General features: G+C 42.2%; 77 protein-coding genes, 1 pseudogene and 1 other annotated feature. Of the genes and pseudogenes, 74 read left to right on the top strand and 4 right to left on the bottom strand.

Translation table 11 applies throughout. The features are described from left to right. The first annotated feature begins 141 nt into the window (after window positions 1–141). The 44 genes and pseudogenes from PGR14_RS10575 to PGR14_RS10360 all read left to right on the top strand — a co-directional run bounded on the left by PGR14_RS10575 (window position 142) and on the right by PGR14_RS10360 (window position 44,098). Complete coding sequence (locus PGR14_RS10575; RefSeq protein WP_022220999.1) at window positions 142–501, top strand: ArsR/SmtB family transcription factor; 360 nt, start codon at window positions 142–144, stop codon at window positions 499–501. 39 nt (window positions 502–540) lie between these two features. Then, complete coding sequence (locus PGR14_RS10570) at window positions 541–1,095, top strand: tetratricopeptide repeat protein (protein WP_049938179.1); 555 nt, start codon at window positions 541–543, stop codon at window positions 1,093–1,095. 60 nt (window positions 1,096–1,155) lie between these two features. Further along, window positions 1,156–2,397, top strand: coding sequence for a GTPase HflX (gene hflX / locus PGR14_RS10565; protein ID WP_055156345.1), 1,242 nt, complete (start codon window positions 1,156–1,158; stop codon window positions 2,395–2,397). A 3-nt stretch (window positions 2,398–2,400) separates the two neighbouring features. Beyond that, entirely contained in the window at window positions 2,401–5,754 is a 3,354-nt protein-coding gene (gene addB, locus PGR14_RS10560) for a helicase-exonuclease AddAB subunit AddB (protein WP_270223359.1), read from the top strand. Further along, window positions 5,745–9,389 (top strand): helicase-exonuclease AddAB subunit AddA, encoded by a 3,645-nt coding sequence (gene addA / locus PGR14_RS10555; protein ID WP_270223358.1) that lies wholly within the window; start codon window positions 5,745–5,747, stop codon window positions 9,387–9,389. Before addB ends, addA begins: the two co-directional genes overlap by 10 nt. Beyond that, window positions 9,382–9,654, top strand: coding sequence for a DUF1294 domain-containing protein (locus PGR14_RS10550; RefSeq protein ID WP_082424231.1), 273 nt, complete (start codon window positions 9,382–9,384; stop codon window positions 9,652–9,654). The genes addA and PGR14_RS10550 overlap by 8 nt, the downstream gene beginning before the upstream one ends. A gap of 445 nt (window positions 9,655–10,099) precedes the next feature. Continuing rightward, a pseudogene (locus PGR14_RS10545) lies at window positions 10,100–10,423 on the top strand (PadR family transcriptional regulator). Next, window positions 10,420–11,259 carry a DUF1700 domain-containing protein gene (locus tag PGR14_RS10540; RefSeq protein ID WP_055156350.1) on the top strand — a complete coding sequence of 280 codons (840 nt, stop codon included), beginning with the start codon at window positions 10,420–10,422 and terminating at the stop codon, window positions 11,257–11,259. The pseudogene PGR14_RS10545 and the gene PGR14_RS10540 overlap by 4 nt, the downstream one beginning before the upstream one ends. Then, window positions 11,256–12,128 (top strand): DUF4097 family beta strand repeat-containing protein, encoded by an 873-nt coding sequence (locus tag PGR14_RS10535; RefSeq protein ID WP_270223356.1) that lies wholly within the window; start codon window positions 11,256–11,258, stop codon window positions 12,126–12,128. The genes PGR14_RS10540 and PGR14_RS10535 overlap by 4 nt, the downstream gene beginning before the upstream one ends. Window positions 12,129–12,217: 89 nt before the next feature. After that, entirely contained in the window at window positions 12,218–12,409 is a 192-nt protein-coding gene (locus PGR14_RS10530; RefSeq protein WP_008372894.1) for a PspC domain-containing protein, read from the top strand. Window positions 12,410–12,551: 142 nt separating this feature from the next. Then, window positions 12,552–12,764, top strand: a complete 213-nt coding sequence (locus PGR14_RS10525; protein ID WP_022220993.1) for a small, acid-soluble spore protein, alpha/beta type — start codon at window positions 12,552–12,554, stop codon at window positions 12,762–12,764. A gap of 112 nt (window positions 12,765–12,876) precedes the next feature. Further along, window positions 12,877–13,557, top strand: a complete 681-nt coding sequence (locus tag PGR14_RS10520; RefSeq protein ID WP_022220992.1) for a WecB/TagA/CpsF family glycosyltransferase — start codon at window positions 12,877–12,879, stop codon at window positions 13,555–13,557. A gap of 228 nt (window positions 13,558–13,785) precedes the next feature. Beyond that, the gene (locus PGR14_RS10515) at window positions 13,786–14,874 is read left to right on the top strand and encodes a PucR family transcriptional regulator (RefSeq protein ID WP_055156356.1); all 1,089 of its coding nucleotides are present in this window, start codon (window positions 13,786–13,788) and stop codon (window positions 14,872–14,874) included. 34 nt (window positions 14,875–14,908) lie between these two features. After that, window positions 14,909–15,595, top strand: coding sequence for a cell division ATP-binding protein FtsE (gene ftsE, locus PGR14_RS10510; protein WP_008372900.1), 687 nt, complete (start codon window positions 14,909–14,911; stop codon window positions 15,593–15,595). Beyond that, complete coding sequence (gene ftsX, locus PGR14_RS10505; RefSeq protein WP_008372902.1) at window positions 15,585–16,493, top strand: permease-like cell division protein FtsX; 909 nt, start codon at window positions 15,585–15,587, stop codon at window positions 16,491–16,493. The genes ftsE and ftsX overlap by 11 nt, the downstream gene beginning before the upstream one ends. 26 nt (window positions 16,494–16,519) lie before the next feature. Continuing rightward, window positions 16,520–17,701, top strand: a complete 1,182-nt coding sequence (locus PGR14_RS10500) for a murein hydrolase activator EnvC family protein (protein ID WP_055156361.1) — start codon at window positions 16,520–16,522, stop codon at window positions 17,699–17,701. Window positions 17,702–17,730: 29 nt separating this feature from the next. After that, on the top strand, window positions 17,731–18,939 hold the full coding sequence (locus tag PGR14_RS10495) for a S41 family peptidase (RefSeq protein ID WP_438265875.1): 1,209 nt from the start codon (window positions 17,731–17,733) through the stop codon (window positions 18,937–18,939). 146 nt (window positions 18,940–19,085) lie between these two features. After that, a complete protein-coding gene (gene pyrF / locus PGR14_RS10490; RefSeq protein WP_008372910.1) occupies window positions 19,086–20,012 on the top strand; it encodes an orotidine-5'-phosphate decarboxylase in 927 nt (308 codons plus the stop codon). A 71-nt stretch (window positions 20,013–20,083) separates the two neighbouring features. After that, entirely contained in the window at window positions 20,084–20,869 is a 786-nt protein-coding gene (locus PGR14_RS10485) for a dihydroorotate dehydrogenase electron transfer subunit (protein ID WP_022220989.1), read from the top strand. Next, complete coding sequence (locus PGR14_RS10480; protein WP_008372915.1) at window positions 20,869–21,771, top strand: dihydroorotate dehydrogenase; 903 nt, start codon at window positions 20,869–20,871, stop codon at window positions 21,769–21,771. The genes PGR14_RS10485 and PGR14_RS10480 overlap by 1 nt, the downstream gene beginning before the upstream one ends. A 30-nt stretch (window positions 21,772–21,801) precedes the next feature. Next, entirely contained in the window at window positions 21,802–22,482 is a 681-nt protein-coding gene (gene pyrE / locus PGR14_RS10475; protein ID WP_008372917.1) for an orotate phosphoribosyltransferase, read from the top strand. Between the two features lie 12 nt (window positions 22,483–22,494). Then, a complete protein-coding gene (locus tag PGR14_RS10470; protein WP_008372918.1) occupies window positions 22,495–22,647 on the top strand; it encodes a hypothetical protein in 153 nt (50 codons plus the stop codon). A gap of 15 nt (window positions 22,648–22,662) precedes the next feature. Beyond that, window positions 22,663–23,127 (top strand): VanZ family protein, encoded by a 465-nt coding sequence (locus PGR14_RS10465; protein ID WP_055156365.1) that lies wholly within the window; start codon window positions 22,663–22,665, stop codon window positions 23,125–23,127. Then, complete coding sequence (locus PGR14_RS10460; RefSeq protein WP_055156367.1) at window positions 23,108–23,470, top strand: DUF6142 family protein; 363 nt, start codon at window positions 23,108–23,110, stop codon at window positions 23,468–23,470. The genes PGR14_RS10465 and PGR14_RS10460 overlap by 20 nt, the downstream gene beginning before the upstream one ends. Beyond that, on the top strand, window positions 23,471–25,507 hold the full coding sequence (locus PGR14_RS10455) for an aminopeptidase (RefSeq protein ID WP_055261105.1): 2,037 nt from the start codon (window positions 23,471–23,473) through the stop codon (window positions 25,505–25,507). Between the two features lie 153 nt (window positions 25,508–25,660). Further along, window positions 25,661–26,173 (top strand): 5-(carboxyamino)imidazole ribonucleotide mutase, encoded by a 513-nt coding sequence (purE, locus tag PGR14_RS10450; RefSeq protein ID WP_008372927.1) that lies wholly within the window; start codon window positions 25,661–25,663, stop codon window positions 26,171–26,173. 43 nt (window positions 26,174–26,216) lie between these two features. Further along, window positions 26,217–27,242: a phosphoribosylformylglycinamidine cyclo-ligase gene (gene purM, locus PGR14_RS10445; protein ID WP_055156423.1), complete on the top strand. Its 1,026-nt coding sequence runs from the start codon at window positions 26,217–26,219 to the stop codon at window positions 27,240–27,242. Continuing rightward, window positions 27,236–27,862, top strand: coding sequence for a phosphoribosylglycinamide formyltransferase (gene purN, locus PGR14_RS10440; protein WP_270223352.1), 627 nt, complete (start codon window positions 27,236–27,238; stop codon window positions 27,860–27,862). Before purM ends, purN begins: the two co-directional genes overlap by 7 nt. 16 nt (window positions 27,863–27,878) lie before the next feature. Next, window positions 27,879–29,150, top strand: a complete 1,272-nt coding sequence (gene purD / locus PGR14_RS10435) for a phosphoribosylamine--glycine ligase (RefSeq protein WP_022220987.1) — start codon at window positions 27,879–27,881, stop codon at window positions 29,148–29,150. A gap of 144 nt (window positions 29,151–29,294) precedes the next feature. Then, window positions 29,295–29,526, top strand: a binding site (T-box leader). 72 nt (window positions 29,527–29,598) lie between these two features. Then, entirely contained in the window at window positions 29,599–32,253 is a 2,655-nt protein-coding gene (locus PGR14_RS10430) for a valine--tRNA ligase (protein WP_055156372.1), read from the top strand. Window positions 32,254–32,435: 182 nt separating this feature from the next. Beyond that, a complete protein-coding gene (locus tag PGR14_RS10425; protein WP_008372942.1) occupies window positions 32,436–34,643 on the top strand; it encodes an LTA synthase family protein in 2,208 nt (735 codons plus the stop codon). Between the two features lie 29 nt (window positions 34,644–34,672). After that, window positions 34,673–35,980 carry a bifunctional folylpolyglutamate synthase/dihydrofolate synthase gene (locus tag PGR14_RS10420; RefSeq protein WP_055261109.1) on the top strand — a complete coding sequence of 436 codons (1,308 nt, stop codon included), beginning with the start codon at window positions 34,673–34,675 and terminating at the stop codon, window positions 35,978–35,980. After that, window positions 35,973–36,107, top strand: a complete 135-nt coding sequence (locus PGR14_RS10415) for a hypothetical protein (RefSeq protein WP_022220983.1) — start codon at window positions 35,973–35,975, stop codon at window positions 36,105–36,107. The genes PGR14_RS10420 and PGR14_RS10415 overlap by 8 nt, the downstream gene beginning before the upstream one ends. Before the next feature lie 11 nt (window positions 36,108–36,118). After that, window positions 36,119–37,489 carry a tetratricopeptide repeat protein gene (locus PGR14_RS10410; protein WP_022220982.1) on the top strand — a complete coding sequence of 457 codons (1,371 nt, stop codon included), beginning with the start codon at window positions 36,119–36,121 and terminating at the stop codon, window positions 37,487–37,489. A gap of 193 nt (window positions 37,490–37,682) precedes the next feature. Further along, window positions 37,683–37,997: an STAS domain-containing protein gene (locus tag PGR14_RS10405; protein ID WP_008372950.1), complete on the top strand. Its 315-nt coding sequence runs from the start codon at window positions 37,683–37,685 to the stop codon at window positions 37,995–37,997. Beyond that, window positions 37,997–38,467: an anti-sigma F factor gene (gene spoIIAB, locus PGR14_RS10400; RefSeq protein ID WP_008372952.1), complete on the top strand. Its 471-nt coding sequence runs from the start codon at window positions 37,997–37,999 to the stop codon at window positions 38,465–38,467. Before PGR14_RS10405 ends, spoIIAB begins: the two co-directional genes overlap by 1 nt. Further along, complete coding sequence (sigF, locus tag PGR14_RS10395) at window positions 38,446–39,165, top strand: RNA polymerase sporulation sigma factor SigF (protein ID WP_008372953.1); 720 nt, start codon at window positions 38,446–38,448, stop codon at window positions 39,163–39,165. The genes spoIIAB and sigF overlap by 22 nt, the downstream gene beginning before the upstream one ends. A gap of 74 nt (window positions 39,166–39,239) precedes the next feature. Continuing rightward, on the top strand, window positions 39,240–39,422 hold the full coding sequence (locus PGR14_RS10390) for a hypothetical protein (protein WP_044999057.1): 183 nt from the start codon (window positions 39,240–39,242) through the stop codon (window positions 39,420–39,422). Continuing rightward, a complete protein-coding gene (locus PGR14_RS10385) occupies window positions 39,406–40,041 on the top strand; it encodes a stage V sporulation protein AA (RefSeq protein ID WP_022220981.1) in 636 nt (211 codons plus the stop codon). Before PGR14_RS10390 ends, PGR14_RS10385 begins: the two co-directional genes overlap by 17 nt. Beyond that, window positions 40,031–40,447, top strand: coding sequence for a stage V sporulation protein AB (locus tag PGR14_RS10380; protein ID WP_022220980.1), 417 nt, complete (start codon window positions 40,031–40,033; stop codon window positions 40,445–40,447). Before PGR14_RS10385 ends, PGR14_RS10380 begins: the two co-directional genes overlap by 11 nt. 12 nt (window positions 40,448–40,459) lie before the next feature. Then, window positions 40,460–40,918: a SpoVA/SpoVAEb family sporulation membrane protein gene (locus tag PGR14_RS10375; protein ID WP_008372960.1), complete on the top strand. Its 459-nt coding sequence runs from the start codon at window positions 40,460–40,462 to the stop codon at window positions 40,916–40,918. 16 nt (window positions 40,919–40,934) lie between these two features. Then, window positions 40,935–41,945 (top strand): stage V sporulation protein AD, encoded by a 1,011-nt coding sequence (gene spoVAD, locus PGR14_RS10370; RefSeq protein ID WP_270223351.1) that lies wholly within the window; start codon window positions 40,935–40,937, stop codon window positions 41,943–41,945. 13 nt (window positions 41,946–41,958) lie between these two features. Continuing rightward, entirely contained in the window at window positions 41,959–42,315 is a 357-nt protein-coding gene (locus tag PGR14_RS10365; RefSeq protein ID WP_022220978.1) for a SpoVA/SpoVAEb family sporulation membrane protein, read from the top strand. 148 nt (window positions 42,316–42,463) lie between these two features. Beyond that, window positions 42,464–44,098, top strand: coding sequence for a Na/Pi cotransporter family protein (locus PGR14_RS10360; protein WP_173685561.1), 1,635 nt, complete (start codon window positions 42,464–42,466; stop codon window positions 44,096–44,098). Window positions 44,099–44,182: 84 nt separating this feature from the next. Here the strand turns inward: PGR14_RS10360 and PGR14_RS10355 are convergent, their stop codons facing one another. Further along, the gene (locus PGR14_RS10355; protein ID WP_173692321.1) at window positions 44,183–45,208 is read right to left on the bottom strand and encodes a LacI family DNA-binding transcriptional regulator; all 1,026 of its coding nucleotides are present in this window, start codon (window positions 45,206–45,208) and stop codon (window positions 44,183–44,185) included. A 213-nt stretch (window positions 45,209–45,421) separates the two neighbouring features. Here PGR14_RS10355 and PGR14_RS10350 point away from each other — a divergent pair, with 213 nt between their 5' ends. From PGR14_RS10350 to PGR14_RS10245, 23 genes are all read left to right on the top strand, one after another. Then, window positions 45,422–46,360, top strand: coding sequence for an ABC transporter permease (locus PGR14_RS10350; RefSeq protein ID WP_008372969.1), 939 nt, complete (start codon window positions 45,422–45,424; stop codon window positions 46,358–46,360). A 12-nt stretch (window positions 46,361–46,372) separates the two neighbouring features. Beyond that, window positions 46,373–47,269: a carbohydrate ABC transporter permease gene (locus PGR14_RS10345; RefSeq protein WP_008372970.1), complete on the top strand. Its 897-nt coding sequence runs from the start codon at window positions 46,373–46,375 to the stop codon at window positions 47,267–47,269. 84 nt (window positions 47,270–47,353) lie between these two features. Next, the gene (locus PGR14_RS10340) at window positions 47,354–48,973 is read left to right on the top strand and encodes an ABC transporter substrate-binding protein (RefSeq protein WP_147574850.1); all 1,620 of its coding nucleotides are present in this window, start codon (window positions 47,354–47,356) and stop codon (window positions 48,971–48,973) included. Between the two features lie 13 nt (window positions 48,974–48,986). Beyond that, window positions 48,987–50,453, top strand: coding sequence for a glycoside hydrolase family 32 protein (locus tag PGR14_RS10335; protein WP_008372974.1), 1,467 nt, complete (start codon window positions 48,987–48,989; stop codon window positions 50,451–50,453). A gap of 18 nt (window positions 50,454–50,471) precedes the next feature. Then, window positions 50,472–51,428 (top strand): carbohydrate kinase family protein, encoded by a 957-nt coding sequence (locus PGR14_RS10330; protein WP_173686497.1) that lies wholly within the window; start codon window positions 50,472–50,474, stop codon window positions 51,426–51,428. A 109-nt stretch (window positions 51,429–51,537) separates the two neighbouring features. Then, the gene (locus tag PGR14_RS16400; RefSeq protein ID WP_082421087.1) at window positions 51,538–51,663 is read left to right on the top strand and encodes a dockerin type I domain-containing protein; all 126 of its coding nucleotides are present in this window, start codon (window positions 51,538–51,540) and stop codon (window positions 51,661–51,663) included. A 120-nt stretch (window positions 51,664–51,783) separates the two neighbouring features. After that, window positions 51,784–52,758: an alpha/beta fold hydrolase gene (locus PGR14_RS10325; protein ID WP_270223350.1), complete on the top strand. Its 975-nt coding sequence runs from the start codon at window positions 51,784–51,786 to the stop codon at window positions 52,756–52,758. Window positions 52,759–52,847: 89 nt separating this feature from the next. Further along, window positions 52,848–53,336: a zinc ribbon domain-containing protein gene (locus tag PGR14_RS10320; protein ID WP_270223349.1), complete on the top strand. Its 489-nt coding sequence runs from the start codon at window positions 52,848–52,850 to the stop codon at window positions 53,334–53,336. 197 nt (window positions 53,337–53,533) lie between these two features. Continuing rightward, window positions 53,534–55,066: a sigma-70 family RNA polymerase sigma factor gene (locus PGR14_RS10315; protein WP_055261129.1), complete on the top strand. Its 1,533-nt coding sequence runs from the start codon at window positions 53,534–53,536 to the stop codon at window positions 55,064–55,066. A 104-nt stretch (window positions 55,067–55,170) separates the two neighbouring features. Then, entirely contained in the window at window positions 55,171–55,719 is a 549-nt protein-coding gene (locus PGR14_RS10310) for a zinc ribbon domain-containing protein (protein WP_270223348.1), read from the top strand. Between the two features lie 42 nt (window positions 55,720–55,761). Continuing rightward, window positions 55,762–56,571 carry a hypothetical protein gene (locus PGR14_RS10305; RefSeq protein ID WP_270223347.1) on the top strand — a complete coding sequence of 270 codons (810 nt, stop codon included), beginning with the start codon at window positions 55,762–55,764 and terminating at the stop codon, window positions 56,569–56,571. 463 nt (window positions 56,572–57,034) lie between these two features. Continuing rightward, window positions 57,035–58,081 carry an ABC transporter permease gene (locus PGR14_RS10300; RefSeq protein ID WP_195487994.1) on the top strand — a complete coding sequence of 349 codons (1,047 nt, stop codon included), beginning with the start codon at window positions 57,035–57,037 and terminating at the stop codon, window positions 58,079–58,081. Continuing rightward, the gene (locus tag PGR14_RS10295; protein ID WP_195368625.1) at window positions 58,082–58,852 is read left to right on the top strand and encodes an ABC transporter ATP-binding protein; all 771 of its coding nucleotides are present in this window, start codon (window positions 58,082–58,084) and stop codon (window positions 58,850–58,852) included. Between the two features lie 131 nt (window positions 58,853–58,983). After that, on the top strand, window positions 58,984–60,180 hold the full coding sequence (locus tag PGR14_RS10290; RefSeq protein ID WP_055297508.1) for an ABC transporter substrate-binding protein: 1,197 nt from the start codon (window positions 58,984–58,986) through the stop codon (window positions 60,178–60,180). 203 nt (window positions 60,181–60,383) lie between these two features. Continuing rightward, on the top strand, window positions 60,384–61,043 hold the full coding sequence (locus PGR14_RS10285; RefSeq protein ID WP_270223346.1) for a hypothetical protein: 660 nt from the start codon (window positions 60,384–60,386) through the stop codon (window positions 61,041–61,043). A gap of 168 nt (window positions 61,044–61,211) precedes the next feature. Then, window positions 61,212–61,943 carry a GntR family transcriptional regulator gene (locus PGR14_RS10280; RefSeq protein ID WP_055297497.1) on the top strand — a complete coding sequence of 244 codons (732 nt, stop codon included), beginning with the start codon at window positions 61,212–61,214 and terminating at the stop codon, window positions 61,941–61,943. A gap of 202 nt (window positions 61,944–62,145) precedes the next feature. Further along, a complete protein-coding gene (locus PGR14_RS10275; protein ID WP_270223344.1) occupies window positions 62,146–63,030 on the top strand; it encodes a PfkB family carbohydrate kinase in 885 nt (294 codons plus the stop codon). A 14-nt stretch (window positions 63,031–63,044) separates the two neighbouring features. Continuing rightward, the gene (locus PGR14_RS10270; protein ID WP_195487996.1) at window positions 63,045–64,340 is read left to right on the top strand and encodes an ABC transporter substrate-binding protein; all 1,296 of its coding nucleotides are present in this window, start codon (window positions 63,045–63,047) and stop codon (window positions 64,338–64,340) included. A 38-nt stretch (window positions 64,341–64,378) separates the two neighbouring features. Then, window positions 64,379–65,254, top strand: coding sequence for a carbohydrate ABC transporter permease (locus tag PGR14_RS10265; protein ID WP_055297500.1), 876 nt, complete (start codon window positions 64,379–64,381; stop codon window positions 65,252–65,254). Window positions 65,255–65,265: 11 nt separating this feature from the next. Beyond that, window positions 65,266–66,087: a carbohydrate ABC transporter permease gene (locus PGR14_RS10260; protein WP_055297501.1), complete on the top strand. Its 822-nt coding sequence runs from the start codon at window positions 65,266–65,268 to the stop codon at window positions 66,085–66,087. Between the two features lie 5 nt (window positions 66,088–66,092). Then, window positions 66,093–66,926, top strand: coding sequence for a sugar phosphate isomerase/epimerase family protein (locus PGR14_RS10255; protein WP_055297502.1), 834 nt, complete (start codon window positions 66,093–66,095; stop codon window positions 66,924–66,926). Between the two features lie 12 nt (window positions 66,927–66,938). Further along, window positions 66,939–67,919 (top strand): sugar isomerase, encoded by a 981-nt coding sequence (locus PGR14_RS10250; RefSeq protein WP_055297503.1) that lies wholly within the window; start codon window positions 66,939–66,941, stop codon window positions 67,917–67,919. A 63-nt stretch (window positions 67,920–67,982) separates the two neighbouring features. Next, window positions 67,983–68,534 carry a YesL family protein gene (locus tag PGR14_RS10245; protein ID WP_270223343.1) on the top strand — a complete coding sequence of 184 codons (552 nt, stop codon included), beginning with the start codon at window positions 67,983–67,985 and terminating at the stop codon, window positions 68,532–68,534. A gap of 81 nt (window positions 68,535–68,615) precedes the next feature. Here the strand turns inward: PGR14_RS10245 and PGR14_RS10240 are convergent, their stop codons facing one another. Both PGR14_RS10240 and PGR14_RS10235 read right to left on the bottom strand, forming a co-directional pair. Next, window positions 68,616–70,796, bottom strand: a complete 2,181-nt coding sequence (locus tag PGR14_RS10240; RefSeq protein WP_270223342.1) for a YhgE/Pip domain-containing protein — start codon at window positions 70,794–70,796, stop codon at window positions 68,616–68,618. After that, window positions 70,793–73,333 carry a YhgE/Pip domain-containing protein gene (locus tag PGR14_RS10235; protein WP_270223341.1) on the bottom strand — a complete coding sequence of 847 codons (2,541 nt, stop codon included), beginning with the start codon at window positions 73,331–73,333 and terminating at the stop codon, window positions 70,793–70,795. The genes PGR14_RS10240 and PGR14_RS10235 overlap by 4 nt, the downstream gene beginning before the upstream one ends. 204 nt (window positions 73,334–73,537) lie before the next feature. Between PGR14_RS10235 and PGR14_RS10230 the strand changes: the two genes are divergently transcribed. Next, the gene (locus PGR14_RS10230) at window positions 73,538–74,761 is read left to right on the top strand and encodes a PucR family transcriptional regulator (protein WP_055248969.1); all 1,224 of its coding nucleotides are present in this window, start codon (window positions 73,538–73,540) and stop codon (window positions 74,759–74,761) included. 47 nt (window positions 74,762–74,808) lie between these two features. Here PGR14_RS10230 and PGR14_RS10225 read toward each other — a convergent pair whose 3' ends face one another. Continuing rightward, entirely contained in the window at window positions 74,809–75,750 is a 942-nt protein-coding gene (locus PGR14_RS10225) for a DUF1177 domain-containing protein (RefSeq protein ID WP_008373020.1), read from the bottom strand. Window positions 75,751–76,016: 266 nt separating this feature from the next. Here PGR14_RS10225 and PGR14_RS10220 point away from each other — a divergent pair, with 266 nt between their 5' ends. From PGR14_RS10220 to PGR14_RS10195, 6 genes are all read left to right on the top strand, one after another. After that, entirely contained in the window at window positions 76,017–76,862 is an 846-nt protein-coding gene (locus PGR14_RS10220; RefSeq protein ID WP_044999066.1) for a DUF3100 domain-containing protein, read from the top strand. A gap of 1 nt (window position 76,863) precedes the next feature. Continuing rightward, entirely contained in the window at window positions 76,864–77,355 is a 492-nt protein-coding gene (locus PGR14_RS10215) for a hypothetical protein (RefSeq protein WP_022220956.1), read from the top strand. Window positions 77,356–77,387: 32 nt separating this feature from the next. Next, the gene (locus PGR14_RS10210) at window positions 77,388–78,527 is read left to right on the top strand and encodes a M20 family metallopeptidase (RefSeq protein ID WP_022220955.1); all 1,140 of its coding nucleotides are present in this window, start codon (window positions 77,388–77,390) and stop codon (window positions 78,525–78,527) included. Between the two features lie 174 nt (window positions 78,528–78,701). Next, window positions 78,702–79,874: a glycosyltransferase family 4 protein gene (locus PGR14_RS10205; RefSeq protein ID WP_270223340.1), complete on the top strand. Its 1,173-nt coding sequence runs from the start codon at window positions 78,702–78,704 to the stop codon at window positions 79,872–79,874. After that, window positions 79,858–80,463, top strand: coding sequence for a TVP38/TMEM64 family protein (locus tag PGR14_RS10200; protein ID WP_008373028.1), 606 nt, complete (start codon window positions 79,858–79,860; stop codon window positions 80,461–80,463). The genes PGR14_RS10205 and PGR14_RS10200 overlap by 17 nt, the downstream gene beginning before the upstream one ends. 19 nt (window positions 80,464–80,482) lie before the next feature. Continuing rightward, window positions 80,483–81,475, top strand: coding sequence for a glycosyltransferase (locus tag PGR14_RS10195; protein ID WP_270223339.1), 993 nt, complete (start codon window positions 80,483–80,485; stop codon window positions 81,473–81,475). The last annotated feature ends 189 nt before the right edge of the window (window positions 81,476–81,664 follow it).

Raw genomic sequence — 81,664 nt, 5'->3', positions numbered from 1 at the left:
TAACTTAACTAAATGACATTGGGGAGTGAACAGTAACTTCTTTTTTACTTTGCATGCCGGAATCAATGGAAACAGTTGACCGTAAAGAGATCATTTGGCATAATAGATATATGAATACTTGTTCATATGAAAGGGGTAACTATGAAAAAGACAGAAGTAGAATGTTGTGATACATTTTGTATACACGAAGAACTTGTACATAAGGCAGAGGGGCATATACCGGATGAAGAGGTTTTGAAGGATCTTGCTGATTTTTTCAAGGTATTTGCAGATACCACGCGGATCCGGATTTTATGTGTTCTTTTTCAGTCTGAGATGTGTGTTTGTGATCTGGCGGAAGTTCTTGGAATGACGCAGTCCGCGATTTCCCATCAGCTCCGGATGCTCAAGCAGATGAAGCTTGTGAAGAACAGACGGGAAGGAAAAACGGTGTTCTATTCCCTTGCTGATGATCATATCCAGACCATCATGAACCAGGGAATGGAGCATATTCTGGAATAACAGATGATATATCAATATAGAAGGAAGGAAACGATAACAGTGACAGCAGGAAGAAAGAAAAAGGTAATCATAGGGATCCTTGTAGCACTTTGTATGACAGTAACGGGATGTGCTGGTTCTGTAAAAAAAGGAACGAAGTATCTGGAAGAAAAAGACTATAAAAATGCAGAGGTGGAATTCCAGGATGCGGTAGACAAAAAGAAGAATCTGGGAGAGGCTTATCGCGGACTCGGACTCTGCTACTGGGAACAGAAAAAGTATGAAAAGGCAGAGAAGGCGTTGGAAAAAGCATTGAAGAATGGAACGGAAGAGACAGCAACTCTTTATAATATTCTGGGAATCTGCGATTTGGAACTGGATAAACCGGAAAAGGCAGTGTATTATTTCGAAAATGGGCAGGAGCTTTCAGGCGCAGGAAAAGAGCTGCTAAAAGAAATGGCATATAATCTGGTAGTTGCCTATGAAAAAGCAGGGGATTACCAGTCTGCAAAAGAGAAGCTGGACAGTTATCTGAAAGCAAATCCAGATGACAAAAAAGCGCTGAAAGAGCAGGAATTTTTAAATACACAGATTTCGGAAGGAGATCAGCAGTAGAGCGGATCGGATGAGCAGATCTGATCCGGGACGGAAAGAAATCTGGCAGGGGAGAATAATATGGCACTTTATGAAATAAAAGAAGAAAAGGAAAGGGTAATTCTGGTCGGTGTCAGTACAAGGGAGAACGATGACACGGAAGATTCTCTGGATGAGTTAAAGGATCTGGTGAAGACCGCAGGTGCGGAAGCGGTCGGACGGGTAATCCAGAAAAGAGAGCTTGTCCATCCGGGAACTTATGTCGGAAAAGGCAAGATTGAGGAAATCCGGGAGCTTTTGTGGGAGCTTGACGCAACCGGGATCGTCTGTGATGATGAGCTGTCTCCGGCACAGATGAACAATCTGACGGATATTCTGGATGTGAAGGTAATGGACCGGACGATGGTCATTCTGGATATTTTTGCAGGACGGGCTTCTACAAGTGAAGGAAAGATCCAGGTAGAACTGGCACAGCTTAAGTACCGGCAGTCACAGCTTACTGGGGCAGGAAGGGCGATGTCACGTCTGGGAGGCGGAATCGGAACCAGAGGACCGGGAGAAAAGAAGCTGGAGATGGACCGGAGACTCATCAAGAACCGGATCGCACAGCTGAACCGTGAACTCAGGGAGGTGAAGAGACACCGGGAACTGACACGCGAACAGCGGACGAAGAACCGGATCCCGGTCGTGGCAATTGTCGGTTATACCAATGCCGGAAAGTCCACGCTTCTCAACACACTGACCGGAGCCGGTGTGCTGCAGGAGGATCAGCTTTTTGCAACTCTTGATCCGACGACAAGAAGCCGGAAGCTGCCAAGTGGGCAGGAGATTCTTCTGACAGATACGGTAGGCTTTATCCGGAAGTTGCCTCATCATCTGATCGATGCATTTAAAAGTACGCTGGAAGAAGCGAAGTATGCGGATCTGATCCTGCATGTAGTCGATGCATCCAATCCACAGATGGATGAGCAGATGTATGTGGTGTATGAGACACTGCAGCGTCTGGAGGCAATGGACAAACCGGTGATCACGGCATTTAACAAGATGGACAGGATCGGGGAAAGCCTGACGGTACGTGACTTTAAGGCAGACCGGATCGTACAGGTGTCTGCAAAGACCGGAGAAGGTCTGGAGGCGCTTCTTCAGGCAATAGAAGAGATCCTGCGGGAGCAGAAAATTTATATCGAACGAGTTTATTCCTATCAGGAATCCGGGAAAATCCAGCTCATCCGGAAGTATGGAGAACTGCTGGAGGAAGAATACAAAGAAGATGGAATCCATGTATCTGCATACGTGCCGAAAGAGCTTGACGGGAGGGTATAACAGATGGCTTTACAGTTTATTTTTGGAAATCCGGGTTCGGGCAAGTCACATTATCTATATGAACATATCATTCGGGAATCAATGAAACATCCTGATATTAATTATATTATTCTGGTGCCGGAACAGTTCACGATGCAGACGCAGAAGGAACTGGTCCTGCGGCATCCGAGACATGGAATTATGAACATAGACGTGCTGAGTTTTGCACGTCTTGCTTTTCGTGTTCTGGAAGAAACAGGGAATGGAAGCAGGGAGATTCTGGATGATGAAGGAAAGAATCTGATTCTCAGGCGACTCGCGGGGAAAAAAGAAGATTCGCTAAAAGTTTTAAAAGGAAATATCAAAAAGCCAGGTTACATCAGTGAGGTGAAATCCGTTATTTCCGAGCTGACGCAGTACAACATTTCCCCGGATGGCATGGATGATATGATCACGGAGGCAGATGAGTCTTCGTATCTTGCCTGGAAATTGAAGGATATCCAGGTGATGTATCAGGCATTTGAAGAATATCTTGCAGATAAATATATTACAAAAGAAGAAATTCTGGACATTCTCTGCAATGTGATGGACAAATCGAGAATGCTGAAGGACAGTGTGATCGTACTGGATGGGTTTACCGGATTTACGCCGCTTCAGAACAAGGTGCTGGGGGAAATGCTGCATCATTGTCAGAAGGTGATGATTACTGTCACGATGGATAAGAGGGAAGATCCTTACGTGATGAAAGACAAGTATCAGCTGTTTGCGCTGAGTAAGCAGATGGTGACGTCTCTTGTGAAGATTGCAGGGGAGGAAAAGGTGCTGGTCGAAGAGCCGGTCTGTCTGTACCAGGAGCCGGTCTGGCGTTTTAAAAATGCGCCGGCACTTGCATTTCTGGAGAAGGAACTGTTCCGTTACAGTGGCAGGACTTACAGGGAAAAGCAGTCAAATGTGCGGGTTTATGCAGCGGCAAATCCCAGGATGGAAGTAGAATGCGCTGCCCAGAGGATACGTTTTTTAATTCGCAAGAAAGAATATCGTTACCGGGAGATCGCGGTGATCGCAAGTGACATGAATCTCTATGCGGATGAGATCGAGAAGACTTTCCGGGAGTATGAGATTCCGGTTTTCATGGATTATAAGCGGAATGTACTTTTAAATTCTTTTGTGGAGTATATCCGGAGTCTTCTTGCGATGGCAGAACAGAATTTTTCTGCAGAAAGTGTGTTCCGTTTCTTAAGAACGGATCTGGTCGGATTTACCGGTGAGGAATTGGATCTTCTGGAAAATTATGTACTTGCGCTGGGCATCCGTGGTTACAAAAAATGGCAGGAAAAATGGATCCGCAGAGCGAAGGATACGACCGAGGAAGAGTTGGAGGTACTGAATCATCTCCGGGTATGCTTTGTGGAAAAAACAGAAGAGCTGGTGTTTGTCTTAAAGCAGCGTCAGAAGACAGTGCGGGATGTGACGCTTGCAATCTGTGAATTTCTGGAAAAAGAAGAAATCCAGAAGCAGGTAAAAGTATTGGAGAATCAATTTACAGAAGCAGGAGAGCTTGCACTTGCAAAAGAATATGCACAGATCTATCGTGTGGTGATGGAGCTGTTTGACAAGTTTGTAAGTCTTCTTGGAGATGAGCGGATTGCGCTCAAAGAGTACAGGGAGCTTCTGGATGCCGGAATGGAAGAGGCAAGGATCGGTGTAATTCCGCCAAGTCTGGATGAAGTGATGGCAGGAGATATTGAGCGAACGAGACTGAAAGATATCCGGGCGCTGATCCTTCTGGGAGTCAATGATTCTCTGATTCCGGGAAATGCATCCGCAGGTGGACTGATTTCAGACAGAGACCGGGAGCGTTTTGAAGAAAGAGGAATTGCGCTTGCACCGGGAACAAGAGAAAAAAGTTACATCCAGAAATTTTATCTGTATCTGCACATGACAAAGCCGACGGAAGAATTGATGCTGACCTACAGTAAAGTATCGGCCGATGGAAAGAGCAGGAGGGCGGCATATCTGATCGGGGATCTGAAGCGGATGTATACAAAGCTTCCTGTATTTAATATGGATCAGTATGGGATGGAGACAAAAGAAATGCTTCCACAGACCGGGATCGGGTCATTGATCGAAGGATTACAGAACCCGAAAAAGATGGAGGAAGGCAGCTGGCAGGAGCTGTACCGTTGGTATTGTGCGCAGGAGGACTGGAACGAAAAGGTGCACGATCTGGCAAGGATCAGCAGATACCGCAGGCCGGAGGACAATCTGACTTTGCAGACCGCACGGAAGCTTTATGGAGACTGGGCACCAAGCATTTCAAGACTGGAGAAATTTGCTGCCTGTGCCTGTGCGCATTTTCTGACCTATGGACTTCGCCTTAAGGAGAGAGAGGTCTATGAATTTGCTGCTCTTGATTTTGGAAATATTTTTCATAAAGCACTGGAAAAATATGCCCGACGGGTAGAACGGGAAGGCCTGGAATGGACTGAGGTTACAAAGGAGCAGCAGGAACAGTTTGCGTCGGAAAGCGTGGATGAGAGTATCGTAGATTACAGCAATACCGTAATCTACAGCAGTGCGCGGAACGCGTATATCGTGCCACGTATGAAACGTATGATGAACCGGACGGTCTGGGCGATGACAAAGCAGCTTCGGAAGGGAAGATTTAAACCGGAGGGCTATGAGGTAAGCTTTGGAAGCGGAAAGATTGACAGGATCGATACATGTGAGACGGAAGATCAGGTCTATGTGAAGATCCTGGATTATAAAACCGGGGCAAAGAGTTTTGATATGGCAGCTTTTTATCATGGTCTGCAGATGCAGCTGGTGGTGTATATGGAAGAAGCAGTCCGGCTGGAGGAAAGAAAACATCCGGGTAAAAAGATTGTGCCGGCAGGCATTTTCTACTATCGGATGAAGGATCCGATCGTCGGGAAAGAGCTGGATGAAGAAAAACTGGAAGAGGCAATTTTAAAGGAGCTTCGGCTGGATGGAATCATCCGTCAGGAGGATGCCGTGATTCAGAGACTGGATGCGGATTTTTCGGGGAATTCGCTTGTGATTCCGGCAGGAAAGACGAAAAGCGGCTATTCCAAAGCATCCAAAATGCTCCTGCCGGAAGAGTTTGATGCAGTGCTGACTTATGCACAGAAAAGACGGACTGATCTTCAGGGAGCAATGTACCGCGGAAAGGCGGAGGCACTGCCGTATGAGATGGGTACACAAAATGGCTGTACGTATTGCCCATACCGGGATATCTGCGGATTTGATGAGCAGATCGAAGGATATGAATACCGGAAGCTTGAGAAGCTTCCGAAGGAAATTGTAATGGAGAAAATTATGGCGAAGCTGGAAGAGGAGAAGCAGACATGGGAGTAAAATGGACCGAAGAACAGCAGCAGGTGATCGACCTGCGCGATCATAATATTCTGGTGTCAGCAGCCGCTGGCTCCGGGAAAACTGCTGTTCTGGTGGAGCGGATTATTGCGAGGCTGACAAGGGATGCAAATCCGGTGGATGTCGACCATATGCTGATCGTGACCTACACTGAGGCGGCTGCTGCTGAGATGAAAGAAAGGATCGGTGCTGCGATTGAGAAGGAGCTGGAGGAGGATCCGTCAAGTGAACATCTGAAGCGGCAGTCTGCCCTGATCCATACAGCAAAGATTACAACGATCCACAGCTTCTGCCTGTCTGTGATCCGGGAGTATTTTCACACGATCGATCTGGATCCGGGATTCCGTATTGCGGAAGAAGGAGAATTAAAGCTTTTGAAGCAGGACGTGATGAAAGAGCTTCTGGAAGCAAAATATGAAGAAGGAAACGAGGATTTCCTGCGTTTTGTGGAGACTTTTGCAACCGGAAGGGAAGATCTGCAGGTGGAAGAAATCATCAGCAGACTGTATGAATTTGCCGGAAGTTATCCGGATCCGGAGGAGTGGCTGGATGACTGTGCAAGGATGTACGAAGAGAGCGGGGAAAAAGCCATTTATATTGAAAAGGTGATGGAGTATATCCGGAGAACAGTTGCGGATATGCAGATGCTGATGGAAAAAGCGGACCAGATCTGCATGGAACCGGACGGACCGTATATGTATGGAGATATGCTGGAAGCGGATCAGAAAGTTCTGAGAAAGCTTTTTGCGGCAAAGAGCTATGAAGAAATGTATGAGGCACTGAAAGAAAAGCCGGCATGGAAAACTCTGTCCAGAAAGAAAGATGACGCAGTAGATCCGACAAAAAGAGAGCAGGTAAGAGCCTATCGGGATATCTGGAAGAAACTTATCGATGATATTCGAAACAATTATTTTTTCCAGTCGCCATCTGAGATGGAAGCAGACCGGAAAATCTGCATTCCGGTGATGCATGAGCTGGTTAGTCTGGTAAAAGAATACCAGAGGGTACTTGCAGCTAAGAAGGCAGAAAAAAATCTGATCGATTTCCGGGATATGGAACAGTTTGCCTTGCAGATCCTGACAAGAAAAGAAAACGGAAAAAGAGTGCCTTCTGAGGTGGCAAAGGAGTATCAGAATACATTTGAGGAAGTAATGATCGATGAATATCAGGACAGTAACCTGATTCAGGAGGCGATCCTGACCAGTGTGTCCCGGATCAGCAGAGGGGAAAATAATCTCTTCATGGTAGGAGATGTGAAGCAGAGTATTTACCGTTTCCGCTTGTCAAGGCCGGAGCTTTTCATGGAAAAATTCAATACCTACAGTCTGACGGACGGAGGAAACAGGCGAATCGATCTGCACAAAAATTTCCGAAGCCGGGCAGAAGTGCTGGATGCGGTAAACTTCATTTTCCGACAGATCATGACCGAAGAGCTTGGAAGGATCACATACGATGAGAATGCTGCACTTTATGTGGGAGCTTCTTACCCGGAATCCGAAAAGAATGAGACAGAAATTCTTCTTCTGGATACAAAAAGTGAGGAAGAGGATACCGGGCTTTCTGTGCGAAGCGGAAGCCAGACGGCAAAAGAGCTGGAAGTCCGTCTGATCGCACAAAGAATCGGAGAGCTGATGGAAAATCAGCAGATTGTAGATAAAGAAACGGGAATGTTGCGACCGATACGCTATCAGGATATTGTAATCCTGACAAGAAGCCCTGCAGGGTGGACCGATACTGTTACACGAATTTTGCAGGATGAGGGAATACCGGTTCTGGCTGAATCGGCAGATGGGTATTTTGAAACTCTGGAAATTGGATGGATGATGGACTATCTGCGTGTACTTGACAATTTTCGTCAGGACATTCCACTCGTTGCAGTGCTGAAATCCCCGTTTGGAAGAATGACAAATGAAGAACTGGCACAGATCAGAGAATTGAATGCAGAAGTACCATTTTATCAGAATGTGCTGGAAACAGCGGATCCGGAAAAAAAGACAGATCTTCCGGCGGGCATTTTGAAAAAAGTGCGCGATGTATTTGGATGGCTCTTTTATTTCCGGGAGAGGATACCGTACACGGCAATCCATGATCTCCTGTGGGAGATCATGAAAAAGACAGGATACCGGGATTATATCGCGGCAATGCCAGGAGGAAAAGGAAGGCGCGCGAATCTTGATATGCTGATCACCAGGGCAAAGGCATTTGAGGCAACCAGCTATAAGGGACTGTATCATTTTGTCCGTTATATTGATCAGCTCAAGAAATATAATGTAGACTTTGGGGAAGCCGGGCTTTACGATGAGCAGACGGATGCAGTTCGTCTGATGAGTATCCATAAGAGTAAAGGACTGGAATTCCCGGTTGTGATCGTGACCGGAATGGGAAAGAGGTTCAACATTCAGGATACCACGGCAAGTGTTGTGATCCATCCGGATCTGGGGCTTGGAATCGATGCGATCGATCTGGAGCGGCGAACCAAATCTCCGACACTATTAAAGAAAGTTATTCAAAATGAAATCGGTCTGGAAAATCTTGGTGAGGAGCTTCGTGTGCTTTATGTAGCACTTACACGTGCAAAGGAAAAGCTGATTCTTACCGGAACGGTTCCACATGCGGCAGACAAATTGGAAGCCTGTCAGCTGGAACAGGAAAATAGTCAGAAAGAAACACTGGACTTTACAAAACTTGCACGTGCAACGTCTTATTATGACTGGATTCTTCCGGCGGCAGTGCGTAAAACAGAAGAAGTTCCAATCGAATTAAAAGTGATTGGTGTTGATACGCTTGTAGAAGGTGAAGTGGATAAGGAAGCAGCAGATTATCTGGAAAAAGAGGTGTTCCTTGAAAAAATAGAAGCAGAAGAACATCCGATGTCTGTGACAGATGAACGTTTTCGGGCAAAAATCGAGGAAGCATTTTCCTACAGATATCCGTATCAGGGTGAAGATCAGCTGAAAATGAAGTACACCGTGTCAGAGCTGAAAAAATATGCGGCAGCTTCGGAAGAAGAAGATGGAGAAATACTGATTCCGGAAGAGGAGATTGTTCCAATCCTTCCGAATTTTATGAAAGAGGAAGAAGAGGTAAAAGGAGCAACAAAAGGAACAGCTTATCATAAAGTAATGGAGCTTCTCGATTTTTCGAAAATATATACGATGGATTTACTGCGGGAAAACATAGAGAATCTGAAAAACGAAGGATACCTGGATGCGGGAACAGCCGGGTGTATTCAAAAAAAAGAAATTATGGAGTTTCTTAATACGAATGTGGGAAAAAGAATGCAAAATGCAGCCAGGGCAAAAACACTTTACCGCGAGCAGCCGTTTGTTCTCGGTGTAGATGCAAAAGAATTTTATCCGGATCAGAAAAAGGGTGAAATGGTACTGATCCAGGGAATTATTGATGCTTACTTTGAAGAAGACGGAGAAATCATCGTACTCGATTATAAAACCGACCGTGTACAAACCGAAGCCGAACTAAAAGACCGCTACCGGGAACAGCTCCGCCTTTACACCAAAGCCCTTGAACAGATCATCCGGAAAAAAGTAAAAGAACAGATCATCTACTCCTTCACCCTTCGCAAAGAAATCCACCTGGAGGACTACAAAAATGATTAAAATAATACTCCTTGCATACCTGCTATTGATCAACATCATCACCTACTTCACCTACGCCGCCGATAAAACCAAAGCCCGCCAAAACAAATGGCGAATCCCCGAACGCACCCTCATCCTCCTGGCCCTTCTGGGCGGCTCCCCAGCCGCCCTCCTCGCCATGAAACACTACCACCACAAAACCCGCCACCTGAAATTCAAATTGGGAATCCCTATTATTCTAATCATTCAAATAGTAATTACATATTTTCTTTACCCCCATATTTAAAATATTTGATTCCCCAGCACAGTCGCTTTATAGGCGCTGTGCGTCCCCTTTCACAATCCTTCAAATTTCGCCCCAGCATCAGCCCTGGCAGCCCGCCCAAGCGGATGGCTGGTCATTCGATAACCTTGAGTGGCTTGCAGATAGAAATAAAGTCCACCACTTCCCTTGAGGGGCAATGGAGATGAGACTCAAACATTGTGGAAGCCATTGCTGACACAATGTTCGCATTCAGAGGCTCATCGGAATGCTTTCGCCCCGTGGGAAGCGGTGGACTTTATTTCTATCCGCAAGCTGTCACAACCTCCCTCCCACCATCCGTCTCCCACCCATTTCTTTAGGAAATCTTCAGAAAGTCTTATACAATATTATATTGACTCACTATATTATATAACGTATAATATGCTTAACAAAACAATATAACAAACAATAAAAGGATGTGAATCATATGGTATTTAACACCGGAGCTGCCCTCCTTGATGCAATCGTGCTTGCCGTTGTATCACGGGAACAGGAAGGAACCTATTGATATAAGATCACACAGGATGTCCGGAGAGTTCTGGATGTATCGGAATCAACGATGTACCCGGTACTCAGAAGACTTCAGAAAGATGAATGCCTGGAAGTCTACGATATGCAGTTTGACGGAAGAAACCGCAGATACTATAAAGTTACAGAAAAAGGAATGGCACAGCTTAATTTGTATAAAGTCGAATGGAAGAACTACACAAGGAAGATTACAGAGATGTTCGAGGGAGGTGCAGCCGAATGAGCCGTACAGAGTATATGAGGGAATTAGATGCACTGCTTCAAGGAATTTCGAAAGAAGAAAGAGAAGAAGCAATGCAGTATTACAACGATTATTTTGATGACGCCGGAAGCGAGAATGAAGAAAAGGTAATCGAAGAGCTGGGAAGTCCTGCAAAGCTTGCAGAAACGATCCGTGCCGGGATAAATGGCAATACCGATGAGGCGGAAAGTTATGGAGAGTACGGAGAGAGAGGATATCAGGACAGACGTTTTGATACCAGTGAGTATCCGGCGGGAAAAGATGGCTATTATAAAGACAGCTATTCGGAGACATGTGGAGAAAGCCAGTCACAGAATGACAGGAATCCATTTTCAGAAAGACAGTATTCTTATACAGCCAATTCTAATCAGGGATATACATATGCGGGAAATCAGGGATATGGTGCGGGTCAGACGACAGAAATGCCACGGAAGAAATCCAGTGCCGGCAAGATCATTTTGATCATCTGTATCCTTTTGATTGGGCTTCCAATTGTAGTTCCGACAGCACTTGGTCTTCTTTTGGCGGCATTTGGAGTTCTGGTCGTACTTGCAATATCAGCAATAGCGATCTGGGTGGCAGCAGTTGCAACCGCAGCCGTAGGGATTCTGTTGGGGATTCACGGATTTGGTCAGCTGTTTTATTCCCCGGCTCTTGGAATCGGAATGCTTGGTGTCGGCTGCCTGCTGCTGGCACTTGGGGCAGTATTTACAGTATTGATCGGATGGGGATGCATCAAACTGATTCCAATGATGTTCCGTGGATTTGTAAATCTTTGTCGCATACCATTTCAGAAAAAGAGAGGTGAATGCAGATGAAAAAAGGATGGAAGATTTTCTGGACAGTTATTATAAGCCTGACAGGGGCAGGAGTTGTATTTTGTATCATTGCGTTATGTCTTGGAGTCACATTTTCACAGTTTGAAAAAGCATATCCGAATGGAATTGGTATTATAAGAAAGGATTACGTTTCTTTCGAGGAAGATTGGGATGATGATGACGACGATGATGAGCCGGAAGAGACAGAAAATGTTGTATCAGAGGAGACATTTTCGAACGTAGAGAATCTGAAGCTTGATATCGGTGCAAGTGAGGTACAGATCAAGACGGGGACGGATGATAAGATCCATGTGGATGATTCCAGGATGAAAACGGAAAATGCAGTGCAGAAAAGACTGTCCGATGACAGGAAAACTCTGGAAATAACAATGAAAATGCGCAGCAGTTTCGATTTCAAAAATGTGAGAAACGTAAAGGGAATACTTGTGATCTATCTTCCAAGAGATTACAAGTTCGATCAGGTGGACATGGAATATGGTGCAGTAACAGCAGAGATCGATGGACTAAATGCGAAAAGCCTTAAGATTGAAAGCGGGGCATCAGGCTGTACAATAAAAAATGCAGATATAGAGGAGTTAGATGTAGAAACAGGTGCCGGAAGTCTGGATTTTTATGGAACAGTGGAAAAAGAAGTGGACATTGACTGTGGTGCTGGAAGCGTCACACTGAATCTGGAAGGAAAAGTGGAGGATTATAATTATGAACTGGATAGTAGTGCCGGTTCGATAGAAATTGGAGAAGATATAGATCTTGGCGGCTTAAGCACAGAGAAGTCAATCGATAATGGCAGTAAACGCATGATTGAGATATCGAACGGAGCAGGCAGCGTGGAGATCCGTTTCCATTAGAATTAACATAGACAGAAAAATCTATCAGATGAAACACATATATAATAGAAGAAACACAAAAATAGGAGAAACTTTTAGGAGGAATTTTTATGGAACAGAAAAGATTATACAGATCCGTAACAAACCGTAAGATCTGCGGTGTATGTGGAGGTCTTGGAGAATATTTTAATATCGATCCTACATTGATCCGGCTTGGAGGTGTTTTGCTGGCTTGCGTAAGCTGTGGGACTGCCGTGGTTGCCTATTTTGTTGCAGCAGTTATCATTCCGGATCCAGAATAAAAAATAAGAGAGCTTTGCCGATAAAGAAAAGGCAGAAGGAGAAGAAGTCGGAAGTAATGTTTCCGGCTTCTTTTATAATAACCAGGTATAAATGTATAAAATCCGTAATTGGGGAAACACTCTGAAAAAGGAGTTGAAAGGTATGAAAAGCACAAAGACAAAGAAAATCAGACGCGAAGATATCCCCAATCTGGAAACAAGTGAGCGGGTAAAATACGAGATTGCGGAGGAGCTTGGACTTCTCGATAAGGTTCTGGAAGATGGCTGGAAGAGTCTGTCATCAAAAGAAACCGGGCGGATCGGAGGAATCATTTCAAAAAAATCCAGGAAGAATGAGACTGGGAATTTACAATAATATTACAAATTTTAAAAAATGTGAATATTTTGCAACGTTTGTTGAAAAAGCACTGTATGTTTGATATAATCGCTTGACCGCAAAAACCGAGAAAATGGAACGGGTGAGGCAAATGAATGAAAAAATGAACGTACTGGACGTACAGCTTGATAACTGTACGGCAAAAGATGCGATGAAGATCATTGCAGAATATATGCAGACAGAAGAACTTAACACAGTAGATATTGTTACGGTGGATACCCTGATGAGAGCGACACAGCTTGACGGTATGAAGGAAGAGCTGGAGAAACTGGATCTTCTGCTTCCGGGAGATATGGCGATTCTTGAAGCTGCAAAGATCACAGATAGAAAGCGGATCCAGGAGATGGAGGATCAGACGATGCTGAAGATGGTATTCCATTATTTTCATAAGAACCGCTGTAAGATATTTATACTGGCAGGATCTGAGGAAGAAGGAGACAGACTGCAGGGCTATCTGCATGAGGCATACAGTGGGATTCAGGTTGTCGGTATGAAAGCAGTACCGGCAGACGAAAGTGAGGATGACAGGATCACCAATCTGGTCAACGGCGGAGAAGTAGACTGTGTGATTGCCAGCATGGATTTCCCTTGGCAGGAACAGTTTGTTTACCGGTGCAAAGAGCAGCTGAATACCAGAATGTGGTTTGGAACAGGACATAGTATTGCTTCCTTTGCAAATGGTGAGAACTGGGCAGATCACCTGAAAAATTTTATCGGTAAAAGGATTTTAAAACGGGAGATCAAAAAAGAGCAAAAAAGAAAAGAAGTATAATTGAAGCGACAAAAGACTGAAAATAATAAAAAAAATCAAAAAATCTTTTTTGATAGAATAAATTTTATAATAAACTCAATTGAGGAAATGCATAAAAAAATGTGATTTCCTCTTTATTTTTTTGGTAATATGTATTAAAGTATTATATGTATATGGCTAAGTCCACAGTTGCGGGGGATGAAGATTGTACAAAGTGTATAGAACCACGGAGGATGGAGGAGAGAGAATATGATATCAAATCAGATACTGCAGAATACGATTGAAGGGTTGAAATCAATTACAAGGATTGATCTTGGAGTGATGGATACAGATGGAAAGACTTTGGCGACAACATTTCCGGAGCCTGGAGATTATGAGAATGCCGTTCTTTCGTTTGTAGAATCTCCGGCAGAAAGTCAGGTGATTCAGGGGTATCAGTTTTTCAAAATTTATGATGAACACCAGCTGGAGTACATTCTGATCGCCAATGGCGGCAGTGAAGATGTTTATATGGTTGGCAAGATTGCAGCCTTCCAGATCCAGAATCTTCTGGTAGCATATAAGGAGCGTTTTGACAAGGATAATTTCATCAAAAACCTTCTTCTTGACAACCTTCTTCTGGTGGATATTTATAATCGCGCCAAAAAATTACATATTGACACAGAGGTAAAACGTGATATCTTTATAGTTGAGACTTCTCGGGAAAGAGATGTCAGTGCGCTTGACAGTCTCCGTTCTGTTCTGGGTGGAAAGGGCAAGGACTTTATTACAGCTGTTGATGAGAAGAACATCATCGTAGTAAAAGAATTAGGTCCTGGCGATGGATATCCGGAGATGGACAAGACTGCACATGAGATTCTTGATCTTCTGAAAGCAGAAGGAGAAGAGAATGTCCGTATCGCATATGGTACGATCGTCAATGACATCAAAGAAGTATCCAAGTCTTACAAAGAAGCGAAGCTTGCGCTCGATGTAGGAAAGATCTTCTTCGACGAGAAGGAAGTTATTGCATATAGTGCGCTTGGAATCGGACGACTGATCTATCAGCTTCCAATTCCGCTCTGCAAGATGTTTATCCGCGAAATTTTTGAGGGGAAATCTCCGGACGAATTTGATGAAGAGACGCTCACGACCATCAATAAGTTCTTTGAGAACAGCCTGAATGTTTCCGAGACATCAAGACAGCTGTATATTCACAGAAATACACTGGTGTACCGTCTTGACAAACTGCAGAAGAGCACAGGACTGGATCTGCGCGTATTTGAGGACGCAATCACATTTAAGATCGCGCTGATGGTAGTCAAATATATGAAATACATGGAAACACTGGAGTATTAAGTTATATCGGAGTATGGATAATTAGGAGGAGCATATGATAGAACTTAAAGAAGTTACCAAGGAATACTCGAAGGGTATTGCTGCACTCAATGGTATCAACCTTCGGATCGAACAGGGAGAGTTCGTATTCGTAGTTGGAGACAGCGGTTCCGGAAAGTCTACGTTGATACGTCTTCTGATGAAGGAGATCGAACCAACGTCAGGTACGATTATTGTCAACGGTCAGAATCTGAATCGTATGAAACATCGCCAGATTCCGCAGTACAGAAGAGGAATCGGCGTTGTATTCCAGGATTTCAGACTTCTGAAAGACCGCAATATTTATGAGAATATTGCATTTGCACAGCGGGTTACAGAAAAATCAACCCGTGTCATCAAAAAGAAAGTGCCGGCGGCTCTGTCACTTGTCGGACTGGCACAGAAGTACAAAGCGTTCCCGAAGGAATTGTCCGGTGGGGAACAGCAGAGAGTTGCAATTGCCAGAGCTGTTGTAAATGAGCCTGCCATTTTGCTGGCTGACGAACCGACAGGAAATCTGGATCCAACCAACTCATGGGAGATCATGAAACTTCTTGAAGAAGCAAACGAGAGAGGAACTACAGTTCTGGTAGTTACTCACAACCAGGAAATTGTAAACGAGATGAAAAAGCGCGTTATTACGATGAAGAAGGGTGTCATTGTCAGCGACGAACAAGAAGGTGGGTATAAGCATGAGGATTAGTACAGTTGGATACTCCGCGAAACAGGGAGTTAAGAATATTGGAAGAAATAAGATGTTTTCACTGGCATCTGTTGCAACTATGGCTGCATGTATCTTTGTGTTCGGACTGTTTTTCTCAATTATTATGAACTTCCAGTATATTGTACACAAAGCAGAAGAAGGCGTGGCAATCACTGTATTTTTTAATGATGATGCAACGCAGGAGCAGATTGATAATATTGGCGCACAGCTTAAAAAGCAGGATGGTGTAAAAGAGATCAAGTATGTGTCTGCGGACGAAGCATGGGAGACATTTAAAGATCAGTATTTTGGCGAATCAAGTGACCTTGCAGAAGGATTTAAAAATGATAATCCTCTGGCAGGATCTGACAACTATGAAGTATATATGACAGATGTGGCTTCACAGAAGAAGCTGGTTTCCTTTGCGGAAAGCCTTGACGGGGTTCGCAAGGTTAACAAATCAGATACCGTAGCCAATACACTGAACAGCGTGAACAAGCTGGTATGGTATGTATCGGTTGTTATCATCGCGATTCTTCTGGCAGTATCCATTTTCCTGATCAGCAATACGGTCACAATGGGTATTACTGTCCGAAGGGAAGAGATTGCAATCATGAAATATATCGGTGCGAAGGATGGTTTTGTACGGGCACCGTTTATCATTGAAGGTATCCTGATCGGTCTTGTCGGTGCGGCGATTCCGCTTGGTATCCTTTATGTACTTTATAATAGAGCAATTACTTATATTCTTACAAAATTCAGTCTGCTGAATAATATTCTGGATTTCCTTCCGGTGGGGCAGGTATACAAGACACTGCTTCCGGTCGGACTTTTACTGGGAATCGGAATTGGTTTTGTGGGAAGTTTCTTTACGATTAGAAAGCACTTAAGAGTCTAGTCGCATAATATTTAAGGGAGACGAATATGATAAGAGGGAAAAAGATACTTGGGGCGTTACTGGCGTTTACGCTTTGCTTCAGTATGGTAATTCCGGCACAGGCTGATGATATTTCGGATGCGAAAAAGAAGCAGCAGGAGCTGGAACAGCAGAAGAATACGGCTGAGGCGGAGAAGTCGGAACTTTCTTCGGAACTGGATTCCATTGTATCAAAGATGGAGAAGACACAGTCAGATCTGACTGCAAAAGAGACTGAGATCAATGATGCAGAGACAGAGCTGGTAACTGCGAAAGCCAACGAAGATGACCAGTACCAGACGATGAAGCTGCGTATCAAGTATATGTATGAGAACGGGAGCAATGAATTCCTGGAGATCCTGATGGAAGCTAACAGTATTGCAGATCTGCTGAACAAAGCAGAATACATCAATAAGATTTCCAAATGCGACCGTGAACTTCTTGTAGAATACGAAGATACAAGAAAAGATGTCGAGAACAGAGAAAATGCACTTAAAAAAGAGTATGCAGAGCTGGAAAGCCTGCAGGATGAACTTGCGGGAGAACAGGCAAATGTAGAAAAGCTTCTTGCTGATAAAAATATTCAGATCGATAACCTGACATCTGAGATCAGCAGTAATGCTGACAAGCTGAAGCAGCTGATTGCAGCAGCTGAGGCGGCAGAAGCCCGCAGAAAAGAAGCAGAAGCAACGGCAGCTGCTCAGGCTGCACAGGCAGCGGCGGCAGCTCAGGCATCAGCTTCGTCAGGCACAAGCAGTTCAGGCGGCTCAGGCAATACAAGCAGCAATGCAAGTGCATCGGGAACCGGATCACTTACACATCCGGTACCGGGAGCAGCGATTACCAGTGGCTTTGGCGGACGTGTGGCACCGACTGCAGGTGCAACAACCGGTCATGACGGAATCGATTATGGTGCAGGATACGGAGCAGCAGTTTATGCGGCTGATTCCGGTACCGTTATTACCGCACAGTACAACAGTGCACGTGGAAATTACATCGTAATCAATCACGGTAATGGAATGCAGACATGGTATCAGCATCTGAGTTCGATGAATGTTACCGTGGGACAGACGGTGGCAAGAGGTCAGGTGATCGGAAATGTCGGTACGACCGGAATTTCCACAGGACCACATCTTCACTTTGAAGTTCATGTAGGTGGTGTACCGGTCAATCCACTGAACTATCTGTAAGATAATACATAACAGGTATGAAAGAGTAAATGATGGAAAATAATAAAAAGAATTTTTGGAAGGGGGCGCTTGCAGGCGCCCTCGCCATGTTTATGGTAGGTGCTGCGGCACTTGGAATTATGAATGTTGCAGGTGTAGACCTTGGAACCAGTCAGGAAAAGGTTGTAAATGCGCAGGAAGAGAAAAAACTGAATAAACTGAAAAAGCTGATTGATGAAAATTATCTTTATACAGATGATTTGAAAGAAGAAGATCTGGAGAACGGACTTTACAGTGGATACATTAATGCACTGGGAGATCCATATTCCGTATACTATGATGAAGAACAGACTAAATCCCTGCAGGAATCAACTTCGGGAGAGTATTCGGGAATCGGAGTTGTTTTTTCACAGAATCAGGAAACTAAGGTGATCACTGCAGTTCAGGTTTATGAGAACAGCCCGGCGAATGAAGCAGGTATCAAGGTAAATGATATTCTGTATAAGGTTGGAGATAAGGATGTAAGTGGAACGGATCTTTCCGATGTTGTACAGCTGATCCGCGGTGTAGAGAATACGACTGTTGATATCACAGTCCTGCGTGGGGATGATGCGAAGGAAGTGACAATGACGGTTACCCGGAGAAAAATCCAGGTGGAGACAGTTAAGTCTGAAATGAAGGATGACCAGATCGGTTATATCCGGGTTACGGAATTTGACAGTGTGACCTATGACCAGTTCAAGAGTGCACTCGGCAGTCTGGAGGACCAGGGGATGAAAGGACTTGTGGTTGATCTTCGGGCGAATCCGGGAGGCAATCTTGCGACAGTCACACAGATGCTGGATCTGTTACTGCCAAAAGGTACGATCGTGTCAACAAAAGACAAGAGTGGTCACGAAGAGGTGATCTCATCGGATGATGAACACCAGTTTACGAAGCCGATGTCGGTTGTTGTTGACGGCAACAGTGCAAGTGCTTCCGAGATTTTTGCCGGAGCGATCCAGGACTACGGACTTGGATCGATCGTCGGAACCACAACTTACGGAAAAGGAATCGTTCAGCAGATTTTTGATCTTGGAGACGGAACCTGTGTGAAGCTGACAATGGCTGAGTACTATACTCCGAATGGAAGAAATATTCACAAAAAAGGAATTACGCCGGACGTAGAAGTTGAATATCAGCAGGATGAGAATAATCCGAATGCAGATAATCAGCTTGATGCAGCATTGGAACAGGTGAGAAATAAAATCAATCAATAACAGAAATCCGGAGGGAATGCCGAAAACGGCATTCCCTTTTAGTTTTTAATATGATATCATAAGTAAAGAATATTTTTTTTCAGGTAACAAAAGGACAATACTTTCTGTTACAGCAAAAATATAAATAGAAAACTGGAGGGAATAAGATGATTAACAAATTAGTCGCTAACATTAAAAAAACAGGAGCACCTATCGTTGTCGGACTGGATCCGATGCTTTCCTATGTACCAGAGCAGGTACAGAAAAAGGCATTTGCAGAGTATGGAGAGACTTTGGAAGGAGCAGCAGAAGCTATCTGGCAGTTCAACAAAGAGATCGTGGATAAGACTTATGATCTGATCCCGGCAGTTAAACCGCAGATCGCTATGTACGAACAGTTCGGAATTCCGGGACTTCAGGCATTCAAGAAGACGGTAGACTACTGTAAAGAAAAGGGACTTGTTGTTATCGGAGATATCAAGAGAGGTGATATCGGTTCTACTTCAGCAGCATATGCTGTTGGACATCTTGGAAGAGTTCAGGTAGGAAGCAAATCCTATGTACCGTTCGATGAAGATTTCGCTACTGTGAATCCGTATCTTGGATCTGACGGAGTAAAGCCATTTATCGAAGTATGTAAAGAAGAGAAGAAAGGTCTTTTTATCCTTGTTAAGACATCCAATCCATCCAGTGGAGAATTCCAGGATCGGCTGATCGATGGCCGTCCGCTTTACGAACTGGTAGGAGAAAAGGTTGCCGAGTGGGGAGCAGACTGCATGGGTGATGATTATAGCTACATCGGAGCAGTTGTGGGAGCTACTTATCCGGAGATGGGAAAAGTCCTTCGTAAAGTAATGCCGAAATCCTACATTCTGGTTCCGGGATACGGTGCACAAGGTGGAAAAGGAAAAGATCTGGTTCATTTCTTCAATGAAGATGGACTTGGAGCAATCGTAAACTCATCCAGAGGAATCATTGCAGCATATAAGCAGGAAGCTTATGCAAAATACGGTGCAGAGAACTTTGGAGATGCATCCCGTGCAGCAGTAGAAGCCATGGTAGCAGATATCAAAGGCGCGCTTGAGAACAGATAAGAGAAAAGAATGAGCCGGTGTGACAGAAGCTTCTGACATACCGGCAAATCCGGATTATAGGAGAATAGAAGATGACTACAAAGAAAAAAGAACAGGCAAAGGTTGTATCGCAGGAGCAGCTTGCAGATGGAATCTTCAGTATGTGGATCCAGACAGAAGCAGCAGGGAGTGCAAGACCGGGGCAGTTTATTTCCATGTATACCAATGATGGAAGCAAGCTTCTTCCACGCCCGATCAGTATCTGTGAGATCGATAAAGAAGGTGGAAAACTTCGTGTGGTTTACCGTGTAACAGGGGAAAAAACCGGAACAGAAGAATTTTCACAGATGAAGGCAGGAGATACCATTCCGGTGATCGGACCACTTGGTAATGGATTCCCATTTGAGAAGGCCGAAGGAAAGAAGGTATTTCTGATGGGAGGAGGAATCGGTGTGCCGCCGATCCTGGAGCTTGCAAAACAGATGGAATGTGAGAAAAAGCAGATTGTGGTTGGATACCGTGATGCACATACCTTCCTGAAAGAAGAATTTGAACAGGCAGGAGAGCTTTATATTTCAACCGAAGATGGCAGTGTCGGAACAAAAGGAAATGTCATGGATGCAATCCGTGAGAATGCGCTGGAAGCAGATATGATCTATGCCTGTGGACCAACTCCGATGCTCCGTGCGATCAAACAGTATGCAGAAACAAACGGAATCGAATGCTATATTTCTCTGGAAGAGAGAATGGCATGTGGAATCGGTGCCTGTCTTGCGTGCGTGTGCAAGTCAAAGGAAAAGGATGCGCACAGCAATGTGCACAACAAACGTATCTGTAAAGACGGACCGGTATTTCTTTCTACGGAGGTGGAAATCTAATGGATATGCGTGTAAATATTGCCGGAGTAGAATGGAAGAATCCGGTAACAGTGGCATCAGGAACCTTCGGATCAGGAGAAGAGTTTTCTGAATTTGTAGATCTGAACAAGCTTGGAGCTGTGACAACAAAAGGTGTGGCAAATGTACCGTGGCCGGGCAATCCGACTCCGCGTGTAGCCGAGGTTTACGGCGGAATGATGAACGCCATAGGACTTCAGAATCCGGGAATCGATCTGTTCTGTAAAAGAGATATTCCGTATCTGAAAAATTATGATACCAAGATCATTGTGAATGTCTGCGGACATGCACCGGAAGAGTATCTTGAAGTGGTAGAACGCCTTGCGGATGAACCGATCGATATGATGGAAATCAACATTTCCTGCCCGAATGTCAATGCAGGATTCCTTGCTTTCGGACAGGATGCAAAGCATGTAGAAGAGCTGACCGGACAGATCAAGAAGATCGCAAAGCAGCCGATTATCATGAAGTTGACACCGAATGTAACCGATATTACTGAGATAGCAAAAGCGGCAGAAGCAGGCGGTGCGGACGCAGTTTCCCTGATCAATACACTGACCGGTATGAAGATTGATATCAATCGCAAGACATTTGCAGTGGCAAATAAGACCGGAGGTGTATCAGGACCGATCGTCAAACCGATCGCTGTCCGCATGGTATATCAGGTAGCACAGGCAGTGAATATCCCGATCATCGGGATGGGCGGTATTTCCTGCGCAGAAGATGCGATCGAGTTCCTTCTTGCAGGAGCAAGTGCCGTATCCGTAGGAACAGCCAACTTTCACAATCCGGCAGTGACGATGGAAGTGATCGATGGAATTGAAGCCTACATGAAGAAGAATGGCTTTGAGTCTGTGAAAGATATGGTTGGAATTGTAAAATAAAGAACAGATAAGAGATGGAGGATAAATAAAATGGAAAGCTACAAACAGGAATTTATTGATTTTATGGTAGAAAGCCACGTGCTTAAATTTGGAGAATTTACACTGAAAAGCGGAAGAAAGTCCCCGTTCTTCATGAATGCAGGAGCTTATGTGACAGGATCACAGCTCAAAAGACTCGGTGAATATTACGCAAAAGCAATCCATGACAAATACGGGGATGATTTTGATGTATTATTCGGACCTGCTTACAAAGGAATCCCGCTTGGAGTTGTAACCGCGATCGCTTACAGTGAATTATACGGAAAAGAGATCCGTTACTGCTCAGACCGTAAAGAAGAAAAAGATCACGGAGCAGATAAGGGAAGCTTCCTCGGAAGCAAGCTTCAGGACGGAGACCGCGTGGTTATGATCGAAGATGTTACCACATCCGGCAAATCCATGGAAGAGACTGTACCGAAGGTAAGAGGAGCCGCTGATGTAACAATTGTTGGACTGATGGTATCACTTGACCGTATGGAAGTAGGAAAAGGCGGTGTGAAATGCGCACTCGATGAAGTAAAGGATCTTTACGGATTTGAAACTAATGCAATCGTAACCATGAAGGATGTAGTAGAGCATCTGTACAATAAACCATGCAATGGTGAAATTGTTATCGATGACAAGATCAAGGCTGCAATCGACGCATACTATGAGCAGTATGGTGCAAAATAAGGAGGAGTTACAGTGACAGAAAAGACATATAAGGTGATGGGACTTGCCGGCGGTGCCAATATTGCGATCGGAATTATTTCTATTGTTGTTGGTGTGACAACCGGGATCATTTTGCTTGTCAGCGGTGGAAAGCTGCTTGGTGCGAAAAAGGGACTGACATTTTAGGAAGGGCGCTTTAAGTTGAAAGCAAAGAACAGAAAAAGACTTCGGGTTCTTGGGAAGATTTTATTTGTCCTGTATATTGGATTTTTATTTTACTTTCTGATTTTTTCTGACTGGTATGGACGGGAAGGAACCGGGGAATATCATTATAACCTGGTTCTTTTCTGTGAAATAAAAAGATTTTGGCTGTATCGAGATGTTTTAGGATGGGTATCTTATGCAAATCTGTTCGGAAATGTCCTGATTTTCATACCATTTGGATTTTTTATGCCGATGGCAAGCCGGTATCGCAGCTTTTTTCTTACCCTTTTCTACAGTTTTGGAGTGAGCTTCTTTGTGGAGTGCTTTCAGCTGGTAACAAGAGTGGGGAGTTTTGATGTGGATGATATGCTGCTCAACACCTTTGGCGGTGTGATCGGGTATATCGTCTTCGCGATTTGTAATATGATAAGGAGATGGCACGATGCGAAGCAGGAGAGATAAAAAAAGAGCACGCGAAAGAGATCGAAATAAAAGAAGCCGGAAGTATGGTCAGATAAAAAGAAAGCATTCCCGCAAGGGAATCTGGTCCTGTGTGATGGCAGTACTTGTTACGGCAGTGATAGCGGGATTGATTGTAATGGCATTTATGAATAAAGGGAAATCAGCAGCAATGGTAGGAAGCTTTGGGGTTTTCGATATGATTCTTGCCTGCATCGGTATTGTAACGGGTGTAAAAGGATTTAAAGAAAGAGATAAAAATTATCTGACCTGCAAGATCGGAATTGTTGTAAACGGATTTATTTTACTTGCCCTGATCTTAGTATTTATAAGAGGATGTGTATAAATGGAAGAAAGATATAATCTGGCAATTGACAGAATGAAAGCAATAATAGAAGAAAAAACAGTAGCAGAGCCATATCGGGAGTATTTCCAGCATGTGGCTCGGTTTATTTTAAAGCTTGATGAGCTGAAACAGAATGTGGAAAGCGGAAAGCAGAAAGAGATGTCAGAAGAAGAGCTGCAGGAAGAGATGAAGGATCTTTATGCAGACGAACTGGAAGCAAACTATGAGAAATCTTATGCAAATCCGGCTTATGCGGTTTTGGTGCTGGGAGGAGAACTGGGAAGCTTTTTGTCTGCGGTTTACACCGAGATCCGCGGAGGCATTTCTTATGTTCAGGAACAGCGTATGGAGTATGTTGTGATCGGAGCAGAGCTTTTGATTGAAATCTACAACAAATTTGAAGAAGAAAAGCAGCCGCAGCCGGAAAGCCTGAAGGAAATCTTTTACTGGTATGCAAGTGATTACTGTGATGTATTTGCGGCAGACCGCATCAAAGACCAGATCGATCCGGAAAGAGGATGCTTCATTGTGAATATGATCATGAATGAAGATCTTTCCGATCTGCGTTATCTCTACCGTATGGGAGAATATGTGGGGGTAAATGAAAGAGAGACAGCCGCATACTTAAATTCACTTTCACAGGAGAAGATTGATAAGATGGCAGATACCTTCAGTGAAGGATACAGGATTGGTTTTGTAAATACCGGAAAAGACCTGTCAAAAAAATCTGTAGTCAACATTTACTATGCAATGGGATTTGAACGGATCGTAAAAAAAGCCATTGAGAATTTTGCCAAAATGGGTTTAAAGCCGAGTATTTTCCGAACAAGTCACAGCGTGATCACAAGAGGACGTAACAGCCAGATCGGATTTTTCAATATTTCCGGCAACAAGCAGTATGTCTATGACCACAGAGATGATATCGGGCTTGTGATGGATAAACAGTATGTAGAGCGAAAGCTGGAAGTGATGCGTACCACTTACGAGCAGAATAAAGAGATTGCAGCAGGCTATGCAGGACCGGCAGTGATCGACATTTTCGGAGAAAAGACTTTTGTTCCGCAGGCTAAACCAGAGGCAGTTAAATTAAGCGAAAAGCAGGAAGAACTTCTGGTTGCGATGAATGGAAGAGCCGGACGTCTGACCAATGAATATCTTCCGGGAGATGAGAGAAGCTTTACGATCATTTCCTGGCCGGTTCCGGAAATCGGAGAGCAGTATCATGAGATCTTTGATGAAACGATCAAGATCAATACTCTGGATTACAAGCTTTACCAGAAGGTGCAGCAGACAATGATCGATGCACTGGATAAAGGAGAGTATGTAAAAGTAACAGGCTCAGGCGAAAACCAGACGGATCTGAAAGTGATGCTTCATCCGCTTGCCGATCCGGCAAAAGAGACGATCTTTGAAAACTGTGTTGCCGATGTCAATATCCCGGTAGGTGAGGTGTTCACTTCCCCGGTACTGGAAGGAACAGAAGGTACCCTTTTTGTGAGCAAGGTATTTCTTCACGGACTTCCGTATTACAATCTGAAGATCAGTTTTAAAGAAGGAAAGATCACAGAGTATACCTGCACCAATTTTGATTCAGAAGAAGAAAATAAAAAATATATTTTCGATAACATTCTGCACAATCATCAGACACTTCCGATCGGCGAGTTTGCGATCGGAACCAATACCACAGCTTATGCGGTTGCGAAGAAATATGATATTGCAGATAAATATACGATTCTGATCGCTGAAAAGACGGGACCGCATTTTGCAGTAGGGGATACCTGCTACAGCTGGGCAGAGGATGTAAAGGTTTACAATCCGGATGGAAAAGAGATTATTGCAAGAGACAACAGCATATCGATCTTGAGAAAAGAGGATCCGTCGAAAGCATATTTCCAGTGCCATACCGATATCACCATCCCTTATGATGAGCTGGGAAGCATTGTTGTAGTGGCGAAAGACGGAACAGAGACAGAAATTATCCGTGATGGACGGTTTGTTCTTCCGGGAACAGAGATCCTCAATGAACCTCTGAATTAGTATTAGTTATGGATTTTCAATAATACCAATAAGTAAAATTAAATAATGGTCAGATAAGTAACGGTTGACATACCGCAACAGACTTAGTAAAATAACTTATAAGTGGTTAGCTATTTATTAAAATACTTATAGATAAAAGAAAAGGAGATCATTATGCCAAAAGTTGGAATCGTAATGGGCAGCGACTCAGATATGAAAGTAATGGGAAAAGCTGCCGACATGCTGGAAAAGTTTGGAATCGATTATGAGATGACGATCATCTCGGCACACCGTGAGCCTGATGTATTCTATGAATATGCGAAGTCTGCAGAAGCAAAAGACTTCAAAGTAATTATTGCAGGTGCAGGTATGGCAGCACATCTTCCAGGAATGTGTGCAGCAATTTTCCCGATGCCGGTTATCGGAATCCCAATGTCAGGGAAGAATCTGGAGGGTGTCGACGCACTCTATTCAATCGTTCAGATGCCGCCTGGAATCCCGGTTGCCACAGTTGCGATCGATGGCGGAGCAAACGCAGCTATTCTGGCTGCAAAGATTCTTGCAACCTCAGATCCTGAGCTTCTTCAGAAATTGAAGGATTACACTGCAGAAATGAAAGAAACCGTCCAGAAAAAAGCAGAAAAGCTTGAAAAAATCGGACACAAAGAATATATCAAGCAGATGTAGGCATACAGATGTCAGTGAAAATACCAGGAGGATATAGAAAATGTTGGATTATAAGACAGCCGGCGTAGATATCGAGGCAGGATATAAATCAGTAGAACTTATGAAAAAGCATGTAAAAGAAACCATGAGACCGGAAGTGTTAGGAGGGCTTGGCGGTTTTGCAGGTGCATTTGATTTAAGTGGAATCAAGAATATGGAAGAACCAGTACTTCTTTCCGGAACAGATGGATGTGGAACAAAGGTGAAGCTTGCATTTGTAATGGACAAGCATGATACGATCGGTATTGATGCTGTTGCCATGTGTGTGAATGATATCGCATGCTCTGGTGGAGAACCGTTATTCTTCCTGGATTATATTGCCTGTGGCAAGAATTACCCGGAAAAGATCGCTACGATCGTAAGCGGTGTGGCAGAGGGCTGTAAGCAGTCAGGATGTGCACTTGTAGGTGGAGAGACAGCAGAACATCCGGGACTGATGCCAGAGAATGATTACGACCTTGCAGGTTTTGCAGTCGGAGTTGTAGATAAGAAAGACATTATCGACGGTTCTGATATTAAGCCAGGTGATGTACTTGTTGCAATGCCGTCTACAGGGGTTCACAGCAATGGATTTTCACTGGTTCGTAAGGTATTCGACATTACAGAAGAATCCTTAAATACATACTATGATGAATTAGGAAAGACACTTGGCGAAGCACTTCTTGCTCCGACCAGAATTTATGTAAAAGCACTGAAGAACGTAAAAGAAGCCGGTGTAAGAGTCAAAGGATGCAGCCATATCACAGGCGGTGGATTCTATGAAAATATTCCGAGAATGCTTCCGGAAGGAATCCGTGCAGTGGTAAAGAAGGACAGCTATGAAATCCCTGCAATCTTCAACCTGATCGCAAAGACTGGCAACATTGCAGAAGAGATGATGTACAATACCTTCAATATGGGTATCGGTATGGTTGTCGCTGTCGATGAAAAGGATGTAGATGCTACAATTAAGGCAATGAAAGAAGCTGGAGATGAAGCATTTGTGGTTGGTTATGTAGAAGCAGGAGAAAAAGGAGTTACTTTATGTTAAGAGTTGCTGTACTTATATCCGGAGGCGGAACCAATCTGCAGGCAATCATTGATGCAGTGGAAAATGGCACGATCACCAATACAGAGCTGGTCGGTGTCATCAGCAATAATAAGAACGCATATGCACTCACAAGAGCCGGGAATCATCAGATCCCGGCACAGTGCGTTTCGCCGAAGGATTTTGAGACAAGAGAAGAGTTTAACAAAGTTTTTCTTGAAAAGGTAGACGAACTGAAACCGGATCTGATCGTTCTGGCGGGATTTTTGGTTGTGATTCCGGAAGAAATGATCAGCAGATACCGAAATAAGATCATCAATATCCATCCATCTCTGATTCCGTCGTTCTGCGGAACGGGATATTATGGACTGAAGGTTCATGAGGCAGCACTTGCCAGAGGGGTAAAGGTGGTTGGAGCAACCGTACATTTTGTAGACGAAGGAACGGATACCGGTCCGATCATTCTCCAGAAGGCTGTTGAAGTAGAAGAAGGCGATACACCGGAGGTTCTGCAGAGACGAGTGATGGAGCAGGCGGAGTGGAAGATCCTTCCACATGCGATCGACCTGATCGCAAATGGAAAAGTAACAGTAAAAGATGGCAGAGTGTCAATTGCCCGTTAGAGAAGGAGGAGCACCAATGAAAGTATTGATCGTAGGCGGTGGCGGAAGAGAACACGCAATTGCATATTGTGTAGCAAAGAGCAGCAAGGTAGAGAAGATGTACTGTGCACCGGGAAATGCCGGGATTGCAGAGCTTGCAGAATGTGTACCGATTGGTGCGATGGAATTTGACAAGCTGGTTACATTTGCAAAGGAAAAAGAGATTGATCTGGCAATCGTAGGAATGGATGATCCGCTGGTTGGCGGCCTTATAGATGAATTTGAAAAAGCCGGGATCCGCGCATTCGGACCAAGAAAAAATGCAGCAATCCTGGAGGGAAGCAAGGCATTTTCAAAAGATCTGATGAAAAAATATGACATCCCGACCGCAGCATATGAGAACTTTGACAATGCAGACGAAGCGCTGGCTTATCTGGAGACAGCCAAATTTCCGATCGTTCTGAAGGCAGATGGTCTGGCACTTGGAAAAGGTGTACTGATCTGTAATACGTTGGAAGAAGCAAAAGCCGGCGTGAAAGAGATCATGCTGGACAAGAAATTCGGTGCATCCGGTAATACCATGGTTGTAGAAGAATTCATGACAGGACGTGAGGTTTCTGTTCTTTCCTTTGTAGATGGAAAGACCATCAAGACTATGACAAGCGCGCAGGATCACAAGAGAGCCAAAGACGGAGACCAGGGATTGAATACCGGTGGTATGGGAACTTTCTCACCGAGTCCTTTCTATACAAAAGAAGTTGACGAATTCTGCCGGAAATATGTGTACCAGAAGACGGTAGATGCAATGGCAGCAGAGGGAAGAGAGTTCAAGGGGATCATCTTCTTCGGACTGATGCTTACCGAAGACGGACCGAAGGTTCTGGAATACAATGCCAGATTCGGAGATCCTGAGGCACAGGTTGTTCTTCCGCGTATGAAAAATGATCTGATCGATGTGATCGAAGCCTGTATCGACGGAACACTGGATCAGGTAGATCTTCAGTTTGAAGACAATGCAGCAGTCTGTGTGGTACTTGCATCTGACGGTTATCCGGTCGCTTATGAAAAAGGACTTCCGATCACAGGTCTTGACGAGTTCAAGAAGCATGAAGGATACTATTGCTTCCATGCCGGAACCAAATTCGATGGAGATCAGATCGTGACAAACGGAGGACGTGTCCTCGGTGTGACAGCCAAAGGAGCAACGCTCAAAGAGGCCCGTGCCAATGCTTACAAAGCAACCGAATGGGTTAAATTTGATAACAAATATATGCGCCACGATATCGGAAAAGCGATTGACGAGGCTTAGGAATTTAGGGCGGGATCTTTCTTATTCAGAGGGATTTCGCCTTTTTTGAGTTAAGTGAAAAATTTAATCTTTAAGAAGTTCTAAAGATTTCATGAACTTCTTGACAAATCGGACTTTGAATACTATGATTATCAATAGTTATGGGAAAAGGCAATGAGAAAGAGGAGTATGCAGACTGGTCCGAAGAAGAGAGAACCGTTCACAGGCTGAGAGACGGTTTACGGGAAGTGGTTGCAGAAGGTAGCTTTGGAGCCGGGTATCTGAAAAAGGGCGAGTAGGATATCACGGGGTGGTTTCCGTTATAGAACTGTGAGAGATACGAGATGGATTTATTTCGTGGAACAAAGGTGGTACCGCGTTTATACACGCCCTTTACATATTGTAAAGGGCTTTTTTTATTCTTTATAGAGAGCAAAAGTGCGCGGTGGACTTATAAGAGGAGGAAACAATGAGTAAGAATCTTGAAAAGACCTACAATCCGAAAGAGATTGAAGCGAAACTTTATGAAAAATGGTGTGAAGAAAAGTATTTTCACGCTGAAGTTGACAGAAGTAAAAAACCATTTACAACGGTAATGCCGCCACCGAATATCACCGGTAAGCTGCATATGGGACATGCTCTCGATAATACGCTTCAGGATATCCTGATCCGTTACAAGAGAATGCAGGGATATAATGCACTGTGGATCCCGGGAACAGACCACGCTGCAATTTCAACAGAAGTAAAGGTTACAAACCAGTTAAAGGCAGAGGGAATTGATAAGAAAGAACTCGGAAGAGAAGGATTCCTTAAGAGAACCTGGCAGTGGAAAGAAGAGTACGCAGGAACCATCGAAGGTCAGCTGAAAAAGCTTGGTGTATCCTGTGACTGGGACAGAGAACGTTTCACCATGGATGAAGGATGCTCGAATGCGGTCAAAGAAGTATTCCTTCGTCTTCACGAAAAAGGATTTATCTACAAAGGTTCCAGAATCATCAACTGGTGTCCGGTATGTAAGACTTCCCTTTCTGACGCAGAAGTTGAGCATGAGGAACAGGCAGGACATTTCTGGCACATCAAGTACCCGATCGTAGGAACAGAACGTTTCCTTGAGATCGCAACTACACGTCCGGAAACTCTGCTTGGAGATACAGCAATCGCCGTACACCCGGACGATGACAGGTACAAAGATATCGTAGGAAAGAATGTCATCCTTCCGTTAGTTGGAAGAGAAATCCCGATCGTGGCAGACGCTTACGTTGATAAAGAATTCGGAACAGGTGCGGTTAAGATCACACCGGCACATGACCCGAATGACTTTGAAGTAGGAAAGAGACATAATCTTCCGGAAATCAACATCCTGAATGATGATGCTACCATCGTAGAAGGATACGGAAGATATTCCGGAATGGATCGCTACGAAGCAAGAAAAGCAATCGTAGAAGATCTGGAAAAAGAAGGATACCTTGTAAGCATCGAAGAACATGTACACAACGTTGGAACACATGACAGATGTAAGACAACCGTTGAACCGATGATTAAACCACAGTGGTTTGTTAAGATGGATGAGCTTGCCAAACCGGCGATCAATGCGATCAAGACCGGCGAATTAAAATTCGTACCGGAACGTTTTGGTAAAATCTACCTGAACTGGCTGGAAAATATCCGTGACTGGTGTATTTCACGTCAGATCTGGTGGGGACACAGAATTCCGGCCTACTATTGTGATGAATGTGGAGAAGTGGTTGTTGCACGTGAGATGCCGGAAAAATGCCCGCATTGCGGATGCACACATCTGACACAGGATGAAGATACACTGGATACCTGGTTCAGTTCAGCACTGTGGCCGTTCTCAACACTTGGATGGCCGGAAGAGACAGAGGACTTCAAGTATTTCTATCCGACAGATGTACTGGTAACCGGTTATGATATTATTTTCTTCTGGGTAATCCGTATGGTATTCTCAGGATATGCACATACTGGAAAAGCACCGTTCCATACTGTTCTGATCCATGGACTGGTAAGGGATTCCCAGGGACGTAAGATGAGTAAATCTCTTGGAAATGGTATCGATCCGCTGGAGGTCATTGATGAGTACGGTGCAGATGCACTCCGTCTGACTCTGATCACAGGAAATGCACCCGGAAATGATATGCGTTTCTACAACGAACGTGTAGAATCCAGCCGTAACTTTGCCAATAAGGTATGGAATGCATCCAGATTTATCATGATGAACATGGAAGATAAGGTAATTTCCAAACCGGATGAGGCAGACTTTGAAGTAACCGATAAATGGATTTTATCCAAGGTAAATACACTTGCAAAAGATGTAACTGAGAACATGGATAAATTTGAACTGGGTATTGCAGTACAGAAAGTATATGACTTTATCTGGGATGAATTCTGTGACTGGTACATCGAGCTTGTAAAATACAGGATCTACCATTCTGATGAAAATTATAAGAGCGCCAATGCAGCACTTTGGACACTGAAGACGGTTCTTGGTAATGCACTGAAGATGTTACATCCATTTATGCCATTTGTAACAGAAGAAATCTACAGCGCACTGGTACCGGAGGAAAAATCTCTGATGATGTCAGACTGGCCGCAGTTTAGCGAAGACTGGTGCTATGCAGACGCTGAAAATATAACAGATCATATGAAAGAAGTTATCCGTGGTGTCAGAAATGCGCGGGCAGAAATGAATGTACCGCCGAGCCGTAAAGCAAAGGTTTATGTAGTATGCGAAGATGAGAAGCTCTGTGAAGGATTCGAAGAGCTGACAACATGCGCATGCCCGCTTATGAGTGCTTCTGAACTTGCTGTCCAGGCTGATAAGGCAGGTATTGCGGATGATGCCGTATCGATCGTAGTACCGGATGCTTCTGTATATGTACCACTGGAAGAGCTGATTGACTTCGAACAGGAAATCGAGCGTCTGACAAAAGAAGAAGAAAAGCTTACAAAAGAAATCAACCGTGCAAAGGGAATGCTTTCAAATGAAAAATTCGTCAGCAAAGCACCACAGGCAAAGGTTGATGAAGAAAAAGCAAAGCTTGAAAAGTATACACAGATGATGGAACAGGTGAAAGAACGTCTGGAGGCTTTAAAGGCAGGAAGATAATCACTGCAGGAAAGTACTAAGGCATATTCTTTTTTAGCCGGATATATCGGCAGATGCAGCATAAACTGCGCCTGCCGGTACAGAAACACGTAAGGGGTTAAAAGACGATGAAGGAAATTCATTTTAAAAAGATTCAGTGGAAAAAACCGGATCTGAAAGGAAAATGGCAGAAGCTGAAGAATATGAAGCCAGGAGATATAAAGGCGCATTTAAAAAAGCAGCATGAGCGAAGACAGCAGATTCTTGAAAAGCGGCGAAACAGCAAATTCGCAAAAAAGATGGCACCGTACTATAAGATAATGAACCGGTTCTCTTTGCCGCTTCAGGCACTGTGGGCTTGTATCATTAACTTTATCATTGAAGCACTGTCCAGACATTCTGCAATTGCAGCTTGGCAGTATATGACAGGAACACCGCTGGTATTTTTGTACAATGCCGGAATGATTTTCGTTACACTTTTAATCGCTTATCTGGTGCGGCGCCGGGTGTTTACACGACTGATCATCAGTGCATTGTGGCTCTTTCTGGGTGTTGTCAACGGAGTGATGCTGGCAAAGCGTGTTACGCCGTTTAATGCACAGGATCTAAAGACATTTACAGAAGGACTGTCACTGTTTACAAACTATTTCTCGGTGGCAGAGCTTGTGATGATGGGAATTGGTGTTCCGGCACTGCTCATCTGGCTGGTTGCCATGTGGAGACGTGCCGGACAGTATGAAGGAAAGATGCACAGGATCCCGATGCTGATTATTGTTGTTGCAGCGTTTTTTGGATATTCTGTACTGACAAATGTTGCTGTAGATAAGAGGATTATTTCTACTTACTTTGGAAATATCGCATTTGCTTATCAGGATTACGGACTTCCGTATTGTTTCTCGGCCAGCCTTTTTAATACAGGTATTTCAGAACCGAATGATTATAACAAAGACACGATCGAGAAGATCACGGATAATAGAGAGATGACAGAGAGCACATCCGACAATGGTGTGAGACCGAATGTCTTGTTTGTACAGCTGGAATCTTTCTTTGATCCTATTGAATATGAGGATCTGCAGATGTCAGAGGATCCGATTCCGAATCTGCGCAAGATGTTTGAAAATTATTCTTCCGGATATTTTAAGGTTCCTTCGGTAGGAGCCGGAACAGCCAATACAGAATTTGAAGTGCTGACAGGTATGAACCTGCGTTATTTCGGACCGGGCGAGTATCCTTATAAGACAAAGCTTAAGAATCAGGTATGTGAAAGTGCAGCAACTGCATTTTCTGCATTCGGTTACGGAACCCATGCGATTCACAACAACGGTGGTAATTTCTACAGCCGTGCGAAGGTATTTAACAATATTGGTTTTGACAGCTTTACAAGTAAAGAGTTTATGAATATTCTCCAGACAACAGAGAATGGATGGTCGAAGGATGATATTCTTCTGACGCACATCAAAGACGCTCTGGACTCTACCGAGCAGGAGGATTTTGTATTTACAGTCAGTGTACAGGGACATGGAAATTATCCGACAGAAAAGGTGATTGAGAACCCGAAGATCACCGTAACAGGAGCACCGACAGAAGAGAAGAACAATGCCTGGGAATACTATGTGAACCAGGTATATGAGATGGATCAGTTTGCCGGTAATCTGGTAAAAATGATGGAAGAACGCGGTGAGCCGACTGTGGTCGTATTCTATGGTGACCATCTGCCGACAATGGGACTGGAAGCAAAGGATATGAAGAACCGTTATCTGTACAATACAAATTATGTGATCTGGGACAATCTTGGACTTCAGAAAGAGGACCGGAACATTCCGTCCTACCAGATCATGGCGGATGTGATGGACCGCCTGGGATTACATTCCGGTACGGTATTCAACTATCACCAGCAGAGACGCCAGACAAAGGATTATCTGAAGGATCTGGAGCTGTTACAGTATGATATTCTGTATGGAGACCAGTATGTATACAATGGTAAGCCGCCGATCACAGAAGGCCATATGCAGATGGGGATCAAGGAGGTTACGCTCACGGATCTTGTAGAAAATCTGGATGAGACCTATAGCCTCTACGGAACAAACTTTACTAAATGGAGCAAGGTTTACATCAATGATGAAAAGCAGGAATCTACTTTCCTCAATAATACAAGGATCGAACTTCCGGACAGTAAGCTGAAGGATGGAGACATCATTACGGTCAGCCAGGTCGGATCAAGCAATACCATCTTCAGGACTTCAAGAGAATATATTTACATGGATGGAAAAATCCTGGAATATACAGATGAAGTAAAAGAACAGAAGAATTCTGCAAAGACGGACGGCGATCAGCAGAAGACAGAAAATGCCGGACAGTCCGGAGAACAGCAGGATCAGAATAATAAAGAAGAAAAGAGCGGGCAGCAGTAGAGTTCCGCTTAAGAAAGACGGGAAAGATTGTGAAGTATGAAGAAGTAGTCCGATATATAGAGGACATACCAAAATTTACAAAGAAGCATACGCTTTTGCATACCCGTGAATTTATGAGAAGATTGGGGAATCCCTGCCAGGGAAGAAAGGTTCTTCATGTGGCAGGGACGAACGGAAAGGGAAGCGTCTGCGCATATATGCAGGCGATTCTTCTTTTTGAGGGAAAGCGTGTCGGATTTTTTACATCACCACATCTGGTGAAGCTCAACGAGCGGATCCGGATCAATGGAAAAGATATTGACGATGATACCTTCTGCCGGATTTTTGCAAAGGTGCGGCAGGTGGCAGAAGAACTGGAAAAGGAAGGGCTGGAACATCCTTCTTATTTTGAATTCCTGTATGGAATGGGTATGCTTGCATTTGAAGAGAATGATGCAGAGTATATTGTACTGGAGACAGGACTTGGAGGAAAGCTGGATGCGACTAATTCCTTCGAGCATCCGTTCCTGAGCGTGATCACATCGATCGGACTGGATCACACAGAGATCCTTGGAGATACGATTGAAAAGATTGCGGGAGAAAAAGCCGGAATCATCAAAAAAGGCGTACCGGTATTTTTTGACGGCTCTGATGAAAGAAGTAGTCGGGTTATAGAAGAAACTGCCGAAAATGTAGAAGCACCGTGGTATAAAATGGAAAAAGATGCGTTGAAAATTCAAGAAATTACAGACAAACATATTGCTTTTTCTATTTTGGATGAGTATGATAATAATACCGTATGGCAGGTGGCCAGCACCGGAATCTATCAGGTGATGAACGCAGCACTTGCAATCCGGGCGATGAGATATACATTTGGCGACAAGGCAGAAATCTGCAAATGGCAGAAGGTGGTTGCATCTGTTAAATGGCAGGGAAGAATGGAAGAGGTTCTTCCCGGAGTTATCTTTGACGGGGCGCATAATCTTGCGGCAATCCGTGAATTTACAAAGAGTATCCGGCTGCAAAGAGAGGCGGAAGGGGAAATCCATCCACTGATAATCCTTTTTTCAGCCGTTGCAGATAAGGATTACAGTCATATGATCGAGCTTTTATGCAAAGAATCGAAAGCAGATGCTTATGTCATTGCCAAAGTAGACAATAAAAGGGGAGCGCAGGCAGATACACTTGCCGCGTTGTTCCGGAAGTATACAGACAGACCGGTCTATCGGGAGGACACGCTTGCTGATGCATTTACACGTGCATTGAATGAAAAGGGCAGCGAAGGGAAACTTTACTGTCTGGGGTCGCTCTATCTGGTAGGGGAGTTAAAAGAACTGATAGGAGGAGAAGATGCTTAATTTTGAAGAAGAACTTAAGAAGTTCAAACCAAGTCTGGAAGTAGAAGATATCGAGAATGCAGTATATCAGGAGGATCTGTCTGATATGACAGATATCTTAAGAGAGATGATGGATCAGAAAAAATAGGGGAGATTTTGATGGACTATAAGCAGAAACTCGAGTACCAGTCGAACTACTGGTACAATGATGGACTGAAGAAAGCGCAGATCCGGGATCTGTCCGGGGCAATTGTGTCGTTAAAAAGAAGTTTGCAGTTTAACAGAGAAAATATCACAGCGAGGAATCTTCTCGGACTTGTCTATTATGGACGTGGAGAAGTAGCGGAGGCTCTTGTAGAGTGGATCATCAGTAAAAACTTCAGGGCTTCAGAGAATATTGCCAGCTACTATATCAGTAAGGTTCAGGATAATCCAAGTGAGCTGGAGAAAGTGAATCAGGCAGTTCACAAATACAACCAGTGTCTTGGATACTGCAGACAGAATGGAGAAGATCTTGCGATCATCCAGCTGAAAAAGGTGGTTGTGGCACATCCGTCTTTCCTGAAGGCATATCAGCTTCTGGCACTTCTTTATATGCATTCCGGACAGTATTCCAAAGCAAGACAGAGCCTGAAGACGGCACTCAAGCTGGATGTGACGAATGATATTACGCTCCGGTATATGCATGAGCTGAACCGTCAGCGGAATCGGCAGGTTGCACATATTAAAGAGGAAAAGCATGGCAGACAGTCGGTTGTCACATACAATCTGGGAAATGAGACGATCATCCAGCCTGCAGCAACACTGCGAGACAATGCGGCAGTGATGACAGTTGTCAATATTCTGATCGGTATGGTGGTTGGAGCGGCAGTGGTGTGGTTCCTGATCGCTCCGGCGGTAAACCAGACAAAGTCGTCTACAAAAAACCGGAATGTCATTGCACTAAGCGAGCAGATAGCTTCACAGAAGACACAGATCCAGACGCTTAAGGATGAACTGGAGGGATACCGTAACAGCAGTGATGAGGTAGAATCGGCAAAGCAGACTGCCGCATCCACACAGGACAGCTATGATGCCCTGGTCAAGGTATATCAGCAGTATTATGGCGGAACAACGAGCAATGCGGATATGGCAGATACGTTGCTTGGACTGAACAGGGATTCGTTGGGAGAAGAGGGACAGAAAATCTACGATTCGATCTCCGGTTCCGTGTTCCCGCGAGTATGTGTGAGCCTGTATTCGACCGCGCAGTATGAAGTGCAGAGTGGAAATTATGATGATGCCATTTCGGATCTTGAAAAGATCCAGAAGATGGATGACTCTTATAGTGATGGTGGTGTGTACAAGCTTCTTGGAGACGCGTATGCCGGTAAAGGTGATAAGGACAATGCAAAGAGCAATTACGAAAAAGCAGCGACCGATTATCCGGGAACACAGGCAGCATATTCGGCACAGAGCGCACTGGATGCAATGGGATCAGATGGAACTTCGGAGAATACTTCCGGTGGAACAGGCACCCAGGGACAATAAAATATAAAAGGCACAAAAGAGAAAGTAGCGAAAAAAGGCGTTACTTTCTCTTTTGTTTTATAGGAAATTCCGAAGGAACTTCCTATAAAACAAAAGGCACTATGTGCCGTAAATGCGCACTCTTTTTATAAATCCATCAAGGCTATTGGCGTATTTGTATAAATAAAAAAGACAGAAAGGGGTTTAAGCAAAAATGCAGTATCAGATCAAAGAAAATTGTCTTACGATTTTTCTTCCGGCGGAGGTGGATCATCACAATGCGGAGGAGATTAAACGGGAGGCGGATAAGGTGATCGAGGAGCAACATATCAAATATGTGATCTTTGATTTTGGAAGAACGAATTTTATGGACAGTTCCGGGATTGGAGTGATCATGGGACGGTACCGGCATATCTTTCTTCTTGGCGGGGAAGTATGGGCGATACATACAAGTGAACGGATGCGGCAGATTCTGAATATGTCCGGCGTGACGAAGATCATACAGATTTATGAGGAGGGAATGATGTAATGGAATATTTTAACGAGATGGAAGTAGTTTTTGACAGCAGATCGGAGAATGAGGGATTTGCAAGGGTGGCAGTGGCTGCGTTTATGACGCAGATGGATCCGGTTCTGGAGGAAGTGGCAGACGTGAAGACAGCGGTCTCTGAAGCAGTGACAAACAGCATTATTCATGGATATGAGGGACGGACGTCCGGAAAGATCACGGTCTGGTGCGGGATTGAAAAAGATAAGAAGACCATTCTAGTCACAGTGAAGGATCAGGGCATCGGTATCGAAAACGTGGAGCAGGCGATGGAGCCACTCTATACGACCAGGCCGGATATGGATCGGTCCGGGATGGGATTTGCATTTATGGAAGCATTTATGGATGAAGTACAGGTGGAATCTGTGCCTGGAAAAGGGACTACGGTTTGGATGAAGAAAACGACAGGAGGGGAAAAGAAGGAAGCTGTATGGACCACACAATCGCATTGATCAGACGGGCTCACGAAGGGGATGAAAATGCGAGGGCACAGCTTGTGGAGGAAAACACCGGTCTGATCTGGTGTGTGGTGAAAAGATTTTACGGACGGGGCACAGAGGCAGAGGATTTATTTCAGATCGGAAGCATCGGGCTTTTAAAAGCGATCGATAAGTTTGATCTGGGCTATGATGTGAAATTTTCTACCTATGCAGTTCCGATGATCACGGGAGAAATAAAGCGTTTCCTACGTGATGATGGGATGTTGAAGGTCAGCCGTTCCTTAAAAGAGATTGCGTATAAAGCATATCAGGCAAAGGAGGCGCTCACGGAAAAGCTTGGAAGAGAACCGCTGCTGGAAGAAATTGCGGAAGAAACGGGTGTGGAAAAAGAGGAGCTGGTGATGGCGATGGAGGCAGCAGGAGAAGTGGAATCGCTTCACAGACCGGTCGGTATGAAAGATGGAAATGAAGTAATGCTGCTGGAAAAGATTGCAGATACAGGCGGTGCAGAAGAAAAGATCCTGGATCATCTTCTGCTTACAGAGCTGATAAAAGAATTAAAAAAAGACGAGAGAAAGCTTCTGTATCTGCGCTATTTTGCAGATAAGACGCAGACAGAAATCGGCGAAGAGCTTGGAATTTCACAGGTGCAGGTATCCCGGATGGAGAAAAAGATCCTGAAAACCATGCGGGAACACGCAAAAGAATAAAAGGATGTATGTTTTCTGGAAAAACAGGGATACTATTTCCTATCTGAAACAGATCACAAAGGAGGCGGATGCGATTGGAAAGAAGAAAAAAATATATCTGGGGCTGTGTTCTTTGTGCCCTGCTGACAGCTGTTCTGATCGGAATGATCTACTATTATAATGATGTCCGGGGGACAGACCAGGTAAGTGAAGGAACGCTGATCTGGCAGGCGCTACCGGTAAAAGAAAGGACGGATACAGATGTCTTCGGGAAATGAAATACTTTATATCAAAGGGGAAAAGAATACCGAGGTGAAAGAACCAAATGTGACATTGGGAGATATCCTGACAATGGAATGCAGCAATTCTTCCATCATGAACAGGATTAAACCACTGCGGATCCTGAAAATCCCGAAAAAAGAACAGCACAGATATGTGGTGTCTGTTCTGAAAATCATAGAATGTATCCATCGGGAAATTCCCGGACTACAGATTCAGAACGAAGGAGAAAGTGACCTGATCATTACCTATGAAGGGGAGAAAAAACGAAATGCTATCTGGCAGGGAATTAAAGTGGTTGTAGTTGCGGGAATCACATTTATCGGAGCAGCATTTTCCATCATGGCATTTAATAATGATGTGTCGGTGACAAAGATGTTTTCCCGGATTTATCTGCTTCTTACCGGAGAAGAATCGAATGGATTTACCCTGATAGAGCTGACTTACTGCATCGGGCTGATCGTAGGGATCCTGATTTTCTTCAATCATTTAGGAAGAAAGAAATTTACAGCAGATCCGACGCCGATGGAAGTGGAAATGCGTTTGTATGAAAATGATATTCAGGAAACTTTGATCGAAGCTTATGCGAGAAAGGAAAAAGAAGTCGATGTGGATTAGGCAGATTCTGGTGGCGGTGGTTGGTCTTGCATCCGGATTTGCAGTCGCGGCAGGACTGTTTTCATTTATTATCGGACTTGGCGTAGTGTCAGATTTTGCAGACCGGACACATACCGGGAAGCATGTCATGCTGTATGAAAACTGCATTATGGCAGGTGGGATCCTTGGAAATATTTTCTGGGTATACGGGCTCGCAATGCCTGGCGGCAAATGGATCGTTCCGGTGTTTGGACTTTTTTCCGGAATTTTTGTTGGTTGCTGGTCAATGGCACTTGCGGAAATCCTGAATATTTTTCCGATTTTTATCCGGAGGATCAAAATTCTGAAATGTGTGCCATGGCTGATTTTTGGGATGGCGCTTGGAAAAAGCCTTGGAGCACTTCTGTTTTTCTATAAAAGATGGTAACTGGAGGAGAAAATGAAGCAACAAGAGAAAGAAAAAGAGTATGAAACATATGTAAAAGAGAAAACACCGGTCAGGAAGCCTGGACCTGCGATGGCAAAAGCATTCGTGACCGGCGGGATCATCTGTACGATTGGACAGACGATCTTAAATGCGTGCGAAAAGGCGGGAATGTCAAAGGATATTTCTGCAAGCTGGTGTTCACTGATCCTGATCCTGGCAAGTGTGGTGCTGACCGGATTTGGAATCTATCCGAAGATCGCGAACTGGGGAGGAGCGGGAGCACTGGTGCCGATCACCGGATTTGCCAATTCCGTTGCGGCGCCGGCAATTGAATACAAAAAAGAAGGGCAGGTTTTCGGAATTGGCTGCAAGATATTTACGATCGCAGGACCTGTGATCCTGTACGGAGTTTTCACCAGCTGGGTTCTGGGACTGCTCTACTGGATTGGGACGCTGATCGGAATTGTGTGAGCAAGGAGGGATGGACATGAATGTGATGAAAGGGACGCAGAGTATTGCATTTTCGGAAAGTCCGTATCTGGTAAGCGCCGGATCGGTTGCCGGAAAAAAAGAAGGAGAAGGACCACTTGGAAAATATTTTGATATTGCATCGGAGGATGACCTTTTTGGAGAGAAAACCTGGGAGCTTGCAGAAGGAACAATGCAGAAGCTTGCGTGTAAGCTGGCATTGAAAAATGCGGGAGTACAGCCGGAGGAGGTACGCTATCTCTTTGGCGGTGATCTTTTAAGACAGGGAATTGCTACATCGATGGGGGCAGAAGAACTTCAGATCCCGGTGTTTGGTCTTTTCGGCGCATGTTCCACATCCGGAGAGGCACTTGCCCTTGCTGCAATGACTGTGGCGGCAGGCTATGGAGATCTGGTGCTTGCTGCAACATCGAGTCATTTTGGAAGTGCAGAAAAAGAATTTCGTTTTCCACTTGGCTATGCGAATCAGAGACCACTTTCTTCTACCTGGACAGTGACAGGAAGCGGAGCCTTTCTGGTAGGAAAAAAGAAAAGCCGGGTGCGGATCAGTGGAGTGACGATTGGGAAAATTGTGGATTATGGGCTGAAGGATTCACAGAATATGGGAGCGTGTATGGCACCGGCAGCGTGTGATACGATTTTGCAGAATCTTATGGATTTTGGAAGGGGTGAAAAGGATTACGACCGGATCATTACCGGAGACCTGGGCTATGTGGGACAATCGATTTTATTTGATCTGCTTCGTAAGAAAGGGCTGGATATCAAAGAAAATCATATGGACTGCGGAATGACGATCTTCGATCAGCAGACACAGCATACCAATTCCGGTGGAAGCGGCTGCGGCTGCGCGGCGATCACTCTTGCAGCATATATTATGCCACAGCTGATATCGGGGGAGTGGAAAAGGATCCTTTTTGTACCAACGGGGGCGCTGATGTCGACGGTCAGCTTCAATGAAGGAGAAAGCGTTCCGGGAATTGCACATGGAATTGTGCTGGAACATTGTTAAAGGAGGAAAGAAAATGGACTATATCAATGCATTCTGGGTAGGAGGACTCATCTGTGCACTGGCGCAGATTCTGCTTGACCGGACGAAAATGATGCCGGGAAGAGTCATGGTAAGCCTGGTGGTACTTGGCTGCATTCTTGGTTTTGTACAGATATTTAAACCACTGCAGGAGTATGCGGGGGCGGGCGTGAGCGTGCCACTGCTCGGTTTTGGAAATACTTTATGGAACGGGGTAAAAGAGGCAGTCGACAAGGAAGGATTTATCGGAATTTTTCTTGGAGGATTCAAGGCAAGTGCGGCAGGAATCAGCGGCGCATTGATTTTTGGGTACATTGCATCATGGATATTTGAACCAAAGATGAAGGGGTAATGGGAATAATTTTCGTCAGAACTACGAAAGAAAATTTATTGTACAGGGAGAAAAATGATGTTAAGATGAAATCGTGGCTGTGTAAATGGCCTGTAAAATAAGAATCAAAGTGAAAAAGAAAAAGTACATAAGAGGAGATAACACGACTATGAAGTACACAAGTATCATTATTCCGTTTGTCGGAGGCCTTGGTATGTTCATTTATGGAATGCAGATCATGGCACAGGGGCTGGAGAATGCTGCCGGCAACCGGATGAAGTCATTGCTTGAAGCACTTACAAAGAATAAGTTCTTCGGCGTATTGCTTGGAGCGTTCATTACCGCAGTGATCCAGAGTTCATCTGCGACGACCGTCATGGTAGTCGGTTTTGTAAATGCCGGTATCATGAACCTTCAGCAGGCGATGGGAGTTATCATGGGTGCGAACATCGGTACAACAGTTACCGGATGGCTGGTATCCAGTGTGGAATGGGCCAAATTTTTAAGTCCGTCCAATCTGGCACCGGTTGCGATCATGATCGGTGTGATCATTATGCTGACCGGAAAGAGGCGTTCGACAAAAGATATCGCAAGTATTGTGGTTGGTTTCGGACTTTTATTTGTCGGGATTTCATCCATGTCCTCAGCGGTGGAACCACTGAAAGATAATGCAGCATTCTGCAATATTTTCGTATCACTGGGACACAATCCGTTTCTTGGAATTGTGGCGGGTGCAGCAGTTACGGCGATCATCCAGAGTTCATCTGCATCGGTCGGAATCCTGCAGAGCCTTGCAGCAGCAGGTCTTGTACCGTTTGGCGCAGCAATCTATATTATCATGGGACAGAATATCGGTACCTGCGTAACTGCAATCCTGTCCAGTGTGGGTGCAAAGAAAAATGCGAAAACCGCAGCGCTGATGCATCTGATCTTTAATATCATCGGAACGATCATTTTCAGTATTATTGCGATCGCATATCTGAGTATTGTGAATCCGGCATGGGCGCAGGGAAATATCACCCAGACACAGATCAGTATGGTGCATACGGTATTCAATATTGTGACAACCGTTCTGCTGTTCCCGGTTTCTGACTGGATCATCAAGCTTGCCAAGAAGATCGGACATGTGGAAGAAGAGGTACAGGATGAAAGTGTAGTCCTTCTGGATGACCGTATGCTGGAAACCCCTGGTATCGCGATTCAGTCAACCGTTTCCGAGCTTGTCCGAATGGGACATGTGGTTGCGGATTCTCTGGAGGTTGCAAGAAAAGTTATGTTCGAACGAAAAGAAGAACAGATTGCGTTCCTGAAGGAAGAAGAAAGCAAGGTAGACCGGTTAAGTGCCGGTATCACATCCTATGCGATCAAGCTGTCGACTCTGCAGATCAATGAACGTGAGCATGAAGAGGTGGCGCATATGCTCCAGATCGTGTCGGATATGGAACGTATCAGTGATTACTGCGAAAACATTTCTGAGTTCGCGGAATCACTGCTGGAAAAGCAGGTGGATTTCTCTGAGGTTGGAGTGGAACATCTGAACAAGATGCTGGATGTCTGCATTGCAAGTTATCTGTATGCGTTGGAAGCCTTTGAGTCCAATGATCGCGAAAGTGCGTTAAAGACCATCGAGAAAGAAACAGAGGCAGACGGGCTGGAGATTTCCCTCCGCGCAAAGCATATCAAGCGTCTTACCAACCAGCAGTGTAACACAGAAGCCGGAGTGGTATTCCTTGATTCTCTGGTATGCCTGGAAAGAATTTCCGACCATGCCAGAAATATTGCGGAAGAAGTGCTGGCGGAATAGAAGATAGGAAAATGCAAAAGTGCATGTGGCCTGACGGCTGCATGCACTTTTTTCGAATCGTTAAGAAATGGGAGTAATGCCGTATTAACTTGTTGTTTTTCTACGAATAAGTACAGGGGTAATTTGTTTATGAATGGGTATGGCAAGTGGTACAGGTTTTCGCTTTTTACGTTCTTCCATTTGCTGTACAAGCAGTTCCATGGAGGTTTTGGCAATCAGATCGATTTGCTGTCCAACGGTTGTGATTGGAAGGATAGCTTCACTTGCAATCGGAGAATTGTCAAACCCTACCAATTCGTATGTGTCAGGGAAATAACCATATTTTTGAAAAATAAGATTAAGAAACATATTGGCATAGGTATCATTTGCAAGAAAGATACCTTTCTTTTTATCAGCATATTTTTCGTCGATGTCCGTAAAAATACGATGCATTTGTGCAAAGATATCCTGATAAGAATCTCCGGCTACATTCAGATTCAGTTCATAAGGAACGTTATGTTCCTGACAGGTTTCTTTAAATGCTAGAATTCGTTTATATGCCGGTACAAAATCGGGAACATTGACATTGATATGAACCAGGATATCACATTTATCGCGGATCAGGAGATTTGTTGCCTGTAGTGCACCCATATAGTTGTCGGTTGTTACACTACAGATATACTTAGCTTCTCTTTCGATGGCAATGACTGGTATCTGATAAGATGCCAGCTTCTCAGAAGAAAGTGTATGACTCAATACAATAAGTCCTTCAATCTGATATGCCATAAGTTCATCAATATACTGTTCTTCTTCTTCCGGACCACGATCGCTGACAAAAACAAGAAACTTATAATGATAGTCTGAATAACTGGAAAGTAACTGCGTAAGCATCTCAGAATAATAGTGCAGATAGAGATTTGGTACAATAATACCGACAAATTCACTTTTTCCATTTGCTAAAACTTTTGCCAGTTTATTCTTTTTATATCCCAAAGCATCAAGTGCCTGTGATATTTTTTCCTGATTCTCAAGTGTCAGAGAATCAGGGTGATTAAAATATCTGGAAATTGTTGTTTTTGAAAAATTGGTATATTCAGCAATGTCAGCAAATGTAACTTGTTTCTTGGCCATAAGATCAATAGACTCCTTTAAAAATTCTTATTCATAGTATAGCAACTAAAAGTCGAAAAGGCAACTATAAAATAACCAGTTATGTAACCGGTAACTTTTGCGAACAAAAGCATTGACAGAGAGATTATTATATGGTACTATTCAGTTATAAAGTAACCGGTTACTTTACCGGTTATACAGCGAGAAGGACAAAGGGAATGGAGGAATAGTTGCATGAAAAGGATGCAGAAACAAACCAGGGCAATGGGAAAACGAACGATGGCAAGTAAGCTGGCTTATGTAAAGAAAAATTGGCAGTTATATGTGTTTTTCCTGATGCCGGCACTTATATTAACCATTATATTCAAGTATCTTCCAATGGGGGGACTGCTGATTGCGTTTGAAGATTATAACGTTATCAAGGGTGTATTTGGAAGTACATGGGTAGGACTTGAGTATTTTAAGCGGTTTTTATCTTCACCGGATTTTATGAATTACCTGCTTAATACATTGAAACTGAGCATTTATGGATTACTTTGGGGATTTCCGGTTCCGATCATCTTAGCTCTTTTACTTAACCAGATCCGCAAACAGGGGATCAAAAAGAAGATCCAGCTTTTGATCTATGCTCCAAACTTTGTGTCTGTTATTGTACTTTGCGGAATGGTCCGTATGTTTTTGTCACCGGTTGGACCTATGAATAAACTTTTGGGAATCAGCACGAACTGGATGACGATGCCTGCTGCATTTCGAACAATCTATATTGCAAGTGGAATCTGGCAGGGGGCCGGGTGGGCTTCGATCATGTATACTGCAGCACTATCGAATGCGAGCAAAGAACTGGAAGAAGCAGCACGTATGGATGGAGCAAATCTGCTGCAGCAGATCTGGTATGTAGAACTTCCGGCGATCAAAGACATTATTGTGATCCAGTTTATCTTACAGGCAGGAAATATTATGAGTATTGGTTTTGAAAAAGCATATGCGCTGCAGACAGATATGAACTTACCGGCATCTGAAATATTATCGACTTATGTATACCGGATCGGACTATTAAACGGAGATTATGGATATTCGACAGCAGTTGGACTGTTCAACTCTGTAATCAATGTGATTTTACTTATTTTTGTAAACTGGGTAGTAAAGAAGCTGAATGATGGTGAAGGATTATAGGAGGAACGTGAAATGAATGGAACAAAGAAAATCAAATATTCACGAACAGATCAAATCATTTTGGGAATTGCATATGTGTTCCTTGGGGTATTTGTTCTTTCAATTTTAATTCCGCTGATCTATGTAGTTCTGGCATCCTTTATGGATCCGACCGTATTAAATAACCAGGGATTAAGTTTTCATATAAAAGACTGGACGTTAGATGCATACCGGCGTGTGCTGGAAAATGATATGATCTGGCGGGGCTTTTTGAATTCTTTTTTGTATTCAATTGCATTTACCGCGATCTCCGTCTTTGTAACTTTACTTGCAGCGTATCCGATGTCAAAAAAGGAATTTGTAGGAAGAAAATTCTTTAATATAATCTTTCTGATCACAATGTTTTTTGGTGGCGGAATGATTCCGACTTTTATTTTGATCAATCAGCTGCACATGGTAAATACGATTTGGGCAATTTTAATCCCTGGTGCATTTAATGTCTGGAATATGATTCTTGCAAGAACCTATTACCAGTCTATTCCGAAAGAACTGCGTGAAGCATCCGCAATTGACGGAGCAACGGAAATCCAACATTTTTTCAAGGTTATGCTTCCGGTATGCAAACCGATTATCGCAGTACTGGCACTGTGGTCATTTGTTGGAATGTGGAACAGCTACTTTGATGCGATGATATATTTAAATGATGCAAACCTGCAGCCACTGCAGCTGGTTCTCAGATCGATCCTCGTTCAGAATACACCTCAGCCGGGAATGATCGCAGATATCCAGAGTACAGCAGAGATGGCAAAAGTAGCAGAACAGCTGAAATATGCAACTATCGTTGTGTCAAGTTTACCATTGCTGGTAATGTATCCATTCTTCCAGAAATACTTCGATAAAGGAATTATGGTTGGTTCTGTGAAGGGATAGTCAGAAAGGAAATATGCAGATATGTGGAAAAAAAATAGAAAAAGAGTGTTGGCATTAGGTTTGACATTTTCGATTATAATTGGGATGGCAGGATGTGGAAAAGAAGAGCAGATGAAGGCGGAAACCAATCCGGATACTCCGGTATCAGAGGTTCAGTTTCCACTGAAAGAAAAAGCTGAATTATCATTCATTACAAATGCTCCTGCAACATCAACGCAGAATCCGAATGAGCGTATCATTTTTAAGAGACTTGAAAAAGAGACAAACGTACATATCGATTGGACTTGTTTTGTGGCGGATCAGTTCTCGGATAAGAAGAACCTTGCGCTGGCTCAGTTCGGAAATCTTCCGGATGGGCTGTTTAATGCAGGAATGAGTGATTATGATCTGCTTCGTTATGCAAAGCAGGGAATCATTATCCCGCTTGAAAATCTGATCGATAAATATATGCCGAATCTGCAGGCTGTATTTGAAAAATATCCGGAGTACCGTACGATGTGTACCGCACCGGATGGTCACATTTATTCATTCCCGTGGATCGAGCAGCTTGGAGCTGGAAAGGAAGCAATTCAGGCGATTGGAGATATTCCATATATCAATAAGAAATGGCTTGATTATCTGGGATTGGAAGTACCAACTACAACAGATGAACTGGAACAGGTACTGATCGCATTCCGTGACCATGCAGATGATCTGAAGAAAGAATTCCAGATTGATGGTGATGTGATTCCGATGTCATTTATTATCAATAATGGAGATCAGGATCCGGCAATCCTGATCAATGGATTTGGGGAAGGATATGGAGACACAGGAGATCATTTTTCTGTAACGGATGATGGAGAGGTTATCTATACAACCGTTCAGGAGGGCTATAAAGAAGGCATTGAGTGGCTGCATAAACTGGTAACAGAGGATCTGGTGGATCCGGAAGCATTTACACAGGAATGGTCTACCTACGTGGCAAAAGGAAAAAATCACAGATATGGTCTCTGTTTTACCTGGGACATTGCCAATATTGATAATAATACGGATTATGTAATGCTTCCGGCACTGACAGGGCCGACCGGAGTGACAAACATTACGAGACAGAATAACAGTGAGACCAGTGGATTTGACCGGGGACGATGTGTATTGACGACCAGCTGCAAAGACACAGCACTTGCAGCTGCCTGGATCGATCAGATGTATGCACCGCTGCAGTCACCGCAGAACAACTGGGGAAGCTATGGAGAGAAAGATTCTTTCAATATTTTTGAGATGTCTACGAATGAAAACGGAGAAAAGATGTTGAAACATCTTGATCTTGGAGAGCAGTCACCGGTAGAAGTTCGTGAAGCACAGTCGGTTAATGGACCGCTTGCGGTACTCAATGAGTATTATGGTGTATATGTGACACAGCCGGAGGATGCAAAATGGCGTCTGGACAATATGCATGAAACATATCTGAAAGATATGAACAGCAAATATGTATATCCAAATGTATTCATGAGTATCGAAGATACCAATAAAGTGTCACAGTATGATACCGACATCAAAAAATATGCAGAGCAGAAGAAAGCCGACTGGATCTTAAATGGTGGAATCGAAAAAGAGTGGGATTCTTACCTTGATAAAATGGAAAAGTACGGACTTTCCGATTATCTGGCTATTAAACAGAAATATTTCGACCAGTACCAGAAATCGCTTTCAGAAGAGAATAAGTAGTAGGAGAAAATGCATGAGTGAGATGTTAGAAAAAGCAAGAAATTATGAGACAGAAAAACAAGTGTATGTAAAGAAAACGACCAAACCACTGTTCCATGTTACGGCACCGACCGGATGGATCAATGATCCGAATGGTTTTTCCGTATATGATGGGAAAATACATTTGTTCTATCAGTACAATCCATATCAGAGAGAGTGGGGACCAATGCATTGGGGACATAGTGTGACTGATGATATGGTCCGCTGGGAGCAGCTTCCGGCAGCGATTGCACCGGATCAGGAATATGATAAGGCAGGATGTTTTTCCGGAAGTGCGATCGAAGCAGATGGAAAGCATGTACTTGTATATACCGGAGTTACCAGAGTAAAGCAGGCAGATGGAAGTGAGCAGGAACGGCAGAATCAGTGTATTGCATTTGGTGATGGAAAAGATTATGTAAAGTATGAAAAGAATCCGGTTGTGACAGGTGAGATGCTTCCGGAAGGATGCAGCCGGATTGATTTCCGTGACCCGAAGATCTGGAAAGAAAACGATACCTATTATCTGATCGTTGGAAATAAGAATGATAATCAGGTTGGGCAAGTTGTGCTTTGTTCGAGCAAAAATCTGACAGACTGGAAATTTGAGACAATTCTGGCATCAAATGAAAATGGTGATATAGGAACGATGTGGGAATGCCCGGATTTCTTTGCTTTAAAAGACAAACATGTGCTGATCTGTTCGCCACAGGATATGAAGGCGCGGAAATATGAGTTTCACAATGGACATAATTCGGTGTATTTTTTGGGAGACTACGATGCAAACAGATGCAGATTCAGCAAAGAACAGCCGCATACACTTGATTATGGTATGGATTTCTATGCTCCACAGACAACAGAACTTCCGGATGGCAGACGGATCATGATCGCATGGATGAAATCATGGGATGCCTGTGTGATACCGAATTCGCAGGACTGGCAGGGAATGATGACATTTCCGAGAGAATTGGAGATAAAAGAAAACCGTATCTGGCAGAATCCGGTGAAAGAACTGGAAAATTATTATCAGAATCCATGTTGCTATGAACACACAGAAATCGAAGGCGAGACAGTGCTTGCAGGAGTAGAGGGACGCACAATTGATCTTACGGTGACACTGGAAGATGGAGAAAATACAATCTTTTCTATCAAACTGGCAGCAGATAGTGAGTATGAAACGAGTTATACCTATAATAAGGAAACCAGACTTCTGGAAATCGACCGTACATACTGCGGTGTTACAAAAGATGTGGTATGTGTACGAAAATTCAGAATTGAGGATCCGGCAGGGCTTAAAAAGATGCGTTTTATCCTGGATTATCATTCGATCGAACTTTTTATCAATGATGGACAGCAGACGGCGACCACTGCAATCTGTACGCCTCTGAATGCGAAAGATATTTATTTTTTCAGCGATAAGAAAATGACAATGAGTGTTGAAAAGCATGATATTATAATGTAAAAAGCAGGAGAATAAGAAATGGACGTAGTAGCTTTAGGGGAATTGCTGATTGACTTTACAGAAAATGGTATTAGTAGCCAGGGAAACCCATTGTTTGAGGCAAATCCGGGAGGGGCACCATGCAATGTTCTGGCAATGTTAACGAAGTTGGGACACAAAACGGCTTTTATTGGAAAAGTAGGAAATGATTTTTTTGGAAAGCAATTGGAAGATGCAATTAAAGAAATTGGAATCAATGTGACCGGTCTGAGAAAAGATGATAAAGTACATACGACATTGGCATTGGTTCATACTTATCCGGATGGTGACAGAGATTTCTCTTTTTATCGAAATCCGGGAGCGGATATGATGCTGACAGAAGAGGAAATTCCAGAGGAATTAATTCTTGAGACACGGATTTTTCATTTTGGAACCCTGTCTATGACACATGAGAAAGTACGCAGAGCGACAAAAAAAGCAGTTGCAATTGCAAAACAGGCTGGTGCGATCATTTCATTTGATCCTAATATACGTGAGCCACTGTGGAATTCAATGTATGAGGCAAGAGAGCAGGTATTGTATGGTCTGGGACAGTGTCATATCCTGAAAATTTCAGATAATGAAATTCAGTGGCTGACAGGAAAAAATGACTATACAGAGGCTGTAAAATGGATTAGGGAGAAATATGATATCCCGCTTATCCTGGTATCTATGGGAAAAGAAGGCAGTAGAGCTTATTATCAGGACAGGATGGTTGAAAAAGCGCCTTTTATAAACGAAAATACAATAGAAACAACTGGTGCCGGAGATACATTTTGTGCATGTGTTTTGCATTACATATGTAAACATGGACTAGAAAATCTGACTGAGAAAAATTTAAAGGAAATGCTGACTTATGCAAATGCTGCCGCATCAATTATCACAACACGTAAGGGAGCATTGCGGGTGATGCCACGACCGGAAGAAATTGAGGCATTGATTGCAGGACATCACTAAATGTGGAGAGAAAGGGGCTGTGAAAAAAGAATAGTCCCCCAAAAAAGAAGGGCCAAGAGTTTAGAATAAACTCAAGGTCTTTCTTTCTGTTATAATTAACTTGTGATGTATACGATATTTAAGCCAAAGGATATTCGAAAGTCATGCAGCGGATATCAATGGAGATGGAAACGTAACGATTACAGATTTAATGCGATTGCTGAATTATGTAAGTGGAAAAAGCGCAACTTTATAATTTTAAACAACTTTAAAGAACTGTATACAGAAATCCTATAGCAGAGAGTTCCCCTCTCTGCTATAATCATATCAGAAAATAAAAAGTACGAACCAAAATCTATCGGGGAGGTTATCACACATGCAGACACCTATTTTACAGGAAAGTAACTACAAAGAAGAAATGCAGACCATCGTAGAACCGTATCTTGTATCTATCGGAACGGAATTCTATCTGGAAAGACATGCAGGGCAGAAGATCCACTGTATGCATTATGTTCCGGAGAACCCACATGCGGTTGTGATGTTGTCACATGGATTTATTGAAAACGCGGAAAAATATAAGGAGATCGCCTATTATTTTGCAAAAGAAGGTTTTAGCGTATATCTTCCGGAGCACTGCGGACATGGCTTCAGCTATCGTCTGACAGAAGATGAATCCCTGGTGCATCTGGACAGCTTTGAACGTTATGTAGAGGACTTTATCTTTGTAACCAAGAAGGCAAAAGAGGACAATCCGGGGATGAAGATTTATCTGTACGGACATTCTATGGGAGGCGGAATTGCGGCAGCAGTTGCGGCAAGAGTACCGGAAATGTTTGAGAAGGTAATTCTGTCGTCACCGATGATCCGCCCACTGACCGGAGGGGTGCCGTGGCATGTGGCAAAGGCGATCGCAAAGACATCCTGCAAGGTGGGAAGGAACAAAAAATATGTAGTCGGTCAGAAGCCATACAAGGAGCCAGGAAAATTTGAAGAGAGCTGCTCCCTTTCCCGCCCGAGATTTGAGTATTATGAAGAAAAAAGGACGAAGGAAACCCATTATCATCTGAACGCACCGTCTTATGGATGGCTCGGAAATGCAATGCGTCTGAACCGGTATCTGGAAAAGACCGGATGGAAGAAGATCGAAGCACCTGTCATGCTCTTTTCGGCAGGCAAGGATAATCTGGTGTCGAATGCAGCGCAGGAACGTTTTGTGCGAAAACTAAACAAGAACAGACCGGAAAGTGCCGAGCTTGTGAAGTTCTCAGAGTCCAAACATGAGATATTCAATGCGGAAAATACGATTGCGGAAGAATATTGGAAGAAAGTGTTTGATTTTTTTGAATCATGATTTTTAAAGATTGTAAAGAAGCTGTAAATTGCTTATTGATAAATGCAAGAAAAGTGGTAAGATAAAATTTACAGAAAGGAATGAGACAAATGGGATTTTTTGATAATCTGAAAAGCAGCCTGGCAGAAACCGGTCAGGATTTATCACAGAAGGCAAAAGATACGACAGAGATTTTCCGCCTGACAAATTTAAATAAGACGAAAGAAAAAGAAATTGAAAAAGTCATTTATCAGATAGGCAGTACATATTATGCCAATTACAGAGATGAATGCATGGAAAAGATGCCGGAGCTTGCCACACAGATCAAGTCTCTGCAGGATGAGATCGCAGCCAATAAAGAGATGATTGAAAAATTATCGACAGAAGAGATCTGTCCGCAGTGTGGAAAAAAAGTGAATCCGGGAAGTAAATTCTGTATTTACTGTGGAGCGGCACTGGAAGCACCGGCAGAACAACCGGAGGAAAAGGCAGAAGTGAAAGTGTGCAAGGCCTGTGGAAAGCCACTGGAAGAGGGTGTTGTATTCTGTACAAACTGTGGAACAAAAATAGAAGACGATAAGACAACGGAGGAAAACTAGAAGGCAAAGCATCGAATGATGAAACGCAGGTCAGAATGTAAAAAAATGAAAGAGTATATGCAAAAAGCCGGATAGGAGTTGTTCTGTCCGGTTTTTTGTGTATACGATAAGCCGGATGCAGATTTGGGACTGCACATCAGCGAACTGTTAAGTTACAGGTAAAAGAACGACCGGATAATATACTGGAGGGCAGGAACATGTATTGCACCAGATGTGGGAAAGAAATCAGGAGTGACCAGAAGTTCTGCGGGAACTGTGGAGCGAAGAATGTCAATTATCAAGAAAAAAATAATCTGAAAGAGATAATAGAAAAAGCTGCCGCCGGAGAAGAGAACGCTCTGGAGACAATTTACAATCTGACTTATGTGCAAGGGTTTGCAATCGCACTTCAGATGGTGAAAAATGAGCAGGATGCAATGGATATCATGCAGGATGCCTATATTTCTGCATTCCGTAATTTGAAGCAGATTGAGGATCCAAAGCGGTTGAAAAGCTGGTTCAACTGCATTGTGGCAAACAAATGTAAAGACTGGCTGAAAAAGAAGAAGCCGCAGCTATTTTCTGATATACTGACAGGGGATGATGACCGGGAATTTGAAGATACAATTGCAGATGAGAATCTGACATTTTCACCGGAAGAGTCCGTGGATTATGCAGAGACAAAGCGATTGATGAAAGAAATTCTGGACGGTCTGCCAGAAGATCAGAAGCTGTGTGTGCTGATGTATTATTATGAGGAATTGTCGGTTTCAGACATTGCAGATGCACTTGGATGTTCGACCGGAACAGTAAAGAGCAGACTGAATTATGCCCGGAAAAAGATCAGAAATGATGTAGAAGAACTGGAAAGAAAAGGAACAAAATTATACAGCGTAGCGCCGCTTCCGTTTATACTCTGGATGCTCAGAGAGGGCGAGCAGACGATATCGGTGCCTGGTTCATTTGGGAAAGAACTGGTGAGACAGGGTGCCGGCATCGTAAAAAGCGGAAGTGCACCCACAAGCGGAAATACCGGTTCGGGTAAAAGTGGAATCAGGAAGACAGATCCGGTAAAGAACGGGCAGGCAGCAGGCAGAAAGATAGTAAAGAGTGCGGCAGGAAAAGCGGCAGGGAAAATCATCGGTACAAAGGCTGTTGCCGGAGCTGTAGGAGCGGCAGTGATCGGCGGAGGTGCTGTTGCGGGATATCATATCCACCAGGCAAAAGAGCAGAAAGTTACCAAAGAAGAATGGCAGGCGGCTTACAAAGACTGGGTTGGAAAGTGGAGTGATGACACAAGGTTTGAACTCTTTGACATGAATGGAGATGATGTACCCGAGATCGTGCGGGTTGGATCCTGCATGGCGGATGGTGCGACCGTAGCGACCTGTACACCGGATGGAATCCGGGAAGAAGAGATCTACCGGATCGGGATGTGGTATATTCCGGGCGGCAATGTACTGGACAACAATGACGGAAATATGGGTGTTTTTTATGACCGCGTTTTTGAAATCAAAGATGGGGAATGGTTACAGATCGGCGATGGCGAATGTAGAATGGAAGATAATACGAATCCGGAGTATGATGAAAACGGAGACTATGTTTTCCGGTATAAATGGGATGGAAAAGAAGTCACAAATAAGAAATATGAAAAGAAATTAAAGAAATTGTTTGGAAACAGAAAGCCGGAAGCACTGGGCAATGAAGCTGTTTCATACCATGAGATCATCAACCAGATCAGTCATTATTAAAAAAATAAAAATTTTTTCTTGTTTTTAAAACCAAACTAGATTTTGACTCGTCTTAATAATATAAACGAGAAAAATATAGCATACAGAAAGGATGTAAAAGAGATATGAGGTGCAAAAATTGTGGAACTGAGAATCCAGATGGTTCAAGATTCTGTGCAACATGCGGAAAACCACTGGAACAGGAAGAACCTGCTAAAAATGTAGCAGAACAGAAAGAAGAGGCTGTCCAGAATGCAGAAGAGCAGAAAGAAGAGGTCGCCCAGAATACAGAAGAGACGCTAACAAGTACAGCAGAAACAAAATCACTCACACATAAAAAATCAAGAGGACTGAACAAGTTCCTGATCGGTCTGGCATGTGCGGTTATCGTTGTAGTGATCGCAGCAGGGCTTTTGATATCGCGTGCAAGAAGAACAATCGATCTGAACAAGTATGTCACCTTTGAAACAACAGGATATAACGGATATGGAAATGTATATCCGCAGATCGACTGGGAGAAGATTCAGAAAAAATATGATTCCAGACTGAAGTTTACAAAAGAATTTGAGGAACAGTATGGAAAAAATACAGATTCCATATCACCGGTAGCGGTACTGCAGTCCTATGTTAGTGTGGAAATGAAATCGGACAGCAATCTTTCCAACAAAGATTAAGTCAAATACAACTGGAATGTCAATAAAGATTATGCAAAATATGTGAAATGCAACCTGAAATATAAAAATAAAACCTATAAAGTCAAAGGGCTGGAAGAGGTTAAGACATTTGATGCATTCAAAGACCTGCAGGTATCATTTAACGGAATAAGCCCGGGAGGAGCCGTTTCATTTGATTATACAGGATCTGATCTTACATCTGCCGATTTTCAGACAGATGCATCAAATGGAACATTGGCAAACGGAGACAAGATTAAAGTATATCTGGATAAATCTATGGCAGACAGCTATGCCGCCAACATAGGAAAGCTGCCGGAAAAATGGGAAAAAGAATATACCGTAAAAGGACTGTGGTATTATATCACATCAGCCAGTGACATCGATGATGATACAATGCAGCAAATGAAGGACCGGGCGGAACAGGAATACAATGATCATGTGGAGAGCAGCTGGGTAGATTCCGAATCTCTGGAGAGCCTTACTTATATGGGAGATTATCTGCTGGAGCCTGTTGTGGGCAATGGAAATGAACTGTATCTTATTTATCATGTAAAAGTACGGGATCAGTACAGTAATGATGATGGATCTTATGACAAGGTGAATGATGTTTACTGGTATATGCATTATGGAACAATTCTTGCAGACGGGGAAGGAAATACAGATATTGATCTGTCTGACTATGGAACACCTGGAAATTTCTTTAAGATCAAGACTGATGCAAAGACAGATGGTATTTCCAGCATGGTATGGAAATATTATGGATACCCGACACTGGATGATCTGTACGCAGATGTTGTGGGCGATAATGCCGATTACTCTTTGGTGGAGGATGCGGTAGACAATACAAAATAGAAGCCTTTGGCGAAAAAGAAGGTGGACTATGAAATGGGACGAATGGTTGAAAAAGATCATTAAAGAGATAACGTCAGATTATACGATTTCAGAAGAAACCTCAAAAAGCTTTTTTGAAGAGCTGATGCAATTGCGAAGAAAAAATAAAGTATTAAGGTAGTTGAACTTTAGAAGATGTTTCTATAAGAAAGATCAAGTGTATAATATAGAGTTGAAAGAAACAGTTCGATTGGAGATAAAATGTTTTCCAATCGAACTGTTTTTCTATGAATAATAAAATATTAATAGTTGTGAAAAACATATTTAATTGATAGGAATTATAACGTTTATAGAAAATGCCGATAGTCGATTGTATACATAGAAAATAACAATTTCCATTAGTATGTCATAATATGTTAAAATGAAAAAAGTTAAAAGTAATGTTTAAATTAAAGAAAAAGTGTCACTGGGGGACAAAGAAGAAATGAAAAAAGAAGAAACAGAAGGCCTCGGGAATCTGAGCAGACAACAGCTAAGGGAACTAGAGGCAAAAGACAAGACCACATTTCAGGTTATTCTGGATTGGATCATCATGATCTTACCGATGATCTGTGGAGTGGCAGCAATTCTGGAATACAAGCTGATTCCTGATGAGATTTCAAACAAGAAACCGGAAACATACGTTGGTGCGCTTCTTGTATTTATCGGGATCTATGCAGTGTATTTTCTGGTTGCACTGATAAAGAAATTGAGAGGGAATTTGCAGACGATCGAGAAGCTCCGATTCCGGGCACCGCTTCTGGCTGCACTCTTTCTCTTACTCGCAGGATATGATTATCTGACATTGAAGACAGGTATTCTGACACAGCCGTTTATTCCGTGTATGAATGCGATTCTGAATATTGCGTGGGAAGACAGAGCCTATCTGGTTGAGTGTACCTTACATACACTCCGCTTGTTACTGCTTGGATATTTTATCGGAGTTGCAGCCGGACTAGTGACTGGAATTATCTGTGGATATTCAGAAAAAGTACGTTACTGGATCAATCCGATCATCAAATTCTTAGGACCGATTCCGACTCCAACCTGGATTCCGATTATCATGGTGGTAGTATCTTCCCTGTTCAAAGGTGCGGTATTTATCATTGCACTCGGTTCCTGGTTTGCAGTTACGGTTGCATCGATGACAGGTATTTCGAATGTGGATAAGAGTTATTTTGAGGCAGCAAGAACTTTGGGAGCAAGCGAACGGCAGCTGGTATTCCGGGTTGCAATCCCATATGCGATGCCATCGATTCTGCAGGGATGTACACAGGCGATGAGTTCAGCATGTGTGGCAATCACAGTAGCAGAAATGATGGGTGTAAAAGCAGGCCTTGGCTGGTATATGAACTGGGCAAAATCATGGGCAGCATACGATAAAATGTTTGCCGCATTGTTTGTAATCTGTATTATTTTTACCGTGGTTACAAAAGGACTGGATCTGATCAAACGCCGCCTGTTAAGATGGCAGAATGGAGTTGTGAAATAAATGGGGGATAAAAAGGTTACATTAAAGCTGGAGAAAGTCTCCAAAAGCTTTGCAAAAATAGAAACAGATGAAGTCACACATGCATTGAATGAGATTGACCTGACACTGAACAGTGGAGAATTTATCAGTCTGGTCGGACCTTCCGGATGTGGGAAATCAACGATTTTAAGATTAGTTGCAGGGCTGATCGTTCCGACAAAGGGAACCGTTTCTGTAGATGGAAAAGAAGTAAAAGAACCATCACCGGAGCGTGGAATGGTATTTCAGAAGCCGACGCTTTTTCCGTGGCTTACTGTAGAAAAGAATATTGCGTTCAGTCTCAGAATGCAGGGAAAGTTAAAAGGAAATGAAGATAAAGTAAAACGAATGATTGATGTGATCGGTTTGGAAGCGTTTAAAGATGATTATCCGGATCAGTTATCCGGTGGAATGGCGCAGAGGGTTGCGCTTGTGAGATCGCTGATCAATGAGCCGGACATCCTTCTTCTGGATGAGCCTCTTGGAGCTTTGGATGCATTTACGCGTATGAATATGCAGGATGAGATCTTGAAGATCTGGTATGAAAAACAACAGCTTGCCATTATGGTAACACATGATGTGGATGAAGCGATTTATATGGGGACAAGAGTGCTTGTCATGGATGCGAATCCGGGAAGGATTGTGGATGATATCAAGATTGATCAGACTTATCCGAGAGATCGTTCATCTCAGGCGTTCGTTGAATATCGTAACCGGATTCTGAATCAGTTACATTTCGGAGGAAATTCGTAAGAGATGTGGTTACAGACCGGTTGCATGACGGCGGGAAGTTCAGACCGCAGAATGAATCAGTTCCAGCATTATCAGTCGGGAGTAGTATGTCGCTGATGATTGGAAAATATACAAAAAGAGGAGAAAAGAAAATGAAATTAAGAAAAGCAAAACGCGTAATGGCGGCTGCAATGATTTCTGTAATGGCACTGTCATTAGCAGCTTGTGGCGGAAAAAGTGATGATTCTTCCTCAAAGGAAGAATCAACAAAGAAAGAAGAAACTGCAAAGGTAGAAAAACCGGATGCTGTTTCAGAAGAAGACTGGGAAGCAATGCAGAAAGAGCCTGTTTTCGGACAGGAACTGAACTATCTGTTTAATGGTGGAGCATGTGTATCTGCAAAATATATGGCAGAAGTACAGGGATACTATGAAGAATATGGTATCAATGCTACTTATATGGAAGGTGACTCAGTAGTACAGACAGTTGGTACAGGTCAGTGCCTGTGGGGAACAGACCATATCGCAACAATGCTTGTTCCGGTAACAAACGGAGTAAACATGAGCTTCGTTACAGGAGCACACATAGGCTGCAAATCTATCTATGTTCCAAAGGACAGCGATATCAAATCTGTAGAAGATCTGAAAGGAAAAACAATTGCAATCCATGATGGAATCGGTAACTCTGATCAGAATATCTGTTATCGTCTGTTAGATGAGTACGGTGTAGATCCTACAAAAGATGTAGAATTCTCTGATATCGCTGACAGTGCAGCAACAGTTGCAGCATTAGAAAGTGGAGAAGTAGACGCTTCTATTTTCTCAGATTACTTTGTACTTGCAAACTACAAAGATGATATGAGAATGATCTGCTCTATCACATATAGCCCGGAATTCCAGGATGAAGCTTGCTGCGTAACAGCTATGAACAATGATTTTATCAAAGAAAACCCGGTTCACGCAAAATATGTTGTAATGGCTATCAAACGCGCAGGACAGTTCAATCGTCTGCATTCAGAAGAAGCTGTTCAGGCAATGTATGACACAGATAAGATGACTGGTGAAAAAGAAAACCAGCAGGTATTCTGGGATTCTCTGAACTTTGGATTATCAGATAAGTTTACAGAGAATGCACTTCGTGAAATTGCTGAAGATTATATCCGTCTTGGAATTATCACAAATAAAGACCTGTCTGTAGATGATGTTATGGATATGGCATGGTCAGAAGTTTGCCCGGATGAAGAAATGCCAGAAGGTTATACAGTAGCTGACCCGGTTGAACCAGAAGGAGCAACAGTTCCGATCGAACGTAACGAAAACCCGGCTAAGATGGACGGATTTGGATTATAAGAATTGAATAAGAGCATTAAAAAGAAATAAGTCAGGGAATGATGGGATTGAAAGATTGCATCATTCCCTGATTTTTTATATCTTGAAAGTTACGTTAAGTTCAGTCCTGGTAGTGATTTTGTGAATCACACTTTATTGTGAAAATTACAGAATATATGCTATAATTAAGAAAAAAGTCGCATTTTTCGAAGGAGGCGAAGAGGATGAAGAAAAGCAGTCTGGTAATTATGTGTATTTTCTTATTGGTAATCGGAAACAGTGCATGCAGTAACAAAAAAATAGAAAGATCGGGAAAATCAAAGAGTGAAAAAAATACAGTCATGGAAACAGCGCCATATGATGATGAAAATGAACCGGTTACTGTTCTGGAACAGGATATTGTAAATACAGAGTTTCATGAGATATCAGGGGAGGAATTTCGATCCTATATAAAGACTGAATCATTCACGAAAGACAATTGGAAGGATTTTTTTATCCTCAAAAAAGAGCCGATAATTGAAAATGGAACGGAAGTAAACATGTTTGTTCTGCGGATGAATAAGATTCATCAGAAAAAAGGTTTCTGCCTGGTATTTGATATTAAAAATGAGAATATGAGAGCCAGTAATTGTGTGTTTGAAAAAAATATTGTTTCGATGGAATGGGGAAACAAGAGAGCGGATGGAAAAGAAGTAAGCTTTTCGTTGGATGATATGATCTGTAAACGGGCAGAAGGAAAAATCATTTATGCAGATGTTCCGGATGAAATTTGGAGTCCATGTAATGATGGAACGGACCGAAAGGGATTCAGGGTAAAGGATGAGGAAGTGCTGTATGAATTCTATGATGATGGAACTCCGGTAAAGCTGGATATGTTTATTTGAATTCTCTTATAATTAAGTTTTTATTGATGAAATTATAATAATATGTTATAAGACGTGTCTTTGTATAAAAAGTGTATATATTCCATTATTCCTTGCAAATACATAACTTTAGCTGTATTATGATAATATCAAAATAGATACATGCGTAATACAAGTTAGGGGGATATAATGACTAAAATTCAATCACAATCAAATTCTATACCATTATATTTACAGGTGAAAAATAAAATCAAACAGGAAATAAGATCTGGAATATTAAAAGCGGGGGACAAACTTGATTCAGAGGCAGAAATGCAAAAAGAATATGGTATGAGCCGGGTAACTGTTCGTAACGCGATGGCAGAATTAGAGAGAGAAGGATATATTATCAAGGTGCAAGGGAAAGGAAGCTTTGTTGCACAGTCAGATATGTTAAGACTACCTGTTGGAGTAACCAGTTTTACTGGAGATGCAAAGATGCAAGGGGCAGATTTGAAATCAAAGATTTTAAAAGTTGGCTTGGAACCGGTAAAAACGGAAATGGATAAAGAATTTTTTGGAATTAATGATGGAGAAAATATTTTAATTGTTAAAAGATTACGGTGTGTGAATAATGTTCCGCTTTTAATCGAGGAGAATCACTTATCTGCAGAATTAGAGGGGGTAATGAATGAGGATTTAACCGGATCACTTTATGCGATTCTGCAGGAAAAATATCATATGACTCCGTCAATTAAGGGAAGGAGAAGTGTAAAAATTATATTTGCAACGGAAGAAATAGCACAATTGTTGAAGCTTTCGGTTGGAACTCCAGTTATAGAATCTGAGGTTTGTGTGTTTGATATTAATGGAGGACCAGTTCATACGGTTAAAGATATTGTCAGAGGAGATAATGATAATATTTTGAAATGGTATGTATAAAAGAATGAAAGAAAATTAGGAGATATCTAAAAAGATATCTCCTTTTTTTACAAAAATATTTAAAGCTATTTGTATAAAATACCTAAAAAAAATAAAAATCAGAAAATATATTGACAATAATTAACAAAAATAGTATGCTTGCAGCAAGACGAGTTAATACAAGTTAAAAAAACAGGAACAAGATAATACGAGGAGGTACATGATGGAGAGCGTAAGTATCATAGGAATTGGCATAGCTACTATGGATATTTATTGTTATAAAAATAAGATGTATCCGGGTGGAAATGAATATAACATTGCATACAATGCAAAAAAACAAGGAGCAAAGGCTGCATTTATGGGAGTTTTTGCAAATGATAAGGTTGGAGAAATATTAGAGGAAACTTTGCAAAAAGAGCAGATAGATACCAGCCATTCACATCATGAAGAAGGCTCCAGTGGGTATGCATTAGTTGATTTGAAAGATGGAGACAGAGTATTTATTGATTGGAATAAGAAAGGTGTAACGGATTTATATCCATTTGAATTTACAAAGGAAGAAATTGAATATATTAAAGAATTTGATATCGCGTGTATCAGCTGGGGAGCCAGAGTTAATCATGAAAAGATAAAGAAACTGGCTAAGTATGGAGTTAAGATTTGTTATGATTTTTATGATAATTTTACTTTAGATGATATCCGTGAAATTGGATCTAATATAAAATATGCGTTTTTATCATGTGGACATCTGTCGGAAGAAGAAACAAAAGAAACATTAAAAGAAGTAATAAGCACCGGATGTGAGATAGCGGTGGGAACAAGAGGTGCAGATAAGACAGTAGCTTATGATGGTAAAGAATTTTATATGCAACCTGTGAAAAAAGTAAAAGCAATAGATACGATGGGAGCAGGCGATTCTTATATTAGCGCATTTCTAATGAATTATTTACAGATGAAGGCTGACGAGTCGATGAAATCTGGGAATAATATAAAACAGGCACTTGAAAAAGCAGCAGAATATGCAGCAACGATAGTGGTAAAAGAGGGAGCTTTGGGAATCGGATACGACGTCGATCCGAAAAAGCTGTCAGAGATTATTAACATTTAAGGAGGTAGTTGGTTATGAAAAGAAAAACGATAGCAATGTTAATGGTTGCATCAATGACGGTAGCGTTATTTGCCGGTTGTGGTAGCAAATCAGATGAATCGGATAGTGGAAAAGTTAAATTAACTTTTCTTGATAAACATCCGGAAGACGAATATAAAGGATATTTTGAAGAAGCAATCGCAGATTTTGAAAAAGAAAATCCAGATATTGAAATTGAATATGAAAATATCAGTGATCAGGCAATGAAAGAAAAGTTGAGTGTTCTGGCAGCGGGGGGAGATCTTCCGGATATCTTCTTTTGTTGGGGCGGTGAATGTTTAAATCGATTTTCAAGATCAGGTAAAACTTTAGATATTACCTCTTACATGGATGAAGACGCGGAATGGAAAGACAGTTTTCTTCCGGCATTTCTTAGCAGTAGTGTATATGAAGGAAAAAACTATGCTGTACCTTACAGGAGCTCTGTATTATATATGCTTTATAATAAGCAGGTATTTGCAGATAATAATTTAGATGTTCCTACTACATGGGATGAATTTATTGATGTATGCGATACTTTGAAAAATAAAGAGATTACACCAATTGCATTTGGTAATTCAGACAAGTGGTATACCATGTGGTATGTTGGTCAGTTTAATGCAAATTTTGTAAATAAGGATGTTCGAACCGCGGATTATAACCCAAGTAGTGGTACGTTTACCGATGAAGGATATGTAAAAGCTGTCCAGACATTTTTGGATTTGAATGATGCCGGATATCTTGGCAAAAATGTAAATTCAAAAGATTATTACCAGGTAAGAGAAGAATTTGCCGCAGGTAAACAGGCGATGATCCTGGATGCGACAAGCCAGTTTTCATTTTATACGGGTGCAATGGGGGAAGACGGATATGGTTATTTTAAGATTCCGATTCCGGATGGCGCAACAGGAGATGAGGCGTCAACAATTGTAACAGGTGGATCAGAAAATTATGCAATTTCTGCTGAAACAAAACATCCGGATGAAGCAGTTAAATTCCTTAAATTTTTAACAAAGAAAGCACAGGCTGAAAAACAGACCAAAGAGACAGGACTTCCGAATGCAATTATTGGAGGTATTACAGAAGATAATTCAGATGCTGTAATTGCAGCGGCTTATAAAACATCAGAAGACTATAATGCGATTGCCGAATGGCTTGATCAGTGTGTTGATGGAAATGTTTCTAATACCTATATGGCAAGCTTACAGGAAGCTTTAGATGGAAAGTCGGCAGAAGATGTCATGGCAGATGTGCAAAAAGCAGCAAAAGAAGTTGCTGATGCAAATAAATAGAGGGGCATAATATTGCTCCTCTGAAAGGAAGATTAAATATGCGGAAAGATAACAAAAGAACAATTGCATTATATATGTTTCCTGCGATTTTAATGATTGTTGTACTTTTATATTTACCAATTTTTATCAATTTGTATGAAAGCTTCTTTAGTTGGGGAGCAATGAGTTCCAGTCATAAATTTGTAGGAATTGGCAATTATATGAAAATGTTCAAAGACGAAGTGTTTTATACAGCACTGAAAAATAATATGATTTTCATGATTATGTCAGTTATTTTTCAGATAGGTCTTTCTTTAATTATTGCCAATACGCTTGAATCCAAGTTTATGCGAAAAACACAGAACATTTTTCAGTCAATTTATTTCATTCCTTCATTGCTTATGGTGACGGTAGTGGGTATTGCATTTAAGATGATTTGCAGTCCATCTATCGGAATTATAAATCCTCTGTTAGAGCTGATCGGAATAAATACAGAAAATATTGATTTGCTTGGAAATGCAGGAAGTGCGACTTTTTCTATTGCCGCAATGTCACAATGGCAATATATAGGTTATACAGTAGTTCTTTTTGTGGTTGCAATTCAGAATATACCGGCTGATTTATATGAAGCAGCAGATATAGATGGCGCGAGTGCGTTAAAGAAGTTTTTCTATATTACACTTCCGGAGATTAAAGATACAATATTGATCAATATGATTATTACGATTACAGGATCTATCCGGGAATATGATGAAGTTTTTGTAACAACAAATGGTGGACCGGGATATGCCTCAGAAACTTTAGCGACTTATTTGTATAAAGTTGGATTTAGAAACGACCAGATGGGATACGCCTCTGCAATAGCATTCTTTATCTTTATTGTGACATTCGCAATCGGGTTATTGCAGATGAAAGGATATAAATTAGACGAATAGGAGGTGGGAAGATGAAAAAGAAAATCGTTCATATTATTACATATATTTTATTTATTTTGTTTGCGTTGATTATCATCTTTCCACTTATATGGATGGTAATTACAGGATTTAAAACAAATCAGGAATTATTTTTATCACCATTTTCACTGCCGGAGACATGGCATTGGGAAAACTATGTAAATGCGTGGAATAAAGGGATTGGAGTATATTTATCCAATAGCGTGATTATTACAGTAGCAGCAACTGCTTTATCAACATTTTTAAGTTGTCTTGCAGCATATCCTTTATCAAGATTAAAATTTAAAACAAAAAAGTTATGGATTTATCTAATATTAGGAGGATTAATGCTGGCACCACAATCTTCACTAATCTCTTTGTTTAAGATGGTCAAAATTGCGGGATTGTATGATACGAGAATTAGTTTGATTTTGATTGATGCAGCATTTAGAATTCCATTTGCTACATTTTTGATTATGACATTTTATAAAAGTATTAGTTATAGCCTGGATGAATCTGCATATATAGATGGAGCAACTACATGGCAGATATTTGTAAAAATTATGTTGCCACTTAGTAAACCGATTATTGCTTCGTGTTCCATTGTAAGCTTCAGAGCAGTATGGAATGAATTGATGTTTGCTAATGTATTGTTACAGAGTACAGATAAAAAAACAGTACCGGTTGGTCTGATGAATTTTCAGGGAATGACAACAACAAACTGGACACTTGTGATTTCAAGCATGGTTATAGCATCACTTCCTCTGATTATCGCATTTCTGTTGCTTCAGAAGCAATTTGTAAGAGGATTAACGGCAGGTAGTGTGAAAGGATAAGAGTCATGAAAAATTTAAAGAGATCTCAGATTTTAACGTCGAACTATCCGTATTACAAATATTCCCTGAACTATGCATTGGATTCTTTACATAGGATGGGAGCGGAACAAATTGAATTTTATGCATGTTTTCCGCATTTTCATATGGATGATATTACATACAGAGATATTAAAAGTTTGAAGAAAAAACTGAAAGACTTCGGATTAAAAGCAATGTGTGTAACACCGGAACAATGTTTGTATCCTGTAAATATTGCAGCGTTTGATATTGCGGCAAGAAATCGAAGCATTAACGTCTTCAAAAAAACAATTGAAACAGCAGCTGAACTGGAAGCAGATACAATCGTTACTTTATGCGGATATGGGACAATTGATGAGAAGGATGAAGATGTATGGAAACGTTCTGTTGATTCAATGAGAATACTTGGTGATATGGCAGAAGCATATAACATTGAAATGGTATTGGAAACTTCACCGCGCGAATATACAACAACTCATACTGCAAAAGAAGCAGTACGAATGATTGAGGAAATAGGGTCACCTGCGGTGAAAGGCATGATAGATACGGCAACTCTGGGGTTTTCAAAAGAAACAATGAAACAGGCAGTTCAAGATTTGGGAAAGTATCTAAGACATGTGCATGTTGCGGATGGAATCCCTAATGGGCATTTGATTCTTGGAGAAGGAGAATTGGATATCAGGGGAATGTTGCATGAGTTGGATGAGGTAAATTACCAGGGAATGTTAAGTCTGGAAATCTTAAATGATAAGTATATGAGAACACCACATGAAGCAATGCAAATATCTTTTGAAATGTTAAAAAAATATATAGACCAATAGGAGGAAAAGAAAATGGAAATCAGAGAGCTTATTGAAAAAATTGTCAAAGAAATGGAAGAAAAAGGTGGTCTTAAAAATGTTGTATGGGTTGCGGCTGGCGGCTCAAATGATGGACATTATGCAGCGCAGTATTTTATGGACAGGGAATCTACAGCAGTACGCTCGCAGATGATCACAAGCAGTGAATTTGAATTTGCAGCACCGAAATGTATAGGAGAAAATACGATTGCAGTTATCACATCTATGAGGGGAACGAAGGAAACAATAGAGGCTGCAAAAGTCGCAAAAGAACTTGGAGCTGTTACAATCAGCCAATATGTTGATGAATCAGGGCTTACAGAAGTTTGCGATTATAATGTTCAGTATGGAAGTATCTGGGAAGACGATGAGGATCAGGGAAGAACGAATGCGGGAAATGCACTGCGAATTGCAATGGCAATTGTAGATGTTACAGAAGGATATAAAAATTATGCAGATGCAATGGATGCTTTTGAAAAAATTCAGCCGGCTTATGTGAGAGCAAGAGAATATTGCAGACCGTTAGCGAAGAAATGGGCAGATCAGGTTAAAGATGAAAAAACAATTACAGTAATCGCAAGTGGACCAGCTTATGGTTCTGGTCATATTTTTTCAACTTGTAATATTCTCGAAATGCTACAGATTCAATCTCCAACATTTAACAGTTGTGATTTTTTCCATGGACCATTTGAAATTACAGATAAAAATGGAGCATTTTTCCTCCTTGTTGCAGATGGAAGAACCAGAAAAGCTGATGAGCGTGCAATTACATTTTTAAAGAAATATGCAGGTGAAAAAGTATATATTCTGGATGCAAAAGAGCTTGGTCTTGATAATCTAAAAGATTCAGTTTCAGAATATTTTAATCATCTTTTGTTTACACCTATTCTGAATAATGTTTATATGAAAGCATTGTCAGAAGCAACAGGAATAGATTACACAACTCGTCGATATATGTGGAAGGTAGAATATTAAACAAATAATATGACAGATAATAGAATCATTCGTATACTCACGACATTATGTGATTTCCTTATTTTGAATATTTTGTGGTTGGTATGTTCAGTACCTGTTATTACAGCAGGGGCATCCACAACTGCATTATATTCTGTAATGTTTAAAATTATAAAGAAGGAAGAAGGGTATATTATAAAAAGCTTTTTAAAAGCATTTCGTCAAAATTTTAAGCAAAGTACAATTATCTGGCTTCTGTTAATTGGGACAGGATGTATTGTTGGATATGACTGGTATATAGCAGTAACATATATCAAGTTGAATCGACAGATAATAAATATTCTGGTAGCAGGAATCATCATATTTTTATTATGGGGATGGATATTTGTATTTCCGTTGATAGCTTGTTTTGAAAATGCAATAAAGAATATGATAAAAAATGCTTTTTTAATACCAATATCACAACTGCCGTATGCAGTAATTATTATATTATTTGATATTGTGTGTATTGGAGGAACACTTTATAATTACAGAACACTTTTTTATGGAAGTATATTCTGGAGTAGTATAGGCGGAAGCCTTCTGGTATATGTGAATTCTATTTTTATGAGTAAAATATTTGAACCATATAGGTAATAAAACTCTCTTATGAAAGATCGTTAAATCATTCATAAGAGAGTTTTTTAATGTAAATGTAAAAGACAAGTACTTCTATATTTACATAATCTTCGTCTCTTCCAGCTTCTCAGAGAACGCTTCATTCACCTTAATGATCGGCTTCCTAAGCACCAGTCCCACGATCAGGGACACCATAAGGAAGATACAAAGCTTTCCAAGATCGATCCAGTAATCCATACCGTAAAGACCACCGACAGCTTCACGCAGGGCTGCCATACTGTGGGTAAACGGCAGTAGCGGATATACCGCTTTGAAGAATCCCGGGGCAACCTCGATCGGGAAAGTTCCGCCGGTTCCGGCTACCTGCATAACCAGAAGTACGACACTGACCGCTTTTCCGATATCTCCGAAGGAGACAGTCAGCGTGTAAATGATGTTAACATATACGATGCTGGATACCCATCCGGCAAGGAGGAAGAGGAACGGGTGCTTGCACTGGATGTCAAGATAGAACAGATCACCGAGGCAGATCAGGGTGCTTTGCAAAAGCCCCAGGATCAGGAAGATAAGGTATCTTCCAAGATAAATCTGATGGAGCTTCAGATGTTTAAGTCCGGTGGTGCCGTTTTCGGATACAGTGACCTTGAGCATGGCAACCAGGACAATTCCGCCGATCCAGATGGAAAGTGTAGAGTAGAATGGGGCCATGGAAGAACCGTAATTTTCAATCGGGTACACTTTGTTGGTCTTAAGCTCTACCGGTGCGGCGAGGAAAGAACTGATACTGTCCTTATCGCCGGAAATCAGATCTTCCAGTTCGGAGAAATCGCCGGTTGCTTCCATTTGACCAAGTCTGGAGATGGTATCTGTGATCTTTGAGGCAGCCGTTTTCAAAAGCTCAGAAGAGGTTTCCAGAGCCTTCTGAATCTGCGACAGATCAGAGCCAGCTGAAGAAGCAAGGGTATAGATTCCATCTGCACTTACACCGAGCTGGGAGAGCAGTCCGGACAGATCATTTTTGGTGGAACCAAGAGAGACGGACAGCTGTTTTAAAGAAGCAGATACATTGGTTTCATAGTCGGATTTGACAGCTGCAATTCCGGAAATACTGGAGCTGATCAGATCATCCAGCTCTTTTTTAGAGGTTGTTACATTGCCTGCTGTATCCCGCAGAGAGGAAGCAGCGTTCGTGAGTTTATCACGAAGTTCTTCCTGAACAGCAATGGAATCGTCTAATTTAGCAAGAATCGATGCGGTAAGATCAGACAGCTCCGGGTGTGCATCTGCAATCTGTGCAATGCTGTCACAGATTCCCTGGTAAGACTGTACGATCGCATTAACGCGGCCGCCAAGAAGGTCAAGGGTATCTGCTACAGCACCCGCATCCTGTGATTGTGATTGGAATGCCTGATCGACTGTCTGTGACATCTGTTCGTAAAAGCTTTTGGTAGAGGTCAGTGCAGCATTGATTCCGTCTGTAGCTCCGTCCAGAGTTTCCTGAATCCCGGAGAAGGACTGCTGTGTACCGGAAAGCGTATCTGCATTTGCAGAAGCCTGTTCTTTCGTTGCTTTTAAGAATTCGGCAGTTGTGTCCAGAAGCTGCTGCGCAGAATCGGTCATCTGTGAGAAGGAATGCAGGGTAGTCGAAGAGGCAGACAGATCAGAACCGATTTTATTCAGATTTGTGATCAGTGTGCCTGCAAGCTCATCCGAATCCCTGGAGTCTGCGGTATTTGCAACAGTCTGGAGCGCGGTCAGCACCGTATCGGAAATGGTTTCGATAAATACTTCGTTGACCTGTGTTTGGACTGCGGTTGCTCCTTTGTCTGTTACCTTCGGCGCAATGGCATTTTCTTTTGCATTGGAGTAATAGGTAATCTCCGGTTTTTTAATATCACTGGAAAATACACTCATCAGGTTCGTACTGAAATCTTCCGGGATTACGATTGCTGCGTAATATTCTCCGGATTTTACACCCTTCATTGCTTTGCTTTTGGTCGTAAATACCCAGTTGAGCTGTGTATTCTCCCGAAGAGCAGACAATACCTGATCGCCAAGATTCAGCTGGAGCGGGATCAGGTTTCCGGTATAGCCTTCATCTACGCTTGCTACGGCAACCTTCAGATTCCCAGTATTCCCATAGGGATCCCAGCTTGCCGCAATGTTGAACCATGCATAAAGGCAGGGAACCACTGTGACGCCGAGAACGACGATCAGCGCAATGACATTTGTTCTTATTTTCCGGATATCTCTTGTGAAGATGGTCCACATATTTCTCATTCGTCTTTTCCCTCCTTTACTTTTTTAAGAAATTCTTCTTCAGACAGATGGATATAGGAAAGCTGTCTGGAGGTCTTGTCGTGAATATATTCTACACAGATCAGATAGACGGCGAGTACGATCAGGGAAATGATCCACAGTGTCAGGTATACGATCTTGGATTCCAGGCCGAACATCAGAAGAAGAAAGATCAGCGGAATTACAAGAATCAGGATAAAACCGGTACGGATCAGCTTTGGATACCGTTTTTCGAACCGGTTGGCACGTTGGATAAAATCAGCCCGTCCGTCTTCGTCCTGCATCATGGTTTTCATCATCAGTGTAAGCTGTGGGCGGGAGAGCTCACCGGTTGCAGTCTCTCCCAGCATCAGGTCTGTCTCGGCAAGACGTTTGTCGAACAGATGGTTCAGATTCATCAGAAGTGGTCTCAGTACCAGTCCGATGAAGAATGCAAGGAGAAGGAAAAGCAGCAGGGTCAGCAGATCCTTTGCGTAGTTATTTTTGTAAAATCCGGCAATACACTCACGCATAGCGCCAATTCCGTAAGAGAACGGCAGAAGCGGATGCAGTCTCTGGAAAAAGACCGGTGTCATCTCGATCGGATAGGTTCCGGAAGAACCAGGGATCTGCAGGATGACCAGGACAACGGCAAGCGCTTTTCCAATGTGCTTGAAGGTCAGCGCCATTGCATAGATCAGATTGACATACACAAAGGAGCAGAGCATACCAGCGCACACAAATGCAACCGGGTGGACACACTGTACTTTCAGAAGCAGCAGATCTCCTATGCACACAATAAATCCCTGGATCAGTCCGACCACGACAAAGAGCATCCAACGTCCGAAATAAGCAGTTGTCGGAGTAAAACGGGAAATGGTTTCGTCTTTGTCTACTTCCTGTTTCAGGATGGATACCAGGATCAGTCCGCCAACCCAGAGTGCCAGATTAGTGTAGAACGGAGTCATTCCGGAACCGTAATTTTCCACATCATAAAGTACCTTTGAATTGATCGAAACCGGTGAGGACATAAAATCAGAAATGGAATCTGAGTCGATGCCTTCCAGTGAGATCAGATGCTGGTAGGTTTCGGAGCTCTGCAGAGCTTTTAGGTCAGCGGTAATATTTTCCAGAGCAGTATCTACGCTTTCAAGAGTTCCTCCGGTCTGACCAAGTGCGTCTGCACTTTCGTTTAAACTGCTCTTTAACTGGGTAAGGATCACCTTTAACTGTGTGATCGTCGGATTTACCCCGGTTAAAGTAGAAGAAAGGCTTCCGCTTAATGTGGCAAGCCCGTCAAGTGACTGGTTCAGCTGTGGCAGAAGCGACTGGTTCAGACTGCTTCTGTAATTCTGCAGAGACTGTCGGTTCTGGGCAGTGAGTGTCTCAAGAGAACTTCTGGTATTACTTGCTGTAGTCAGTGCATTTCCTATGCTGGAATTGCTGTTCCCAAGAGAATCAATGAGTTCCTGAAGAGAAGCATTCTGTGCCTGGAGTTCTGCAATTTTTTCGCTGACGATACCGGACAGAGAAGAATCACTTCCGATCTGCTGCTGAAGGGCGGCAAGCTTTTCCAGAATTTCTGCATTTTTCTTATTTAAAGAGCTGGCAGAAGAAATACTGTCTCCGATCGCAGTGTTGACCTGTGTGGCTTTTGTCTCAAAAGTTCCGAGCTTTAAGGCTGCGGAAGTATAGACATTATTTAAAAGTGTTTCGCCATCTGACAGGCTGGTAGAAAATTCTGTGGAAAAGGTTCCGATTGCTGTCCGGCTGGTGGCAAGCAGATCTGATGAATCTGCAAGGGCAGCAGAACCGGAAGAGGCAACAGCATTTACAGAGTCCAGTGTTTTCAGAGTGTCATCGATCAAAGAACCGGAATCTTTTACCGTAGCCTGGAAATCCTTCAGGGCGTTCTGATAGTCAGCAAGATTCTTACGGGTATCGGTAAGCGCCTGCATCAGCGTAGAATTTGTTCCGTCAAGCTTGCCGGTCAGTGTACCGGCCGATTTCTGCACGATCTTCGCAATGGAGTCAGCGGCAACGGACGAAAAGGTGTCATTGATCTGCTGCTGGATCGTGCTTGCGCCGGTGGCGGTGATCTTCGGAGCAATCGCGTTTTTCTTTTCATTAATATAATAGTCGAGCTGCGGCTGTTTTAAATCCCCGGAAAGGATGCTGAGGAGAGACTCGCTGAAATCCTCTGGGATTACAATGGCAGCGTAGTATTTGCCGGAACGGACACCGCTTTTGGCTTTCTTTTCATCAACAAAGGTCCAGCCAAGCTGGTGATTTTTTTTCAGATTCTGTACGATGGTGTCTCCGGCATTCAGATCTATCGAACCGGTGTGTCCACCGGTGTCACAATTTGCAATTGCTACTTTTACATTTTTTGTATTGCCGTAGGGATCCATGTTGGCGGCAATGTTGAACCATGCATAGAGAGAAGGGAGAATGCAGACTCCCACCATGACGAGAGCAGCAGCAGGGCTACGTAAGAGTCTCTTTAAATCTCTCTGAAATATTTGAAGCACTTTCTTCATGTGAACCTCCTGTGTAATGTCGTTAATAGTGCCAGTATTGAGAATAGTATAGCAAAAAGTGTGGAAAAAATCCATGAGAAAAAATGACGTTTGGTCAGAAATGCAATCTGGATAAAGTTAAGCGTAAGATGATATTTGAAAAAACAGTGTTTTATGATATTCTATATTTATCTATAATACAAATAAAAAAGGGTGGAATAGAAAGTGTCAATAAAAGTAAAAGAGGTATTAGAGCTGGCACAGTCGAAAGGATGTACATTAGCAGCCGGAGAAGGTGGAATGGATAGGATTGTTCGCTTTGTGGATTGTATGGAAATACCAGATATGAAAGCTTGGATGCGCCCAAATGTTTTGTATATTACAACTGGATATGCATATAGTGACACAAAAGAAGAAATAATGAATCTGATAAGAAATTTGTATGAAGCAAAGGCAGCTGCGCTCGCGACAAAATATAGATATATTGGTTGTTTTTTGGATGATGCGATCAAACTGGCTAATGAATTACAGTTCCCAATCATTTTGTGGCCGGAAGATCTGCCTTTCATAGAAATGAATTATCTTGTGATGGAGGCATTGATAAAATCACAGAACAATTTGATGGATACCATTTATTCTCGAATTGAAAAATATAACCGTCGGGAAATGGATAAAAGATTGTTTATTGATCTTTTGACAGGAAATATCACATGTAATGAAGAAGGAAACTATCGGATCGAAGAACAAAAATGGCCATCACCTCCGTACCAGATCGTTTATATTGAAATTGATGGAATTAAACAAAAATTACATGAACTACAGGAAGAGATTGTTCATGAAAAAATTGAGAAAATCGAAAATATGATAAAAGAATCTTTTGGCGAGGAAAAAGTAATTGTTTTGTCGAATAATGATAATTTTCAATGCATATTAAAACGGACAAAAGAGAAAACTATAACGAAAGAGTATTTCGAGAAGATTCAGAAAAATATTTCGGAAAAGACAGGATATACTGCAGCGATAGGTGTTTCGAGAGTAGAAAATTCCTACCAACGTTTCGGAAAGGCTTATCAGGATGCAAGGGATGCAGTAGAAATTGCAGTGTGCCAGGAATTCAATTCAAAAGTACTTTGTATAGAAGATGCAGGCTTTTGGAGAATCATGAAAGAAATCAGTAAGCATGAGATGTGTCAGGAGTTTATGGAGGACAAGTTGAATGCATTTATTGAATATGATCAAAAAAATGAAAGTGAACTTTTAGAAACGCTGGAAGTTCTCGTGAATAATTTAGGGGCAAGAAATGTAACAGCAAATGCACTTCATTTGCATCGAAATACTTTGATATACAGAATTAAAAAAATTGAAAATCAGACAGGATATGATTTGTCAGATCCGAATAGTATTCTTGAGATAGCGCTTGCGCTTCGAATAAAGAAATTTTTGAAATAAAAGATGCCTTTTCAGGGCATCTTTTATTTCAAAATAGTATGTATCTATTACGAGAAAGGATTCAGTTTTTGAAAATGATTCATTGAACCGTATAAACTTTGTAATTTTTCGAATTCTTCTTCGTCGTATAATTTAAGAGAACGACGGCCAAAGGATTTGGCAACTTCTAACATAAAGCGTGCAGCTTCATCAAGATCAGTCATATGACTGGCTCCGGTTGCACAACCGGGAACAGTTGTTTCTGTTGTGATGGCAATCCCGACTACAGGTGCATTAGTAGCAGTTGCCGGTTGCAGAATACTGTTTAGATGATGAAGATCATTGCCATAAGGAGTGATATCCTGCTGTGTTAATGGAAATACTTTTGGAAGTTTTCCCGTAGTAATCTGCATTAAATCAAGAAGATCTTCGGAAGTACGAAGGATGTAGCCTTCTTTTACTGTAGGTGAGATTGCAAATCCATTGTGATTGATCACGCGATTTCCTTTAGTAGTATCTACAGAGAGAACTGCGTCAAGTTCCGGTGTGAGCTCTTCGGCATTTACCTGTGCCATTTCTACAGGTGATCCCATAAATGGAACCGGAACATGTGGCGCGGTCGGTGCATCCGGACAAATATGTGTAGAAATGAATACGTCACCTTCCAAAAAATCCCCTTTATTCTGCATATCTAATAATTTGGCAGCAAGAGCAATTGCAACGAGGGCACCATCACCGTCAGATACATACCCGATTCGCTCAGGACGAGCACCAAGTCCGCCTAATCTCCCAAGAAGTCCAATTGTCGGAGCATCGCCTCCGGAAGTCTTTCCGTGAAGACCCGGGATGCGAATTTTTAACATATCTGTAGAACCTTTTGGTCCAACTAAAGGATAAACCTGAATATCCGCATCTTGTTTTATGGATTTTAAATAAGATGCGACAGAGTTGCCGTTTACGTTCTTACTGTCTATAATGTCGAAAGCTTCTATTAATTGTTTGAATAACATCTTAAATCCTCTCTTTCTAACTAAAATAGTTTTTTAATTGACAAGCAAAGTTTAGCATTACTAAATAGGAAAGTCGATATTGTGCGTGCCTAAAAAGAAAGAAAATAGTTGGGCGAAATGCACATGCTATATTTTTGGAAGAATAATAAATGTGCAAAGTGCATAAAAAACAGGGACATTATGGTGCATGGAGAGCGTCGACACTTTAAGAAGTCAATGTTATACTGTAGTCAAATAAGAATTCGGAAGAAACGGAGGAATAAAATGTGAAAGAAAGAACAGGGACTGTAAATTGCATGATCGCAACTATTATTATTTGCATTATTGCGGAGCTGATTGGTCCACTTCAATTTAAGGTGATGGGGATTGACGTGAAGATATTGACGATGATTTGGGTTATCATCATGGGAATTCTTTTATCTCCAACATTATTAGGAAAAGTGATTCCCCCACTGAAGAAATTTATTAGTAACGCAGAAATTAAACGGGCACCGTTTTTGTTGTCTCTTACATTATATCCGCTTGGAATTATGTTTGGTATCAATGCAGGTCCAAAGGTTGGAATTGTTTTACAGGCAGGTCCTGCTTTACTGTTTCAGGAAGCGGGAAATATGATGACGATGCTGATTGCATTACCACTTGGCTTACTCCTTGGATTAGGAAGAAGTGCTGTGGGTGGAACGTTTTCTCTTTGCAGAGATACGGCACTTGGTATTATCGGAGATAAATATGGTCTGGAATCCAGAGAAGGAATGGGAACACTTGGAACTTATATTAGCGGAAGTGTATTTGGTACTCTCTTCTATTCTTTCCTGGCACCGATCGGGTTAGCAATCGGATTTCATCCTTATGCACTTGCGATGGCATCAGGTATGGGAAGTGCATCTATGATGAATGCGGCTACTGCAGCGTTGACAAATGCAGCGGCACCTATGTATGCAGAACAAATTCTTGCATATTCTGCAACCAGTGGACTTTTAACTGCAGTAACAGGTGTGTATGTGGAAATGTTTTTGGCATTGCCATTAGCGAACTGGTATTATAATCGTGTTAATCCAGGTATTGAAAAATTAAGGGCTAAATTATTTAAAAAAGCATCTGAGGAGGCATAAGATGGAAAATACAAAACAAACTCCACAAGAAAAATCGACATTAAGTAATATTTTAGAACAAATTAAAATAGTATTGGTGATTTATGGAATTGTCATAATTATACATATGGTTTCTATTGGAAGCAAACTCCCGGATTTAGCAAAGTCGACAGTGGTAAGCTTTGTAATGGTAGTGATTGCGATTACCTTGAAAAATGTTGTGAAAAAACCTAATCTTCCAGGATTTGCGTGGGCTACACTGGTATCCTTTGTTTTGACATTGCCGATATCTCCGATTTCAGATTTTATCGTAAATGCAATGAGTGCATATAGTTTTGGACTTGTAGGACTTCCGCTACTTGCTTTTGCTGGAATTGCTGTAGGAGACCAGCTTGAGGTTTTCAAAAAACTCAGCTGGAAAATCGTAATTGTATCCTTTGTGGTTATGGCATCTACTTATTTTGGATCAGCAGCAATTTCAAATATTATCTTATCTTTAAAAGGAATGATCTAAAACCATACAGATAAAATTAAGAGGTGAAGAATATGGATAATTTAGAATTAATGAAACAGGAAATCAGTAATCTTGCAAAAGAGAAAAAGGAAGAATTTGAAAAAGTAAGTGATTATATTTTTGCAAACCCTGAACTGGCATTTAAAGAATATAAATCACAGGAAGCACTTTGCAAACTGTTGGAAAGCCATGGCTTTGTTGTTAAACGCGGAATTGCAGAAATGCCGACGTCTTTTGAAGCAGTTTTTGATTCTGGAAAACCAGGGAAAACAGTAGCACTTATGGGAGAATATGATTGTCTTCCAGAAATCGGACATGGTTGTGGACATAATCTGATCGGAACATCAGCAGCCGGTGCAGGAATTGTATTAAAGGAAGTTATGGAAAAGCATGAGATAGGTGGCGTGTTAAAAGTATTAGGTACTCCGGCCGAAGAAAAGGGCAGTGGCAAAGCGATTATGGTTCGCCATGGAGTATTTGAAGGAATTGATGCTGCACTTCTGATGCATCCGTGTGATGAATCTATGCCAGATGATATTTCTTTTGCAGCAATTACATTGGAATTCACCTTTAAAGGAAAACCGGCCCATGCGGCAGCTTGCCCATGGAAGGGAGCAAATGCACTGAGTGGAGTTCAGTTAATGTTCCATGCGGTTGATATGATGCGTTTACATTTTAAAGATTACAGCAGAGTACACGGAATTATTACAGAAGGCGGAGTAGCTCATAATACTATAACAGATGAAGCGAAAGCAGTATTTAATATTCGTTCACTGGAATATGATTATATGATGGAAATGGTTGATGCTATTCGTGATTGTGCGAAAGGAGCGGCAATTGCAACCAGGACAGAAGTTGAAGAAAGACAAGTGGATGAAGTTGTCAAAGATGTGCGTAATGATAAGAAACTGGTTCAGTATGTTCGTAAGAACATGGACTTTATTGGTGAAGAGTATATAGAGCGTGACCTGACTCAGGGAATCGGTTCGACTGATGTTGGAAATGTAACCCATGAAATACCGGCAATTCAGTTTTATGTGAAATTGAAAGAGCATGTAGGGACACATACAAAAGAGTTTGCAGTAGCAGCAGGCGGAGAAGAAGGAAAAAGAAATCTGCATGCTTCTGTTCAGCTCTTGGCAATGAGTGCATTGGATGTATTAAGTGAGTAAATAGAAAGTGTATCATTTTTTAGAGAGTTCTAAAAAGTGATACACTTTTTTTGAAATATTGTCTTGACTGAATATTTCGCATTTGTTTAAAAATTCTTTAGAAATGTCTTTTCCATATCTTAACAATCTCCTGTTAAACTATGCTCATAAAAAGATAACGGGAGGAATTAATAAATGAGAGTATTGATTACAACAGATTGGTACGAACCGGTTATAAACGGTGTTGTTACTTCAGTTATGAATCTTTCCAGACAGCTAAGAGAAAGAGGACATGAAGTAAAAATTCTTACATTATCAAGAACATTTCATTCTTATATAGAAGGCGATGTGGTTTATGCAGGATCAATTGGACTTGGATGCATTTATCCGCAGGCAAGATTAAAAATTCCAAAGGCAGCAGGTGACTATATGGAAATGTTGCTTGAGTGGAAACCGGATATTGTGCATTCACAGTGTGAATTTTCCACATTTTTCTTAGCGAAAAGGATCGCATCTGAACTTCACGTTCCGATTGTACATACGTACCATACAGTTTACGAGGACTATACCCATTATTTTTCACCGCAGAAAGTATGGGGAAGAAATATTGTGCAGTTGATGACAAAGAAACTTGCAAATGCGGTAGAAACCCTAATTGCACCCAGTGATAAGATCCGTAAGATATTGGAAGGATACCAGGTGTCTTGTCCGGTGGAAGTTATTCCATCTGGAATCCATCTGGAAAAATATCAGTTATGTAAAAAAGAAGACTGGCGTAAAAAAATCCGTATGCAGCTTGGTATATTACAGGATGCACTGGTGTTGGTATATGTAGGCAGAATGGCAAAGGAAAAAAACATTGAAGAGCTTCTGGAATATCAGCAAGATGCAGGAAAATCCGGGGTGATTTTAGTCCTTGTAGGGGATGAACCATATCTTCCGGAGCTGAAAAAAAAGGTTGAAGAGCTAAAGCTTGCTAAAAATGTGATTTTTACGGGAATGATCACACCGGAAGAAGTGGGACGCTATTATCAGGCAGGAGATCTCTTTGTCAGTGCTTCTACCAGCGAGACACAGGGAATGACTTATGCAGAAGCGCTTGCAGGTGGTATTCCGCTCCTTTGCAGAAGAGACGGATGTCTGGAACAAGTTGTGACAGATGGGGAAAATGGATGGCAGTATGATGAAAAAGAAGATTATCTTATGAGAATCCAAGAATGGAAGGGGATGGGTGAAAATGCAAGAGGCAGGATGCAAAACAAGGCTGCTATTTCAGCAGAAAAATTTTCTTCTGGAAATTTTGCCGAAAGAGTGGAAAAAATCTATGAACAGCAAATACGAAAATACCGATATGAAAATGCAGCCTAAGAAACAGAGAAATCTGACTGGATTTTTCAATCTGCTTTCGATAGCCGGACTGGCCGGATGTGCGCTTCTTGCAATCTTGGCATATAAGAACGGCATTTTAAATTCGGTAGATTCTTTGCAGACATTTATCTGGAAATTCGGTTATACTGGAATGCTCGTTTTTATTCTGATCCAGGTTGTGCAGGTTATTATTCCAATCCTACCGGGTGGAGTCAGTTGCCTGGGGGGTGTGATCTTTTTTGGGCCGTGGCTAGGATTTCTTTATAATTATATTGGTATCTGTATAGGATCAATTGCAGTGTTTGGAATTTCAAAGACAATAGGAAGGCCGGTTTTATACAAAATGTTTTCTGAAAAAATGATAGAAAAATATGATGGATGGACCCAGAAGGACGGTAAGTTTTTGAAATTATTTGCGCTGGCGATCTTTTTCCCGGTGGCACCGGATGATTTTTTGTGCTATCTTGCGGGAACTACAAAAATGACGTGGAAACAGTTTACAGCAGTTATTGTACTTGGAAAACCATTTTCTATTGCACTTTACAGTCTGGGGCTTACGACAGCATTTAAGATGTTATTTTCATTATAAAAGGAATAGGGTAAAGATTATGAAAACATATATATACAGAGGTGGGTTTCCGATTGTAGAAAAAAGTGGTGTCGGAAAAGCAATCGAGCATCAGGAGAAAATGCTGAATGCAGTAGAGGCACCGCGTGCAGCCAGGTGGAAAGAAGCAACCGTGGTTCATATGAATACAGTTTTTCCAGATTCGGTGATTGTGGCCTTTATAGCAAAAATGCAGAAGAAAAAAGTGATTTATTATGGGCATTCTACAATGGAAGATTTTAAAAATTCCTTTATTGGTTCTAATCTTGCAGCGCCGATTTTTAAAAAATGGATCTGCTTTTGTTACAATTTGGGGGATGTTGTTGTGACGCCAACCGAATATTCCAGAAAATTGTTGGAAGGGTATGGATTGAAACGAAAAATTTATTCGATTACTAATGGTGTGGATACAGAATTTTTCAAACCTGATCCAGAGGGGAGAATACGCTTCCGCGCAAAATATCAGCTAACGGAAGAGCAGAAGGTTGTGATATCTGTGGGACATTTGATTGGAAGAAAAGGAATTCTGGATTTTCTTGAACTGGCCAGAATGATGCCGAAAGTACAGTTTATCTGGTTTGGAGGCGGTAATGAAAGCCTGGTGACAGCAGAAATCAAAGAGGCGATATCAAAGAAACCGGATAATGTATTGTTTGCAGGATTCGTAAAGTCTGATGAACTGCGTGATGCATATTGTGGGGCAGACGTATTTTCGTTTATGAGTTATGAGGAAACGGAAGGAATCGTTGTTTTAGAAGCTCTTGCCTGTGAAATTCCGACAATAGTAAGAAACATTCCTGTGTATGAAGGATGGCTTGAAGATGAAAAACAGGTATATAAAGCAGAGACAATAAAAGAGTTTCAGGAAAAGATAACTGCGATTTTCAGTCGGGATGTTCGTTTGATGAAAAAGGAAGAACGGAAAATTGCTTGTAATAAAAGTCTTGGAAAAGTTGGAGAACGATTGCTGAGGCTATATTTTGAAATGGAATAAGGGACGTTCAGCCGCGCCATTCGCAAAAGCGTGCCTGCGGCACTTGTCGCTACTGCGCAGCTATTTTGCTCATAGAGTGGCGCTCATCTCATCCGTATATGTATAATTGTATAATCAGCCGTCCTTTCATGCGAGCATGAAATCCGTCTGACTATACGGATGGCTGAATTGATGTCAGAATATTCTGAA

The sequence above is a fragment of the Coprococcus sp. AF99-45 genome, from assembly GCF_027663865.1.
Classification (GTDB): Bacteria; Bacillota; Clostridia; order Lachnospirales; family Lachnospiraceae; genus Allocoprococcus; species Allocoprococcus comes.
The sequence above is the reverse complement of the archived record's forward strand: the minus strand, read 5'-3'. Positions and strand labels throughout refer to the sequence as shown.

Coding starts and splice junctions, on each gene's coding strand:
- PGR14_RS10575 (WP_022220999.1), top strand. CDS start 142: ATGAAAAAGACAGAAGTAGAATGTTGTGATACATTTTGTATACACGAA.
- hflX (WP_055156345.1), top strand. CDS start 1,156: ATGGCACTTTATGAAATAAAAGAAGAAAAGGAAAGGGTAATTCTGGTC.
- addB (WP_270223359.1), top strand. CDS start 2,401: ATGGCTTTACAGTTTATTTTTGGAAATCCGGGTTCGGGCAAGTCACAT.
- addA (WP_270223358.1), top strand. CDS start 5,745: ATGGGAGTAAAATGGACCGAAGAACAGCAGCAGGTGATCGACCTGCGC.
- PGR14_RS10550 (WP_082424231.1), top strand. CDS start 9,382: ATGATTAAAATAATACTCCTTGCATACCTGCTATTGATCAACATCATC.
- PGR14_RS10540 (WP_055156350.1), top strand. CDS start 10,420: ATGAGCCGTACAGAGTATATGAGGGAATTAGATGCACTGCTTCAAGGA.
- PGR14_RS10535 (WP_270223356.1), top strand. CDS start 11,256: ATGAAAAAAGGATGGAAGATTTTCTGGACAGTTATTATAAGCCTGACA.
- PGR14_RS10530 (WP_008372894.1), top strand. CDS start 12,218: ATGGAACAGAAAAGATTATACAGATCCGTAACAAACCGTAAGATCTGC.
- PGR14_RS10525 (WP_022220993.1), top strand. CDS start 12,552: ATGAAAAGCACAAAGACAAAGAAAATCAGACGCGAAGATATCCCCAAT.
- PGR14_RS10520 (WP_022220992.1), top strand. CDS start 12,877: ATGAATGAAAAAATGAACGTACTGGACGTACAGCTTGATAACTGTACG.
- PGR14_RS10515 (WP_055156356.1), top strand. CDS start 13,786: ATGATATCAAATCAGATACTGCAGAATACGATTGAAGGGTTGAAATCA.
- ftsE (WP_008372900.1), top strand. CDS start 14,909: ATGATAGAACTTAAAGAAGTTACCAAGGAATACTCGAAGGGTATTGCT.
- ftsX (WP_008372902.1), top strand. CDS start 15,585: ATGAGGATTAGTACAGTTGGATACTCCGCGAAACAGGGAGTTAAGAAT.
- PGR14_RS10500 (WP_055156361.1), top strand. CDS start 16,520: ATGATAAGAGGGAAAAAGATACTTGGGGCGTTACTGGCGTTTACGCTT.
- PGR14_RS10495 (WP_438265875.1), top strand. CDS start 17,731: ATGATGGAAAATAATAAAAAGAATTTTTGGAAGGGGGCGCTTGCAGGC.
- pyrF (WP_008372910.1), top strand. CDS start 19,086: ATGATTAACAAATTAGTCGCTAACATTAAAAAAACAGGAGCACCTATC.
- PGR14_RS10485 (WP_022220989.1), top strand. CDS start 20,084: ATGACTACAAAGAAAAAAGAACAGGCAAAGGTTGTATCGCAGGAGCAG.
- PGR14_RS10480 (WP_008372915.1), top strand. CDS start 20,869: ATGGATATGCGTGTAAATATTGCCGGAGTAGAATGGAAGAATCCGGTA.
- pyrE (WP_008372917.1), top strand. CDS start 21,802: ATGGAAAGCTACAAACAGGAATTTATTGATTTTATGGTAGAAAGCCAC.
- PGR14_RS10460 (WP_055156367.1), top strand. CDS start 23,108: ATGCGAAGCAGGAGAGATAAAAAAAGAGCACGCGAAAGAGATCGAAAT.
- PGR14_RS10455 (WP_055261105.1), top strand. CDS start 23,471: ATGGAAGAAAGATATAATCTGGCAATTGACAGAATGAAAGCAATAATA.
- purE (WP_008372927.1), top strand. CDS start 25,661: ATGCCAAAAGTTGGAATCGTAATGGGCAGCGACTCAGATATGAAAGTA.
- purN (WP_270223352.1), top strand. CDS start 27,236: ATGTTAAGAGTTGCTGTACTTATATCCGGAGGCGGAACCAATCTGCAG.
- purD (WP_022220987.1), top strand. CDS start 27,879: ATGAAAGTATTGATCGTAGGCGGTGGCGGAAGAGAACACGCAATTGCA.
- PGR14_RS10430 (WP_055156372.1), top strand. CDS start 29,599: ATGAGTAAGAATCTTGAAAAGACCTACAATCCGAAAGAGATTGAAGCG.
- PGR14_RS10425 (WP_008372942.1), top strand. CDS start 32,436: ATGAAGCCAGGAGATATAAAGGCGCATTTAAAAAAGCAGCATGAGCGA.
- PGR14_RS10415 (WP_022220983.1), top strand. CDS start 35,973: ATGCTTAATTTTGAAGAAGAACTTAAGAAGTTCAAACCAAGTCTGGAA.
- PGR14_RS10410 (WP_022220982.1), top strand. CDS start 36,119: ATGGACTATAAGCAGAAACTCGAGTACCAGTCGAACTACTGGTACAAT.
- PGR14_RS10405 (WP_008372950.1), top strand. CDS start 37,683: ATGCAGTATCAGATCAAAGAAAATTGTCTTACGATTTTTCTTCCGGCG.
- spoIIAB (WP_008372952.1), top strand. CDS start 37,997: ATGGAATATTTTAACGAGATGGAAGTAGTTTTTGACAGCAGATCGGAG.
- sigF (WP_008372953.1), top strand. CDS start 38,446: ATGGACCACACAATCGCATTGATCAGACGGGCTCACGAAGGGGATGAA.
- PGR14_RS10385 (WP_022220981.1), top strand. CDS start 39,406: ATGTCTTCGGGAAATGAAATACTTTATATCAAAGGGGAAAAGAATACC.
- PGR14_RS10380 (WP_022220980.1), top strand. CDS start 40,031: ATGTGGATTAGGCAGATTCTGGTGGCGGTGGTTGGTCTTGCATCCGGA.
- PGR14_RS10375 (WP_008372960.1), top strand. CDS start 40,460: ATGAAGCAACAAGAGAAAGAAAAAGAGTATGAAACATATGTAAAAGAG.
- spoVAD (WP_270223351.1), top strand. CDS start 40,935: ATGAATGTGATGAAAGGGACGCAGAGTATTGCATTTTCGGAAAGTCCG.
- PGR14_RS10365 (WP_022220978.1), top strand. CDS start 41,959: ATGGACTATATCAATGCATTCTGGGTAGGAGGACTCATCTGTGCACTG.
- PGR14_RS10360 (WP_173685561.1), top strand. CDS start 42,464: ATGAAGTACACAAGTATCATTATTCCGTTTGTCGGAGGCCTTGGTATG.
- PGR14_RS10355 (WP_173692321.1), bottom strand. CDS start 45,208: ATGGCCAAGAAACAAGTTACATTTGCTGACATTGCTGAATATACCAAT.
- PGR14_RS10350 (WP_008372969.1), top strand. CDS start 45,422: ATGAAAAGGATGCAGAAACAAACCAGGGCAATGGGAAAACGAACGATG.
- PGR14_RS10345 (WP_008372970.1), top strand. CDS start 46,373: ATGAATGGAACAAAGAAAATCAAATATTCACGAACAGATCAAATCATT.
- PGR14_RS10340 (WP_147574850.1), top strand. CDS start 47,354: ATGGCAGGATGTGGAAAAGAAGAGCAGATGAAGGCGGAAACCAATCCG.
- PGR14_RS10335 (WP_008372974.1), top strand. CDS start 48,987: ATGAGTGAGATGTTAGAAAAAGCAAGAAATTATGAGACAGAAAAACAA.
- PGR14_RS10330 (WP_173686497.1), top strand. CDS start 50,472: ATGGACGTAGTAGCTTTAGGGGAATTGCTGATTGACTTTACAGAAAAT.
- PGR14_RS10325 (WP_270223350.1), top strand. CDS start 51,784: ATGCAGACACCTATTTTACAGGAAAGTAACTACAAAGAAGAAATGCAG.
- PGR14_RS10320 (WP_270223349.1), top strand. CDS start 52,848: ATGGGATTTTTTGATAATCTGAAAAGCAGCCTGGCAGAAACCGGTCAG.
- PGR14_RS10315 (WP_055261129.1), top strand. CDS start 53,534: ATGTATTGCACCAGATGTGGGAAAGAAATCAGGAGTGACCAGAAGTTC.
- PGR14_RS10310 (WP_270223348.1), top strand. CDS start 55,171: ATGAGGTGCAAAAATTGTGGAACTGAGAATCCAGATGGTTCAAGATTC.
- PGR14_RS10300 (WP_195487994.1), top strand. CDS start 57,035: ATGAAAAAAGAAGAAACAGAAGGCCTCGGGAATCTGAGCAGACAACAG.
- PGR14_RS10295 (WP_195368625.1), top strand. CDS start 58,082: ATGGGGGATAAAAAGGTTACATTAAAGCTGGAGAAAGTCTCCAAAAGC.
- PGR14_RS10290 (WP_055297508.1), top strand. CDS start 58,984: ATGAAATTAAGAAAAGCAAAACGCGTAATGGCGGCTGCAATGATTTCT.
- PGR14_RS10285 (WP_270223346.1), top strand. CDS start 60,384: ATGAAGAAAAGCAGTCTGGTAATTATGTGTATTTTCTTATTGGTAATC.
- PGR14_RS10280 (WP_055297497.1), top strand. CDS start 61,212: ATGACTAAAATTCAATCACAATCAAATTCTATACCATTATATTTACAG.
- PGR14_RS10275 (WP_270223344.1), top strand. CDS start 62,146: ATGGAGAGCGTAAGTATCATAGGAATTGGCATAGCTACTATGGATATT.
- PGR14_RS10270 (WP_195487996.1), top strand. CDS start 63,045: ATGAAAAGAAAAACGATAGCAATGTTAATGGTTGCATCAATGACGGTA.
- PGR14_RS10265 (WP_055297500.1), top strand. CDS start 64,379: ATGCGGAAAGATAACAAAAGAACAATTGCATTATATATGTTTCCTGCG.
- PGR14_RS10260 (WP_055297501.1), top strand. CDS start 65,266: ATGAAAAAGAAAATCGTTCATATTATTACATATATTTTATTTATTTTG.
- PGR14_RS10255 (WP_055297502.1), top strand. CDS start 66,093: ATGAAAAATTTAAAGAGATCTCAGATTTTAACGTCGAACTATCCGTAT.
- PGR14_RS10250 (WP_055297503.1), top strand. CDS start 66,939: ATGGAAATCAGAGAGCTTATTGAAAAAATTGTCAAAGAAATGGAAGAA.
- PGR14_RS10240 (WP_270223342.1), bottom strand. CDS start 70,796: ATGAGAAATATGTGGACCATCTTCACAAGAGATATCCGGAAAATAAGA.
- PGR14_RS10235 (WP_270223341.1), bottom strand. CDS start 73,333: ATGAAGAAAGTGCTTCAAATATTTCAGAGAGATTTAAAGAGACTCTTA.
- PGR14_RS10225 (WP_008373020.1), bottom strand. CDS start 75,750: ATGTTATTCAAACAATTAATAGAAGCTTTCGACATTATAGACAGTAAG.
- PGR14_RS10215 (WP_022220956.1), top strand. CDS start 76,864: ATGGAAAATACAAAACAAACTCCACAAGAAAAATCGACATTAAGTAAT.
- PGR14_RS10210 (WP_022220955.1), top strand. CDS start 77,388: ATGGATAATTTAGAATTAATGAAACAGGAAATCAGTAATCTTGCAAAA.
- PGR14_RS10205 (WP_270223340.1), top strand. CDS start 78,702: ATGAGAGTATTGATTACAACAGATTGGTACGAACCGGTTATAAACGGT.
- PGR14_RS10200 (WP_008373028.1), top strand. CDS start 79,858: ATGAAAATGCAGCCTAAGAAACAGAGAAATCTGACTGGATTTTTCAAT.
- PGR14_RS10195 (WP_270223339.1), top strand. CDS start 80,483: ATGAAAACATATATATACAGAGGTGGGTTTCCGATTGTAGAAAAAAGT.